Here is a 115,343-nt window from a genome sequence, read left to right on the forward strand (position 1 = left end):
AGCGGGTGCTGGCCTCCGACGTCCGCTACCGCTTCGTGCTGGACGCGTCGACGATCCCGGCCGGCTGAACCGGCCGGCCACGATCCTCCCGCCCGCACCCCGTCAACGCCCGGCCCGATCAGGCCGGCTGCGCATTTCACCGAACAGTCACAACGAAGCGAGGGTTTCCCCCTCGCCGGAAATGGAGTTCTGATGGCAATTCAGCGGAAGCACACCATGTACGACTCGACCGTCATCGATGCCGATCCGGATTCGGTCTGGGCCGTCGTCCGCGACGCCCTGAAGGTGGTGGAGATCGTGTCCGGGGACGGAGTGAAGGACGTCGGCTGGGCCGAGGGCGGAACGGCCGAACGGGTGCCGTCGCGTTATGACTTCACCCTGGTCTTCAACGACGGCCTCGTGCAGCAGGAAGTGGCCGGCCGCAACGAGGTGGAGCGGTCCCAGACGTACCGTGCCGTCGCACCGGCAACGGGCGTGGACGGCTATGTCGCCACCATCCGGATCCGGGAGATATCGAACGACCCGGGCCGCTGCTTCTTCGAGTGGTCGCGGGAACTGACGATTGCCGAGGACGCCGACACCGAAGTGGTCGAGACGATCATCTCCCTGATGGCGAAGCAGGCCGATTCCATGCGGGACCACTTCGCCCAGAAGTAGCCGTCGGCGCGGGCCGGGGGAACCCGGCCCGCGTGCCCTCTCTCCGAACGAAGGAAAAGACTTGACGGAGCCGTTGGCGCATCAGACGCATACCTCGCCCGAGGTGTCCGGACCCAAATTCAGGATTGCCCGGCGGAATCCGGGGATCACCCTCATCGCGGAACCCGGCGCCGCCGGAGCGGGCCGGCCGGCATGAGCGAGCTGCCCGAACGCACCGAGGTCCTCGTCATCGGCGGAGGGGTCGTCGGCACCTCGACAGCGTGCCATCTCGCCGAAGCCGGCGTCGCTACCGTGCTGCTGGAACGCGGCGCCCTCGGGTCCGGCTCGTCCGGAACCACCGCGGGCGTCCTGCGCACCTACTTCCCCGGCAACACCCTCGTCAGCGGCCTTGCCGCCCGCAGCATGGCCGCCTACCACGCCTTCGCCGGGCGGACCGGAACCGACCTCGGCCTGCAGCGCATGGGCTTCCTGGTGCTGTTCACCGAAGAGCACCAGCTGGCGGACTTCCGGCGCACCGAAGCCGCCCAGCGGGCCGCGGGCGTGGACGTCGCACTCGTGACCGCCGCCGAAGCGGCGCGCCTCAACCCCCTGGTGGACGAGCGGACCGTCCTGGCGGCGGCGTGGGCCCCCGAGGCCTACGCCTGCGACCCCGTTGCCATCGTGCGCGGTTACGCCGCTGCCGCCCGGCGGGCCGGCGCCGTCCTGCACACACAGACACCCGTCACCGGCATCGACCCCGACGGGCGGGTCCACACCCCCGCCGGCACCATCCGCGCCGACACCATCGTCTGCGCGGCCGGCCCCTGGGCGGGCGAGGTCGCCGCCATGGCCGGCGTGCGCCTTCCGGCTGCCACGTACCCCGTCGAGATGCTGCTCACCGACGCACCCGCCGCCGGGTGCGGCGCCGTGCCGATGACCCTGCACCCGTCCGGCCTGCGGATCCGGAGCTGGGGCGACCGCATCCTCGTCGGGATGGGCCGCCCGGGCCCGGACGAAGCCAGGGGGCCTGGCTGCGGCGGGTGTCGCAGCAGCTCGGGACCACCTTCCCGGAGCTCGCCGGCAACCGCCTCGACCACGGGTGGAGCGGAGACCTCGATGTCAGCCCGGACGGGATGGCCTTCATCGGCCGCGATCCCTCCCGCCCCTTCCTCTACGCGGCGGGATTCTCCGGCCAGGGGCTGTGCCAGGCGCCGGCCGCCGGTGAACTCGTCCGCGACCTCGTACTCGGCAAGCAGCCCTGGACCGGCACGGCGGCGCTCACGACCGCCCGCTGCCCCGGCGGCTCAGCCGGATCCGCGTAGCCAAGATAAGGAACTCTCATGATCGTCCTGGGGTGCAACGGTTTCACCCGCGTCTCGAAGTTCTTCGCCGAGAACCTCGGCGCCGTCGGCATCAACAAGCACTACCTCATGGGTCACGATGCGGGTGCATCGCTGCTGGTGGACGGCGAGTTGACCGCCGCCGTGGAGGAGGAGCGGCTCAACCGGGAGAAGAAGACCACCGACTTCCCGTTCCATTCGGTGAAGTGGTGCCTGGACCAGGCCGGTCTCGAGTTCTCCGACATCGACCTGCTGGCCATCCCCTGGGACTGGTCCGCCGAACTGCAGGAACAGCTGCTGTCCGACATCACGTCGGCACCGATGGAGCCCGCGGCGCGGGAGTACCTCCTGACCAGCATGCGCGGACTGTTCGCCGAAGTCGTCGGTCCCGAGGCCGTCCTCGCCGACTTCGCGGCGCGCACGGGTTGCACCCCGGACCCGGACAAGGTGGTGTTCGTGCCGCACCACCTCGCTCACGCCATGACGGGTTACTACCTGGCGGGGATGAAGGACTCCGCTTTCCTCGTCAGCGACGGCCGCGCCGAACGGTTCTCGACCCTGACGGGCGAGATCCGCGACGGCCGGATCCGCGTCTTCGAGGAGACGGCGATCGGGTCGGAGTACTCGATCGGCATCCTGTTCAGCGCGATCACGCGGTTCCTGGGCTTCGTGCCCAACAACGACGAGTACAAGGTGATGGGCCTGGCCGGATACGCCGAGCCCCCCGTGCCGAACCCGTTCCTCGACCGGTTGGTCCGGCTCCAGGAGGACGGGCGGTACACCTTCACCCGCCCCCTGGCGACGGACGACCCGCTGAGCCTGGATCCGCTCTTCGAGGAGTACTTCGGCCCGCGCGAGGAGACCCTGGCCTACCGGTCCCGGGTCGCCGCCGCGGCACAGGAGATGCTGAACGCCGTCACCCGCCACCAGGTCCGCGCGCTGGAGGACCGGACGGATCTGGACCACCTGCTGTTCGAGGGCGGCGTGGCGCTCAACTGCCTCAACAACACGCCCCTGTTCGAGGGGTCGCGGTTCGAGGACATGGACGTCAGCTTCGGCGCCGGCGACACGGGTGTCACCATCGGCGCCGCGGTGCAGGCCTGGCTCAACCACCCGGACAGCGCCGGCAGGACCGGGCCGGTGCCGCGCGTCGCCCCGTACCTGGGACCCGAGTACGACGACGCCGCGATCGAGCAGGCGCTGCGGGACGTCGGCAGCCGGGTGGAGTGGCGCAGGCTGAGCGGCGACGAGGAGGTCGTCGACCTGGTGGCGAAGCTGCTCACGGAGAAGGTCGTCATCGGCTGGTACGAGGGACGGATGGAACACGGTCCCAGGGCGCTGGGCCATCGCAGCATTCTGGCGAACCCGAGCTTCCCCGACATCAAGGACATCATCAACACCAAGGTCAAGCACCGCGAGCCGTTCCGCCCGTTCGCACCGCTCGTGCTGGAGTCGGAGGCCCCGCGGATCTTCGAGATGGGCCGCAAGACCCGTTCGCCGTACATGACGTTCGTGTTCCCGGTGAAGCCGGAGTTCCGCGACGTGATCCCGGGTGCGACGCATGTGGACGGCACCTCCAGGGTGCAGACGCTCACCGATGAGCAGACCCCGCGGCTGGCGGCTCTGCTGCGCCGGTTCACCGCGCTGACCGACGTCCCCTGCCTGATCAACACCTCGTTCAACGTGGCCGGCGAACCGATCGTGTGCACACCGGCCGACGCGCTGAACTGCTTCCTGGGCACGGAGATCGACTACGTCGTGCTCGGCGACTACCTCGTCACGAAGTCCGGCAGCGCCGCGTGACCTCCGCGACCGGCACCCGGGCCGGCGCCGGGGGCCCCGAGGAGCACCACGAGCCCGCGCCGGCCCCGGCCGGGCTCGCCGACCCGGGGACGCCGACGACTCTCGTACTGCTGCGGCACGGCGAGACGGCTCTGACGCCGCAGAAGCGCTTCTCCGGCAGCGGGGCAGATCCGTCGCTGTCGGCGGCCGGGCGGCAGCAGGCGGAGGCGGCAGCGGCGATGCTCGCGGCGCGCGGAGCGGTTCAGGCGGTCGTGACCTCGCCGCTGCGGCGCTGCCGGGAGACCGCCGAGGCGGCGGCCGCACGGCTGGGGACCGAGGTACGGGTCGACGAGGAGCTGCGGGAGGCCGACTTCGGCGCCTGGGAGGGGCTGACCTACGCCGAGGTGCGGCAACGCCGTCCGGACGAGCTGGCGGCGTGGCTGAGTTCGCCGACGGCCGCGCCGTCGGGCGGTGAGTCCCTCGACGAGGTGGCGCGGCGGGTGGCGCTGTCGCGGGACAGGCTGCTGGCGCGGTACGCGGGCAGGGCCGTGCTGGTCGTCTCGCATGTGGTGCCGGTGAGGCAGCTGGTCCGGCTGGCGCTCGGCGCGCCGCCGGCGTCGCTGTTCCGGATGGAGGTCGCGGCGGCCTCGGTTTCCGAGGTCGCGTACGACGTGACGGGGAACGCGTCGGTGCGATCGCTCAACGACACGTCGCACCTGCGCTGAGCCCGGCCGGCCGGCGGCGAGGACACCCCGCTGACCGCTTGTGTCCTGATCGACCGCCCGGCCGGTCCTCTCCGGATCAGCGACGCGATCCGGCGTCCTCGCAGGTCAGCCCTGCCGATGGCCACCGCGTGGACCCGGGGCCGGCCGGCGGCCGTGGCGGGCCCGGCGGGCCCCGCCGTCGTGGCCGGCACCGTCGTCCCCACCGCGCGGGTCCACGCGGGCCGTCACTTCCGCAGGGCCCGCCGGTTCCGGCCTCTCATACGAATCTACAAGAGGGGCCGGTAGACCAGCCAAGTCCTTCATGGTTTCGGTGACTGCCCTCGGCAGGGCCCGACCGATGTACTTGCGATATTCCGCATTAACAGCACGTGAACGCGTCACGGAAGGAACACTGGAGGTTCCTGATGGCCACCCAGACTTCCCCAGCCCAAGCTCCGCAGGACCTCGGTCAGCCCCTCACCGGCAGGCGCGGCGACAGCCCGCTGCGACCGGACGCATCACGCGGGGCGCGCGGCGGGGAGCGCGCCTGCTCCCTGGACCTGCGGGCCGGGAAGAAGTTCTGGGGCGAGGCATGGCGCGGCCCGCACCTCCGTGCGCGGATCATCCCGATCGACATCACCAAGGCCGGCGTGCACCCGGGGGTGCACGCCGTGCCGGCCCACACCACGGCACCACCGGACCACCACGTCGGCGAACGGCCGCACTGATCTCCCCCGCGGGTGCAGCCCGGCCGAACCGGTTCGAGGCGGCACCCGTGGATCCCCACTTGTTGCCCCGGGTGCTCTGCCCGTGCGGTGTTCCGCACGGGCAGAGCATTCGGGGAGTCCCCACCGTCTGCGACAAAGGAGTGACCATGACCGCGCACGCCCAAGAGAAGAGCATCCAGGAGATCGAGCGCACCTGGATGGACGAGGCCATCGGCCTTGCCACCGACAGCGTCAGGAACGGCGGCGGTCCGTTCGGCGCGCTGATCGCCAAGGGCGGCGAGATCGTCGCGATCGGGAACAACAACGTCACTTCGAATCTGGACCCGACGGCGCACGGCGAGGTGAGCGCGATCCGCGCCGCCTGCCAGCAGCTGGGCAGCTTCTCGCTCGAGGGCTGTGTGCTGGTCACCTCGTGCGAGCCGTGCCCGATGTGTCTCTCCTCCGCACTGTGGGCGCGGGTCGACCGGATCATCTTCGCCGCCGACCGCCATGACGCCGCGGTGGCCGGTTTCGACGACCGCAAGTTCTACGACCTGTTCGAGAAGAGGCCCGCGGAGCTGTGGCCGATGGCGATCGACCAGGTGGACATGCCCAACCGCACGGCGCCGTTCGACGCCTGGCTGGCCAAGTCCGACCGCATCGACTACTGAAGCCGCTCCGCGCCCGCTGCTCTCACGTGGCGCGTCTCAACACAGAAAGCTGCCTGAAAATGGCGAACATGATGATTGAATCCACCGCGCGCCGAAGGGAAGGCCTCTCATGGTAGCGGCGCGGATCACGGTCAACGGGAAAGAAGCGCCGATTTCACCGGCCGCACCCCACGCCACAGTGCTGGACTTTCTGCGCGAGCGTGGCCTCACGGGGACCAAGGAGGGCTGCGCCGAGGGTGAGTGCGGCGCCTGCTCCGTCCTGGTGGCACGTCCCGGGGTGAACAAGCCCACCGACTGGGTGGCGGTCAACGCCTGTCTGGTCCCGGTCGCGGGCCTCGACGGTCAGGAGATCATCACCTCCGAGGGCCTCGCCACCGTCGGCGCCCCCGGCACACCGGCCACCCTGCACCCGGTGCAGGAGGAGATGGCAGTCCGCGGCGGCTCCCAGTGCGGCTACTGCACACCGGGATTCATCTGCAGCATGGCCTCCGAGTACTACCGGTCCGACCGGTGCGCGCACGAGGACCAGGCCGGCAGCGCCGACGCCGACGCCGAGCACGGTCCGAACGGCTTCGATCTGCACGCGCTGAGCGGGAACCTGTGCCGCTGCACGGGTTACCGTCCGATTCGCGATGCCGCGTTCGCCGTCGGTACACCTGCCGAGGACGACCCGCTCGCGCAGCGTCGTGAGCAGTCCCCGCCCGCACCGGCCGTCACCGAATACGCCCAGGACGACCGCGCGTTCCTGCGGCGGAGCACGCTGGCCGAGACGCTGCAGTTGCTGCGCGAGCGGCCGGACGCGGTGGTGGTCGCGGGCTCCACCGACTGGGGCGTCGAGGTGAACATCCGCTCCCGCCGGGCGGATTGCGTGGTCGGCATCGACCGGCTGCCCGAACTGCGGGAGCTGCGAGTCGAATCCGACTACATCGAGATCGGGGCGGCGCTGACGCTCACCGAGATCGAACGCCGTCTGGACGGCGACGTACCGCTGCTGGCGGAGCTCTTCCCGCAGTTCGCGTCCCGGCTCATCCGCAACGGCGCGACCTTCGGCGGCAACCTCGGTACCGGCTCCCCCATCGGTGACAGCCCGCCGGTGCTGCTCGCGCTGGAGGCGTCGGTGGTGCTCGCCGACGCCGACGGCGAGCGCGTGGTCCCGCTGGCGGACTACTTCACCGGTTACCGGCAGAGCGTGCGGCGTCCGGGCGAGCTGATCCGCTCGGTGCGTGTCCCGCTGCCGCTGTCGCCGGTCGTGGCCTTCCACAAGATCGCCAAGCGGCGCTTCGACGACATCTCCAGCGTGGCGGTCGCGTTCGCGCTCGACATCGAGGACGGGGTCGTCCGCAAGGCACGCATCGGGCTGGGCGGCGTGGCCGCCACTCCGATCCGCTCCCTCGCCACCGAGGCGGCCCTGGAGGGCAGGCCGTGGTCGGCACAGACCGTCGAGGCCGCGGCCCGCGAGCTGCGGAGCGAGGGCACACCGATGAGCGATCATCGCGCCAGCGCCCTCTACCGCTCCGCGATGCTGGGCCAGAGCCTGCTGAAGCTGTACGCACAAACCACTGAGGCGGTGTCGTCATGAGTCATCTGTCCGAACGCCCCGAGAAGCCTGTCGTCGGCGTCACGATGCCGCACGAGAGCGCCACCCTGCACGTCACCGGTACCGCGCTGTACACCGATGACCTGGTCGCCCGTACCAAGGACGTGCTGCACGCCCATCCAGTCCAGGTCATGAAGGCGCACGGCAGGATCACCGCGCTGCGCACCGAGCCCGCGCTCGCCGTGCCCGGCGTGGTCCGTGTGCTGACCGGTGCCGACGTTCCCGGTGTCAACGATGCCGGGATGAAGCACGACGAGCCGCTCTTCCCCGACGAGGTCATGTTCTACGGCCACGCGGTCGCCTGGGTGCTGGGCGAGACCCTGGAGGCGGCCCGGCTCGGTGCGGCCGCCGTCGAGGTCGAACTGGACGAGCTGCCCTCCGTGGTGACGCTGCAGGACGCGATCGCGGCCGACAGCTTCCACGGCGCCAGGCCGGTGATGCTGACCGGCGACGTCGACGCGGGCTTCACCGACTCCGCGCACGTGTTCAGCGGAGAGTTCCAGTTCTCCGATCAGGAGCACTTCTACCTGGAGACGCACGCGGCGCTGGCCCACATCGACGAGGCCGAGCAGGTGTTCATCCAGAGCAGCACCCAGCACCCGTCGGAGACCCAGGAGATCGTCGCTCACGTCCTCGGCCTGCACAGCCACGAAGTGACCGTGCAGTGTCTGCGGATGGGTGGCGGTTTCGGCGGCAAGGAGATGCAGCCGCACGGGTTCGCGGCCATCGCCGCGCTCGGCGCCAAGCTGACCGGCCGGCCCGTCCGGCTGCGGCTCAACCGGACCCAGGACCTGACCATGTCCGGCAAGCGGCACGGTTTCCACGCCCAGTGGAAGATCGGCTTCGACGCCGACGGCCGTATCCGGGCACTGGACGCCACCCTGACCGCGGACGGCGGGTGGAGCCTGGACCTCTCCGAGCCGGTCGTGGCCCGTGCGCTGTGCCACATCGACAACACCTACTGGCTCCCCAACGCCCGCATCGCCGGTCGCATCGCCAAGACCAACAAGGTCTCCAACACCGCCTTCCGCGGCTTCGGCGGACCGCAGGGCATGCTGGTCATCGAGGACATCATGGGCCGGTGCGCGCCGCTGCTCGGCCTGGACCCGATGGAGCTGCGCGAGCGCAACTTCTACCAGCAGGGTCAGGCCACTCCTTACGGGCAGCCGGTGGACCAGCCGGAACGGATCTCCGCCGTCTGGCAGCAGACCCTGGACAACGGCGGCGTCGCCGATCGCAAGCGCGAGATCGCCGCGTTCAACGCCGCGCACCCGAACACCAAGCGGGCACTCGCGGTCACCGGCATCAAGTTCGGGATCTCGTTCAACCTCACCGCCTTCAACCAGGGCGGCGCACTGGTGCTGATCTACAAGGACGGGTCCGTCCTGATCAACCACGGCGGCACCGAGATGGGCCAGGGGCTGCACACCAAGATGCTGCAGGTGGCCGCGACCACCCTGGGCATCCCGCTGCACAAGGTGCGGCTGGCCCCGACGCGGACCGACAAGGTGCCCAACACCTCCGCGACCGCCGCCAGTTCCGGCGCCGACCTCAACGGTGCGGCGGTGAAGAACGCCTGTGAGCAGCTGCGCGAGCGGTTGTTGCAGGTGGCCGCCTCGCAGCTGGGCTCGAACGCCTCGGACGTACGTATCGTCGAGGGCGTCGCACGCACCCTGGGCAGCGACAAGGAGGTGGCCTGGGACGACCTGGTGCGCGCCGCCTACTTCCAGCGGGTCCAGCTCTCGGCTGCCGGTTTCTACCGGACCGAGGGTCTGCACTGGGACGCGAAGAAGTTCCAGGGCTCGCCGTTCAAGTACTTCTCCCACGGCGCCGCGGCGGCCGAGGTGGAGGTGGACGGCTTCACCGGGGCTTACCGCATCCGGCGGGTGGACATCGTGCACGATGTCGGCGACAGCCTCTCCCCGATGATCGACATCGGCCAGATCGAGGGTGGCTTCGTACAGGGAGCGGGCTGGCTGACCCTTGAGGACATGCGCTGGGACGCCACTGACGGCCCGAACCGGGGCCGGCTGCTGACGCAGGCCGCGAGCACCTACAAGCTGCCGAGCTTCTCGGAGATGCCCGAGGAGTTCAACGTCGCGCTGATGCAGAACGCCACCGAGGAGGGCTCGGTCTACGGGTCCAAGGCGGTGGGTGAGCCTCCGCTGATGCTGGCGTTCTCGGTGCGGGAGGCGCTGCGGCAGGCAGCCGCGGCGTTCGGGCCGAGCGGGGTCAGCGTCGAGCTGGCGTCGCCCGCGACGCCGGAGGCGGTGTACTGGGCGATCGAGGGTGCCCGTCAGGGCGCCGCCGAGCGGAACGCTCCCGCCCGCGACGGCTTTGCCGTGGGCGCCCACGCCGGAAACGGTCACGCCGCCAACGGACAGGCCTCCAACGGCAAGGTCCGCGCCGACGTAACAGCGTTGAGCGGTGCCTGACATGACATGGGTTGCCGCGGTTGCGCGGTTGCGGGCACGCCGGGAGGCCGGCGTGCTGGTGACCGTCGCAACCGTGCGCGGCCATGCCCCGCGCGACGCCGGTGCGAAACTGGTGGTGGGGCAGAACGAGACATGGGGCTCGATCGGTGGCGGCAACGTCGAGGCCGTCGCGGTCGACCGGGCCCGGGAGATGATCGTGGCGTCCAAGCCGGAGCCGGAGCTGATCGACTTCGCCCTGAACGACAAGGTGACCAACCAGCACGGCGTGCAGTGCTGCGGCGGCACGGTATCGGTGCTGCTCGAACCCCTGGCGGTGGTGCGGTCAGTGGCCGTCTTCGGCGTAGGGCACGTCGGCCTGGAACTGGCGCGCATCCTGGCACGGCAGGACCTCGACCTCCATCTGGTCGACACCCGCTCCGACATGCTGACCGAGGAGCGGCTCGACGTGCTGGCCGACGCGGTGGCGCAGGTCCACACGCATCACACGCCGCTGCTGCCCGAGGAGGTGCTGGAGGAGCTGCCGCACGGCACCCACATCCTGATCATGACCCATGATCATGCCGAGGACGCCGCTCTGTGCGACGCCGCCCTGCGTACGTCCCATCTCGGCAGCATCGGGCTGATCGGTTCGGCGGCGAAGTGGGTGCGGTTCCGTAAACGCCTCGCCACCGAAGGCGGGCACGACGAGGCCACCATCGACCGGATCAAGACCCCGATCGGGCTGGCCGACATCACCGGCAAGGACCCGGCGACGATCGCCGTGAGCGTCGCCGCCGATCTGCTCCGCACCTTCGAGACCGAGGTCGACTGAGTCCGCGACCGGACCGACAGGGGTGCCCCGCCCGTGCGCACGCACGGGCGGGGCACCCTTTTCGCGGCCGCGGCCGGCCAGGACGCGGAGCCGCTCCTCACTCGGTCGCGGGAAGCCGTTCGATGGCGACCAGGGCCGCGTCGTCGCCCAGGTGTCCGCCCGCATGGCGCAGAAGGTCGGCGCACAGATGCTTCAGCAGTTCCTCGGGGCTCTCCCTGCGCAGCGCGGCGACCCGTTCGGTCAGCGGATAGAAGTCCCGGGAGCCGTCACGGGCCTCGGTGACACCGTCCGTGTACAGCAGCAGCATGTCCCCCGCGTCGAAGCTGAACACGTCCTCCTCGATCCGGCCTGCCGTCAGCCGGCCGAGTCCGAGCGGCGGTACCGGTTCCGTGGCGTCCAGTGGGCACACCTGACCGGCGCGCAGCAGCAGGGGCGGCGGGTGCCCGCAGCTGACGAGGCGGAGTACCGGTGCGGCATCGGGAATGTCGAGCACGGCCGCCGTGACGAAGCCCTCCGCGATGTTCTCGTCTGCTGCCTCCTGCGCGGAGTCGATCTGGTGCGCGGCCACACTGGTCTCCAGCCGGGCCACCAGGCTCGCCAGCCCGCTCTCCTGGCGGGCCAGGGCGCGGAAGGCTCCCAGGACGCCGGCGGCGCTGCTGATGGCGTCGAGCCCCTTGCCCTTGACGTCACCGATGATCACCCGGGTTCCTTCGGGGGTGCGCGCGGCCGCGTAGAGGTCCCCGCCGAGCTGCGCTCCCGCTTCGGCGGCCATGTACACCGAGGCCAGGCGCAGCGGCCCGCTGCGCGGCGGCACCGGCCGCAGTACGCCCCGCTGGGCCGCCTCGGCCACGGAGCGCAGCTGCACCATTTCCGCTGCGTGCCTCTTGCGCAGCAGGGCGAAGACCGTGGCCAACGCGGAGATCAGGAACAGCGCGACGATCTGGTAGATGTGGTTGAGATCGGTGATGCTGGTGCGTGTCACCGCCACCGTCGCCTGGGCCAGTACGGCGACCGCGCCGACGAACGAGGTCAGGCCGGGGCCCGCGAAGGATGCGGTGATCGCCGGAGCGGCCACCAGGAAGGGCCCCAGGTGGACGTCCGGCGGAGCGATGATGTCGACCGTGGTCACGACGGCGATCAGCACGAACGGCAGCACGAGGAGTGCTCTGCTCTGCCGCGTACCGCCCTGGAGTGACGGTGACCATTGCCGGGAACCCATGGTTCCGGGATACCCCACCCTGCCGCTCACCGCTCCTCGGGGCGGTCAGTAGACGTCCCGGACGTAGCGCTTGTCGGCGGCGAGCTGCTTGACGTACAGGGCCGCGCCGTCGGCGTCGAGGCCGCCGTGCGTGACGGCGATGTCGCGCAGCGCCCGGTCGACGTCCTTGGCCATCCGTGCGGCGTCGCCGCAGACGTAGAAATGGGCGCCGTTCCGGAGCCAGGACCAGAGCTTGGCGCCGTGTTCGCGCATCCGGTCCTGCACGTAGACCTTGGCGCGCTGGTCGCGCGAGAAGGCGGTGTCCAGGCGGGCGAGGGTGCCGTCGGCGAGGAAGGCCGTCAGCTCGTCCTCGTAGTAGAAGTCGGTGGCCCGGTGCTGTTCGCCGAAGAAGAGCCAGTTGGGACCGCGATGGCCCAGCGCCCGGCGCTCCTCCAGGAAGCCGATGAACGGAGCGACTCCGGTCCCCGGGCCCACCATCACCATCGGGGTGCCGGGGCCCGCCGGGGGCCGGAAGTGCGGGGCGCGGCGCACCGTGACCGACACCTCGGCGTCGGGGGCGGCGTCGGCGAGGAAGGGCGAGCAGACCCCGCCTCGGGGGCGGCCGTGCAGGTTCTCGTAGCGGACGACGGAGACGGTCAGGGACACCTGATGGGGGTCGGTGCGCGGGCTGGACGATATCGAGTACAGCCTGGGCTGCAGCCGCTTGAGGATGCCGGCCCACTCCTGCGGCGTGGCACGGACGGGGTACTCGGCGAGGACGTCGACGGCCTGCCGGCCCCAGGACCAGCGGGCGAGCTCGCCCTTGTTGTCGGGCCTCAGCATCTTCTTCAGCGCCCGGTCACCCGTGCGTTCGGTGATGAATCCCAGCAGGGCGGGGGTGAGCCCGGTGATGTCCAGATGTCTGTGCAGCGCTTCGTCGAGCCGGAGCTCACCGATGCCGGTGACCTCGACGACGGCAGCGGCGTCCAGGCCGGTGACGGCCAGCCATTCGGTCACCAGGCCGGCGCTGTTGACGGGGTGCACGGCGAGGGCGTCACCGGCCTCGTAGACGAGCGGGACGGCCGCGTCCCGGGTGTCGAAGGTGAACCGGCGGACCTCCTTGCCCGCGCCGGGGAGGCTGAGGAGCCGGTTTCCGGTCAGCCGGGCGGCGGCGGGCACCGGCTTGGCGCTGCGTGCAGGCGTGGCTGCGGGGGCGGGGGCCGGTGGCGCGGCCGTCGCGGCCGGTGCGGTGAGCGAGGTGAGGACCTGGTCGAGCCAGGTCTTCGCGGAGGGCTCGTAGTCGGGTTCGCAGTCGGTGCGCGGGGCCAGCCGTACCGCTCCCAGCTCGTCCAGCCGCTGGTCCAGGCGCCGGCCGTGCCCGCAGAAGTCGTCGTACGAGGAGTCGCCGAAGGCCAGGACGGAGTACCGCCTGCCGTCCAGGGCCGGGAGGTCGGCGGCGGTCAGCGCCTCCCAGAACCCGGCCCCGTTGTCAGGGGCGTCGCCGTCGCCGAAGGTGCTGGTGATCAGCAGGAGGTCGGCCGTCGCCGGGAGGGCGCGCGGGTCCACGGCATCCATGCCGACCAGCCGGGCGCGGTGCCCGGTGGCGGTGAGCCGGTCGGCGGCGGCCGTGGCGAACTCCTCGGCGTTGCCGGTCTGCGAGGCCCACAGCACGACCACCTCGCGTCCCGGCGAAGGATCCTGCTCCCCCGGTTCCTCCGCGGCCTGTGCGGTGCGCGAGTACATGCCGGCGAGGACGCCGTTGACCCAGCGCGCGTGCTCGGCGCCGAACGGCGCACCGGCCGGCAGCACGGGAACTCCGGGCGTGCCCGAGCGCAGTCCGGCGAGGAATCCGACCAGGTACTGGCGTTCGTGCTCGGCGAGCACGGGCGGTGGCGTGTCCTGCAGCCCGAACGCTGCTGCGGCGCCGGCCGGAGCGACGGCCGGCACCTGCACGGCCGGCTGGGCGGCGGGAGCGGCGACGGGGGCCGGCGGGAGGGCGGCCGCGGTGGCGGCCTTCGTCAGCGTCACCGCGCACATCTTGAACTCGGGCTGGAAGGAGATCGGGTCCACGGCGTCGCTGGTCACCGCGTTGACGCTCAGGTACTCGCCGAACAGGTCGTTCCAGTGGAACGGCGCGAAACAGCAGCCCGGCCGCACCCGGTCCGTCACCACGGCCGGCAGCACGGCCCGCCCGCGCCGGGACGCGAGCTCGACCGAGTCGCCGTCGGTGATCCCGAGCCGCCCCGCGTCCTCGGGATGCAGTTCGACGAACGGGGCCGGATCGAGTTTGTTGAGCCTGGCGACCTTCCCGGTCTTGGTGAGGGTGTGCCATTGGTGCTGCAGCCGGCCGGTGTTGAGGACGAACGGGTAGTCGTCGTCCGGCATCTCGGCGGCCGGAATGTGCGGACGGCCGAAGAAGACGGCCCGCCCGCTCGCTGTCGGGAAGACCGGGCCGCCGTCCTCGCCGAGGTAGCGGATCGGGTTGCGGTCGGGGCCCTCGGGCGACGGAGCCGGCCACTGCACCGGCGTGGTGCGCAGCCGCTCGTACGTCACGCCCCGCAGGTCGTAGCCGGTCTTCGGGTTCGCCGCGCCCTTGATCTCCTCGAAGATCTCCTCGGCGCTTTCGTAGGTGAAGGCCTCGGCGTATCCCATCTCGCAGGCGATGCGCGCGATGATCCGCCAGTCCGCGAGCGCCTCGCCGGGCGGGTCCACGGCCGGCCGGGCCAGCGTGAGGTTGCGTTCGCTGTTGACCAGGACGCCCTCGCTCTCGCTCCACAGCGCTCCGGGCAGTACGACGTCGGCGTAGGCGTTGGTCTCGGTCTCGGCGAACACGTCCTGGGTGATGACGAGTTCGGCCGTCTCCAGGGCTTCGATGACGGTCCGGCGGTTGGCGACCGAGGCGACGGGGTTGGTGCAGATGATCCAGCAGGCCTTGATCTCGCCCTCCGCCATCCGCCGGAACATGTCGACGGTGCCCTTGCCGGAGCCGTCCTTGCGTACGGTTCCGGGCTCCAGGCCCCAGAGTTCCTCCACGAAGGCACGGTCCTCGTCGACCAGCACGGACCGCTGGCCGGGCAGGCCGGGCCCCATGTAGCCCATCTCGCGGCCACCCATGGCGTTGGGCTGGCCGGTGAGCGAGAACGGACCGCTGCCGGGCCGGCAGATCGCCCCGGTGGCCAGGTGCAGATTGATCAGTGCGTTGGTGTTCCACGTGCCGTGCGTGGACTGGTTCAGCCCCATGGTCCAGCAGCTCATCCACTCCCCCGCCCCGCCGATCCACTGCGCCGCCCGGCGGATGTCCGCCTCCGGGATGCCCGTGATCTGCGCGACGGTGGCGGGCCGGTAGTCCGCGAGGAACTCCGGCATCGCCTCCCAGCCCTCCGTGCGCTCCGCGATGAAGCGGGCGTCCGTGTGCCCGCCCTCGTGCAGAAGGTGCAGCAGGCCGTTGAGGAGGGCCAGGTCGGTTCCGGGCCTGATCTGGAGGAAGAGGCCCGCCTTGTCGGCGGTGGCGGTGCGGCGCGGATCGACGACGATCAGCCTGGCGCCTGCCTTCACCCGTTCCATCATCCGCAGGAACAGGATCGGGTGGCAGTCGGCCATGTTGGAGCCGATGACGAGGAAGACGTCCGCCTTCTCGAAGTCCTGGTACGACCCCGGCGGGCCGTCGGCGCCCAGCGAGAGTTTGTAGCCGCTGCCCGCACTGGCCATGCACAGACGGGAGTTGGACTCGATCTGGTTGGTCCGCACGAACCCCTTGGCCAGCTTGTTCGCCAGGTACTGCGCCTCCAGGCTCATCTGCCCGGACACGTAGAAGGCGACAGCGTCCGCCCCGTGCTCGTCGATGACCGCCCGCAGCCGCCGGGCCGTGCCGGTGATCGCCTCGTCCACGGGCGCCGGCACGGGCTCGGCGCCGCGCTCGGGACGCAGCAGTGCGGTGGTCAGCCGTCCGGGGGCGGCGAGCATGTCTGCCGTGGTCGCACCCTTGGTGCACAGCCGGCCGGAGTTGGCGGGGTGGGCCCGGTCGCCGGACGCCTTGAGGACCTTCCGGCGGCCGTCGGGGCCGACGGCGACGTCGAGGACCATGCCGCAGCCCACCCCGCAGTACGAGCAGACCGTCCGTACCTGGGCGACGGCGGTCGACGAGCTCTGTGGGGGCACCGGGGGACCTTACCGTGGATCGGATCGTGGCCCCGACGGTACGAACCGCCCATTACGCCGATGTGCCCCGGCGGATCATGGGCGGTAACGCTCGCCGCACACCCGCCGGGCCGGCACTGTGAGTGGTGCCGGAGACCGCCGGTGCGCGCGAAGGGTCCCCGGGACCGGCCGAGCCGGTGTCATGCGCCGCCCGGGGCCTTCAGGCCGTCGAGCACCACCGTGACCAGCGGGTCGTCGAACCGGGCGCCCGGGCGGCAGACCGCCACGTTCAGCACACCGATCGCCGCGTGCGGCGCCACGTCCGCCCGCATACTGCCCTCGCGCTGCGCCTCGCGCGCGACGTCCTCGAACAGCGTGTCCGTGGCGTCGATGAGCGCCTCCAGCCCGGCGTTGTGGCCGGTGGCCCCCGCGAGTGACTTGACCATGGCGAGCGGCAGTGTCATGCAGTGGGCGACCAGCCGCAGGAGCACCTCCCAGCGAGTGGAGTCCAGCGCGGCCGCGGCGGCGCGGCCGAACTCCAGCAGGTCCGTCAGCGCGTCCGTGGCGATGTGCTCCAGCAGCGCCTGCCGGTCGGGAAAGTGACGGTAGAGCGCGCCGACACTCAGCCCCGCGGCGCGGGCGACCCGGTCCATCGACGCCTCGGAGCCGCACTCCGTGAACACCTCCAGCGCCGCGACGACGATCAGCTCTCGATTGCGCTGCGCATCCGCTCGCACGTGCAGCTTCCTCCATCCGCCCGAAACATGAACTGTCGCTTCACCTTACGGTAGGGTCCCGGCAAGAAGGTGAATCCGATATTCAGCTTGATGGAGGGGTCATGCGGATCGGTCTGTACGTCGGCCAGGCGCCGAGCACGGAGGAAGCGCTCGACGAGGCTCGCGTCGCGGCGGAGGCGGGTCTGGACAGCGTCTTCTTCAGCCAGGTCTTCGAATGGGACGCGCTGACACTGACAGCCCTCGCGGGACAGCGGGCGCCCGGTATCGAGCTGGGCACCGCGGTGGTCCAGACGTATCCCCGGCACCCCATCGCCCTGGCCACCCAGGCGCTCACCGTCCAGGCGGTCACCGGCAACCGCCTCACACTCGGCATCGGCCCGAGCCACGCCCCGATCATCGAGAACGGGTTCGGACTCTCCTACGACCGCCCGGCGCGGCACATCCGCGAATACCTGTCGGCCCTGACCCCCCTGCTGCGCGGCGAAGCGGTGGACCACCGCGGCGAGACACTGCGCGCGACTGCCCGGCTCACCGTGCCGGGCGCCACCGCGCCGCCGGTGCTGATCTCCGCCCTGGGGCCGGTGATGCTGCGTATCGCGGGCGAGTCCGCGGACGGAACAGTGACTGTCTGGGCCACCCCGCGGACGATCGCCGAACACGTCAGGCCGCGCATCGAGGAGGCCGCGGCAGCAGCGGGCCGCGGCGCGCCGCGCGTCGTGGCGGGCGTCCACGCCTGCGTGACCACCGACCCCGAAGGGGTACGCCGGGCCATCGCGGCCGCGGTGGGGCCGGCCTCCGAACTGCCCAGCTACCGCGCACTCCTGGACCGGCAGGGCATGTCCGGTGTGCACGAGACGGTACTGGCGGGCGACGAGGAAACCGTGGCGGCGGGCATCAGGGCCTTCGCCGAGGCCGGTGCGACGGACCTCCTGGTCGGCAGGGTGGGCGACGCGACCGAGCAGTCCAGGACGCTGGACCTGCTGTCCGCCCTGCGCCGCCGGTAGCGGGCCCCAGACCTCCTCATCATTTTGCCAGCAGATGCAAATCTTTTGCATCTCTTCCCAGGCATGCGGCCCGGACACGCCATATCCGGCGCGCCTGGGGCCCCTCGGGTCAGCGGAGGCTCTCCCGAGGGGCGCAACTCTTCCTCCACCGGAGCCCAACGACCGCACACCACACACTCTTCACGGGTTTGAGTCACAAATTTGAGTAACCCGAGCAGAATCTTGCGCACCGGCATGGACTTCTTTGCGGTACTACTCCTAGCCTGTGGGGCGTCCGAAGAGCCCCCCGCGAGCCGCAAGGACGACTTCCACGTGACCCCACCCAGACGCCCGTTGCTCAGACGATCCGTATCCGCCTCTCTCTCGCTGGCACTCGCCGCGTTCGGCACCGCTGCCGCCGTGGTGCTGTCCAGCGCCCCCACCGCCCAGGCTGCGGGGGTCCCCGCCCCCTCACCCCTGGCCGTTCCCGGTCGCGGTGCGACCGTTCCGTTCAAGGAGCAGGAAGCCGAGTACGCGGCCACCAACGGCACGCTGATCGGACCGAACCGCCTGTACGGCACGCTGCCGTCCGAGGCATCCGGCAGACAGGCCGTGACCCTGGACGCCGTCGGCGAGTACGTGGAGTTCACGCTCACCGCGCCGGCCAACGCGATGTCCTTCCGGTACTCACTGCCGGACAACGCCGCGGGATCGGGCCGGGACGCCTCGATCGACGTGAGAGTGAACGGCGCCTCCCCCAAGGCGGTGCCCGTCACCTCGAAGTACGGCTGGTACTACGGCGGTTACCCGTTCAACAACAACCCGGGTGACACCAACCCGCACCACTTCTACGACGAGGCCCGGACCATGTTCGGCTCGACCCTCGCGGCCGGTACGAAGGTCCGGCTGCAGGTGTCCTCCACCTCCGCCTCGCCCTCGTTCACCATCGACCTGGCCGACTTCGAGCAGGTGGCCGCGCCGACCGCCAAGCCGTCGGGCGCACTCGACGTCGTCTCCGACTTCGGCGCCGACCCGACCGGGGGCGCCGACTCGACCGCCAAGATCCAGGCGGCCGTGGACGCGGGCAAGGCGCAGGGCAAGGAGGTCTACATCCCGCAGGGCACCTTCCAGGTGCGCGACCACATCGTCGTGGACAAGGTGACGCTGCGCGGCGCCGGCCCCTGGTACTCCGGGCTGACCGGGCGCGACCCCTCGAACCGGAGCAAGGCCGTCGGCGTCTACGGCAAGTACGCCGCGCAGGGCGGCAGCAGCAACGTCACGCTCAAGGACTTCGCCATCATCGGCGACATCCGGGAGCGCGAGGACAACGACCAGGTCAACGCCATCGGCGGCGCCCTGTCGAACTCCACCGTTGACAACGTCTGGATGCAGCACACCAAGTGCGGCGCCTGGATGGACGGCCCGATGGACAACTTCACCATCAAGAACAGCCGCATCCTGGACCAGACCGCCGACGGCGTGAACTTCCACTACGGCGTCACGAACTCCACGGTCACCAACACCTTCGTCCGCAACACCGGTGACGACGGACTGGCGATGTGGGCGGAGAACATCCCGAACGTGAAGAACAAGTTCACGTTCAACACGGTGATCCTGCCGATCCTCGCCAACAACATCGTGACGTACGGCGGCAAGGACATCACCATCTCCGACAACGTCATGTCGGACACCATCTCCAACGGCGGCGGGCTGCACATCGCCAACCGCTACCCGGGTGTCAACTCCGGTCAGGGCACGGCCGTCTCCGGCACCACGACGGCCGCCCGCAACACCCTGATCCGCACCGGCAACAACGACTACAACTGGCAGTTCGGCGTCGGCGCGATCTGGTTCAGCGGGCTCAACGAGCCGATCAACGCCACCGTCAACATCTCCGACACCGAGATACTCGACAGCTCGTACGCGGCGATCCACGTCATCGAGGGCGCCACCAACGGGCTGCACTTCAACAACATCAAGATCGACGGCGCCGGCACCTACGCGCTGCAGATCCAGGCCCCGGGCACAGCGACCTTCACCAACGTCGTGGCCACGCACATCGCGCAGGCCAATCCGATCCACAACTGCGTAGGCAGCGGCTTCCAGATCACCCGGGGCGCCGGCAACTCCGGCTGGTACGCCGATCCGCCCGCCTGCACCGGCACCTGGCCGACCCCGGTGTGGACCAACGGCGGTGTGCCGCAGGGCGGCACCGGCCCGACCGACCCGCCCACCGATCCCCCCACCGACCCGCCCACGGACCCGCCGGCCGACCCGGGCAACCTCGCCCAGGGCCGCCCGGTCACCGAGTCGGGCCACGCGGACGTGTACGGCGCGTCCAACGCGGTGGACGGCAACGCCAACACCTACTGGGAGAGCACCAACCACGCGTTCCCGCAGACCATCACCGTGGACCTGGGGGCGGCCAAGGCCCTCAAGCGGCTGGTCCTCAAGCTGCCACCGGCGGCCGCCTGGGCCACCCGTACGCAGACGTTGAGCGTGTCGGGCAGCACCGACAACAACACGTTCAACTCCCTCAAGGCATCGGCGGGTTACACCTTCGACCCGTCGAGCGGCAACAAGGCGACCATCACCCTGCCCGGCACGTCGGCCCGCTATCTGCGGCTGACGGTCACCGGCAACACCGGATGGCCGGCGGCGCAGCTCTCCGAACTGGAGGCGTACACCAGCTGAACCGGCACACGGCCGATCGCCGGACGGGCCGCAGCGCGCGCCCGTCCGGCGGTCGGTTCTGCCGCTCCCGCTACTTCAGCGTGTAGGACTTCGCCGCCGCTGCCGCCTGGGCCGGCCTGACGACCTTCAGGCCGCCGGGGGTCTTGGCGTTCGGCTTCATGATCACGCTCTGCCGGGTGGAGGGCGCCGCCGGGTCCGAGAAGTCGTGCGACATCCCGAAGTCGCTCCCGAAGTCCTTGATGGTCAGCAGGGCCTTGTCGACGCCCTCCCGGGTGAGGTCCTTCGCGGCGCAGGCCTTCGTCAGCGCCTCGCCGTACAGGGTCGCCGCGGTGTATCCCGCGATGACGCCGTTGTCGAGACCGTCCTTCGGGTACTGGGCCCCGTACTCCTTGGACAGCTTGGCGGGGCCTGCGCCGGGGTCACCGATGGGCAGGGTGGACGCGGCGACGTAGTAGTCCTTCAGCAGGGCCGGGCCTGCCTGGGTCTTCAGCAGCTGAGGGGCGAAGGCCGAGTTGTTGCCCACGACCGGGACCTTGAAGCCGGTGGCGGCGGCGACACCGACCAGCGAGGCCGCCTGGCGCGGGCCCGCGCTGACCACGATGGCCTTGACACCTGCCTGCTTGAGCGCCGCGACCTGGGCGGTCATGTCGTTGTCGGTGGGCTTGATCTTCTGCTCCACGACGGTGAGGCCCGCCTCCTTCGCCGCGTACTTCGAACCGGCCAGGGCGTTCTCGCCGTAGTCGCCCTCGAAGTAGACATGACCGATCTTGTCGCCCTTGGCGATCCGCTTCTCGGCGAGGAGGTAGTCGATGGCGTTGATGGTCTCGACGTCGTACGTGGATCCGATGACGCGGACGTACTTGCTGCCGAGCAGGTTCGCCGACCAGGCCTGCGGCAGGACGAGTCCCTTGTCCTGCCCGTCGATGCGCTGCTCGACCGCCGCCACGAACGGCGAGCCGATGAACTGGACGAAGCCGAGCACCTTCGGCTCCAGCTCCGTGTAGCCGGCAATGGCCTTCTGCGGGTCGTAGCCGTGGTCGCGGACGGTCAGCTCGATCTTCCGCTTGCAGATGCCGCCGGCCGCGTTGGTCTGCTTGACCCACAGCTGCTGGGCCTGGGTGACGCTCTTGCCCAGGGAGGCGTAGACCCCGGTCATGTCGGTGAGCGCACCGAGGGAGATCGTCGAGGCGGTGACGCCTTCGCCGGTCTTCACACCGCCCTTGTCCTGGGCTCCCTCGTCGGAGCTCTTGGCCTTCTCGCTGCAGCCCACGAGAGTGAGGGCGAGGGCCGCGCACACGGCCCCGAACACACGCAGTTTCATTTCTTCTCCCCTGAGTTCTTCAGACGTGTCAGGCCACCGGGCACGAGCCGTGTCAGCCCGCCGGGCAGGAACAGAACAGCCGCGACCACCGCGGCGCCGTACAGATAGCGCGAGGCCTCGCCCGGTGCCAGACCGCCCGTACCGGGGGCGGAGACCAGGGGCAGGGAGTCGCTGTAGTGGGTGAGCACCTGCGGCAGCAGCGAGACGAAGGCGGCTCCGACGACCGCTCCCGCCACGGTGCCGAGCCCGCCGATGACGATCATGGCGAGGTATTCGAGGGACAGGACCATGCCGAAGTACTCGGGCACGGTCCGCTGGAAGACCAGTGCGAGCAGCACGCCCGCGAGTCCGGCGTACATGGAGGACAGGACGAAGACGGCGGCGCGGTAGCGGGCCACCGGCACTCCCATCACGCCGGCCGCGATGCGGTGGTCGCGGATGGCGTTCAGCGCCCTGCCGGGCCTGCCGCGCAGCACACCGCGGGCGAAGAGCCCGCTGAGGAGCAGAGCGAGCAGCGCCGCGTACCAGAGCTTCTCGGACGACTGGAACGGCACCGCCGCCACGACGACCTCGGTGTCGTCGAAGTCGAAGCCGAACAGCGAGAGCGGCGGTACGGCGCGGCCGTTGAAACCGCCGGTGAGGGACCCGGCGTTGAACAGCACGTGCTGGCCGATGAAGATCAGCGCCAGGGTGGCGATGCCGAGGTATGCCCCGCGCAGCCGGCCGGCGATGGGGCTGAACAGGCCGCCGGCGACGCCGGCGAGGAGCACGGCGAGCACGGCGGCCAGCCAGCTGGGCAGGCCGAGTCCGGTGAGGTCGTGCCCGTTCTCCGTGCTGCTCTCCCCGGCCAGGACGCAGTAGCCGTACGCGCCGACCGCGAGGAAGAAGGCGTGCCCCATGGAGAGTTGGCCGGTGGCTCCGGTGAGCAGGTTGAGCCCGATGGCACCGATCGCGGCGGCCATCGCGAAGAGCCCTGCCTGCAGCCAGAAGCGGTCCAGGTAGAACGGGAACGCGAGCAGGAGGACCGATCCGAGAACCCAGAGGTACGTGCGTGGGTGGCGCAGCCGCGCGGCGATGCCCGCCAGTGGCGCGCCGACCGCTGCCTTCGCCGGGGTCTCGGCCGTGGTGCCGGCAGTGGTCGGGTTCGTGGTCTCAGACACGGGCGAGCTCCTTCGTACCGAAGAGTCCGGCGGGCCGCAGGAGCAGCACGAGCACCATCACCAGGTAGGGGGCGAGGTCGCCGATGCCGCGGCCCAGGAAGGAGAGGTCGCTCTGGTAGCCGGTGGCGAGCGATTCGGTGACTCCGACGATCAGCCCCCCGGCCAGTGCCCCGGTCGTCGAGTCCAGTCCGCCGAGGATCGCGGCGGGGAAGGCCTTGAGCGCGGCCAGTGAGGTGGCCCGTTCCAGGCCCGGCGTGGGGAAGACGGTGAGGAAGAGCGCGGCCACCGCGGCGAGTGCTCCGGCCACCGCCCACGCGGCGAGCGACACCCGGCCGAGCTTGATCCCCATCAGGGCGGCGGTCTGCGGGTTCTCGGCGGCGGCCCGCATCGACACCCCCCAGGAGGTGAAGCGGAAGGCGAGCAGGAACACGGTGATGAGGAGGGCGGCGGCGACGAACGCCGCGATCCTCGTCTGGGCGAGGGTGACATCGCCGATGGTGACGACCCGGTCGCCCCAGGGGTCGCCGAGCGAGAGCACTTCCGTGCCCATGCGCCGGGTGAGTTCCGTGGTGAGGAGGATGTCGACGCCGATGGTGACGATGGCCAGGACGCTGTGGTCGCTGCCCCGGTAGCGGCGCATCACCAGGAACTCGACGGCCGCCCCGACGACGGCCGCTCCCGCGATGCCGACCGCGAGCGCGGGCCAGAACCCGATGTCGTCATGGAGGACGGCGGTGACGTAGCCGCCGGCGAGCAGCAGGGAGGCGTGGGCGAAGTTGACGACCTCGGTGGCCTTGAAGATGACGACGAAGCCGAGCGCGATCAGGGCGTAGACCGAGCCGATGGACAGGCCGCCGAGGAGGAGTTCGATGAAGGTGGTCATTCCTGTGCCCCCAAGTAGGCCTGGACGACGGCCGGATCGTTCTGGACCTCGGCGGGGGTGCCGCCCGCGATCCTGCGTCCGAAGTCGAGTACGGTCACGGCGTCCGCGAGCCGCATCACCACTCCCATGTCGTGTTCGACGAGCACGATCGAGATGCCGAGGCTCTTGCGCACCCCGGCCACGACGGCTGCGGTGCGCCGCCGTTCGTCGGCGGTCATCCCGGCGACGGGTTCGTCCAGGAGGAGGACCTGCGGCTCCATGCACAGCGCCCGGCCGAGCTCGACGAGCTTCTGCTGCCCGTACGGGAGGGCCCCGGCGGGCCGGTCCAACTCCTTTTCCAGCCCGATGAATTCGGCGATCTCCCGGACCCGGTCAAGGTGCCGGGCGGCTTCGCGGGCAGCTGACGGCAGCCGCAGTCCGCTGGCGAGGAACCCGGCGCGGGTGAGCCGGTGCCGGCCGAGCAGCAGGCTGTCGGCGACGGTGGCGTGCGGGGGCAGCGCGATGTTCTGGAAGGTCCGGGCGACACCGAGTGCGGCGATGCGGTGCGGGGCCATTCCGGTCAGCTCCGTCGTCCCGAGGCGGACGCTGCCGGACGCGGCCCGGTACACCCCGGAGAGCACGTTGAAGCAGGTGGACTTCCCGGCGCCGTTGGGGCCGATGACGGCGTGCACGCTGCCCGGTTCCACGGTGAAGGAGATGCCGTCCAGGGCGGTGAGCCCGGCGAAGCGGACGGTGACGTCCCGGACGTCGAGGGCGGCCGGGGCGGTCCCGACCGGGGCGGCTTCCTGGGTGGCCCTCATGCGGACCACCTGCTCAGGGTGCGCGCGGAGCCGGCGGCCCGGTCCGCGTCCGCGGCGGCCGTCTCGTCGACCACGCCCAGGTAGCGCCGCCGCACTTCGTCGGACGCGGTGAGCTCGTCGGCCGGTCCCTCCAGGGTGACCTCGCCGACCTCCAGGACGTATGCCGTGGAGGCGAGCCGCAGGGCGATCGCCGCGTTCTGCTCCACGAGCAGGACGGACGTGCCCGCCGCGTTGATCTCCTGGACCGTCTCGGCGATCTTCGCGGCCATCAGGGGGGCGAGACCGAGCGAGGGCTCGTCGAGCAGCAGCAGCCGGGGCCGGGCCATCAGGGCCCGCCCCATGGCCAGCATCTGCTGCTCGCCGCCCGACAGCAGTCCGGCGCGCTGGTGCGCGCGCTGGGCCAGCACCGGGAACAGTTCGTGCACGCGGGCCAGGGCGCCCGCCGACGCCTTGCGGCCGCCGCGGGCCCCCAGGGCACCCGCCCGCAGATTGTCGGCCACCGTCATCCGGGCGAACACCTGTCGTCCCTCGGGCACCTGGACCACTCCGGCGGCCACCACCTGGGCGGGGCGCAGCCCGTCCAGGTGGCGCCCGTCGAAGCGGACGGTGCCCGTGCCCGTACCGCGGTGGAAGCCGAGGGTCCGCGAGATGGCCCGCAGCAGCGTCGTCTTCCCCGCCCCGTTGCCACCGAGTACGGCGGTGATCGCGCCGGCCGGCACATCGAGGGAGACGTCGCGCAGGGAGCGTACGGGGCCGTAGCCCACGGACAGTCCTCGGATCTCCAGCGTTGCCATGCGTCCTCCTCCTTCCGCCTTGTCGTCGAATCGACTCGTCGAGTCGTGTGGCGCGGTGGCTGCGACCGGCGTTCCCGACCGGGTACGCCACCGGCGCCGTGGGGCCACAGACCAGCAGCGGGCGGGCCGCCCGTCCACGGTGCCCGGCCGAAACGCTGCGGGTGACCAGTGCGGGAGGCCGCTGGTTGTGCACGCGCACAGAGGCGGGCCGTCCGCTGTCGCCCGGCGTCCGGGCCGGTGGCATCCTCACCACGGCGCTCCGGCGACTGGGCCGGTGTGCGGCGGCGGTCCGCAGCGTGTGCGGAGGGACGGGGCGGGCATGCGGCAGCGCGGGAACGAGCGGGAGTGGGCGCTGCTCGACGCGCTGCTTGAGGACGAGACCGGGCCGGGCCTCACCGCGCTCGCCGCCACGGTGCTCGGGCTGGCGGAGTCGGGCCGTTACGCCGTGGCCGTGGTGGCGGTGCAGGAGCCGGTACGGGAGCGTCCCGGTCCTGCGCACCGGCCGGCGGGCGCACCCGGGCTGCGGTTCCTCTGGCGGCCGCGGCCCGGCCGGGAGATCGCCGTGGTCGCGCTGGGCGAGGCGGAGCCTGCCGCCGTCGCCGCGCTCCTGGCGGACCGGGGGGCGGGCCCCGGGGGCGTCAGCCCGGCCGTGGACGGCCTCGCCGGCCTGGGTACCGCCCGTCGGCTGGCCGAGGCGGCGCTGCTGACGTGCGGCTCCGGCGGGGAGGACGTCGTCTGCCTGGCCGGCCGGGTCCCCGCGGCACTGGTGGCCGGCCAGCCGGCGGTCGCGGCCTACCTGGCCGGGGACGTCTTCGGCCCGCTCCTGGCCCGCGACCCGGCGGACCGGGCCCTGCTGGTCTCGACCCTGGACGCGTGGCTGGAGTGCGACGGGTCGGCGGGGCGGGCGGCGCTACGGCTGTGCTGTCACCGGAACACGGTGCTGAACCGGTTGCGGCGCCTGGAGGGGCTGACCTCGCGGTCGTTGTCACGGCCGCGGGAGCTGGTGGAACTGATGCTGGCACTGGACGCGGTACGGCTGCTGCCACCGGGGGCACCGCCCCGGACCCTCGCTCCGCAATCGCCGGAGGGGCTTGAAGTGCCGGGTGCTGCGTGGCTCTCATCCGCGTCGGCGTTCGGGGCGCGGGGCGCGTGGGCGGGGGCCCGGCGGTCAGCCGCGCCCCCGCCCACGTCACCTCACCGCAGGAAGTCCCGCGCGATCGCCTCCGCCACCCGCTCCAGCAGCGGCCCCGCCTCAGCCATGCTCACCGCAGGATCCGGCTCCAGCTCGGTGAGGGCGTACGCGCGACGGATCCCCGCCCGCCCCAGCGCTTCCGGCGCCAGCGCGAGGCGGCCGCAGACGGCGACGACCTCGATGCCGGCCGCGCGGGCCGCCGCGGCCACGCCGGCCGGGGCCTTGCCGTGCAGGGTCTGCTCGTCGAGCGAGCCCTCACCGGTGATCACCAGCGTGGCCCGGGCCAGCGCGGGAGCGAAGCCGAGGACGTCGAGCATCACCTCGATCCCGGGCCGGAAGCGCGCGCCGAGGGCGACCAGCGCCCCGTACCCGATGCCACCCGCCGCTCCCGCACCCGGCAGCGCCGCGTGATCCGGCCCCAGCACGGAGGCGTAGTGCGTGAGGGCCGCGTCGAGTACCGCGATGTCCGCCTCGGTCGCGCCCTTCTGGCGCCCGTACACCTCAGGCGCGCCCTTCGGCCCGGTCAGCGGATTGTCGACGTCGCTCGCCAGGATCAGGTCGACGCCGTCCAGCCGCGGGTCGAGCCCGGACAGATCGGCCGAGGCCAGCTCGGCGAGTGCGCCGCCGCCCGGGCCCACGGGCTTGCCGTCCGCGTCCAGGAACCGCGCGCCGAGCGCGGCCAGCATGCCCGCGCCACCGTCCGTGGTCGCACTGCCTCCGACCCCGAACACGATGGTCCGCGCACCCGCTTCGAGCGCGGCGAGCAGCAGCTCGCCGGAGCCGTACGTGGTCGCGGTCAGCGGGGCGAACACGCCGGCGGGCAGATGCTGGAGGCCCGAGGCCTCCGCCATCTCCACCACCGCGGTGCCCTCACGCAGGGCGTACGCGGCAGTCACCGGCTCCCCCAGGGGGCCGGTCACGCGCGCCTCGCGACGCTCGAATCCGGCGGCCACCGCCGCCGCCACCGTGCCGTCGCCGCCGTCCGCCACGGGCAGGGTCTCGACCTGCACCTCGGGGGCGACGCGCCGCAGCCCGGCCGTCACCCGCTCCGCGACCTGCACGGCCGTGAGCGAGCCCTTGAACTTGTCCGCCGCGACGAGCACGCGTGCGGTCTCCATCACTGCTCCGTCCGTCACCTTGAATCCCTTTGCTTTCGAACAGGCAGTCGCGCCGCCCCGACCCTATCCGGACGACCCGCTCCCTGCCCATGGGTGTCCGTGCCCTGGACCTGCGGCGTCCTCGGCCGGGCACCGTCCGGACATGCGTGCGCCGGCCCTTCCTGCATGGAGGGCCGGCTGCAAGCGGCTGGGAAACGCAGGCCGTCGGGCCTGGACGGCACGTCACGTACGGCTACGGGGAGCCACCACCTGGCGCACGTGGGCTCACGTCACTGGACGCGGGATTTGGCCGGTGCCCGCTCCGTGTCGTCGTCATCGTCGTCGTCGGATCCCGGTACGTAGACGTCCAGGACCTTGATGTTGATTTCGACGACTTCGAGCCCGGTCATCGTCTCCACCGCATCGGTGACGTGGGTGCGGATGTTCTTCGCGGCCTCCAGGATGGGGATGCCGTATTCCACGACGATGTCGACGTCGATGGCGGTCTGCTTCTCACCGACCTCCACCTTCACCCCGCGACCGGGGTCGTTGGAGCGGGAAACCCTGTCCTTGACCGCCCCCATAGCCCGCGAGGCGCCCCCGCCGAGGGAATGAATTCCGTCGGTCTCGCGCACGGCTATGCCGGCGATCGTCGAGACCACGTTGTCCGCGATGACGGTGGTCCCCCGCGTACCGCCCGTCGTGTCACTAGCCCCCAGTGCAGTGCCGCTCTGACTGTCGTTTGTCGCCATGAGTTCCTCGCACAGAGTTGTTCTGGGAGGGGGCGGACCGGCCTCGACGGATGCCTTCCGCCGACCTGTGCCCCCAGTTCCACTGTGCTCCGGATACGGGACCTGCGCCATTCGGGTGGGTGGGGACGGGCCTTGCGGAATTCGCATCGCCGTCAGCGGCCCGGCTTTCCCCGGACCCGCCCTCAGTTCCGGGGCAGCAGACTGCCGAGCGGCCCCAGGTCCAGGTTGAGGTCCTCCGGACGTACGCCGTGCTGCTCGCAGAGTTCCGTCATTCGCTGGTCGAGCATCATGAGCGTCGTGCCGATCTCATCGGTCTGGTCATCGGTGAGATCACCCTGGTCGATGCGGCGCAGGGCCTGACGCTCCATCAACTGCCGTAGCAGCTCGACCACGGTGAGGACCAGAGTGACGAGGTCGCGCCCCATCTTCTCGGAGTCCAGGTCGACTCGTGAGGTCGTCACAGCGGCCCACTGTCCGCCCACGGGGCAGGTACGCGTTCGTTCACCGAGGACAGCAGGGCGTGCAACGAGACCCGTACGAGCGGGACATCTGCGATAGCGATCACCAGGTCCCCGCTGATGACGACCCCGGTGCCAAGGATCCTGTCCAGGAGGTCCACCAACGGCACACCGATGGGCCCGCTCAGGGCGCCCGGACTGTCCCACGGAACCACTTCATGCGTCACGGCTCACACCTCGCCGACGAAGGAGTAGGGGACCCACGGACCCGAGACCTCGATCTCCGCACCGGTCCGTTCCCGCAGGCTCCTGGCCAGCAGGTCCAACTCGGCTGCCCGGTGCTCGGCGACCAGATAGGTGGCGTTGAGCACCTGGACCCTGTGGTCGCCGGCAGCGCCTTGACCGTGCGGCCTGAGCCGACGGGACGCTTTCGCGATGCGGCTCACGTCCGCGTCGATCTCCTCGGCGACGCGCAGGGAATCCTCCTGCCGCTGCTCGCGCTGCGCCTGCAGGTTCCGTTTGCGGTCCAGGTAGGCGCGCCCCGCTCCGGGGGCCGGGCGGGCCCGGTCGGCCTGCGCGCCCGGCTGCTCTGCCGCAGGACTGCTCCCACCGCCCGGCGACTGGGGGGCGTACACCTTCACACCCCATTCAACATGGTGCGCCACACGTTTGAGCGCCGTGTGGAAGCGCGCCGATTCGGCGTTCAGCGCGCTCCTGGCCCTGGCCTCGCCGTTGTACAGCGTGGCCAGCGGCAAGGGCACGGTGGGCGAGTGCGCGGCGACCACCGACACGACGGCGTGGTGGGCGCGCGCGTACCGTTCGAGTTCCGCCTCGTCCGTCAGGCGCTCCTGCCAGGCCGCGTCCGTGAACTCGGCCGACCGGACGCTCTGCACGATCGCGGTGAGCGACCCGAAGGAGAGGGAACGGACGGGTGACTCCTGGGCGACTCCGGTGATCCCGTCGAGGTCCACGGGTTCCTCGGCACGGCAGACCGCGTACACGTAGAGGGCGTTCGCATCCGAAGCCTCGGGACTGCGCTCCGTCATGTGTTTCTGTTCTCCCTGCATCATCGCTCGGGCGTGTCTGTCTCTTCGGAGTTGGATTCGAGTGCCTTCAGGCGTTGACGCAGCTCGCGGTTCTCTTCCTGGAGAGCGCTCCGTGACGCCTGGGAACTGAGCGCCGGGTCGTTCTCCCACCAGTCGATCCCGGCCTTCTTCGCGGTGTCCACGGATGCCACGAAGAGGCGGAGCCGGATGGTGAGGAGTTCGATGTCGAGGAGGTCAATCTTGATGTCCCCGGCGATCACGATGCCCTTGTCGAGGACGCGTTCGAGGATGTCGGCGAGGTTGGTGGTCTGCGGACCGGCGACAGGGTAGGAAGCACCCTGCCGGAAGTCGAGGTCAGTCACTGCGGGCCCTTCGCGATCGCTGCTTCGCGGGAGATCCCCGCCTTCTGGGCGGCGCCTCCTCCTCTTCCTCTTCCTCTTCTTCTTCCTCCTCCGGTTCCTCTTCTTCCTCCGGTTCCTCTTCTTCCTCTTCCTCGTCCTCGTCCGTCAGCTCGTCGTCGTCCTCGTCCTCATCGTCGCCGTCCTCGTCGTCCCACTCCTCCTCGCCGTCCTCCTCGTCCTCGTAGCCCTCCTCGTCCTGGCCCTCTTCGTCCTCTGCTTCTTCCTGTTCCATGGCCTCTTCGTGGGACACCACGACTTCTCCGTCGCGGATCTCCCCACGCCACCCGTCCGGTTCCTCCTCGGTGAGGGTGACGTACCGCTGGAAGTGCTTGAAGTCGAGTCGCACGCGGCGCCCCTGGGCACGCCAGAGGTTTCCCGTCTTCTCGAAGAACCCGGCGGGGTAGTACTCCATGACCAGGACGATGCGCGTGAGAGACGGTGTCAGTTCGTGGAAGCTGACGGCGCCGCGCGTGGTGCCCTTGGCTCCTTCGGAGGTCCAGACGATGCGCTCGTCGGGCACCTGCTCCTGAACGGTCGCCTTGAAGCTGCGCGAGGACGGCCCCACCTTGACCTTCCAGTCGCTGGCCCCCTCGTCGCCCATCGAGACGTCACGCACACCCTTGGCGAAGCTGCTGAACTGGTCGTACTGGGTCCAGTGGTCGTAAGCGGTCCGCAGCGGCACTCCCACGTCGAGCACCTCGACGATGTTCATGATCTTGCCGCCGCTGGCCTTGCGCTTGCCCTTGCCGCCGCCGCCGAAGGCCTCCTTGGCCTTGTCCACGACGTTGTCCTTGACGCCCTTGGCCTTCTCCCCGATGAAGGCCTTGACGGGTGAGTCGCCCTTGAGGATGCGGGAACCGATGGCCGGCAGGGAACCGCCGTTCTCCGCGACATCGGTCAGCTGACCCGTGACGTCCGTCAGCTTGTCCCCCGCCTTCTCGGCGAGTTTCCCCACCTGGCTGGTGAGGAAGCCGGACAACTCCTCGCGGAGCTTGTCCATTCCGGACTCCTGCGCCTCAGGCTCTGCGTTTTCCGTCCTGGCCATGGCTCGCTACCTCCGACCACTGGTGCGCTTGGATGCAGCCCGCTTCGTTGACGACGCCTTGCCCGATGCCGTCTTCTTGGCCGGAGCCGTCTTCTTGGCTGCGGCCTTCTTGGCCGGAGCGCTCCTCTTGGCCGCCGCCTTCTTGGCCGGCGCGGCCCGCTTGGAGGCCGCCTTCTTGGCCGGGGCGCTCTTCTTGGCCGCCGCCTTCTTGGCCGGGGCGCTCTTCTTGGCTGCGGCCTTCTTGGCCGGGGCGCTCTTCTTGGCCGCCGCCTTCTTGGCCGGCGCGGCCCGCTTGGAGGCCGCCTTCTTGGCCGGGGCGCTCTTCTTGGCCGCCGCCTTCGTGCCCCGGGAGGCCTTACTCTCCGCAGCGCTCTTCGTGGCGCCCGGCTCGGACCGCCGGGAGGCACGCTTTCTCGGCTGCCTCTTCTCCGGCTCCTCCTCGGGCTCGCTCTCCTCTTCCTCGTCTACCGGCTGATCGTCCTCCTCCTCGTCCTGCTCTTCCTCCTCGTCGTCGTCGGGCTCTTCCTCGTCCTCGTACTCCTCGTCCGCGGGTTCTTCTTCGTCCTCGTCGGGCTCTTCCTCCTCCTCTTCCTCCTCGTCCTCGTCCTCGTACTCCTCGTCCGCGGGTTCGTCCTCGTCCTCGTCCGCGGGTTCCTCTTCGTCCTCGTCCGCGGGCTCTTCTTCGTCTTCGTTCTCGTACTCCGCGTCTTCGTCGTCCGGCGTCTCGTCGTCGTACTCGTCGGCCTCGTCCTCGTCCTCGTCGTGCGGAGGTTCGAGGAGACGGGCCGTGCGGTCGCTGATCGTGTCGGCCAGAGAGCTCATGCTGCGGTTGGCTGCGGCGGTCATGGCCTTGCGGCCTGCGTCGAGGACCTCGCCACGTAGCTGGTCCTGGAGTTCGGCGAACTGCGGGACCTCCCCGAGACGCCGCAGGCCTTCCGCGGCGAGCTGGCGGGGTTCCAGCCCGAAGCGCCGGCCCGCCAGATAGGTGGCGACGGTGATGGCCAGCCGCCCTTTCTTGGTACGGCCCAGCACGTAGCCACCGACTACGGCGGCCGCCAGGGTCACCTTGGTCTGGTCTTCCATGAGCACGTCACCTTCGATCGATCTGTGCCGGGCCGACCCGTGCGGCATGCAGCCGGTCAAGCAGGCGTTCCTCTTCCCGTTCGAACTCCTCCAGAGTGATGTCTTCGGCCTCGAGTTCCTGATTGAGCACGGCCAGCTGCGTACGGAGTACGGCCGGGTCGTGCAGCTCGCGCTCGGCAGCGTCGTTGAGCTTCTCCGCCACCCAGACCACGCCACGGACCGGCGCGATCGGGAGTGTGAGGAGGCCGGTGATCAGTCCCATGTCACTCCCCGCCCACGGATACGGGCACAGGGAGCGCCGCGGAGGAGACGAAGCTGTAGCAGGGCAGCGGTCCGGCGAGCCGGAGCTCCACATGATCCCCATGGGCCTGCGCGAAGTTGCGAGCCGTGGTGAGGAAGGTGCCGGTGGCGCTGTGGTCGACGAGGAAGGAGATGTTCAGCGCGCACCCTGGGACCTCGGGTCCCGCAGCCACCGCATGGGCCCTGGGCTCCAGTTCCCGCAGGATCCGCCGCCCGGCCGCGGCCGCCCTCCGGGTGAGAGCGGCGGCGATGGCTTCGCCCAGCCGGACACTGGCCTCGTAGCCGGGGTGCCGCCGCGCGGCCTCGCGGAGCTGCCGGACGTTCTTCTCCTCGGCCACGAGGGCTGCCAGCGCGTTCTGCGCCGGGAGCGCCTTGACGTTGATCTCGATGCGGCCCGCCAGCTGGTCCAGGGTGGCGCCGTGCGCGGACTCGGCCGCGGCCAGCTGCTGAAGGATCGTCTCCTCGTCCGGCGCGACCATGCCGAACCGCATGGGCAGGACGGGGCCTTCGTCCGACAGGCGCATCAGCAGGTCCTGGTGCGCCAGCAGGTCCCTGCGTCGTGCGCGGAGCTGCGGCGGCGCGTCGCTGATGACCGCGTCGAGCCGGCCCTGCCTGATCGTCCGGAGGGTCGCGGGCGGTGACCCCACGCCGGCTGCGTCCTTCGGGAGCGCCGTTCCCGCCCGAAGGATCGCGTAGACGTACACACCGTCGGCTGTCACGCGCTTGCCTCCGCGCGTCGCCGTCGGCTCTCACCGCTACGGGCCGGAGCCCGCCGCTTCCTCGGCCGCTCCTGCGGCTCGTCCTCGTCCTCGTCATCGGACTTGTCGTCCGCGCCCACCGCTTTTCGCACCGTGTCGCCCACGCTCTCGGCGGCACTGCGCACCTTGCGCTTGCCGACGGACTTGGCCACACCGCCACCGAGCAGTTCGGGAATGGTGGTGCTGCCCGAATCCCGCTCCAGGTCGAGCCGGTTGCAGGCTTCCGCGAACCGCAGGTAGGTGTCCACACTCGCGACGACGATGCGTGCGTCGATCTTCAGGATCTCGATACCGACCAGCGAGACCCGGATGAACACGTCGATGACCATGCCACGGTCAAGAATCAGTTCCAGCACGTCGTACAAGGTGCCGGCGCGCGGGGGGCAGGCCACTACTTCGTCGGAGTAGGTGGTCGCGGTCATGGAATGTCCTTCCAGCAGGGGAGCGAAAACGGATCACTCGTCGGCTGCACCACGTCGGTAACGCCGGACCCTGCGGTATTCCAGGAGTTCACCGGCCCGATCGAGCTGCACCTCGTAGGAGGCGAGGAGGCTTGTGGTGTCGGGAATCCGGGGACCTCCAGAACGTCCACCACCACACACCAGCCGTCGTCGGAACGCCGGACAGCGGACACACCCTCCGTGGGGTGGCCGATCAGCCCCTCAAGGCTCTTGCAGGCAGCATTCGCCGCGTGCTCCGGCCCCCGCGCGGACTTGGCGCGGTGAGCGGTCGCCGTCTTGGAGCTCCCGGCGGATGTGCGACGTTGTTCTGCCATAAGGCCAGTCTGGTCACTCCCGCCGACTACGCATCTTGAGCGAATCCATCAGTGCGAGCGACGGCTGTCCAGGCGGAGCGGGGAGAGGGCCGGGCGCACTCAGCAGTCGCCCGGGTGCCGGTCCTCCTGGCCGGAGCTGCCAGAACACGCATATGCGCAGGTGGAAGGGTTTCGCTGCACGGTTTCGCGACCGTTCACAGGAGAGGGCGCAGACCGTGCCGGCTGACCAGGGACCACGGCGGCCGGGGTGCGCGTGCGCATCAGCTGGAGGACTTGCCCGCCGTCGGGAGTGGCGAGGCGGGGGCCGTGGTCCGGCGACCGGCTCGGTAGCGGCCCGGGGTTGTTCCGACGATGTCGGTGAACGCCGCGATGAAGCTGCTGGGGTTGGCCCATCCGCAGGCGTAGGCGGTTCGGGTGGTGTCATGACCGTCGGCGAGGAGCACCAGCGCGTGGTGGACGCGCAGCTGCGTGCGCCACTCGTAGAAGGTCATGCCGAGTTCGCCGCGGAACAGTCGGCTGAGGGTGCGGGTGCTGGCTCCGATCGTCTTCCCGAGTTCGGCCAGCGTGGCGTTGTCCGCCGGCGTCTCGTACAGCATCCGGGCGATGGCCCGCAGCCGGTCGTCCTGTGGCTCCGGCAGGTGCAGGGGCTGTTCGTGCGCGTCGCGGAGTTCGTCGACGAGGACGCGATGGAGGCGGGTGCGCGCGGAGCGGCTGTGGTCGGGCGCGGCTCCGTCCTGGTCGCGGGGGCCGGTCAGGGCGAGCAGGACCTCGCGGGCCAGCCCGGAGGCGAGGAACACGGCGGGATGGTCCGGTACGAGCCGGGCGAGGGAGGGCGCGAGGAACACGATCCGCATATCGGTGTCGCCGTGGGCGCGGTGGTGGTGCGTGAACCCGGCGGGGGTCCAGGCGACCCGGTTGGCGGGAACGATAGAGGTGCCGCGCTCGGTGTGAACGGTGAGGACGCCGGCGGCCGCGTACACCAGGTGCCCCCGTGCGTGCGACTGCATCGCGCTCGTCGCGCCGGACGGCCAGAGGTGGCGCCCGCCGGACGGCCACATGTGTGAGGTCGCCCCGGTGCTCCGGCGAGGTTGGCGGTGTACGGGCATCAGTTGGCATCGTATCGGTAGCAAGCCACGCCTCGCCCCCGTGACACTGAACTGCATGCGGAGGGGTCCACGATCGCGCAGAGCGCCGGGCCGATCCGCCTGGCATCGAGGCAGCGTGCCTCATGCCGCGGCACGAGCAAGAAGGAGAAGAGCATGGCGACGTATCTCCTTGTTCCCGGCGCCTGGAAGGGTTCCTGGTCTTTCGAGGCGGTGGTTCCGCTGCTGGAGCGTGCCGGTCATGCCGTTCACGCCCTGACCCTGACCGGGCTGCGGCCGGACGACGACGACGCGACGGTCGCGGCCGCCAACCTCGACACGCACGCCGACGACGTGCTGCAGGTCCTCGATCGCTCCCACCTGACCGACGTGACGCTGGTCGGCCACAGCTACGCCGGGATGGTGATCGCCGCAGCCGCCGACCGTGCCGACGGCCGGATCTCGCGACTGGTGCATCTCGACGCCTACGTACCGCGGGACGGCGATTCGTGCTGGTCGTCGACGAACGACCACTTCCGGGAAGTGTTCACCGCCGGCGCTGCGGCCACCGGCTACGCCGTCCGCCCGCCGGGCAACGGCGATCCCCGCCGCCGTCCGCATCCCCTCGCCTCGTTCCTGCAGACGATCCGGCTCACCGGCGCCCTCACCCAGGTGCCCCGCCGGGAGTTCGTCTACTGCTCGGGATGGGAGAACCGGACACCGTTCGCCGGACTCCGCACCCGGCTCCAGGCCGATCCCGGCTGGCAGGTCCACGACCTCCCCACCGCACACGACGCGATGCACGAGGCCCCGGAGGCGGTCGCCGCACTCCTGCTCGGCGAGTGAATCGCGGGTGCGTCGACGCACGGACGACGGGCTGCCGTTGAAGCCGCACCAGCTCAGTTCGGGGTGGTGCGGGCACCGGCTCCCTCAGCCATGCCCGGCCTCGATCCGGCGCGCTGCTCCCGCGCGCGACGCTGAGGCGTGGCGCACTGCTCTCCGCACCACGCCTCAGCGTCGTTCGACCGCATAAGTGAACGCCTCTCGGTGCTCATGACAGCTCTCACGTCCGTCACGTGCCCGCATGCCCAGGTCCGAGGCCAGCCTCCGTGCCAGCTCGCGGGCCTCGCCCCTCGGCGCGACGCCTTCGACGTATTCGAGGAAGCCCATCAGTGCCTGCAGTTCGCCGGTATGGAATGCCACGTCGACGAGTTCCTGCTTGTCCGCGGTGAGCGCGCTCACTGCCCGCTGCTGGTACGCGTCGGTCCGCAGGGAGGAGAACCTGCTGTCGTACCACGTCTCGTCGGCGCCGGCGGGGGCCTCGAAGGCCTGGAGCCTGCCGAGCAGCACGCGCGGCTCCTTGTGCGGGACCCGGTAGAAGGGCCGCTCCTCGCTGCCCGCGCTGTTCGCGTCCAACTGCACTTCGGAGAGGAAGGCGGCGACGCGTCTCGGCTCGGGAAGCAACCCGTCCCCCATCCAGCGGGCCGATTCCAGGAGGGTCCGGCCGGAGCCCTCAGGTATCCGGAAGAAGCACCACCCGGAGACTCCGCACCACAGGAGACCCGCATCCCCGCCGTCGCTGACCAGCCGTCGTCTGAAGGCCTGCGTGAACTCCACGCTGCCCTCCACATCTCCACCAAAAGCGTCCTGACTCCGGTCGTCATAGGCTCCGTAGGAGGAGATGGAGGCCACCGGAAGGCCTTCGTCCAGGAGTTGCCCCGCCACGGCCACCATGTAGTGGCCTATCGCGGATTCGAGGTCTTCCCGCAGCTGAGAACGGTCTTCTTTGTACGGCACGGTAGTTCTCCAGTGTCCAGGGCGGGGTGTCCGCGCTCACTGCCACTGCCCGGAAAACGCCTCTTCACGCGGGCTACACATCTTCGGTCCGGTATCTGAGCGCCCCCGGGGCGACTCGGGGAATCCTGCTGACCCGCCGTCACGGCATCCTGTACGGCGAAAGGGTGGCAGCGCGGAAGGCCGGCACTTCCGTTGGCCGGGCGGCGGCCCTCCCCCACCGATGCCGCGGCGGCCGGTGTCGGAGGGGGCCGGTACGGTCCGCTGCATGAGCGACCTGTCTTCCCTGCACACCACCAGGGCCTCGTACGACACCGTGGCCGTCGACTACGCCTCGCTGCTCGCCGACGAGCTCGCCGCCAAGCCGCTGGACCGTGCGATGCTCGGCGCCTTCGCCGAGCACGTGACGGCGGAGGGCGACGGGCCGGTCGCCGATCTCGGCTGCGGGCCGGGCCGGGTGACGGCGTATCTGCGGGACGCCGGGCTGTCCGCGTTCGGTGTCGATCTGTCGCCGGGAATGGTGGCGGAGGCCAGGCGGCGTCACCCGGGCCTCCGGTTCGAGGTGGGGACGATGAGCGCCCTGGACCTGGCGGACGGTTCACTGCGTGGCGCTCTCGCCTGGTACTCGCTCGTCCATACCCCGCCGCAGGAACTGGGGCCCTACGTGACCGAGTTCCATCGGGTGCTGGCACCGGGCGGCCATCTGCTGCTCGCCTTCAAGGTGGGCGACGAGCGCGTCCGGCTGGAGCACGCGTACGGCCATCCCGTGGACCTCGATGTGTACCGGTTCTCCCCCGACCGGGTGGCCGAGCTGCTCCGACGGACGGGTTTCGCGGTGCAGGCCCGGCTGGTACGGGTGGCGGACCCGGGCGAGAGCACTCCGCAGGCCTTCCTGCTCGCGCAGAAACTCCCGCAGGCGGCCGCATAGAAGCGCGCCGGAGGCCGCACGGAAGCCCCGTGCTGGAGGCCGCCCGGGACGCCGCGCAGACGCCGGCCAGGAGCACCGCGCCTTAGGTGTCGCACCATGCGGCGACTGCGGCTACGCGTCCTGCTGCGGCGCGGCCTGCCCTTCCTTGTGGCGCCGGTAGTAGCGGGCCACCCGGGCGCGGTTGCCGCAGCGCGCGGCCGAGCACCAGCGGCGGCGCGGGTTGGCGGGCACGAACAGCAGGGTGCAGTCGTCCGCCTCGCACTCACGGACCGTACCGATGACCGGATCCGCCAGCAGACCGACCACCGCCTCGGCGAGCGCCGCGGCCGTCCGCACCCCGAGGGGGCCGGAGCGGCGCACTGTCGCCACGACCTGTCCCCCGCCCCACTCCGCGTACCGGACGGCGGGGGCGGCGAGCTGCGCCTCGTTGAGGCCGTGCAGGGCGGAATCCGGAGGGCGTTCGCCGTTGCGGGCCCGCCCGATGGCATCGGCGGCGTGGGCGCGGACGGCCTGCACCGCCGCCAGATCGGCGGGCCCTGCCGCCTCCTCCCCCTCCGCCGCCCCTGGCAGCCGGCCGGCCTCCAGGGCCAGCCAGCTCAGCAGCCCGGCCGCGTCGGCCAGGTGATCGACCGGGGCGCCGCCCGGCGGCGGGTGCGGAAGCGTGTTGAGCAGATCCAGGGCGAGCGGTTCGCCGGTCAGCGGCTCGGGCTCAGTCATGACCCTAATGCTACCTGAACCACTTGACGCATTAGGTACCGCCCGCATAGAACTAATGCATCAGGACACCAAGGAGGCATGTGAACATGGCGATTCAAGCTGTTCCCCACATCCGTCACCGGCACATCGAGGTCGACGGCGTGCGCGTCTTCTACCGGGAGTCACTTCCTGCGGGACAGGCGGACGACGCCCCCGTGATGCTCCTGCTGCACGGCTTCCCCTCGGCCTCGCACCAGTTCCGGCGGCTCATGGACGCCCTCGGCGCCCACTACCGGCTGATCGCCCCGGACTACCCGGGCTTCGGCCACAGCGACGCCCCGGCCTCCTCGGCCGCCGGCGGCCCGTTCACGTACAGCTTCGACCGGCTCGCCGACATCACCGAGGGCTTCGTGCAGCGGCTCGGCCTGTCCCGCTTCGTGATGTACGTCTTCGACTTCGGCGCCCCGATCGGGTTCCGGCTGGCCGCCCGGCACCCGGAGTGGATAGCCGGACTGGTCGTCCAGAACGGCAACGCGTACACCGAGGGACTGTCGCAGCACGCCCGCGACTTCATCGCCCTGCGGCCGGAGGCAGCCGGAGCCGCCGACACGGTGCGGTCGCTGCTCACCCTGCCCGCCACCCGCGGCCAGTACGAGGGTGGCACCGCCGATCCGGAGCTGGTAGCACCGGACGGCTGGACCCTGGACCAGCACTTCCTCGATCTGCCGGGCCGCACCCAGCCGCAGCTCGACCTGGCCTTCGACTACCACTCCAACGTGGCGCTCTACCCGCAGTGGCAGGCCTGGTTGCGCGAGCACACCCCGCCGGCGCTCATCGTCTGGGGCACGGGCGACATGTTCTTCCCGGAACCCGGGGCACGCGCCTACCTGCGCGACCTGCCGGACGCCGAACTGCACCTCTTCGACACCGGGCACTTCGCCCTGGAGGACCGCCTCCCGCAGATCGCCCCGCTGGTCGCGGACTTCCTGGACCGCACCTGGGCGGCGGACAGGCCGTAGCGGGACGGTCGGCGGCACCGCTCAGTCCTCCGTCAGTTCCTCCCGGACCCGGCGCGAGGGGCGGAACTCGTACAGGTCCAGGATCCCCGGCGGGTCCACGAGCCCCGGGCCTCCCGCCTCGACCCATCCGGCGATGTCGGCTATCGCGTCGGCGTCGTTCACCAGGCCGAGCCAGACCGGTCGGCCACCGGCCCGGCGACCGTCGGCGGACGGCTGGACGACCACGACGTCGGCCTGGTCACAGGCGTCCAGACAGTCCACGACCCGGACCCTCGCGACCCCGTCGAGCGGACGGCGCAGAGCGGCAAGCAGCCCCGCGTGGTCCACCCCTCGATCTTCGGCGTCCCGCAGCAGCAGCCCCGGCAGACGCTGACAGTGGGCCGGAGCGCACCCGTACCGGGCGCACCGGCACCCCTGCGGTCACGGCGGCTCATGCGGGCAGACTCCGGTGCGCGGCGTGGATGATCATCGTGGGACTGTACCGGGACACCTCGACGGCTCGAACACCCGAGCCCCCAGGCTGCCGCATGCGGTAATGTTGACGGCTGCGAAGGGGAGTAGCCCTGCAAACCGGTCGTCGACACACTGGAACCTCCGGGTTCCCGGTGGCCGGGCTCGTGGATCATTGCGGGCGGGCGAGACCTTCGGTCAGGTATGACACGCCCGCGTCCCGTGGGCGTCGCCGTCATGCCGGGCCGAGTGGTCCTCCGAAAAAGCCCGAGCGGCACTTCGCGGAAGATCCGGGGCCCGGCACTTACAGAAAGCCACCCGGAATGCATCTCGACCCCTGGCGATCCTCACCGCTTTCGGGCTGATCTTCCTCGCGGAGCTCCCCGACAAGACGATGTTCGCGTCGCTGGCCATGGGCACGCGCATGCGCCCGCTCTACGTCTGGTTCGGCACCTCGTCGGCGTTCATCGTCCACGTCGCCATCGCGGTCGGCGCGGGAGGCCTGCTCGGGCTGCTGCCCGACTGGATCGTCAAGCTCGTCTCGGCGTCCCTCTTCGCGTTCGGAGCGTTCATGCTGCTGCGCGCCGGCGGGGACGACGACGAGGACGAGGACGGCCCGAAGACCGTGACCGGCTTCTGGCCGGTGTACTCGACCGCGTTCATGGCCGTGTTCATCAGCGAGTGGGGCGACCTCACCCAGATCACGACGGCCAACCTGGCCGCGAGCAACGGGGCCTGGTCCACCGCGATCGGCTCCGCGGCCGCCCTGATGTCCGTATCGGCACTGGCGCTGCTCGCGGGGCGCTTCATCGCGAAGCGCGTACCGCTCAAGACGGTCCAGCGCATCGGCGGCCTGTGCATGCTGGGGCTGGCGATCTGGACGGTCACCGAGATCTTCACCGGCTGACACGCGTGTCCCCGCACCGGGTGGTGCGGGGACACGGAACACCGGTGCGGGGCGTCCGGCGGTGGGCCGGCCCGCCCGCACCGGATATGGAGACACCGACACCACTGCGGGGTGCAAGACGCCAGAAGCTAGAAGAGTGCGGGGGTGGCGTCCTGCGTACCGTTCTCGAAGGCCAGCAGCCGCTGCTTACGGTCGAGGCCGCCGCCGTAGCCGGTGAGGCTCCCCGAGGCTCCGATCACCCGGTGACAGGGCACGACGATGCTGACCGGGTTCTTCCCGTTGGCCAGTCCCACCGCGCGCGAGGCGCCCGGCTTGCCCAGGATCCCGGCCAGTTCGCCGTACGAACGGGTCTCGCCGTACGGAATCCGCCGGAGCTCCGCCCAGACGGTGCGCTGGAACGGGGTGCCGTCCAGGTGCAGCGGGAGGTCGAACTCCCGGAGCTCACCCGCGAAGTAGGCGTCCAGCTGTCGGATCGCCTCGGTGAAGGGCCGAGGATCGGATTCGCCGAACGTCACTTCGGGCGGCCGGTGGCGGTGCTCGGTCATGTAGAGGCCGGCCAGGACCCGGTCGGTGGCGACGAGGGTGAGCGGGCCGTAAGGACTGTCGACCACGGTGTGCTGCCGGGTCACGGCGGTGGTGCGAGTTACGGACACGATGAACTTCCTTATGCGGGAAGGTGGTTGATGGGGTGGTCGTCGACGGTCCACAGATACTGGACCGCGTACGCCCGCCAGGGGCGCCAGGCCGCCGCGCGTGCGGTGAGTGCGGCCGGTGTCGAGGGCAGGCCGAGCGCCTGTGCCGACCGCCGGATGCCGAGGTCCGTCGGCAGGAAGGCGTCCGGGTCGCCGAGCGCCCGCATGGCGATGACCTCGATGGTCCAGGGACCGAAACCGGGCAGCGCGGCCAGTTCGGCCCGCGCCTTCTCCCAGTCGGTGTCGGTACCGAGCCGCAGCGAACCGTCGGCCAGCGCGTCGACGAGAGTGGTGAGCGTCCGGCGACGGCTGCGCGGCAGGGCCAGCTGCTCGGGGTCGAGGCCGGCCAGCGCCTCGGAGGACGGGAAGAGGTGGGTGAGGCCGCCCTCAGGGTCGTCGACGGGCGTGCCGTGCGCGGTGACCAGCCGGGCCGCGTGCGTGCGGGCCGCGGCGGTCGACACCTGCTGGCCGAGCACGGCCCGGACGGCGAACTCCGCGCCGTCGACGGTTCTCGGCACCCGCCGGCCCGGCGCCTTGTCGACCAGCGGGGTGAGCAGCGGGTCGGCGCGCAGCTGTTCGTCGACCGCGACCGGGTCCGCGTCCAGGTCGAGCAGCCAGCGGCAGCGGCTGATGGCGAGGGTGAGGTCGCGCGGGTCGGTGAGCGAGAGGCGGCAGGCGATGTGGTCGGGGCGCGGGGTGAGGGCGACGATGCCGTGCCCGTACGGCAGATCGAGCGTGCGGCGGTACGCGCCGTCGCGCCACTCCTCGACGCCCGGCACAGCCGTCGCGGCGAGGTGCCCGAAGAGGTTGCTGGGGTTGAGCGGGGCGCGGTACGGCAGCCGCAGCTCTATCACGCCGGGCGTGGCCGGAGGCTTCGCCGACCGGGCGGCCCGGCTGCGCAACTCCCCGGCGCGAGGGCGAAGACCTCGCGGACGGTGTCGTTGAAGGTACGGATCGAGGCGAACCCGGCGGCGAAGGCCACCTCGGCCATGGGCAGTCCGGTGGTCTCGATCAGCACCCGCGCGGTCTGCGCGCGCTGCGCCCTGGCCAGTGCCAGCGGCCCCGCCCCGAGCTCGGCGAGCAGTTGCCGCTCGATCTGCCGGGACGAGTAGCCGAGCCGGGTGGCGAGACCCGGCACGCCCTCCCGGTCGACGACCCCGTCCCGGATGAGCCGCATCGCACGGGCGACGGAGTCGGCCCTGGCGTTCCATTCCGGGGACCCCGGGCTCGTGTCCGGCCGGCAGCGCTTGCAGGCCCGGAACCCGGCCTGCTGGCAGGCGGCGGCGCTCGGGTAGAAGGTCATGTTCTCGACCTTGGGCGGTACGACGGGACAGCTCGGCCGGCAGTAGATCCTGGTGGTCACGACGGCCGTGAAGAACCAGCCGTCGAAGCGGGAGTCCTTGGACCGGACGGCCCGCACGCAGCGCTCGGTGTCGGTGTGCATGGTTCAAGCATGGGGCACCGAGGTGGCTGTGGCTGGCGAGAATCCGACATCGACCTCGCACTGCCAGGAACTCTTCGGCCTCCCGTCCGGCCCGGTCCCTGGCAGGTCATGAGTTGACAGGGAACGCCGCGGTGAGAGGCTTGAAGAGGCTCGGACGCCCCCGTGAACGGGCCGGAGGCCCGCCGTCCCGCGCGTTCATCGGGTCGTTCGTCTCCGTGGGTACGGAGATGTGGTGCCCGGGCACAGAGAGACAAGGGAGACCCCGACATGACGGACGCGTCGTCCACGCCGATCTGTTCGCATCTGGACGAGGTGCGGCGAGTCACCCCGGACAGCCCCGACTCCTGTCCGGAGTGCGTCGCGCAGGGTGACACCTGGGTGCACCTGCGCGAGTGCCAGAGCTGCGGGCACGTGGGATGCTGCGACTCCTCCCGCAACAAGCACGCCACGGCCCATCGCTCCGCCACGGGCCATCCCCTGATCCGCTCGTACGAGCCGGGCGAGACGTGGTGGTGGTGCTACGACGACCAGGTGACCTTCGACGTCGACGGCGTCGGGCCGGCCCGGGCAGCCTGAACGGACACCACCGCCCGCGCCCCGGGCCCGGTCAGACCTGGGCCGCCAGCGCCTCCTCGAACTCCACGTACGCGTGCGCGTCGAACAGCACGAACCGCACCTCCTCGACCGGCGCGGCGGCCTCCGCCAGCACCGTGCGGACAGCGATCCGGGCCCCGTCGTCCATGGGCCAGCCGTAGATGCCGGTGGAGATCGCGGGAAAGGCCACGGTCCGGGCCCCCAACTCCACTGCGACGCGCAGGGCTTCGCGGTAGCAGGACTCCAGCAGCGCCGAGCGGTCCTCGGTGCTGCTCCACACCGGGCCCACCGTGTGCACCACCCAGCGGGCGTCGAGCTTCCCGGCGGTGGTGGCGACGGCCTGCCCCGTCCGCAGCCCCTTGCCGTACCGCGAGGCGCGCAGTTCGCGGCAGGCGGCCAGGATTTCCGGGCCACCCCGACGATGGATCGCACCGTCCACCCCGCCACCGCCGAGCAGGGAGGAATTCGCGGCGTTGACGACGGCGTCGACGGACTGCTTGGTGATGTCGCCTCGCACGAGGGTGATGGTGACGGCGGGAGGTGTGCGCATACCGCCATCATGCCGGTAACGGGTGTCTGCGCGGGTAGTTGAGCGCTCGCGCGCCGGGACTGCTGTCTTTCGTTCGGATCAGGCCGGGTAGGGAGCGGGGTCTGGTGCCGCACCTCGCGGCGCTGTCCGAACGAAAGCCCCTAACGGCCGCCGTAGGGACCCGATGCGCGCAGCCGGCGCCACACCGCCTTCGCCGCGTGGTGTCCGGACATGCCGTGCACCCCTGGGCCGGGCGGGGTGGCCGAGGAGCAGATGAAGACCGCGGGGTGCGCCGTCGCGTACGGCACCCGTGCGAGCTTGGGGCGGATCACCGTCTGCAGCCCGGCGAAGGCGCCGCAGGCGATGTCCCCGTCCACGTAGTTCGCGTTGCGCACGGCGAGCCGGGGCGGTCCCGCCACCGCGCGGGCGAGCACCAGATCGCGGAACCCCGGGGCGAAACGCTCCAGTTGGCGTTCGATGACCTCGGTGGCGTCGCCCTCCCAGCCGGCCGGTACGTGTCCGTACACCCAGAACACCTGCTTGCCCTCGGGTGCGCGGGACGGGTCGACGAGGCTCGGCTGGGCGGTGATCAGGAACGGCACACTGGGGTCGCGGCCGCTCACGGCGGCGCGCAGGGCGGAGTCGATCTCGCCGGCCGTGGGACCGATGTGCACCGTGCCGGCCCGGCGGGCCTCCTGCGCGGTCCAGGGGACGGGACCCGACAGGGCGTAGTCGATCTTGAAGCAGGAGGCGCCGTAGCGGTAGCCGCGGTAGGCGTTGCCCAGTCCCGCGATCCGGGCCAGCGCGGTCGGCGAGGTGTCGAAGATGTAGGCGCGGGCCGGCGGCAGTTCGTCCAGCCGCTTGACCTCCGTGCCGGTGGTGATGACACCGCCCAGTTCCCGCAGGTACGAGGCGAGGGCGTCGGAGATGGCCTGGGAGCCGCCGCGCGGCACCGGCCACCCCCGCTCGTGCGCGGCCAGCGCGAAGAGCAGGGCGATTCCGCCGGTCGCGAGCCCGCTGGTGGGGGCGATGGCGTGGGCGGCGAGTCCGGCGAAGAGACCGCGCGCCTTCTCACCGCGGAAGCGGCGGGACAGGAGCGTGGCGGGCTGGACGGCGTCGAGGCCGAAGCGCGCCCAGCGGTACGGGTCGCGCGGCAGTCCGTCCCACGGGGTGCGCAGGAAGTCCTGGGCGAGGGTGTCCCAGTGGCCGAGGAACGGCGCGACGAGCCTGCGGTAGGCCCCCGCGTCCCGCGGTCCGAGCGACATGGCGCTCTCCCCCACGGAGCCGGCCAGCACGGCGGCGGACCCGTCCGGGAACGGGTGGGCGAGGGCCAGCCGGGGCTGCAGCCACTCCAGGCCGTGCCGGGCGAGCGGCATGGCGTCGAAGGCCGGCGAACCGATGCCCAGCGGGTGGACCGCAGAGCAGGGATCGTGGTGGAAGCCGGGGAGCGTGAGCTCCTCCGTGCGGGCCCCGCCGCCGACGGTCCGCCCGGCTTCGAAGACCTCCACGGCGAAGCCACGGCGGGCCAGTTCGGCTGCGGCGGTCAGTCCGTTGGGGCCTGCCCCCACGACGACTGCATCGAGCATCGACGGCACCTTCGGACTCCTTTGTCAGCCGGCGGTCGGAGTACCCAGGATATTCGCAGGCGCCCACGCGCCGGGCGCGGGTAGGGTCCCCGTTCGATGAGTACTCCGAACCCCGCGCAACAGCCGGGCCCGGCCCCGCTCCCCGCCGCGCACCTGACGGCGAAGGAGAAGGCGCTGCGCCACCGGATCGACGCCATGGCCGAGCAGCTCACCGCCGTGCCCGGCATCCGGGCCGTGGCCCTGGGCGGCAGCCGGGCCCGGGGTACTCACCGCCCCGACTCCGACTGGGATCTGGGCCTCTACTACCGCGGCACCCCGGACCTGGCCGCGCTCACCGCGCTGGCCTGCGAGGCACAGGGGTCACCGGTGGAGGTGGCCGGGCCGGGCGGCTGGGGCCCGTGGGTCGACGGCGGGGCCTGGCTGCGGGTGGACGGCACTCCGGTGGACTGGATCCTGCGCGATCTGGACCGGGTCGGCGCGGTCTGGTCGGACTGCCGCCAGGGCCGCTACGAAGTGGGGATCCAGCCCGGCCACCCGCTCGGATTCTGGTCGCCCGTCTATCCGGGTGAGGTCGCTCTCGGACACGTGATCGCCGACCCGTCCGGGGAGTTGACCGCGCTTCAGCGGGAGACGCTCGACTATCCGGAGCCGCTGCGTAAGGCCCTTGTCGATGCGGCCTGGGAGGCGGACTTCTCGGTGGTGTCGGCCGCCAAGTCGGCTCCGGCAGGCGACCGGCTCCACGTCTCGCTCTGCCTGTCCCGGGCGTTCGGCGTCCTCACCCAGTCGCTGCACGCCCACCACCGCACCTGGTGTCTCAACGAAAAGGGCGCACTGGCGGCAGCCGCCGCCCTGCCGGACACCCCGGCGGATTTCGCGGAGCGGGTCGGCGAGGCACTGCGCGGCCTGGACATCGCCGCGGTGGAGGCGGCCGCGGGTGTCGTCGCCGACGTACGGGCGGTCCTGGACCGGGCGCGCAACTGAGGCCTCTCGTACGGATCATGCCGGGCTCGCGTGCCCCGGTGCCTGATCCGGCCGATCCGGGCGCAAGGCCTCAAGCCCCCTCCGGCCGATCAGGGCCGGGGGCATCGGCTTGGACCAGGGCTCGCGCCAGGGCAGCGCTCTCCGGAAGGGTGTCGAGCGAGAGGGGCTGCGTGGCCAGAGCACCCTCGTGCAGCACGAGGAGTTGCGTGGCGAGGGCGGCCGGGGACGAGCAGCCCGCTGCGGTGGCGAGTTCCGTGAACAGGTTCAGCAGCCAGAGCTTCTGGTCCGCGGCGATGCGGTGCGCGGGGTGCGAGGGGTCCGGGAGTTCGGCGAGTGCGTTGATGAAGGCGCAGCCACGGCTGTTGTTCGCGCTCCAGGTCCGCAGTGCCTCGAAAGGGGCGGTGACGGCCTCGGCGGGAGTGCCTGCGGCTGCGACGGCGGCCCGGACGACTGACCGCCAGCGCTGGTCGCGTTCCGTGAGGTAGGCCGCCACGAGGTGGTCCTTCGACCCGAACCGGTTGTACAGGGTCCGCTTCGTCACGCCCGAGTGCTCGGCGATCAGATCCACACCGACCGCTGTGATTCCGCGGTGGTAGAACAGCTCCTCGGCGGCCGCCAGGATGCGCCGGCCGGCCGGCGTCACAGCACGCGCTGCCTGCACCACGGGCCCCCTTCACTGATCGGTGTACGGTGGGAGGAGTTCACAGATCAGTATACCTGCGAGGAGGTTCAGGCGATGGGCGCGTCCCAGTTCATGCGAGCGGTGCGCATCACGAGGCACGGAGGACCGGAGGTTCTGGAGCTGACGGAGGTCGCCGTACCTGCCCCGCGGGCGGGAGAGGTGCTGGTCCAGGTCGGCGCGGTGGCGCTGAACAACACCGACCTGTGGACCCGGGAGGGCGCCTACGGCCGGCCGGGAGACCCGGAGGCGAGGTCGGGCTGGCGCGGCCCGATCGACTTCCCGCGCATCCAGGGCGCCGACGTGGCCGGCCGCGTCGTGGCCGTCGGGACCGGGGTGGCGGAGAGCCTCGTCGGACGCCGGGTGGTGGTCGACCCCGCGATCTACGACACCGAAGGGCCGGACGCCAACCCGGTGGGCCTGATGGGGAGCGAGCGGGACGGCGGGTACGCCGAGTACGTGACGGCGGCGGCAGAGCGCGTGCACGACGTGACGGACTCCCCGCTCACCGACGACCAGCTCGCGACGTTGCCGACCGCCTACGGCACGGCGCTGGGCATGATCGAGCGAGGCCGGCTGCGCAAGGGGGAAACCGTCCTGGTCTCGGGAGCCTCCGGCGGCGTCGGCATCGCACTGGTGCAGATCGCCCGTGCGCGCGGCGGGAGGGTGATCGCCCTCAGCAGCGGAGCCAAGATCGATGCGGTGCGAGAAGCGGGCGCGCACGAAGTCGTCGACCGCGCGGGAGACATCGCCGAGCAGATCCGCGCCGCCGCCCCGGAGGGCATCGACGTCGCGCTCGACGTCGTGGCGGGCGAGCTGGTGGGTGAGGGGCTGCCGCTGCTGCGCGAAGGGGGCCGGTGGGTCATCGCCGGCGCACTCGGCGGCTACGGCGTGACCTTCGACGTGCGCCGCCTCTACCTGCACAACGCCCAGGTCATCGGCTCCGCGATGCACACCCCCGCACACTTCGCCCTCCTCATGGACCTGGCTCGTCGCGCCGGGATCCGACCCGTCATCGCCGCATCCTTCCCACTGGACCAGGCTGCTCGGGCGCAGGAGGAACTCTCCCGCAGGGGCACGTGGGAAAGATCGTCATGCACCCCTGAGTGCCATCCGAAGGGTCACGACCCAGGCCGTCGCACGGGGAGCACGCCGGCCTCGCCCGGCCCGGAACGGCAGCCCCTAGGATTCGGCCATGATCGCCGAACTGCAGTGCGTGGTGCTCGACTGTCCCGATCCGGTACGTCTCGCCGAGTTCTACCGCGTACTGCTGGGCGGGCGCGTCAACCAGGCGGACCGCCGGTGGGCGCTCGACGAGGACTGGGCCACACTGCACACCGCCGCCGGGCTCGTGCTCGGTTTCCAGCGGGCGACGGAGTACCGGCCGCCGCGGTGGCCCGATCCGGAGCACCCCCAGCAGTTCCATCTGGACTTCGGTGTTCGGGACCTGGACGCGGCCGGGGCCGAGGCGGTCGCGGCCGGCGCGACGGTCCTCGACAGCGGCGCCGGCCCCGACCGCCCGTGGCGCATCTTCGCCGACCCGGCCGGTCACCCGTTCTGCCTGGTCAAGCACGGCGCCGGCGGGATGTGAGGAACCCTCAGTCCCGCTGAATGGCCGTGACGCAGCGGGCGAGCAGGCCCCGCAGGGCCTCCCGCTCCTGCGGGGTGAACTCCGCCGCGATGCGGCGTTCGATCCGTACCGCCCGCTCGTCGGCCAGCCGCAGCGTCTCGGCGCCCTCGTCGGTCAGGCGGGTCTCCAGCATCTTCTGGTGCCAGGGGTGCACGGTCCTGACGATCAGGCCGCGCTCCTCCAGGTGCTTGAGCACGGCCGCCATGGCCTGCGGGGTGACCAGGCAGACCCTGGCCAGCGCGGCGCCCGACATGCCGGGATGGTCGGCGAGGGCGAACAGCGCCGCGTACTGCGCCACCGTGAGGTCCGCACCCTTCAGGGCGGCGCTCTTGGCTGCCATGAGCGCTTGCTCTGCACGCTTGATGTCCGCGCCGAGGCGGTCGTCGGCGGTCATTCCCATGCCCGCGAGCGTACAGCCACGGACATCTGCCGAATCACGGACTCATGACAGGCATGGAAGTTGAATCAAGGTCTTGATATAACTCAAGGCATGGATACTCAAGGTGCTCACCACCACTCGCCTTCCCGTTTCGCCGGGACCGTTCTCGTCACCGGCGCCACCCAGGGCCTCGGTCTCCACCTGGCCCGCGACCTGGCCGGCCGCGGCGCGACACTGCTGCTGCACGGCCGGGACCAGGCACGGCTCGACAGGGCCGCCGAGGAGGTACGTGCCCTCTCGGCCGGTCGGGGCGCGGTACGCAGCTACCTCGCCGATCTGTCCGATCTGGACCAGGTCCGGTCCTTGGCGGCGGCCGTACGGGAGGCCGAGCCCCGGCTCGACGTCCTGGTCAACAACGCGGTGGCCGGCGGCGGCGCCGATCCGCTGCACCGAGAGGTGAGCGCGCAGGGCCACGAACTCCGGTTCGCGGTCAACTATCTGGCGCCCTGTCTGCTGATCAGCGAGCTGCTGCCGCTGCTGACCGCGTCGGCCCCGGCGCGCGTCGTCCAGGTGGCCTCGGTCGGGCAGTCGCCCGTCGACTTCGACGACGTCATGATGGAGCGCGGCTACGAGGGCCTGGAGGCGTACTGCCGGAGCAAGCTCGCGATGATCATGTCGACGTTCGACCTGGCCGCGCGGACGCCCGGCACCGGGGTCACGTTCAACGCCCTGCACCCGGCCCACCTGATGGACACCGAGGGGGTGCGGGCGTACGGGCTGACCCCGGCGGTCCCCGTCGAGGAGGGCGTGCGCCCGACGGTGCGGCTGATCACCGACCCGGCGCTGGCGGACGTCACCGGCCGCTACTTCGACCGCTTCACGGACGCGGCGGCCCACGAGCAGGCCTACGATCCGCAGGCCCGCCGGCGCCTCGCCGCGCTGACCCGCGAGCTCCTGGCCCGGTGAACCGGAGGGCCGACCGTGCCGCCGGGCTCAGGCTCCGGCGCGCAGCGCGGCCAGGACGCGTTCGGCGGTCCCGCGGTCGCGGGCGGCGGTGAAGGGCAGGTCGTTGCCACCGGTGATGCGGAACTGCGCGCCGGACAGCGTGGCCTGGGTGCCGCCCGCCTCGGTGACCAGGAGCAGGCCGGCCGCGTGGTCCCAGGCGAACTCCCAGTTGAAGGCGAGCGCGTCCAGGTCGCCACGGGCGACGGCGAGGTATTCGAGGCCGGCCGATCCGCAGGGACGGGCGTCGATGCCTTCGGTCCGCAGGCCGCGCAGGGCCCGCTTCTGCGCGTCGGTGGTGTAGTCGGGGTGCGACATCGCCACGCGCAGTACGGCGTCGGGTGCGGGCGAGCCCGACCGTATCGGAGCGCCGTCGAGCGTGGCCCCGCGGCCGCGGACGGCCACGGCCATCTGGTCCAGGGCTGCGGCGTACGTCCAGGACGCCAGGATCTCGCCGTGGTGCGCGAGCGCGACCAGGGTGCAGAAACCCGGTTCGCCGCGGACGAACTGGCGGGTGCCGTCGACCGGGTCGACGATCCAGACGGGGGCCTCGCCGCCCAGCGCCTCGTAGACCTTCGGATCGGCGTGGACCGCCTCCTCGCCGACGACGGCCGAGCCCGGCAGGAGCCGGCTCAGCGAGGCGGTGAGGTGTTCCTCGGCGAGCCGGTCCGCGGCGGTCACCAGGTCGTGCGGACCGTTCTTCTCGACGATCTCGTGTGCGGCGAGCTGCCGGTAGCGCGGCATGATCTCGGCGGCGGCCGCTGCGCGGACCGCCGCCTCGACCTCGGTCAGGTCCCCGGCAAGGAAGTCATCGATCATGCCCCCAGCTAAGCACGGGCCGCCGGAGGGCCGACGACCTGGTCATGACGGGGAGGTGGCCGCCCGGCGTCCGCCCGGCCGACAGCCCCGTCCTGGCCAGGAGGGGTTGCCCGTCAGCGTCCGACCGCGTACCCCTGCATGCCCCGCGGGTTCGCGGCCGCGGAGAGCACGCCGGTCTCCGGGTCGCGGGCCACCGCGCACATCCGGCCCTCCGACCACGGGTCGCCGACCGTGACGTCGTGGCCGCGGCGGCGCAGCTCGGCGACGACCTCGGGGTCCATGCCCTCCTCGACGGTGACGCTGCCGGGGCGCATCCCGCGCGGGAAGAAGGAGCCGGGGAAGCTGTCGTTGTGCCAGTTCGGGGCATCGATGGCGCCTTGGAGGTCGAGGCCGCCGCGGACCTCGGCGCGCAGGGCGACGGCGAGGAAGAAGTGCAGCTGCCACTGGTCCTGCTGGTCGCCGCCGGGCGTGCCGAACGCCATGACCGGGACGCCGTCGCGCAGGGCGAGCGACGGGGTGAGGGTGGTGCGGGGGCGCCGGCCGGGCGTGAGGGAGTTGGGCAGGCCCGTCTCCAGCCAGGCCATCTGCAGGCGGGTGCCGAGCGGGAAGCCGAGCTCGGGCACGACCGGGTTGGACTGGAGCCAGCCGCCGCTGGGCGTGGCGGAGACCATGTTCCCCCAGCGGTCGACGACGTCCACGTGGCAGGTGTCGCCGCGGGTGGCGCCGTTCCCGGCGACGGTCGGCTCGCCCGCGCGGTCCGCGGTGGCCGTCGGCTCTCCCGCGCCTTCCTTCGAGACCGTGGGCTCTCCGGCGCCGGCCGCAGGTATGCCCATGGCGTCGAAGCCGGACTCCCCCGAGGCGACGGCGTGGGCGTGCTCGCTGAGGACGGGGGTGCGGCCGTCGGGGCTGCCCGGCCGCAGCTCGTGCGAGGCCTGGGCGGTGACGAGGGCGCGGCGGGCGGCGTTGTACGGCTCGGAGAGCAGCGTGCCGAGCGGGACCTCGGCGGCGTCGCCGTACCAGGCCTCGCGGTCGGCCATGGCGAGTTTGCAGCCCTCGATGAGCAGGTGGACGTACTCGGCGGAGCCGTAGCGCGGCAGCTCGGCGGGGAGCAGGGCGAGCTGCTGGAGGAAGGCGGGGCCCTGGCTCCAGCCGCCGGCCTTGGCGAGCGTCCAGCCGTTCCAGTCGTAGGTGGCGGGGGCCTCGTAGGACGCGGACCAGCCGGCCAGGTCGGCGGCGGTGAGGGTGCCCGGGTGGCGTGCGCCGCTGGTGTCCATGGTGGGGACGGCGGCCTGGCGGACCAGGGCCTCGGCGATGAAGCCCTCGCGCCAGACGGCGCGGGCGGCCTCGATCTGCGCGGTGCGGTCGTCGCCGCCGGCCTGCTCGGCCTCGGCGATCAGACGGCGCCAGGTCGCGGCGAGTGCCGGGTTGCGGAACAGCTCGCCGGGCTTCGGCGAGTTGCCGCCCGGCAGGTAGACGTCGGCGGAGGACGGCCACTCGTTCTCGAAGAGCTCGCGGACGGTCTCGACGGTCTGGCCGACGCGGTCGACGGGCGCGTGTCCGTCCTCGGCGTAGCCGATCGCGTACCGCAGCACTTCGGCGACGGTCTTGGTCCCGTGGTCGCGCAGCAGCAGCATCCAGGCGTCGAAGGCGCCCGGTACGGCGGCGGCGAGCGGTCCGGTGCCGGGGACCAGGTCGAGGCCGAGGGAGCGGTAGTGGGCGACGGTCGCACCGGCCGGGGCGGGGCCCTGACCGCACAGCACCTGAACCTCGCCGTCCTTGGGCGCGAGGATCATCGGCACCTCGCCGGCCGGGCCGTTGAGGTGCGGCTCGACGACGTGCAGGACGAATCCGGCGGCGACGGCGGCGTCGTAGGCGTTGCCGCCGTCCTCCAGGACCGCCATCGCGGACTGCGAGGCGAGCCAGTGGGTGGAGGACACCATGCCGAAGGTGCCCTGGAGGGTGGGCCTGGTGGTGAACACGGGTGCGGCTCCTTGCTGCGACGTGCTGAGTTCAGTGGTGCGTTTGCGGATCGTACGTACGGGAGGCGGGCCCGTGCGAGGGGCCCGGTCTCCCGCACGGGAGGTCAGGCGGCCGCGTCCGGGGCGGTGCCGTCGTCGCCGACGAGGTGGCAGGAGACCTGCCGGCCGCCGGGCAGCTCGCGCAGGGCCGGCACCTCGGTGCGGCACCGCTCGGTGACGAGCGGGCAGCGGGTGTGGAAGCGGCAGCCGGACGGCGGGTCCAGCGGGCTGGGCAGCTCGCCGTGCAGCACGATGCGCTCGCGGGAGCGCTGCAGAGCCGGGTCGGGTACCGGCGCGGCGGAGAGCAGCGCCTGGGTGTACGGGTTTTTGGGAGCGGCGAACAGCTCGGCGGTGGGAGCCTGTTCGACGATCTGTCCGAGGTACATCACGGCGATCCGGTCGGCGAGGAACTCGACGGCGGCCAGGTCGTGGGTGATGAACAGGCAGCCGAAGCCGCGGTCGCGCTGGAGGTCGGCGAGCAGGTTGAGCACGGAGGCCTGCACGGAGACGTCGAGGGCCGAGGTCGGTTCGTCGGCGACGACGAGATCGGGGTCGCAGGACAGCGCGCGGGCGATGGAGATCCGCTGGCGCTGGCCGCCGGAGAGTTCGTGCGGGTGCCGGTCGGCGTGCTCGGGGCGCAGCCCGACCTGGGCGAGGAGCTGCTCGACGCGCTCGCGTACGGCGGGGCCGCGGGCCCGGCGGTGCAGCTTGACGGGTTCGGCGATGATCTGGCCGATCGTCATGCGCGGGTCGAGCGAGGACGACGGGTCCTGGAACACCAGGTGGAAGTCCTTGCGCAGTGGGCGCAGAGCGCGGCGGGAGAGGTGGGTGATGTCGGTGCCGTTGATGTGGACGGTGCCGCCGGTGGGTTCGTCGAGGCGGACGGCGCAGCGGCCGACGGTCGACTTGCCGCTGCCGGACTCGCCGACCAGGCCGACGACCTCGCCGTGGCCGATGGTGATCGAGACGCCGTCGACGGCACGGACGGTGCCGCCGCCCGATGCGGCGAAGTGCCGTTCCAGCGAGTCGATCCGCAGCACGGGCTGCTGCTGGTCCGCGGTGCCCCCGGCGCTGTCGCGCGGGGCGGGGACGGTCTGCGCTGCGGTCACTTTCCGGCCTCCTGGTCGGTTCGGGCGGGCCCGGCGACGGGAGCCGGGTCCGGGGTGGGGGCGGCGGGTTTCGCGGTGAGGACGTCGGACGCCTCGTCCGCCGCGTACGGGTGCCAGCACGCCGCGCGGTGGACGGCGTCCGCTCCCGTCCGCGGGTCGACGGACCTGAAGCCGGGCCTGGCGCCCGTACAGGTGTCGTCGGCGCGGCTGCACCGCGGCGCGAAGGTGCAGGCGTCGGGCTGGCTGTCGAGGCTCGGCACCAGGCCGGGGATCTCCGGCAGCCGCCGCTTGCCCTCGCCGCCGGGCCGCAGGACGGCGCCGAGCAGACCGCGGGTGTACGGGTGCCGGGCGGTGGCGAACAGGTCGTGGACGGGGGCCTGTTCGACGGAGCGTCCGGCGTACATGACCAGTACCCGGTCGGCCGCGTCGGCGACGACGCCGAGGTCGTGGGTGACCAGGACGATGGCGGTGCCGAGCCGTTCGCGCAGCGCCTGGAGGACTTCGAGGATTCCGGCCTGCACGGTCACGTCGAGTGCGGTGGTCGGCTCGTCGGCGATGAGGACGGACGGGTCGCAGGCGACGGCGATGGCGATCATCACGCGCTGGCGCATGCCGCCGGAGAGCTGGTGCGGGTACTCGGCGATGCGGCTGCGCGGGGCGGGGATGCCGACCAGGTCGAGGAGGTCCACGGACCGTTCCCTGGCCTCCTTCCTGCTCAGGCCCTGGTGCCTGCGGAGCACCTCGCCGATCTGCCGGCCGATGGTGAGCACCGGGTTCAGTGAGGTCATCGGCTCCTGGAAGATCATCGCGATGTCCTTGCCGCGGACCTTCTGGAGTTCCTTCTCGTGCGCGCCGACCAGTTCCCGGCCGCCGAGCCTGATGGAGCCGCCGATCCGCGCGGTGGGCGGGAGCAGCCCCATCACGGCCATCGAGGTGACGGACTTGCCGCACCCCGACTCCCCCACCACGGCGAGCACCTCGCCGGGATGGAGGTCGTAGGAGACACCGTCGACGGCGTGCACGGTGCGGGTGTCGGAGCGGAAGGACACCGACAGGTCGCGGACGCTCAGGACGGGCTCGCGCACCGGCTCCCGTACGGATTCGAGAACGGTCTCGGTCATCGGGTCCCTCCACGGGGGTCGAGGACGTCCCGCAGTCCGTCGCCGAGCAGGTTGAAGGCCAGGGTCGCCGCGACGATCGCGAGGCCGGGGAAGACGGCGAGCCAGGGCGCGGGTGCCAGGAAGGACTGGGCGCCGGAGAGCATCACGCCGAGGGAGGGGTCGGGCGGCTGGACGCCGAGGCCGAGGAAGCTGAGCAGCGCCTCGCCGATGATCGCGGCGGGGATGCCGACGGTCGCCTGGACGATCAGCGCGGAGGTGGCGTTGGGCAGGATGTGCCGGAAGAGCACGGTCCCGTCGCCGCCGCCGTTGGCGATGGCCGCCCCGACGTAGTCGACGTGCTTGAGGCGCAGGGTCTCGGCCCGGGTGATGCGGATGACCGCGGGGATCTGCGAGATACCGATGGCGATGGTGGCGTTGGTCAGCGAGGGGCCGAGGATCGCCGCCAGCCCCACGGCGAGCACCAGGAACGGGAACGCCAGCATGGTGTCGGTGAGCCGGGAGATGGCGCCGTCGGCGAACTTCCCGTAGTAGCCGCCCGCCAGTCCCAGCGGGACCCCGATCACGAAGGCCAGCACGACGGCGACGAGACCGACCTGCATGGAGGCGCGCGCCCCGTACACGATCCGGGAGAGCTGGTCGCGTCCGAGGTCGTCGGTGCCGAGCCAGTGCGATCCGCCGGGCGCGGCGAGCACGTTCCCGAAGTTTGGCGTGGCGGGATCGTACGGGGCGATCAGCGGGGCGAGGAGTGCGACCAGGATGAAGACGGCGGCGATGATGCCGCCGATGAGGGCGAGCCGGTTCCTGCGCAGGGCGCGCAGCCTGCCGCCGCCGGGCCGCCGCTTCGCGGCCTGCGGGGCAGTGAGCGCTGGGGTCGCTGTGGTCACCGGGCACCTCCGAGCCGGATGCGCGGGTCGATGACCGAATAGACCACGTCGACCAGCAGATTGATGAGGATGTACGCGGCGGAGGTGCAGAGCACCACGGCCTGCAGGGTCGCGTAGTCGCGGGTGAAGACGGCGTCGATGGTGAGCTTGCCGAAGCCGGGCAGCACGAAGATCTGCTCGGTGACGACCGCGCCGGAGATCAGGTGGCCGAGCTGGAGCCCCAGCACGGTCACCACCGTGACGAGGGAGGTGCGCAGTGCGTGCCCGCCGACGACGGACCGCTTGGACAGGCCCTTGGCACGGGCGGTGCGCACGTAGTCGGCGGAGAGCGAGTCGAGCATCGCGGCCCGGGTCTGGCGCATCACGACGGCGGCCAGCCCGGAGCCGAGCACGATGGCGGGCAGCACCATGCGGCGCAGGTTGTCCACCGGGTCGGTGCCGAAGGGCACGTATCCGGAGGCGGCGAACACCGGGATGGCGATGGCGAATCCGAGGACCAGCACGATGCCGAGCCAGAAGGTCGGGATGGAGAGCCCGATGAGCGCGATGCCGTTGGCGAGCCACTCCTCGGGCTTCCCGCGCCGCACGGCGGCGACGACGCCGGCGCCGATGCCCAGGACCACGGCCAGCAGCAGGGACAGCGCGGCCAGTTCCAGGGTGACGGGGAGGGCCTGACCGATCGCGTCGGCGACCGGGAGCCCGGTCCTGGAGGAGGTGCCGAGGTCGCCCGTGAGGGCGTGCCCGATGAACCGCCCGTACTGGACGACGATGCTGTCGTTCAGGCCGTACGCCTCCCGGATCGCGGCGAGCGCCTCGGGGCTGCGCTCCTCACCGGCCAGGGCGAGCGCCGGGTCGCCGGGCAGCGCCCGGATACCGGCGAAGACCACGATCGAGACCAGGAAGAGCGTGATGAGGGACTGGCGCAGGCGCGTCAGCAGGTATTTCGTCATCGGGTGTACCCCGCAGTCGTGACCCGGACCAGTCCGTCGCCGTAGACGCGGATGCCCGCGACGTCCTTGGAGGCGACGACGTAGTTCTTCTGCCGGTAGAGGTAGATCATCGTGTGGGCGTCCTGCACGCGCCGGGTGAGCTCGTCGTAGATCTCGGTGCGCCGGGCCGGGTCGGAGACCGTGCTGCCCTCGGCGATGAGCTTGTCGATCTTCGGGTCGCCGAGTCCGTAGGCGTTCATGGCCCCGGCGGTCTTCAGGAAGTTGGCGACGTTGCCGTCCGGGTCCAGCCGGCCCGACCAGCCGCTGGTGAAGACGTCGTAGTTGCCGGCGTCGGTCTCGGAGAGCATGGTGGCGTACTCGGTCGGCCGCAGCGAGAGGTCGAATCCGGCCTCCTTCACCATGGCCTGGAGGACCTGCCCGACCCGGCCCTGTTCGGGGGTGGTCGAGGTCTTCAGCTCGATCTTCAGCGGGGTCTTCACCCCGGCCTCCTTCAGCAGTCTCCTCGCCTTGGCGACATCACGCTTCGGGCAGTCCTGGGGTTTGATGCCGGGGGCGATGGCGGACTGCGGGGAGATCGGGCCGCAGGCCGGTTCGTACATGCCCTGGAAGACGACCTTGTTGAGGGTGTCGCGGTCGATGGCGAGCTCGAACGCCTCGCGGACCCGGACGTCCCGGGCGATCGGAGTGTCGAGCTTTCCGGGCTTCTGCCCGAGGCCCTTCACGTTGCCGACGTTCAGGCCGATGCCCTGGTAGCCGAGCGAGGGCGAGTTGAAGAGCTGCAGCTTCGGCTCGGTGAGGGCGCTCTGTACGTCGATGGGGCCCATCTGGTCGCCGATCTGGAGGTCGCCGGAGCGCAGGTTGGCGAGCCGGACGTTTCCGTCGGGTATGGGTTTGTAGACGACCCCGTCGAGGTGGACCTTGTCCGCGTCGTAGTAGTTCGGGTCCTTCTTCAGCACGATCCGGTCGCCGCCGACGCGCTCGACGAAGCGGAACGGGCCGACGCAGGAGGGGTGGTTGGTGAAGTTCTTCCCGTACTTCTTGAGCGCGGTCGGTGACATCACCATCCCGGCCCGGTCGGCGAGGACGCCGGTGAGCGGTACGTAGGGCTGCTTGAGCCTCATCCGGACCGTGTACGGGCCGGTGGCCTCGACGGTGGTGACCGGGGCGAGTTCGGTGCCGCGGGCGGATCCGGGGAGATCGCGGTGGCGCAGCAGTGAGGTGACGACGGCTGCGGCGCCGAGCCGGGTGCCGTCGCTGAACTTCAGGCCGTGCCGCACCTTCAGGGTGACGGTGCGGCCGTCGGCCGAGGTTTCGGGCAGTGCGGCAGCGAGCTGCGGCACGACGACACCGTCCTCGTCGATGTCGTAGAGCTTCTCGCACATGCCCGCGAAGACCGTGCGGCCCACGAGGGTCTGGGCGAGCGTCGGGTCGAGTTTGTCCGGGTCGGAGTTGAGAGCGACGGTGAGTGTCCCGCCGTCGCGTACGGACCGGTCGTCGGTCTTGCGTACACCGCCGACCTCGGTCGCCGAGGACTGCAACGACGCGCAGCCCGAGGTGAGGGACACCAGTACAACCGCCACCAGGGCAACCGCTTTTCGGCGCACGAGGGCCTACCTCCCGCCAGGGGGTGATCAAGGAATATCGCAGACCGTATTTCGCATACAGTCCGCAAGGCAAGAGGGGTGCCCACATAGCGGACGATTTTTACTGACGATCGGATAACGGCGGGTGCAGAAGGTGTGAAGACACCTGTCCGCACCCGCCGATATCAGCGCTGTGTGACGGGACGGGGACTCAGTGCGGCCGGTCCGTCGCCGGGTTCGCCCCGACGCCGCCCAGCCACTTCAGCCCGTCCACCACGAAGCGGTTCTGCGTGTCGCTGTCGAACGTCGAGGACAGGGTGGTCCCCGAGTCGTAGTCCATCGCGTTGTGACCGAAGTTCGCGTACAGCATCCGGTAGCTAGTGTTGGTCCACAGGACCGGGTAGTCGCCGCTGTACCAGGACTGGTCCGGATCCGTGCCCAGCGGGAAGCTCACCGGGTCCACGGAGGCCAGGACCTTGATGTCCGGGTTGTCGCGGAGGTCGTTCTCCCACGCGTACCACTCGCTGACCGACGAGGTGAAGGTGGCGGGCAGCCCGGTGGTCGAGGGGTGTGTCCGGTCCTCGGTGCGCAGCACCGCCGTGGTCGGCCCCCAGGTGTTCGACCTGAAGTTGCCGCTGCCGAGGAACTGGTCGTAGTACCAGGGCCAGTCCTGGGCCTCGGTGGTGAACGCGGAGACGTGGAAACCCATCCAGGCGCCGCCGGAGCGCATGTACCTCTCGAATCCGGTGCGCTGGGAGGCGGTCTGCGGGGCGTCGTCGAGGAACAGCACCACCTGGTACTGGTCCGGGGTGATGCTGCTCAGCCGCTCCCAGTCGTCGGTGGAGGTGTAGGAGAAGTTGTTGGCGGCCGCGGTGTCGGGGAACCAGCGGTTGGCTTCCTGGACGAAGCTGATGTGGGCCGCGTCCCAGGTGCCGTTGTAGAAGGCGATCACCTTGAAGTCGGGTGCCTGCGGGGCGTGCGGCGCGGCAAGCGCGGGGCCCGTGGTGAGCCCCAGCAGTAACGCCGGCAGCAGGAGCAGCCACCGGCACAGCCGGCCGAGTCCTCCTCGGGCTCCGGCTCCGGCGCTGATGGTGTTCATCCGAGAGCGTCCTTTCCGAACGGAGTGGGGGGCCGGGCCGGATCCGACGGGGGTCGGATCCGGCCCGGTGTGTCCTGGGGACGTCGCGCTGTTCAGGGCTGGCTGACGAGGTTCGCCACGTTCGACGCGGAGTTGGAGGGTCCTCCCCGTCCGTTGATGACGTGCCGGATCGTCCCGGTGCCGCCGAGTGAGACCGTCACCATGCTCTGGAACCGCACGTTCGGGTTGTCCGGTACCTCGAAGGCGTGCTCGGCGGTCACGGCCGGGTTCGAGCTGAAGAAGCAGTAGCTGCCCAGGCCGTACGCCTGATGGCTGGTGACCGAGTCCGCGACCTTGTAGGCGGCGTAGCCCTGGGTGGACCCGTTCATCCAGGACGCCTGGTCGGGCACGTCGTACGGCATCTCGTTCTGGTAGAAGTACGTGCGCCCGCCGTTGCCGTTCCAGATCGTCTGGTGCTTCTGGTAGTGCTCGACGAACAGCCCGTACATCGTCACGTCGTCGCCGTTGACGACGAGCCCGGTGTCGGCCCGGTTGCTGTTCCAGCCGATGCCGCTGCCGTGGTCGCCGCGCCAGATCCACATGTGGTCGCCGATGACGTGGTCGCTGTTGACCACCAGGCTCGTGGTGGCCCGTCCCACGGCGGCGCCGCCGACCCGGAAGAAGACGTCGTGCAGCGAGGTCGGGTCCGCCGCGTGCGAGGCCGAGGAGCCTGCCGGGCCGACCTCCATCAGGGTCGAGGAGTTCGTCGTACCTGCGTCGAAGAGGATGCCCGCGACCTTGACCCCGTCGACGTCCGCCACCGACATGGCGGTGACGCCGTTGTCGGGCACGAACGTGGCAAGGCCGAGGCCGAGGACGACGGTGTCGGGCCTGGTCACCTTCAGGGTCTGGTCGAGGTGGTAGACGCCCGGGGTCACCAGCAGGTTCTTCCCCTCGGCGAGCGCGGCGTTGATCTGAGCGGCCGTGGCTCCCGCCTTCACGACGAAGAACTTGTCCATGCCGATCGAGGTGCCGGGGGCGTTGCCGCCCGCCCAGGTGGTGCCCGAGGCGTTGCTGCGGACGGACGGCACGAACACCTGGTAGGCGCCGTTGCCGTCCACGTACAGGAACGGCTTCTCACGGACCACGGGGGCCTGGTTCACCGTGGTGTAGGGCGGGTTGGGGAAGCTGGTGGCCGGCACTCCCTGGCTGCCGACGAAGACCATGTTCCAGTTGGATCCGGTCCAGCTGCCGAGGGTCGAGTTCCGGGTGATCCACTGCTGCTGCGTACCGGACCTGACCTGTCCGTCGATCTTGGTGTCGGCCATGAAGCCGCCGCTCGCCCAGCCGCCGTCGTCCAGGGCCAGATTGCCCCGCACATGCATCCGCCGGTACGGGGCCGCCTGGGACACGGCCCAGCGGTCGGTGCCGCCGGCCGGGTTCACCGAGAGGTTCTCGGCGCCGCGCCAGAAGTTCTGGGTGGCGTTCTGCGGCGGGAACCAGTCCGCCTCGGCATGGACGGCGCCGTTGATCGTCACCGAGTCGGGTGACTGCCCGAGTCCGAGGACCTGGGTGTAGAACCCCACGTTGACGTCGTTGCTGTACGTGCCCGGCTTGAACATCACCGCGTACCGCTGGCTGCCGAACTGGTTGGTCTCCTGCTGCCGGAAGATCGAGTCGAGCCGGCTCTGGATGGTGGCCGAGGGCATCGAAGGGTCGAAGACCGCGACGTTGGGGCCGAGGTCGACGTCGCCCGGCGCGGTAGTCACCGGGGTGACCTGGAAGCGCTGGGCGGCGGAGTTGTTGCAGGTGTACTGGACGAGCTGGACGCTGTCGGCCGTGGAGGCGGCGGGCACGTCCAGGCACTTGCCGCTGTTGCGGTTGACGAAGTGGTAGGCGCCGCCGCCCTCGTCGACGGGCTGCCACTGCTGGTTGGTGCCGCCGCCGTACGCCCACAGGTGCACGGCGGCGCCGTCCGCGGTGGACACGTCGCTGACGTCCGCGACCTGGTTGGCGTCGTTGCGGTTGTTGATGCGTACGTAGCCGCCGCTGGTCGCGGTCAGGCTCCACTGCTGGGCGGTGGAGCTGTTGCACGTGTACTGCTGGACGGCGGTGCCGTTGACGGTCGCGGCGGAGCGCGCGTCCAGGCACTTGCCGCTGCCGCTGTTGACGACGGTGGCCCAGCCGGCCGGCAGCGCGGCGGCGGCCTCGGCGGGGCGCGCGGCGGCCGGGGCGGGGGTGGCGGCCAGGACCGACCCGGCCAGGGCGCCGGCCGCGAACACCGCGGTCAGCGCCCGCCGGCGGCGGGTCGGCGAGGAGCCGGACCGGCCCTCGATGGGTTGTCGTACGGGTCTGAGCACGGATTCTCCTGTGCGGGTGGACGGCTCGGTGGGGACGTGGGCGGACTCAGCCGGCGTACTGGGCGAACACCTTGGTGAAGTCCCAGGGCTGCTGGGAGACGCCCGAGCAGGTGTCGGCGCCGCCTCCTGAGCACGGCCGGTCGCGGTTGACCGACCAGAAGGTCAGCCGCGCCAGGTGGCGCTGCTGGGCGTACCCGAGGATGGTGCGGAAGTCGGCGACCGTGACGGTCTCGTTGTCGTCGGTGATGCCGTTCATCGAGGAGATGCCGGTGTGCCGGTACGCCTGGTCGTCCGTGTATCCGTAGGCACTCTTGACCGTGTTCTTCAGCCCTTCGGCCGCGCCGACGGTGAGGTTGCCCATGTTCTGGCCCGCCCCGCCGAAGTCGAACGGCATGATCGTCCAGCTGTCCACGGTCAGGCCCGAGGCGGACGCCTTGCGGATCATGCTGTCGTCGGGTCCGCTCTGTCCGGTGCCGAAGGTGACGTACACCTTGATGCCGGGGTTGGCCGCCTTCACCGTCTTGAGCGCGTCGACCGTGCGCTGCTGCACCGTGGCGCTGGCGTACGCGTCGGCCTCGATGTCGATGTCGATCGCCTTGAGGCCGTAGGCGTTGATCACCTTCTGGTACGCGGCGGCCAGCTCACCCGCACTGGAGCAGGAGCTCTCCAGCTTGTTGCCGCTCCAGCCGCCGAAGGACGGGATGACGTCGCCGCCGGCGCCCCGGACGGTGTTGATCGTCTGCTGGTCGACACCGCCGGTCAGCGGCCTGCCGCCGTCCCACTGCGGGTTGCAGTAGCCGTTGCTCAGGACGAAGGCGAGCGTGAACCACTTGACCCCGGTGGCGTTCATGACGGTGGTCGGGCTGGGCGGGCTGCCCCAGCCGTTGTAGAGGTACGGTGCGACCGCCATGGCCCCGGCGGGTGCCGGGTCTCCCCCGCCGCCGTCGACCGCGGGCGCGGTCCACTTCTGGTTGGCGGCCCCGGTGCAGGTCCATATCTGGAGCCGGGTGCCGTTGGCCGAGCTGTTCCCGGTGGCGTCCAGGCACTTGTCCGCCTGCGGGTTGACGATGTCGCGTGCGGCACTGACCGACCACCGCTGGGCCGCCGAGCCGTTGCAGTCCCACAGCTGGACGACGGACCCGTTGGCGGTGCCCGCCGAGGCGACGTCAAGACACTTGCCCAGCGCCTTGACCGTTCCGTCGCTGCCCAGGCTCCACTGCTGGGCGGTACTGCCGTTGCAGTCGTAGAGCTGGACGGGAGTGCCGTTGGCGGTGCCCCCCGCGGCGACGTCGACGCACTTGCCGCCGACCCCGGTGATCCGTCCGGTGGCCGCGGCCGCGCCCGCGGCGGGCGTACCGGTCAGCCCGGCGATGAGGGCCGCGGTGGCCACGACGCCCAGGGCGCCGCGCACTGCGTGGATGTGGCCGCCTGTCAGGTACCGGCGCATCAGCTGTTCACCGTCCACTTCTGGTTGGCGGCTCCGGAGCAGGTCCAGATCTGCAGCCGGGCTCCGTTGGCCGAGCTGTTCCCGGTGACGTCCAGGCACTTGTTCGCCTGCGGGTTGACGATGTCGCGGGCGCCGCTCACCGCCCAGCGCTGGGCCGCCGAACCGTTGCAGTCCCACAACTGGACGACCGTGCCGTCGGCCGTACCGCCTGACGCGACGTCAAGGCACTTGCCCAGCGCCCTGATCGTGCCGTCTGCGCCGACACTCCACTTCTGGGCGGTCGAACCGTTGCAGTCGTACAGCTGGACGGGCGTGCCGTTGGCGCTGTTCGCCGCGGCCACGTCGACGCACTTGCCGGCCAGGCCGGTGATGGTGCCGCCGGTGGGCGGTGGGCTGTCGCCGGTGGTGACGCGTACGTGGTCGACGACGAGTTGCTGGGGGAAGGTGGTGTTGCCGTCGGGGTCGCCGGGCCAGTAGCCGCCGACGGCGAGGTTGAGGATGAGGAAGAAGGGCTTGTTGAAGGCCCAGGTGTTGCCGCCGGTGTCGGCGGGGGTGCGGCGCTGGTAGACGTTGCCGTCGACGGACCAGGTGACGGAATTGGGCGCCCAGTCGATGGCGAAGGTGTGGAAGTCGTCGGCGAAGGCCTGGCCGCCGGGGAGGGTGTAGCCGGCGCCGATGCCCGCGGAGCCGGAGTAGCCGGGTCCGTGCAGGGTGCCGTGGACGGTGGAGGGTTCGAAGCCGACGTTCTCCATGATGTCGATCTCGCCGGAGTTGGGCCAGCCGACCTGTCCGATGTCGTCGCCGAGCATCCAGAAGGCGGGCCACATGCCCTGGCCGCGCGGGATCTTCATCCTGGCCTCGACGTGGCCGTAGGTCTGGGTGAACTTGCCGGAGGTGTTGAGGCGGGCCGAGGTGTACTGGCAGGTGCCGTACCAGCACTGGTAGTTGCCCGGGTTCTCCTTGCGCGCGGTGATGACCAGGTGTCCCTGGCCGTCCAGCGCGGCGTTCTTGTTCCCGGAGGTGTAGTACTGCCGCTCGTGGTTGTTGACGTTGTCGCCGGTCTCGGTCTGCCACTTGGCGCCGTTGACCGCCGATCCGGCAGCACCGTCGAACTCTTCGTCGAACGTCATGGTGGCCGAGGCCGCCGCGCTCGACAGGGCGGGTTGCGGTGCGGGGGCGCCGCCTCCCGCGAGAGCGGTCGTGACCAGTGCGAGGGTCACGACCGAGAGTACGGAACGCAGCAGGCGCCGCGGCAAACGTGGGGAGTCCATGACTCTCCCTTCCGGTTCATGAGGAGGAAGGAGAATCTGTCATGCATATGTCATGACAGACGCAGGGCGCGTTGGGGCATGCCGAAGCTGCGCCGACCGGGGCGGGGTGCCATGTGCGGAGCGGGACGAGGTGCAGGTGGGGGCGGGCACGTGCGGTGGGGGTGCGGCGTGCAAGGTACTTAATTCACTACGTGATTTAAGAAGTGAACCAATGCACTGTCAAGACCCTGGTCCATACCAGTGCAGGGACGCACTCCCACCCGCGCCCCGCGTGGGGCTACGCAACCCCGGCCGCCGGGGCCGCCGTTCGCGCGACAGGCGCCACGCGGACAAGAGTCAAAGACAGCACACCTGGTCCCGACGCACGCGAGGCACAGGAGTAAAAGTAAGGTTAGCCTTACCTAAATCGCATCCGCTTCGCAGGGAGTCCCCTTGAGCACCGACGCCGACACCACCCCGACCGGCCCGACCGCCGCGGAGCAGGTCCGCACCGTCCTGTCCCGCGCCACCTCGCTCTCCCTCACCACGGCCGGGCAGGACTACGACCTGATCGGTCTGCACTCCGTCAGCGAAAGGGGCAGGATCACCCTGCACCCCGGACCCGACAGCCCCTTGGCGCAACAGGCACTCGACGCCCGGCCGGGCGGTATCGCCGCCCTGCTGGAGTTCACCGACATCGCCCCCACACCGCTGCGCGACCGGGTCCGGGCCAGGGTGACGGTCTCCGGCGGGCTGGCGCCGACGGGCGACGGTGCGCTGCGGCTCGACACGGTACGGGTGGCCCTGCGGACACCGGCGGGTGCGACGCGCGTCGGGCTGGGCGAGATGGCCCTCGCCCAGCCCGACCCGATCGCCCTCGACGAGGCCGCCATGCTGACCCATCTCACCGATTCCCACCAGGAGTTGATGAACGAACTGCTCGGCCTCGCGGGCTCCCGGCTGCCGCGCGGCATGATCCGCTCGCTCCCCCTCGCCCTGGACCGCCACGGCATCACCCTGCGCTGCGAGTACGAAACCGGCCACTGCGACCTCCAGTTGCTCTTCCCGGCCCTCGCCCGCGATGCCACCGACGCCGGTGAGCAGATCCGGCGGCTCCTCCTCGCGCCCCGCGGCTGCGCGCACCACCCCTCCCCCTCCTGACACCAGAGGTATTAGGTTAGGCTTCGCTAAGTAGAGGTAATTCCTCGTGCCGCGGGCCGGATCACCGGATCATCAGGGACCCCACTTGAGGAGAGACGGAAGAACATGACCGTACGGGTCGCGACGGCCGCCGCCGGCGTCCATGAACAGCGCGCACGGCTCATGAGGGGGGCAAGGACGGGGAGTCACCCGATCGCGGCCCCGTCGAAGGAGCTGCGGGGCCGGGTCGTCGTCATCAAGTTCGGCGGCAACGCCATGGTGGACGACTCCCTTCAGGAGACCTTCGCACACGATGTCGTCGAGCTGTGGCACGCCGGCCTGTTCCCGGTGGTGGTGCACGGAGGCGGCCCGCAGATCAGCGCGATGCTCGACCGTCTGGGCCTGGAGGTCCGTTTCGAGGCCGGCCTGCGGGTGACCACGGCGGAGACACTGGACGTGGTCCGGATGGTGCTGACCGGGCGGGTGCAGCGCGAACTCGTCGGCGCCATCAACGCCCATGGCCCCTTCGCCGTGGGCCTGTCGGGCGAGGACGCCCACACCATGACCGCCGTGCGCCGCGCGGGCCGGGTGAACGGACTTCCGGTGGACATCGGACTGGTCGGCGACATCGTGAACGTGGCCCCGGACACCGTCCGCTCCCTGCTCGAACTGGGCCGGATCCCGGTCGTGTCCCCGCTCGCCCGCGGCACGGAGGGGCAGGTCTACAACGTCAACGCCGATCTCGCGGCCTCCGCCCTGGCGGTCGCCCTCGGGGCCGAGCGGCTGGTGATGCTCACCGATGTCGAGGGGCTGTACGCGGACTGGCCGCACAGTACCGAGGTCATCGAGCGCCTGACTGCGGCGGAGTTGGACGCCCTGCTTCCCGGGCTCGCGAGCGGGATGCTCCCGAAGATGGAGGGCTGCCTGCGGGCGGTGCGCGCCGGCGTGGGCCGGGCTCAGGTCCTGGACGGCCGGGTACCCCATGCCGTCCTGCACGGCGTCCTCGACGCAAAGAGCCCGGGAACCACCGTCGTCCCGGACGCCTGACGGAGCGTCGCGACATGCCCCGGCAGCCGGGGCGCGTCGCGGGCGTTCACAGTGCGCGGGCGAGAACGCGTGCGCCGCGCCGGGGGTCCAGCGTGCACACCCAGGCGCGGGGGGCCAGACCCGGGCGGGCCGGCACGAAGCCATGACGGAGGAAGAGGCGCCCACTGCCGGTGGTCGCGGTGAACAGGGCCCCCAGCGACTGCGCCCGCGCCGCGGCGAGCGCCGCACCCAGCAGCCGTGCGCCCAGGCCACTGCCCTGACGCTGCCTGGAGACGCAGAAGTTGTAGAGGACCCCCGCCGCCGCACCACCGTGTTCCGGCGCGGGGCGCTGCGGGTCAAGGTGTTCCGGGCCGGCGTGGACACGCAGCCCGAGGCAGCCCTGCAAGGTGCCGTCCGGCGTCTCGGCGACCAGGAAGTCGGCTGCCCGCGCGGCGTAGACGTGGACGGGCCGTTCGCGCAGGGCGCCCGACCGGACGAACGGCTCCGAGAGCCGGAGGAGCGCGGCGGCGTCCCCGGCTCGCGCCGGACGCACGCGGAATGCGGCGGGTCGGGCTGCGTCAGGGGTGTGCGTCGGCGCGACGGGGCGCGGCGTGGCCGTGATCAAGGCGTTCCTTCCTCGGGTTCCACCGTGCGCGAAGGGCGGCCGGATCGCCGCACACCCCGGTGAACCATGGAAGTTAGGTTAGCCTTACCTAGGCAGTTTGACCAAGTCAGCGCGCCTCGACCGGTGTCGGTTCGCCGAACACGTCCTGACCGGCCCCCGGCACGGGGGAACCGGCAGCAGGGGCGGCGCTGTCGCGGACCGCGAGGCCCTGGGGCACGTACCGCTGCGGCGCGACCGGCACCATCAGGGGCGTGCCGGTCTCCGGGTCGTCGATGATCCGGCAGGGCAGCCCGAAGACGTCCTCGACCAGTTCGGCGGTCATGACGGTGGTCGGGTCACCCTCGGCCGCGATCGTGCCGCCGGGGCGCATCACGATGAGGTGGGTGGCGTAGCGGCACGCCTGGTTGAGGTCGTGCAGCACCGCCACGACCGTGTGCCCCTTGCGGGCGTGCAGGTCGGCGCAGAGGTCGAGCACCTCGACCTGGTGGGCGATGTCGAGGAAGGTGGTGGGCTCGTCGAGGAGCAGGATGGAGGTCTGCTGCGCCAGCACCATGGAGAGCCAGACCCGCTGGCGCTGCCCGCCGGAGAGGTCGTCGACGGGGCGGTCGGCGAGTTCCAGCACGCCGGTCTGCCGCATCGCCTCCAGGACGGCCGCCTCGTCATCGGCGGACCACTGCTTCAGCATCCCCTGGTGCGGATAGCGGCCCCGGGCCACCAGGTCCCCGACGGTGATGCCGCCCGGCGCGTTCGAGGACTGCGGGAGCAGCCCCAGCCGGCGGGCGACCTCGCGCGAGCGGTACGTGGCGATGCCCGCACCGTCGAGGTAGACCTGTCCGGACCGGGGTTTGAGCATCCGCGCGAGCGCCTTGAGGAGGGTGGACTTCCCGCAGGCGTTCGGCCCGATGATCACGGTGAAGGAGTGGTCGGGGATCTCGACGCCGAGCGAGCTGACCACGGTGCGCTGCTCGTAGGACAGTGTCAGGTCCTCGGCACGCAGGCGCGGGCCCGTTGGCTGTGTCCCGTTCACGTGGGTCCCTTCGGTCGTCGTGGCGTTCGCGGTCGGGTCGGTCTTCGCCGGCTTACGGCTCGTGCGCGGCGTCCTTCGGCTCATGCGCGGCTCTTTCGCGACTCGGTGATCAGCAGCCAGATGAGGTACAGCCCGCCGATGGTGCCGGTCGCGGTGCCCACCGGGAGCAGCGCGGGCGAGAAGACACGCTGCGCCACCAGGTCGCTCGCCGCCAGCAGCAGGGCGCCCATGAGCGCGGCGGGGATCAGCGCGGGGCCCGACGCGCGGGTCAGCCGCCGGGCGAGCTGCGGCGCCGCCAGTGCGATGAACCAGATGGGTCCGGTGACCGCCGTGGCGAACGCGGCGAGCGCGACGCTGATGACGAGCAGCAGGGCCCGGGTGCGCGCCACGTCGACCCCGAGCGCCATGGCCGTGACGTCGCCCATCTCCATCATGGCGAGCCGGCGGGCGAGGAAGAAGGCGGGCGGGAGCAGGACGAGGACGGCGACGCCGATGGCGTTCGCCTGCTGCCAGCCGCGGTTGGTGAGGCTGCCGATCAGCCACGCCTGCGCCTCCAGCGCCTCCTGCCAGGTCGCCCGGGTGATCAGGTACGAGTTGACGGAGAGCAGCAGCGCACTGACCCCGATGCCGACGACCACGAACCGGAAGCCCTGCAGCCCTCTGCCCAGCATGAGGAGGTACATGGCGCCGGCGGTGGCGAGGCCGCCGGCCAGCGCGCCCAGCGCGATCTGGGTCATGCTGCCGTGCAGCACGATGATGACCAGGAGGGCCCCGACGGCCGATCCGTTGGTGAAGCCGATGATGTCCGGGCTGCCCAGGGAATTGCCGGTGAGGCTCTGCAGGATGGCCCCGCTGACCGCGAGGGCCGCCCCGACGCACATCGCGGTCAACAGGCGTGGCATGCGGAGGGTGTTGACGATGAAGTCGGCGCCGCCGGAGCCGCGGCCGGCCAGGGCCCGCAGTACCTCGCCGACGGAGAGTTCGAAGTCGCCGGTGGTGAGGGTGACGAGCGCGACCGCGACGAGGAGGACGGCCATCGCGGCCGTCACCGCGAGGACCCGCCCCTGGACCCGTACGGACAGTCCGCCCGTCCCGGTGCGCAGGACCAGCCCGCTGATGATCCGCGGCCCCCGGGCAGCCGCGCCGGCTCCGTCCGGGGACCTCCTGGCGGAGGAGGGGCCCTTCTCCCGTACGGCACTCACAGCATGACCAGCTTTCGACGGCGGCACAGGGCGATGAACAGCGGCGCCCCGAGGAACGCGGTGATGATCCCGACCTGGATCTCGCCGGGTGCGCCGAGCACCCGTCCGAGGACGTCCGAGCCGATCAGCAGGACCGGGGCGAGGAGCATCGAGTACGTCAGCACCCACCGCTGGTCGGGGCCGACGACGAAGCGGGCGACGTGGGGTACCGCGAGTCCGACGAAGCCGATCGGTCCGGCCGCCGCGGTGGCGGCGCCGCACAGCAGCATGACGGCGACGGCGCCCAGCGCCCGGGTGCGTCCGACGTTCAGACCGAGGGCGCGGCCGATCTGGTCGCCCATCGCCAGGGCGTTGAGCGAGGGGGCGAGACCGAGGGCGATCAGCAGGCCCACGGCGATGAACGGGAGGATGACGTAGATGACGTCGTAGTACCGGCCGGACAGCGATCCCACCGTCCAGAAGCGGTACTGGTCGAAGGCGCGCGGATTGAGCAGCAGCACCGCCGAGTTGAAGGCGTACAGCACCGCGGTCATCGCCGCGCCGGCCACCACCAGCCGGTCGGGCGTGGCCAGGGTGCGGCCCGATGAGCCCAGGAGGTAGACGGCGACCGAGGCGACGGCCGCGCCGAGGAAGGCGAACCACACATAGCCGAGGACGGAGCCCACACCGAGGAAGGCGATGGCCACGACGACGCCGGCGGAGGCGCCCAGGCTGATGCCGAGCAGCCCCGGGTCGGCGAGCGGGTTGCGGGTGAGGGCCTGCATGAGGGCGCCGGACAGGCCGAGCGCCATGCCCACGAGCAGCCCGAGGAGCGTCCTGGGGATGCGGTAGTCATGGATGATGATCGAGGTCTCGGACCCGTCGGGGTGCCAGAGGACGCTCCAGGTGGCGCTGAACGGGATGCCCCGGGTGCCCACCCACACGCTGAGCAGTCCGACCAGGACCAGGGCGCCCAGCGTCGCGAGCAGCCCGAGGCTCCGCAGGGTGTTGGCGGTCCGGCCCGTCCGCCCGACGACGGGTGCGATGACTTTTTCGTCGGGTGTTGTCCGGGTTTCGACCGACAACGACAATTCCCCCTGACGGCGGTTCAGGTGTACCGCGAGCGATGGGGCCCCACGACGTGGCGCGAAAGCCCGATTTTAACTTAGGTGAGGCTAACCGAACAGTACCGCTCGGTCAACGCGGGCCCCCCGTCCGCGAAATGACGCACACACCGCCGCGACCGGGGACGCCCCGACGGCGAAGACATGGAGGTCAGCCATTTAGAGTAGCCTTACCTAACTTTCCCAGACTCTTCGCGGAGGCCCGCATGCCAGGTGGAGGACCGACCGGGGGGCACGTCCTCCGCAGAGCGATCAGGGGGCAACGGCGACGCGTCGTCACCGCGTCCCTGCTCGGCACCGCGCACCAGGGGTGCGAGGCCATGGTGCCCGTCGTCATCGGCGCCGCCATCGACACGGCGGTGGCCACCGGCTCGTCCCACGCGCTGCTGCGCTGGCTCCTGGTCCTCGCCGGGCTGTTCCTGGTGCTGTCGAACTGCTACCGCACCAGCGCCAGGCTCGCCGAGGGCGCGGGTGAACAGGCCGCGCACCGGCTCCGGATGGAGCTCGGCGCCCGGGTGCTCGACCCGCGCGGCGGCGCCGACGCGAACCGGCTGCCGGGCGCGCTCACCAGCATCGCCACCAACGACGCCCGCCGGGTCGGCTCGGTGGCGACCGTCCTGGCGTACGGGGTCGCGGCGACCGCCGCCCTGGTGGTCAGCTCGGTGGCGCTGCTGAGGATCTCGGTGCCGCTCGGGCTGCTCGTCCTGCTGGGCATCCCCCCGCTCCTGTGGCTCGGACACCGCATCAGCCGGCCGCTCGAACGACGCAGCGAGACCGAACAGGAGCGGGCCGCGCACGCCTCGGGTGTCGCCGCCGACCTGGTCGCCGGACTGCGCGTCCTCAAGGGCATGGGCGCCGAGTCGGCCGCCGTGGCTCGCTACCGCACCACCAGCCAGGACTCGCTCGCCGCGGCGCTGCGGGCGGCCCGCAGCCGGGCCGGGCACGAGGGCGCCGTCCTCTCCTTGACGGGTGTCTTCATCGCGGTCATCGGCATCGTGGGCGCCTATCTCGCCATGCGCGGCAGCATCAGCATCGGCGACCTGGTGGCGGCGGTCGGGCTCGCGCAGTTCCTGCTCGGTCCCTTCCAGCTGCTCACCTATGTCAACGCCGAGTTCGCCCAGGGCCGCGCCTCCGCACGGCGGATCGCCGAGGTGCTCGCCGCGCCCGCGGCCGTCGAGGGCGGCGAGTCGGCGCCGGCCGACGCACCGGCCGGGGCCCTGCGGCTGCGCGGAGTGCGGCTCGGCTCGCTCCGGGGGGTTGATCTCGACATCCGGGCGGGCGAGCTGATCGGAGTGGTCACCGGGGACCCGGCCGCCGCCGGCGACCTGCTGCTCTGCCTGGCCAGGGAGACCGATCCGGCCGGGGGTCTGATCGAGCTCGACGGCGTACCGCTGACCGAGCTCGCCCCCGACGGGCTCCGCCGCGCCGTCCTGGTCGCCCACCACGACGCCGACCTGTTCGAGACCAGCCTGCTGGACAACGTGCGGGCAGGCGCCGCAGACGTGCCGGCCGCGGTCGACGAGGCACTCGCCGCGTCGGCGGCGGACGAGGTCGCCCGGCTGCTGCCCGACGGCGGGGACACCGTGCTCGCCGAACGCGGCCGGTCGCTGTCCGGCGGGCAGCGGCAGCGGGTCGCGCTGGCCCGGGCCCTCGCCGCCGACAGCGCCGTACTGGTGCTGCACGACCCGACCACCGCCGTGGACACCGTCACCGAGTCCCGGATCGCCGCCCGGCTGCGCGAGGTCCGCCGGGGCCGGACCACCGTGCTCATCACGACCAGCCCGGCCCTTCTCGCGGTGACCGACCGGGTCGTGGTCCTCGACGAGGGCACCGTGACCGCCTCCGGCCATCACGCCGAACTCGTCGCCGCCGACGAGCGGTACCGCGCGGCGGTGCTCGCATGACGACCACGTACGAAGAACACGCCGAGGAGACGGACACCCGTGCGCAAGAAGAGGGGGAAGCGGCCATGAGCACACCGGGCCCGGACCGTGCGCTGCTGCCGACGGCAAGCGGTGCGGAGAGCCTGGCGGCGCTGCGCACCATGCTGCGCGGCCACCGCCGGCTCACCGCGGCAGCCGCCACCGTCCTGGTCGCCGGGACCGGAATCGGCCTGCTGACCGCTCCACTGCTCGGTCACATCGTCGACCTGGTGGTGCAGGAGCGGGGGTCGCGGGCGCTGACGACACCGCTGGTGCTGCTCATCGTGGTGGCACTGGTGCGCGGCGCCGCCGCCGCGGTCGGCAGCACGCTCGTGGCCCGGCTCGGCGAGACCGTGCTCGCCGCCGTGCGGGAGCAGTTCATCGAGCGGGCGCTGCGGCTGCCGCTGGAGCGCGTCGAGGCGGCCGGCTCGGGCGACCTGGTCTCCCGGGTCACCAGCGACGTCTCCATGATCGCGAAGTCGGTGCGCCAGGCCCTGCCCGAGTTCACCCGTTCCGCACTCACCATCGTGCTGACCTTCGTCGGACTCGCCGTGCTGGACTGGCGGTTCCTGCTGGCGGCCCTGCTGGCGATGCCGGTGCAGGTGCTGTCCGTGCGCTGGTACCTGCGCCGCGCCGCCCCGGTGTACGCCGAGCATCGCGTCGCGACCGGCGCCCTCCAGCACCAGCTGCTCGACAGCGTCGGCGGGGTCCGTACCGTACGGGCCTTCCGGCTGAACCGGGCGCACACCGCCCTGCTGGAGCAGCGTTCGGCCTCGGCCCGCGACCTCGCGCTGGGCGGCATCCACATCGTCACCGGCTTCTTCTCGCGGCTGAACCTGGCCGAGTACATCGGCCTGGCCACCATGCTCGGCGCGGGTTTCCTGCTGGTCGACAACGGTTCGGTGAGCATCGGTACGGCCACCGCGGCCGCCCTGTACTTCCACAGCCTCTTCAACCCGGTCAACGCCACGCTGTTCCTCATCGACGACGCGCAGTCGGCGGGCGCCAGCTTCGCCCGGCTGGTCGGGGTGTCCAAGCTCCCGGCCGAGCCCACGGTGCGGGGCGGCGGCGCTCCGGCCGACGGTTCGGTGCGGGTGACCGCGCTCAGTTACGCCTACGCCGCCGGAGCTCCCGTGCTGCGGAAGGTCGATCTCTCGGTGCGCAGCGGGGAGCGGGTGGCGCTGGTCGGCGCGAGCGGCGCCGGCAAGACCACGCTGGCCAAGGTCATCGCGGGCGTCCACGAGCCGCACGGCGGGTCGATCTCGCTCGGCGGGGTCGACGTGGCCGAACTGGGCCCCGCCGGGGTACGGCGCGCGGTGACGCTGATCAGCCAGGAGGTGCACGTGTTCGCGGGCCCGCTGGCCGAGGACCTGCGCCTCGCCCGCCCGCAGGCCACCGACGAGGAGTTGCGCGCGGCCCTGTCCCGGGTCGGGGCCCTGGAGTGGGCCGAGGCGCTTCCCGACGGCCTGGGCACGGTGGTGGGCGAGGGCGGCCACCGTCTGACGGTGACGCAGGCGCAGCATCTCGCACTGGCCCGGCTGGTCCTCGCGGACCCGCCGATCGCCATCCTCGACGAGGCCACCGCCGACGCGGGCAGCGCCGGCGCTCGGGTCCTGGAGGAAGCGGCCCTGCGGGCGCTGGAGGGGCGTACGGGTCTGGTGGTCGCCCACCGGCTCCCCCAGGCGGCGACCGCCGACCGCGTCGTCGTCCTCGACGAGGGCCGGATCGTGGAGACCGGCAGCCACGACGAACTGGTCGCGGCGGGCGGCCGGTACGCGGAGCTCTGGGAGGCCTGGTCCGACAGCCGGCGGGAGCCGGTGGACGGTGTGCCGCAGCAGCAGGACACCGCCCCGGACCACGCGGGCGCCCCCACGCACTGATCGCGTCCGCGCCGGACAGTACGGACGCCGCGGCCCCCGGGTGAGAGGTTCTCACCCGGGGGCCGCGGCGTCTGTGGGTTCAGCCCTGCAGTGCGACGAGGCTCGCCGGGCGCAGGTCCGTCCAGTGGGCCTCCACATGGGCGAGGCACGCCTCACGGGTGTCGGCGCCGAAGACGGTCCGCCAGCCGGCCGGCACCTCGGCGAAGGAGGGCCACAGCGAGTGCTGGTTCTCGTCGTTTACCAGGACCAGGAAACTGCCCTGCGGGTCCTCGAACGGGTTGGTGCTCATGCGTGGTCACTCCTCTTTGACGGTGCGGTGAACAGCGCGGACAGCGGCTGTTCCGGATGAGCTGCCACGCTGTGCAGCAGCTCCAGGTATTCGTCGACCAGTTGCCCGGCCTTGGCGGTGCCCAGCAGGTCGGTGGCGTGGATCAGGCCGCAGTGCACCGGGCCGTCGCCACGCGGCTCGTAGAAGCTGAGGGTCAGCTCGGCCCGGGTGACGCCGGTCGGCACGGCGTCGAGCGAGCCGATGCCGCCCTCCAGCTGTTGCGCGTCGGCCTGTTCGTGGTGGATCACCATGACCTGCGGCCCCTGTGGCGGCAGGTTCGTGGCCCGCACGACGGCGTCGAACGGGACGTCCTGCCGGTCGAGCGCGCTCAGCGTGGTCTCCCGGACCCGGGTCAGCAGTTCCGCGAAGCTCGGGTCGCCCGCCGTGTCGGTGCGCAGCACCACCGTGTTGAAGAAGCAGCCGACCAGATCGGCGAGCTGGTCGTCGGTGCGTCCCGCCACCATGGTGCCGATCGGCAGGTCGGTACCCGCGCCATGGCCGGTGAGCAGCGCCGCGAGGGCTGAGTGGAGCACCATGAACATGCTGGTGCCGGTGGCTCGGGCCAGCCGGTCCACGGCGGCGTGCAGCTCCTCGTCGAGGACGAACCCGACATGGTCGCCGGGCCGTGTCGCCTGTTCCGGGTCGGCCGGGCGCGGGCCGTCGGCCGGGAGGGCCAGCTGCCCCGGCAGGTCGTCGAGCGTCCGGCGCCAGTAGGCGAGCTGCTGCCCGCCCCGGCTGTCCGGATCGTCGAGGTCGCCCAGGGCCTCGTGCGCCCAGTGCGCGTAGTCGCCGTAACCGACCGGCAGCGGCGCCCAGTCCGGGGCCAGGCCCTGTGCGCGGGCCGCGTGCGCCGTGGCGAGGTCGCGGAACAGCGGGACCACGGACCACTCGTCGACAGCCAGGTAGTGCATGGTCAGCAACAGTGCCTGGCTGCCGTCGGGGCCGGTGAGCAGATGCGCCCTCAGCGGCGCCTCAGCCACCGGATCCGCTGCCCGGCCCGCGAGTGCGGCAAGGCGGGCCTCCGGATCCGCACATGACTCCACGATCAGCGCCGGCGCCGCGGCAGGCCGCTGGTAAAGGGCGCCGTCCCGCTCGGTGAACGCCGTGCGCAGCGGCTCGTGACGGGCCACCACATCGGCGAGCGCGGCGGCGAGGACCCCCGCGTCGAGCCCGCCCGCGGAGCGCAGTGTCAGCGCGTGGTCGACGCCGGCGTTCCGGCGCCAGGACTGCCACTGCCACTGCTGGACGGGGGCGGCCGCCACGGGTTCGGCCGGCCGTTCGACGGGACGCAGTGCGGGGCGGGCGGCTGCCGCGCCCTCCAGGGCGCCGGCGATTCCGGCGACCGTGAGCGCGTCGAAGACGTCCCTGATGCTCAGCTCGACGCCGAACTCGGTGCGGATACGGCCCAGCAGCCGCATCGACGCCATGGAGTGGCCGCCGAGCGCGAAGAAGCTGTCGTGCACCCCGACCTCGTCCAGCTTCAGGATCTCGCAGAACAGTGCGGCGATCCGGGCCTGGGTCCGGGTCGCCGGCCGGGCGTCACCCGTCATGGCGGACCAGTCGGGCGCGGGGAGCGCGGCGCGGTCCAGCTTGCCGTTGGGCGTGAGCGGCAGCGGCCCGTCCAGCGGCACCACCAGGGCCGGAACCATGTACTCGGGGAGCAGCCCGGCCACATGGGCGCGCAGCTCCTGCGGGTCCGGTTCGCCGGACTCGGGCACGGCGTAGGCGACCAGCCGGACGATGTCGCCGTCCCGGTCGGGGACCACCGCGGCCTGGGCGACCGAGGGGTGTCCGGCGAGCGCCGCCTCGATCTCGCCCAGCTCGATGCGGAAGCCCCGCACCTTCACCTGGGTGTCGGCCCGGCCGAGGAAGTCGAGGTTGCCGTCCCGGCGCCAGCGGGCGCGGTCACCGGTGCGGTACATCCGGCTGCCCGGTGCGCCGAACGGGTCGGCGACGAACCGCTCCGAGGTGAGGGCCGCCTTGCCGAGGTAGCCGCGGGCCAGGCCGCGCCCGGCGACGTACAGCTCGCCCACCACGCCCGGCGGGACGGGCCGCAGGTGCTCGTCCAGGACGTAGGCAAGGGTGTTGGGGTCGGGCCGGCCGATGGGGACCCGGCCCGCCGGGCTGCCACCGTGGTCGCGGGCGGGCCACAGCGTCGAGTTGACCGTCGCCTCGGTGAGCCCGTAGGCGCAGATCAGGTGGGCCGTGGCGCCGAAGCGGTCGAACAGGTCCGGCGGCACGGTCTCGGTGCCCACCAGGACGGTCGAGCCCTCGGGCAGTTCGCAGCCCGGCGGCAGCGCCGACACCAGGGACGGCGGCAGGATCATGTGGGTGATCCGCTGGTCCGCGAGGAAGCCGGTCAGCGCCGGTCCCGCCACCCGTGCCTCGTCGGTGATGAGGACGAGGCGGCCGCCGTGGCACAGCGCCATGGCCAGCTCGAAGACGAAGACGTCGAAGCCGGTGGAGGCGAACTGGAGCACCCGGCTGTCGTGTTCAAGACCCATACGGTCGACCGCGGTCGCCACGAGGGAGGAGATGCCCTCGTGGGGTACGACCACCCCCTTGGGGCGGCCGGTCGAACCGGAGGTGTAGATCACGTACGCGGCCTGGTCCAGGCCCACGGGCCCGCCCGGCACCGGCGTGCGCGGCGCCGCGTCGATGGCCGCGGCGGTGTCCGGCGCGTCCAGCAGGACCACGGGGACGCCCGGCACGTCGGGGATCTTCCCGGCGACCGGCTCGGTGCCGACGACGAGGGCGGCTCCCGAGTCCTCGATCATGTAGCTGAGCCGGTCACCGGGGTGGACCATGTCGAGCGGCAGGAACGCGGCGCCCAGCTTCAGCACGGCGAGCACGGTGGCGATCATGTCCACGGACCGGGGCACGGCCACCCCGACCACGCTCTCGGCGCCCACTCCGCGCGAGGCGAGCAGCCCGGCGATCCGGTCGGCCCGGGCGTCGAGCTGGGCGTACGTCACCGAGCGGGAACGGTCCACCACGGCGACCGCGTCGGGCCGCTCGGCGAGCCGCCGGGCGAACAGCTCGGGCAGCGACTGCTCGTCGACCTGCCGGGCGGTGGAGTTGAACCCCTCCAGGACCGTACGCCGCTCCGCTCCGGACAGGATCTCGGCCCGGGACAGGGGCTGTCCGGGGGCGGCGACGAGGGCGGCGACCAGGGTGCGCAGCCGCTCGCCGAGCCGCTCGGCGGTCTCCTGGTCGAAGAGCTCGGTGGCGAACTCCAGCCGGCAGCCCAGCGAGCCGGGCCCGCCGTCCGGCGCGGTGTGCTCGGTGAAGCTGAACACCAGGTCGAACTTGGCGGAGCGGATCCGGAACGGCACGAATTCCAGTCGCAGACCGGGCAGTTGCAGTTCCTCGCCGGTGCGGGCGTGGTAGCCGACCATCACCTGGAAGAGCGGGTTGCGGGAGAGGGAGCGCGTCGGGTTGAGCGCCTCCACGACCGACTCGAAGGGCACGTCCGCGTGGGAGAACGCCGCCAGGTCGGTGTCGCGAACCCGGGCCAGCAGCTCGGTGAAGCTGGGGTCGCCGCTCACGTCGGCGCGCAGCACCAGGGTGTTGACGAAGAACCCGACCAGTTCGTCCAGCGCCTCGTCGCTCCGTCCCGCGATGGGGGAACCGAGCGGGATGTCCGTCCCCGCGCCCATCCGGTGGAGCAGGGCGGCCACGGCCGCGTGCACCACCATGAACATGCTGACGCCGGACTCCCGGGCGAGCTGCTTGAGCCCCTGGTGGACGGGTGCGTCGAAGGGGATGTCGAGTTCGGCGCCGGAGAAAGCGGGGCGGGCGGGCCTGGGCCGGTCGGTGGGCAGCTCCAGCTCCTCGGGCGCGCCGGCCAGGGCCGTACGCCAGTGGGCCAGCTGCCGTGCGGCCAGGCTGTTCTCGTCGGCGGGGTCGCCGAGCAGCCGGTTCTGCCACAGGGCGTAGTCGGCGTACTGGACGGGCAGCGGCTCCCAGTCGGGGGCCGTGCCGTCGAGTCGCGCCGCGTAGGCGGTGGCCAGGTCCCGCAGGAACGGCCGGTCCGACCACTCGTCGGTGGTGATGTGGTGCATCAGCAGCACGACGACGTGGTCCTCGGGCGCCAGTTCCACGACGGTGGCGCGCAGCAGCAGTTCGGCGGCGAGGCCGAAGGGGCGGCCCACGACCCTGTCGATGATGCCGGGCACCTCGTCCTCGGTGGCCCGCAGGCACTCCACCACGGGGTGCGCCTGCTCGGCGGGGAGCACCCGCTGGAGCACCTGGCCGTCCGGCGCGGTGAAGAAGACCGTACGCAGCGCCTCATGACGTCCTGTCACATCGGCGAGGGCGGCACGCCAGGCCGGCAGGTCCAGCGGGCCGCGCAACCGCATGGCCAGCGAGAAGTTGTACGCGGCCGAGGTGCACTCGATCTGCTGGATGACCCACAGCCGCTGCTGGGCGTGGGAGAGGGGCAGTTCCGCCGGCCGCTCCCCCGCGGTCAGGGCCGGGCGTGCGGCGCCGTCGGCACGGGCCGTGCGCGCCACGAGTTCGGCGACGGTCGGCGCCTCGAACAGGTCCCGGATGGCCAGCTCGGTGTCGAGGGCGGTGCGGGCCCTGCTGACCAGACGGGTGGCCAGCAGGGAGTGCCCGCCCAGGTCGAAGAAGTCGCTGTCGATCCCCACGCTGCCCGTGGGCAGTCCGAGCACCTCGGCGAACAGGGCGCAGAGCGTCTCCTCCCGCGGATTGCGGGGGGTGCGGCCGGTGCCCGTACCGGCGAAGTCGGGTGCGGGCAGGGCCCTGACGTCCAGTTTGCCGTTGACGGTCAGCGGCAGCGTGTCGAGGGTGACGAGCGCGGAGGGGACCATGTAGTCCGGCAGTGCGGCCTTCAGGTGGTCGCGCAGCCGCTGGGTCAGCGAGTCGTCGTGCCCGGCGCCCTCCTCCGGTACGACGTAGCCGACCAGGCGCTTGGTGCCCGCCCGCTCGGAGACGACGACCGCCGCGTGCGCGACCCCGGGGTGCGCGGACAGGGCCGTGGAGATCTCGCCGAGCTCGATGCGGTAACCGCGGATCTTCACCTGGTCGTCGGTGCGGCCGAGGAAGTCCAGCAGGCCGTCCGGGCGTTGGCGTACCAGGTCGCCGGTGCGGTACATGCGCTCGCCCGGTGCGCCGAACGGATCGGCGACGAACCGCTCGGAGGTCAGCGCGGACCGGTCGTGGTAGCCGCGGGCCAGGCCGGTCCCGGCGATGTACAGCTCGCCGGGGCAGCCCGGCGGGACGGGGCGCAGCATCGGGTCCAGCACGTGGGCGCGGGTGCCCCGGATCGGCACGCCGACCGTGGAGGTGGCGCTGTCGGCGGTGGAGCCGCCGAGCGTGTTGATCGTGTACTCGGTCGGCCCGTAGAGGTTGTAGCCGTAGGTGCCCTCGGTGCGGCGCAGCCGGGTCCACACCGTGTCGGGGACCGCCTCACCGCCGAGCAGGACCAGCGCGGGACGGTGCTTTCCGGCGGCTTCGTCCCGGTCGAGCAGGCCCTCCTCGATGAGCAGCTGGGCGTAGGTGGGTGTCACGTTGACCACGTCGATGCGATGGCTGTCGCAGTAGGCGACCAGCGCCTCGGCGTCGCGGCGCAGCTCCTCGTCGCAGACGTGGACCTCGTGCCCCTCGACGAGCCAGAGCAGTTCCTCCCAGGACATGTCGAAGGCGAACGACACGGTGTGCGCGATGCGCAGCCGCCGGCCGCCGGCCGAGGCGATGGCCGGGTCGAAGATCTCCTTCTGGTGGTTGAACTGCATGTTCGTCAGCCCGCGGTAGGGGGTGACGACGCCCTTGGGGCGGCCGGTCGAGCCAGAGGTGTAGATGACGTACGCGGGGTGCTCCAGCCGGCCCGGCAGCCCGTGCGCGAACGCGGGCCGCTCGGCGTCGCTGATCTCCTCGCCCGGGAGCGCGGCCAGCTCGGCGGCCACGGCCGCGTCGTCCAGCAGGAGTTCGGGGGCGACGGGACCCTCTTCGTCACGCAGGGACGGGGCGACGGCGGTGGTGGTCACCAGGCACAGCGGTCCGGTGTCCCGTGCCATCAGCCGCAGCCGGTCGGCGGGGTGGTCGAGGTCGAGCGGCAGATAGGCGGCGCCGGTCCGCAGTACGGCGAAGAGTGCGGCCACCATCTCGATGGAGCGCGGCAGCGCGAGCGCCACCACCTTCTCCGGACCGGCCCCGCGGGCGAGCAGCAGCCGGGCGAGCCGGTTGATCCGGGCGTCCAGCTCGGCGTAGGTGAGGGTCTGCCCGCCGAAGACGAGCGCCACGGCGTCCGGCGTACGGGCGACCTGGGCGGCGAGCAGGTCGGCGACCGTCTCGTCGGGCACCGGCTCGCGGCCGGTGCGCTGGGCCGCGGCCGTCGCGGTCCGCTCGGCCGGCAGCAGCAGGTCGACGCCGGCGGTCCTGGCCGGGGCGTCGCCGGCCAGGGCTTCGGTGAGCCGGCCGAGCACGGCGGTGAACCGGTCGAGGATCGTGGTCGCGGCCTCGGCGTCGAACAGGTCCGGCCTGGCCGCCAGGGTGACCCGCAGCCGGCTGCCGGGCGTGACGATGAGGGTGAGCGGGAAGTGCGTGCCGTCCACGTTGGACATGCCGGTGATGCCGTGCCGCTGCCGCAGCTCGGCGGCCCGGTCCTCGCCGTCGGCCGAGCGGAGCACGAACAGGGTGTCGAACAGCCGGCGGTGGCCCGTCTCCTGCTGGAGGGCGCCGAGTCCGACGTACTCGTACGGCATGACGGCGGCGCGCTCGGACTGCATCCGGCGCATCAGGTCGAGCAGCGGCTCGTCCGGGCTGAACGCGACGCGTGCCGGGATGGTGTTGAGGAACATCCCGATGATTCCGGCCGCGTTCGGGACGTCCGCGGGCCGTCCGGCGACCGCGGTGCCGAAGGCGACGTCGGCGCGGCCGGTCATCGCCGAGAGCACCAGCCCCCAGGCAGCGTTCAGCACGGTGTTCAGGGTGAGCCCGTGGCGGCGGGCGGTGGCGCGGAGCAGCTCGCCGGCCTCCGCCGTCAGCACGGTGTCGTGGTCCACCGGGATGACCGGCCCGGTGTCGCGTCCGGACGGGGCGAGCAGGGTCGGCTCGTCGAAGCCGGACAGCGAGCGGCGCCAGGCGGCGAGCGCGGCGCCGGTGTCCTGCTCGTCCAGCCAGGCCAGGTAGTCGCGGTACGAGCCGGGCACCGGCAGTCCGGTGCCGTCACCGGCACGCTCGTACAGCGTGAACAGTTCCTCCAGGAACAGCCATGCGGACCAGCCGTCCCACAGGATGAGGTGGTGGGTGACCACGAGCCGGTCCCGGCCGTCGCCGAGCCGGATGAGCAGCAGCCGGCACAGCGGGGGCGAGGACAGGTCGAAGCGCCGGCGCCGGTCGGCCGCCAGCAGTTCCCGGGTCCGGGTGACCTGCTGCGCGGCGGGCAGCCCGGAGAGGTCCTCCTCGACGAGCGGGATCTCGGCCCCGTCCACGATGAACTGGACCGGGCGGGGCAGTCCGTCGGCGGTGAACCCGGCGCGCAGGCCGGTGTTGCGGGCCAGCAGCGCCCGGCAGGCCGCACGCAGCCGGTCCGCGTCGACGCGGCGGTCGAAGTCCAGGGTCTCCTGGGAGAGGTAGACGTCGAGCGCTTCGCCCGCGTCGTAGGTGGCGTGGAAGTACATGCCCTCCTGGAGCGGCGAGAGCGGCCAGATGTCGGCGACCGGGTGTCCGGCGGTGGTGGCGACGCGGTCGGTCTCCTCCGGGGAGAGCACCAGCCCGCCCAGCGGGGCGGGCGCCACCGGCTCCGGCTCCGGCGGGGTGCCCGCGGCGGAGGTCAGCTGGTCCAGCAGGGCCCGCAGGGCGGGGTCGACGTCGGCGCCGGACCGCTCCTGCAGGGCGAGTACGGCCTGGAGGGCGGCAGCCGCCTGGCCGGCCTCGGCGGCGGGCACGGTCACGGCGTCGGCCGGGGCGACCGGTCCGGGGGCGGCGGGAACGGGGGCGGCCGGTGCCGGGGCCGTCTTCGCGGCGGCGGCGAGCGCGGCCGGGGTCCGGTGCTCGAACACCTCGCGGGGGCCGATGTCCAGCCCGTGCGCCCGGGCCCGGGTGGCGACCGTGATCGAGCTGAGGCTGTCGCCGCCGAGGACGAAGAAGTCGTCGTCGGCGCCGATCCCCGGTACGCCGAGCACCGCGGTGAAGATCTCGCACAGGGCGCTCTCGCGCTCGTCGCGGGGCGCTCGTCCACCGGTGCGGGGGGCGGGTCCGGCGGACGGCAGTGCGTTCTGGTCGAGCTTGCCGCTGGGGGTGAGCGGCAGTTCCGCCAGGGCCACCAGGGCGCCCGGCACCATGGGCGCGGGCAGCGTGCCGGTGAGCGCGGCGAGCAGGGCGTCGGTGTCCAGCAGGGTGCCGGGGGCGGGCACGGCGTAGCCGGCGAGTGCGCCGTCGCGCACGATCACGGCGGCACGGGCGACACCCGGCAGCGCGGCCAGGGCGGCCTCGATCTCGCCGAGTTCGATGCGGTTGCCCCGGATCTTGACCTGCCGGTCGGTGCGGCCGAGGTACTCGACGGCACCGTCGGCGCGACGCCGCACCAGGTCACCGGTGCGGTACATCCGCTCGCCCGGTCCGCCGAACGGATCGGCGACGAAGCGTTCGGCGGTGGTGCCGGACCGGTCGTGGTAGGCCCGGGCCAGCTGCACACCGGCGAGATAGAGCTCTCCCGGCACCCCGTCGGGTACCTGGCGCAGGAACGGGTCCAGGACGTGCAGCCGGGTGTTCCACACCGGGCGGCCGATGGGGACGGCGGGTCCGGCGTCACCGTCGTGGGCGAAGGAGGTCACGTCCACGGCGGCCTCGGTGGGCCCGTAGAGGTTGTGCAGCGGCACGGGGGCCCGGCCGGAACGGGACGTCAGCTCCGACCAGTTCCGGGCCTGGGCACCGGTGAGTGCCTCGCCGCTGCAGAACACCCGCCGCAGGCTCGCCGCCCAGTCGGGGTGTCCGGTGGCGCTCTCCAGGGTCTGGGTGAACGCGGCCAGCATGGACGGCACGAAGTGCAGTGTGGTGATCCGCCGGGTACGGATCAGCTCCGCCAGGTAGGCCGGGTCGCGGTGGCCCTCGGGGCGGGCGAGGACGACGGTCGCGCCCTCCACCAGGGCCCAGAAGAACTCCCACACCGAGACGTCGAAGGCGGCCGGGGTCTTCTGCAGGACCCGGTCGTCCGCGCCGAGTCCGTACTCCCCCTGCATCCAGGCGAGCCGGTTGACCACGGCCCGGTGGGTGACGGCGACGCCCTTGGGGCGGCCGGTGGAGCCGGAGGTGTAGATCAGGTAGGCCGGGTGGTCGGGGCCGGCGTGCCCTGCGGGCGCGTCGCGGACGTCCTCGCCCCGGACATCCTCGTCCCGGTCCAGGAGAAGCCGGTCGAGGCCCGGCACTGCGGGCAGCCGCCCGGCCGCGTCGGCGGTGGTCACGACCGTGCGCGCGCCGGAGTCACCGAGCACGAACGCGACCCGCTCGTCGGGGTAGTCGAGGTCGACGGGCAGGTAGGCGGCGCCCGTCCTGAGGACGCCGAGCAGCGCGACCATCAGTTCGGCCGACCGCGGCACCGCGACCGCGATGTACTGCTCGGGTCCCGCGCCGCGCGACCGCAGCCGCCCGGCCAGCGCCTCGGCCCGCCGGTCGAGCTCCGCGTAGCTCAGGGTGGTGTCCTCGAAGACGACGGCCGTCGCCCCGGGGGTGCGGGCCGCCTGCGCGGCGAAGAGGGAGTCGAGCGTGGCCTCGGGGACGGGGCGGGCGGTGGCGTTCAGCTCGTCGAGGTAGGCGTGCTCGCGTTCGGACAGCAGGCCTGTCCCGGCCACGGTGCGGTCCGGCTCGGCCACCAGGGTGCGCAGCAGTGCGGTGAACCGGTTGGCGAGGACGGCCACGGTCACCTGGTCGAAGCGGGCCGCGTCGTGCTTGAACCGCAGCAGCAGTCCGCCGTCGCCGGGCTCGACGACGAGCGCGAGGGGGTAGTGCACGGCGTCGATGACCTCGGTGCCGGTGATGCGCAGCGCATCCGGCTCCCCCGCGTCGGACAGGCCGGCGGCCGGGTGGTTCTCGAACACCACGAGTGTGTCGAAGAGTTCACCGCCGCCCGCGATCCGCTGGATGTCGGCCAGACCGAGGTGCTGGTGGTCCAGGAGCGCCGCGTGCTCGTCCTGGACGCGGCGCAGCAGTTCGGTCAGCGACTCCTCGGGACGCAGGCCGACCCTGGCGGGGACGGTGTTGATGAAGAGGCCCACCGCGGAGTCCAGGCCCGCGACCTCGGTGGTCCGGCCGGACACGGTGGTGCCGAAGACGATGTCGCTGCTGCCGGTGAGCGCGCCGAGCAGCAGGGCCCAGACACCGTGCACGACGGTGCTCAGGGTGAGGCCCTGGCTGCGGGCGTACGCGGTGAGCTCGGCGGTGAACTCCTCCGGCAGCCGGGTGTCGACCCGTTCCGGCCTGGCCGGGGCGTGCTCGTCGTCGGCCGCCGGGTGCAGGGCGGACAGCCGGGTCGGCCCCTCCAGCCCGGCCAGCGCCCGGCGCCATGCGTCGCGGGCGGTGTCCCGGTCCCGGGCGGCCAGCCACGCAAGGTACGGGTGGGGGGCGGCCGGTGCGGGAAGTTCCTCGCCCCGGTAGGCGGCGGTGAGCTCGCGCAGCAGCACGGAGACCGACCAGCCGTCGGCGACGATGTGGTGCAGGGTGAGCAGCAGCCGGTGCCGGTGGCCGTCCCGGACGAGGGTGGCGCGCAGCAGCGGCGGGCGGGTCAGGTCGAAGCGCTCGGCCCGGTCGGCGCGGAGCACGTCGTCGAGTGCGGTCTCGGCGGTGTCGGCCTCCCGCCAGGGCAGGGTGACCCCCTCGGCGAGGCGCTGGACGACCTCGCCGCCGGGGAGCTGGCGGAACGAGGCGCGCAGCAACGGGTGGCGGTCCAGCAGTAGTTGCAGGGTCCGTCGCAGCCGGTCCGGGTCGACGGACCCGTCCAGATCGAGGAGTTCCTGGACCACGTAGCCGTCAGCGGCGCGGGCGTCGAACTCGGCGTGGAAGAAGAAGCCCTCCTGGAGCGGGGACACGGGCAGCGCGTCCTCGTCCAGCTCGGCGGCCACCGCTGTGGCCGGGGCCGCCGTGGCGGTGGCGGTGCGGGCGAGCGCCGCCACGGTGCGGAGCCGGAAGACGTCGCGCGGGCTGATCGTGAGACCGGCCTCGCGGGCGCGGTTGACCAGCTGGATGGCGACGATGCTGTCGCCGCCCAGTTCGAAGAAGCTGCTCCGGACGCCCACGGCAGGCAGCCCGAGCAGCTCCGCGAACAGTGCGGCGAGAGCGGTCTCGGCCGGGCCCTCGGGCGCGTCGGTACCGCTGACCGCCGTCCAGCGGGGCTCGGGCAGGGCGCGGCTGTCCAGCTTGCCGTTGGGGGTCAGCGGAAGGGGGCCGTCCAGGACGACGACGGCGGTCGGCACCATGTGGTCCGGCAGCGCGGCCGCCACCTGGGCCCGTGCGGCGGCGACGGCCGCCTCGGTGGCGGCGGCGTCGCCCTCCCCGACCAGGTAGGCGACGAGGCGCTTGACGCCCCGGTGGTCGTCACGGACCAGGACGGCGGCCTGGGCGATCCCGGGGCCGGCCATGAAGGCGCTCTCGATCTCGCCGGGTTCGATCCGGTGGCCGCGGATCTTGATCTGGCCGTCGGCCCGGCCCAGGAACTCCAGATTGCCGTCGGCGCCCCAGCGGACCCGGTCGCCGGTGCGGTACATCCGGGTGCCCGGCTCGCCGTACGGGTCGGCGACGAACCGCTCCGACGTCAGTGCGGAGCGGCCCAGGTAGCCGCGCGCGAGGCCGCGCCCGGCAACGTACAGCTCGCCCTCGACGCCCACCGGGACCGGGCGCAGTGCCGCGTCCAGGACGTAGGTGCGGGTGTTGGGGTCGGGCCGGCCGATGGGCGTGGGGCCGGGACGGCCGGAACGGGCGAGCCACAGCGTGGAGTTGACGCTCGCCTCGGTCAGTCCGTACGCGACGACGACCTGGAGCCGTCCGGACCAGCGGGCGATCAGCTCGCTCGGTACCGCTTCGGTGCCGACGACGAGGACGGCGCCCTCGGGCAGCTCGCAGTCCTGCGGCAGCGCCGAGACGAGCGACGGCGGCAGGATCATGTGGGTGGCGCGGTGCTGTGCGATGTAGTCGGTGAGGGCGGGGCCGGCGACCCGCCGCTCGGCGGGGACGACGACGATCCGGCCGCCGACGCACAGCGACATGATCAGGTCCCAGACCGTCACGTCGAAGCCGACGGAGGCGAACTGCACCACCCGGCTGTCGGAGGTGACGCCGATCCGGTCGGTGGCCGTGGCCACGAGGCTGCCGACGCCGTCGTGCGTGACGATCACGCCCTTGGGGCGGCCGGTGGAGCCGGAGGTGTAGATGACGTACGCGGCCTGGTCGAGGACGACCGGCGTGCCCGGGTCGGTGTCGTCCAGGGCGGCGAGGGCGTCCGTGGTGGCCGGGTCGTCGAGCAGGAGGTGGCCGGCGTCCGTCGCCGGGAGGTGGCCGGCGAGTTCGCGCACGGTGAGGACGGTGGTGGCCCCGGCGTCGGACAGCATGTACGCGGTCCGGTCCTGGGGGTGGTCGGCGTCCAGCGGGAGGTAGGCGGCGCCGGCCTTCATCACCGCGAGCAGCGCCACCACGAGTTCCGGGGAGCGCGGCAGGGCCACGGCGACGACGTCCGCGGTCCGCACCCCGCGCAGGGTGAGGAGCCGGGCGAGCCGGTTGGCGGCGGCGTTGACTGCGGCGTAGCTGAGCTCGCGGTCCTCGCAGACGAGGGCGACGGCCTCGGGCGAGCGGCGCACCTGTGCTTCGAAGGCGGCGGGCCAGGAGAGTTCGGCGACTTCGCGCGGTGCCACGGCGAACTCGCCGAGCAGCCTGTCCCGTTCGGCGCCGGAGGTGAGCTCGATGTGGCCCACGGGCCGGTCGAGGTCCTCGGTGAGGGCGCTCAGCAGGGCGAGGAAGCGGTGTGCGTGGCCGCGCAGGGTCTCCTCGTCGCAGAGGTCCGCGTCCGCGTCGAGGTGGACGGTGATGCCGTGCCCGCCGTGGTTCTCGGCGAAGGCGAAGGCCAGGTCACTGACCGGGCCGAGCCACTCCGGGCGGAGTTCGGTCTCCAGCCCGGCGAAGTCCAGCCCTTCGCCCCTGGGCAGGATGTTGACGGTGGGGCCGACCAGCTCCGGTACGCCGTCGACCAGGCCGAGGTCCCTGGCCAGGTCCTCGGCGCGGTGGCGCCCGTGCGCGACCGCTTCGGAGACCGCCTGGCGCACCTCGGCGACGAGGGCCGCGCCCGTGGTGCCGGGGCGGACGGCCAGACGCAGCGGGACGATGTTGGAGACCATGCCGGGGACGGTGGCGGACACGGCGTCCTGGCGGGCCGGAACCGGCAGGCCGAGGACCAGGTCCTGCGCGCCCGTGACCCGGTGCAGGTAGGCGGCGACGGCGGCGACCAGCAGCCGGGAGGGCCGGACGCCGGCGCCCGCGGCGGCGGCGCGCAGCCGTTCGGCGTCCTGCGCGGGGAGTTCGACGGTGCGCCGCAGCCGCCGTGCCATCAGGGACGGGGCACGCTCGACGAGGCGTACCGGCTCGGGCCGCCCGGCCATGCGCTGCTGCCACCAGGCGCGGTCCGCCTCGTGCTGCGCGGAGGCGCGGTAGTCCCGGTCGGCGTCCACCAGCGCGGTGAGGGACCAGTCGGGGCGGGCGGGTGCCTGCTCGCCGAGGGTGTAGAGCTCGCCGGCCCGGCGGGTGAGGAGGGTGACGCCCATGCCGTCGAGGACGATGTGGTGGTAGCGCTGGTACCAGCGGACCCGGTCGTCCGCGAGCCGGAGCAGCGCCTGGCCGAAGAGCGGTCCCGCGTCGAGGGCGACGGGCCGTTCACGTTCGGCGGCCATCCACTCGGCGACGGCCTTCTCGGTGTCCGGGGCGTCGCGCAGATCGACGACGGGCACCTCTACGGAGACGGCCGTGGGGCTCTGGCGCGGGCCGCCCTCGCCCGGGGCGATGCTCACATGCAGGCAGTCGGCTTCCTCGACGGCCTGCCGGACGGCGGCGGTGAGGCGGTCGAGGTCGATGTCGCCGCGCAGGTCCAGGGCGAAGACGATGTGGTAGGCGGAGCTGTCGGGCTCGATCTGCTGGGCTAGCCAGATGCCGGACTGCCCGCCGGTCACGGGTGTCCCGACAGTGGGTGTCCGGTCCGGCGCGGCGTCAGACATCGTTCTTCATGGCCTTTCCCTGGTGGCGTACGGCAAGGAGGGGACGTCCCGTACGGACGGTGTGCCGGTCCGGCGCACCGTCGTACGGGCCGTCCCCGGTGGGTCCTGCTGCGGTGGGGGGCGGTGCGCTACTTGATGGCGGTCAGCAGCGGCACGACCTGGTCGATCGCGTAGGGGATCGACAGGACGGTGTTGAAGGAGAACGCGGCGCCGATGTCCGGGTCCTGGTAGGGCACGAACAGATCGCGCTTGTCCTTGTTGACCTTGAGGTTCTTGTAGAGCGGCTCGGCCTTGATCCGGTCGTTGGCATCCGTGCTCGAGGTCACCCAGACCAGCCGGTCGACGTCGAGCACGTTCAGCTTCTCGGCGCTGAGTTCGGCGGCGTTCCAGCCGGGCTTGGCCAGCCTGTCGATCTCGGGCTTCAGCTTGAAGCCGAGCTCGGAGAAGAAGATCGACTTGGGGTCGGTCTTCGTGAAGGCCGAGTACTTCCCCGCCTCGAAGCTGTCGGCCACGGCGAGGGTCTTCGTAGCGAACTCGGGGTGCTCGTCACGGACCTTCTTGAAGTCGGCGTCGATGCCGGTGATCAGCTTCTCGGTCTGCGCGTCCTTGCCGAGCGACTTGCCGATCTGCCGGGTCATCACCTGCCACGAGGCGCCGTAGTCGGGCAGTCCCTTGGGCTGGGCGACGACCCTGGTGAACTTGGAGAGCGTGTCGTACTGCTCCTTCTTCATCCCCGAGTACTGGGCGATGACCAGGTCCGGCTTGAGCGCGGCGATCTTCTCCATGTTGTACTCGTCGCGCTCACCGACGATGTCGGGCTTGTCGGATCCCCACTTGCCCTTGGTCCACGGCCACTTGCCGTACGGCTTCTCCTTGAACCAGTCCACCGAGCCGACGGGCTTGACGCCGAGGGCGAGGACCGCGTCCTGGTCCGAGAGGCCCAGGGTGACGACGCGCTTGGGCTCCGCGTCGATCGTGGTGCTGCCGTACTTGTGCTGGACCGTCACCGGGAAGGCGCCGGACTTCGCGCCCGTGTCGGCCGAGGCGCTGGAATCGGCCTTGTCGTTGCCGCCCCCACAGGCGGCCAGAGCGACGGCGGCGACGGCCGCGACAGCCACTCGGGGAGCAAATCTGGCGAACCGCGTCAGCGCGGGACGTGTACCAGTGGACACGGATGTTCCTTTCAAGGGGGTAACACTGTGCGTGCCGGGCCCGCCGCGTACAGCGGTACGGACGGCGGGCCGGGCGGTATGTGTTGTGGGGGGGGCGGCGTTCCCGGAAGGGGCTGGGGACGAGGGGCCGGGGTTCTTCGTTCGGATCAGGCCGGGGCACGCGAGCCCGGCATGATGCGCCCGCAAGCGCTAGGAGGCGGCGATGCCGTCGGCGACCGGCCGGCGCACGTCCGCGGCGTTCTTCAGGCCGCGCTCGACGATCGAGTCCAGGATCTCGCCGACCCTGATCGCGGTGTTGGAGAGCAGCGAGGAGGTGATTCCGTGGGTGTGCTCGGTGCCGCCCTGGAGGTAGATGCCGCAGCGCAGTTCGTCGTCGGTCTCGATGCGGTAGTCGCGCTCGACCCGGACGCGTCCCTGCTCGTCGCGGTGGCAGTGCCGCGCGACATCGCCGAGGAGGCCGAGGGGCTCCACGGGGCTGTACCCGGTGGCCAGGACCACGACATCGGCCTCCAGCGTGCTCTCCTCGCCGGTGACCAGGGAGGTGACGGTGGCGCGGACCTTGTCGTCGGCCTCCTCGACGCCGGTGAGCCGGGAGATGTTGATGAAGTGGAGCCGCTCGGTGCCGAGCACCTTCTCCTGGTACGCCTGGCGGTACAGGTCGTCGATCAGGTCGATGTCCACCACGGAGTAGTTCGTGTTGCCGTGGTAGCCCATCAGCTTGCGCTTGATGTCGTCCGGGGCGGTGAAGTACTCGTCGACCGCCTGCGGGTCGAAGATCCGGTTGGCGAAGCTGCTGTCGTCGGCGGGGCTGTAGCCGTAGCGGGAGAAGACCGCGCAGACCTCGGCCTGCGGGAAGCGGCGGTGGAGGTAGGCGACGTTCTCGGCGGCGCTCTGGCCGGCGCCGACCACGACGAAGCGGGTCGGGTCGGTGCCCTCCAGCGCGTCGACCTTGGCCAGCAGGTCGGAGTTGTGCCAGACGCGGTCCGTGCGCTCGACGCCCTCGGGCATCAGCGGGCGCAGCCCGGTGCCCACGACCAGGTTGCGGGCGCGGTGGACCACCGTCTCCGTGCCCGTGCGGGCCGTCACATCGACGTACTCCACCACTCCGTCGCGCACGACGGGCTCGACGGCGATGACCTCGTGGCCGTACGAGACCATGTCGTCGACCTTCGCCGCGGCCCACTCGAAGTAGTCGTGGAACTCCACGCGGAGCGGGAAGAGGTTCTTGTGGTTGACGAAGTCGATCAGCCGGCCCCGGCTCTGCAGATAGCGCAGGAAGGTGTATTCGCTGGACGGGTCCCGCAGCGTCACCAGATCCTTGAGGAACGACACCTGCATCGTCGCGTCGTCGATCAGCATGCCGCGGTGCCAGCCGAAGGCGGGCTGGCGCTCGAAGAAGTGCGCAGTCACCGCCTCCTCCCTGCCGACTCGCGCGTTGTGCTCACTGAGCGCGATCGCCATGGCCACATTGGACGGCCCGAAGCCGATGCCTATGAGGTCGTGGATCAGAGGTGCGTCGCCAGGATCAACCTGTGACATGTCACTCCCATCGTGCGGGGGCAGCCGCCTGTCGGCGTGGACGAAAAGATCAGGACGCGGGCGCACCGGAGCGGCAGGCCAGCTGAACTTAGGTAAAGCTAACCTGACTTCCGAGCCTCTGTCGACCAGACAAACCGGACGTTTTGTCATACGCCCCACCTAACGCACCTGAAATCGGGGCCCGTTGCATCATTAGGTAAGGCTTGCTTTACTTGGCGTCGTTCAGTCGCTCACCTTAGGAGGAACCCATGCGGGTCGCCATGTTCGGTTACCAGACCTGGGGGCACCGCACCCTGCAAGCCCTCCTGGACTCCGAACACGACGTGGTGACAGTCGTGACGCATCCGAAGAGCGAGCACGCGTACGAGAAGATCTGGAGCGACTCGGTCGCCGACCTGGCCGAGGAGCACGGCGTCCCCGTCATCATCCGCAACCGGCCCGACGACGAGGAGCTCTTCCGGCTCCTCGAGGAGGCCGCACCGGACATCATCGTCGCCAACAACTGGCGCACCTGGATCCCGCCGCGGATCTACAACCTGCCCCGGCACGGCACGCTGAACATCCACGACTCACTGCTGCCGAAGTACGCCGGCTTCTCGCCGCTGATCTGGGCGCTCATCAACGGTGAGACCGAAGTCGGCGTCACCGCCCACATGATGGACGAGGTGCTCGACGCCGGCGACATCGTGGACCAGCGCGCGGTGAAGGTCGAGCCGGGCGACACCTCGGTGGACCTGTTCCACAAGACCGTCGATCTGATCGCCCCGGTCACCGTCGGCGCGCTGGACCTGATCGCCTCCGGGCAGACCGAGTTCACCCGCCAGGACCGCTCGCAGGCGACGTTCTTCCACAAGCGCGCCGAAGAGGACATCCGCATCAACTGGGACTGGCCCGCCGACGCGCTGGAGCGCCTGGTGCGCGCCCAGACCTCGCCGTACCCGAACGCCTTCACCTTCCACCGGGGCAAGCGCCTGGAGGTCGTGTCCGCCGTCGTGTCCGAGGGCCGCTACGGCGGAACGCCCGGCCGCGTCTTCTACCGCGAGGGCGAGGGAGTGGTGATCGTCGCCGGCGCCGACGCGCGCACCGGCCTCAACCACGGCCTCGCCCTCACCCGGGTACGGACCGAGGACGGCCGGGAGCTGCCGGCGACCGAGTACTTCACCTCCATGGGCGGCTACCTCACCTCCCGCCCCTGAGCAACGGCACATCCCCGGCCGGCACAGCGGCCGGGGGTTCCGGCGTGCCACTGCGGGCCCCGGGGACACTGCGCACGGGATGATTCGGGCGGAGAAGCGCGTTATGCGTTCGTGCGTCCGGCTCATCGGCGAGCCGTACCCGATGTGGAGGCATGACTGTGCACGGTGAGTACAAGGTCCCCGGCGGCAAGCTCGTCGTCGTGGACCTGGACGTCGAGGGCGGCGTGCTGCGCAACGTACGGGTCGCCGGGGACTTCTTCCTGGAGCCGGACGAGGCGATCCTCGCGATCGACGCAGCACTGGAGGGTGCCCCGGCCGGCACCCCCGCCGCGGGCCTCACCGCCCGGATCGACGCGGCCCTCCCCGCGGCGACCGTGATGTTCGGCCTCACCTCCGAGGGCGTCGCCGTCGCGGTGCGCCGGGCGTTGGCGCACGCCACCGAGTGGGGCGACTACGACTGGCAGCTCATCCACGAGCAACCGCAGTCCCCCGCCCTGCACATGGCCCTCGACGAGGTCATCACCGCCGAGGTCGCGGCCGGGCGGCGGTCCCCGACGCTCCGCGTCTGGGAGTGGGCCTCGCCCGCCGTCATCATCGGCAGCTTCCAGTCGCTGCGCAACGAGGTCGACCCCGCGGGCGCCGCCCGGCACGGGGTGACGGTCGTCCGGCGGATCTCGGGCGGCGGGGCCATGTTCGTGGAGCCGGGCAACACCATCACGTACTCCCTCTCCGTCCCGGACTCCCTCGTCTCCGGCCTCTCCTTCGCCGACAGCTACGCCTACCTCGACGACTGGGTGCTCGGGGCCCTGGGCGACATGGGCATCAAGGCCTGGTACCAGCCGCTGAACGACATCGCGACCGACGTCGGGAAGATCGCCGGAGCGGCCCAGAAGCGCGTGGTGGGCCAGGGCGGCGGGCCCGGCGCCGTGCTGCACCACGTGACGATGTCCTACGACATCGACGCCGACAAGATGGTCGAAGTCCTGCGGATCGGCCGGGAGAAGCTGTCCGACAAGGGGACCGGGAGCGCCAGGAAGCGCGTCGACCCGCTCCGCCGGCAGACCGGGCTCCCCCGCCAGGCCGTCATCGCCCGCATGATCGAGTCGTTCCGCGACCGGCACGGGCTCACCGTCGGCAAGGTGACCCAGGACGAGCAGGACCGGGCCGAAGAACTCGTCCGCACGAAGTTCGGCACCGCCGAGTGGACCGCCCGGGTGCCGTAGGGCTCAGCCCGCCCGGTGCGCCGCCGCGCCGGCATCGTCCAGGCCGTGGGCGGCCTCCGTCAGGGCGTCGAGCAACGCGCGCACGGCGGGCGGGACTTCCATGGACTCGCGCACCGCGGCGCAGATCGACCTGACGGGTTCGGGAGCCCGGACCTCGCGGACGACGACGCCCGCGGGAACGGCGCGCAGCCCGAGCCGCGGAACCAGGGCCACGCCCAGGCCCGCGGCCACGAAGCCCAGCGCCGTGGCGTAGTCACCGCTCTCCACCACGAACCCGGGGTCGAACCCCGCCGCCGCGCACGCGTCGAGCACCAGCGCCTGGCAGGGGTCGGACGAGCGTTCGCTGCCCACCCAGGGCTCGTCGGCGAGATCGCCCAGGGCGAGCACCGGCCGGCCGGCGAGCGGATGGCCCGCGGGCAGCACCGCCCGGTAGGGGTCCTCCAGCAGGGGCAGCAGTCGCAGACCGGCCGGCGCCCCGTCCGGGGGCCGCACCACCACGGCGAGATCGGCCCGCCCCTGCCTGACCTCGAGCAGCGGGTCATCGGGATCGATCAGCCTGAGGTCGAACCGTACGCCGGGGTGACTTCCCCGCAGCCGGGCCAGCGCGGGGGCCATCAACGGGGCTCCCGCCGTGCCGAAGTAACGGACGGCCACCTGCCCGGTGCGGCCCTCCCGGAGGTCGGCCAGCGCCGTCTCCGCCTCTGCGACGGTCCCGGCGAGCGTGGCGGCGTAACCACTGAGCAGGCGTCCCGCCTCGGTGGGGCGGACGCCGCGGCCTGCCCGCTCCAGCAACGGCGTGGCGGCCTCCTTCTCCAGGGCCGACACCTGCTGGCTGATGGCGGACGGGGTGTAGCCGAGGTTCGCCGCCGCCGCGGTGACCGATCCACTGGTGACCACTGCGCGCAGCACCTGCATGCGCCTCATATCGAGCATGCAGCTGAAGTTAACAGTAGATACAGATCATTTCACTTGTGCTGTCGGTTCGGTGGGCGCACGGTGGTGGAGTCACGGCCGACCGGCCCAGGACGGTGCCGGGTGCCACCCGGGCCGACCGGCACCCCACCCTCCAGCACAGGAGACCCGATCATGCCGTCATCCCACCGGGACCGACCGGCCCCGCCCACCGTCACGCACGGCATGGCCGATGTGGAGCCGGGGCTGAGACTGCACTACGTGAGCGCCGGTCAGGGGGACCGCGTCATCGTGCTGCTGCACGGCTTCCCGCAGACCTGGTGGGAGTGGCACCGGGTGATCACGCCGCTGACCGAGGCCGGGTTCCGGGTGATCGCCCCCGACTACCGCGGTGCCGGTCACTCCTTCCGGCCGGCCGGCGGTTACGACAAGTGGACGGTGGCGCGGGACATCCACCGCCTGTTGCACGAGCATCTCGGTCTGCACCGGCCGGTGGTGATGGCCGGTCACGACATCGGCCTGATGGTCGCCTACGCGTACGCCCAGCAGTTCCGCGACGACGTCTCACATCTCGTGGCGGTGGACGCCCCGTTGCCGGGCACCGAGGTCTTCGACCGGCTGCGCAGCGATCCGCGCGTGTGGCACTTCGCCTTCCACGGGGCGCGGGACGTGGCGGAGATGCTGGTCGCGGGGCGCGAACGGCAGTACCTCCAGGCCTTCTTCGCCGTGCGCAACTCCGATCCGTCGGCGATCACGGACAGCGACTTCGAGACGTATGTGGCGGCCTACTCCGCGCCGGGCGCGATGCGGGCGGGCTTCGAGCTCTACCGGGCCTTCGATCAGGACGCGGCCGACAATCGTGCGGCGCTGGCGCGCAACGGCAGGCTGACCGTGCCGGTGCTGGCGGTCGGCGGAGCCATGAGCACCTCGGGAGCGCTCATCGGGGAGATGATGCGTGAGGTGGCCGACCGGGTGACCGGATGCGTCGTGCCGGGCACGGCGCACTGGGTCGCGGAGGAGAACCCGCAGGCATTCACCGCCGCTCTGCTGGAGTTCCTGGGGCACGGGGCGCCGGCGCCGGTCGGTGCTCCGGCGAGCGAGGGGTGACGAGCCCCGGCTCGTGGACGCTGCCGGACCGGGACCCTCACCGAGCTCCGTGCTCGGGCCGCAGGCCGGTGCGCGGGCGGCCGCTACGGTGCGAACGGGGGCGGTCGGTGCTCGTACCAGCGGCGGTCGGCCTCCAGCTGGGCGGCCAGCGAGATCAGCCGTTCCTCGCTGCGGGAGGGGCCCAGCAGCTGGGCCCCGACGGGGAGGCCGTCGCAGGTGAAGCCCGCCGGGACGTTGATCCCGGGCCAGCCCAGGACGTTCCAGGGCCAGGCGTACGGGCAGGCCTCGGCGATCGCCACGTCCGTGCGCCAGGCGCTCAGGCCGTCGAACCTGCCGATGCGGGGCGGCGGCAGGGCGGTGGTCGGGGTGAGCAGCACGTCGAATCCCGGGCCGCCCCGGCCGCGTGGCGGGTGGAACAGGGCGCCGATCCGGCGGTGCTGGCGCACCTCCCGCTCCCTGGCCGCCCGCACCACCCGGCCGCCCAGCCGGGTGCCGGTGCGCAGAACGCTGCGGGTGCGTGCGTCCAGCAGCGCGGGCTCGGGGTGCAGTGCGGCGAGCTCGGCGATTCCCGCGGTGGCGCGCGGGACGAAGCCGAGGCCGATCAGTCCGTAGCGGGGCCTGGCCTCCTCGACGTGGTGGCCGAGCCGGGCCAGGGCCTCGGCGAGTTCCGTGACGGCGCGTCGCACGTCGGGGTGGGGCGCGCTCCCCGTGAGGGTGAGCGGGGGCCGCCAGGCGAGCGCGATGCGCAGTCTGCCCGGGTCGCGGCGGGCGGCGGCGGAGGCCTGGACGGGCGGTGGGCGGTGCGGGTCGTCGGGGTGCGCGCCGGCGACGGCGTCCAGCAGCAGGGCGGCGTCCGCGACGGTCCTGGCCAGCGGGCCGTTGACGGTGAGGCCCTGGAAGGCGTCGCTGTGGGGGTGCACGGAGATCCGGCCGCGCTGCGGTTTGATGCCGACGAGGTGGGTCCAGGCCGCGGGGATGCGGACGGACCCGGCGCCGTCGGAGCCGAGGGCGGCGGGCACCAGGCCGGCGGCGACGGCGGCCGCCGACCCGCCGGACGAACCGCCCGGGGTGTGGTCCGTGTTCCACGGATTGCGGGTGGCGCCGAAGGCAGGCCCCTCGGTGAACGGCCACTGGCCCAGTTCGCAGGAGTTGGTCTTGCCGACGATCACGGCTCCGGCGGCGCGCAGCCGGCGCACCGCCTCGCTGTCCGCGGTCGCGAGGGGGCGCTCACCGGCGCAGCCGAAGTACGTCGGCATCCCGGCCACATCGGTGTCGTCCTTGACCGCGACGGGCACCCCGAGCAGCGGCAGCCGCTCCCCGGCGGCGAGCCGGCGGTCGGCCTCGGCGGCCTCGGCCAGCGCGGCCTCGGTGCGCAGGTGCCGGAAGGCGTTGAGGGTGCCCTGGCTCGCCTCGATCCGGGCGAGGGCGGCGGAGACCAGCTGGGTGGAACTTGCGTCCCCGGCGGCCAGCGCCCGGGCGCCGGCCGCCAGTCCGGCCGGGGCCTCGACGTCCGCTCCGGTGGAATCCACTGAGGACATGTGCTGACCGCCTCCCTCGTACCGTCAGGTGCCCGCACCTGTCCGCCCGAACGAACTTACTGGAGGGTAACGAGTCGGAGCGGTCCGCTCAACCGCGCGTCGGCGGTTCTACGGCTGGACGGTGATCTCGCCGATCCCGGTACCGAGGCCGGCGCAGTGCGCGGTCGACTGGCCGGACTGACCCGGGTTGAGCGTGACCTGTTCGCCGTCGACGTCCGGGGACCAGCCGCAGACCAGGTGTACCCAGAAGGTCTGCGTCGCGCCACCGTTGTTCCGGCACAGCGCGTAGCCGGTGTAGTCGTCGACGGCGTGCTTGCCCGTCTCGCAGGACAGCCCCGGCGGCGTCGCCGTCGGCGCGGCTGCCGAGGCCGCCGTGGCCAGAGGGGCGCAGACCCCGAGTGCCGCGGTCAGCCCCGCGGCCGCGGCGCCCCGCAGCACGGCGGCGGACAGACTTCCCATGGACTTCTTCATGTTTTCCTCTCGGTCGTGACGAACCCGGTGCCCTGGCACCGTGCCTCGCGTATCCCTAACCGAAAACATCGCAGGACGTCACGCTGAGTACCCACCCGAACGCCGTCACTCCGTCGGGCGGCCACCCCTGCCCCGGCGTACGCTCGAAAGATCGGACCGCAGACCTGAACAGCCCCGCCAGGACCTTTCGAGGAGGCGACGTGACCGGTCCACACCTCGGCACACGCCCGGCCGCATGGACTGCGGCGATCGTGCTCTCCGTCACCGGCAGCGGCGTCATCGGCAGCGGCGTGGCGCGGGCGGACGACATCGACCGCCTGACCGCCCAGCAGATCGCCGACCGCTCACGTGACGCACTGCTCGGCGCGCACTCCATGCACCTGCGCACGAACGGGGACCTGGGCAGGGGCAGTACGCCGATGTCCCTCGACCTCACCCTGGACCGGGACGGCAACTGCAACGGCTCGGTGGACCTCGGCAGGAGCCAGGGGTCCGTACAGATCATCAAGCGCGGCGACGACGTGTGGCTCAAACCGGACGCGGACTTCTGGAAGAACCAGGTCCCGGACGGCGGGTCGGCCTTCGCCGCGATCCTGGGCGACCGCTTCATGCGGGGCTCGGCCGACGACGCCCGGCTGCGCGCCCTGACGAAGGGCTGCGATCTCAACACCTTCCAGAAGCTGGTCAGCGACAACGCGGACAACGACACCGGCACGCTCAACAAGGCGGCGAAGACCTCGCTCGGCAAGGCGTCCGTCGTCCCGCTGACGAGGGTGCGGGACCGCACGACCGTTACCCTGTACGTGGCGGCCACCGGCAAGCCCTATCCGCTGCGGCTGACCGTCCGCGGTAACGGGGCGGACGCGGCCGCGGACTTCTCCGCCTTCGACAAGCCGGTGCCCACGACCACCCCCGCTCCGGACGACACGTTCGACATCAACGCGCTGCTGGGCCGTTCGACGAAGACGGCGTGAGGCCGGGCCGGCCGGTGAGCACCACGTACAGCACCAGCGACGAGGCCAGCCCGACCGCCCAGCCGTAGTCGGCGAGGGGTTTCAGGAACGGGATCAGCCCGTCGGCCGGGAACGGTCCCTTGCCGGGCTCCGAGTGCGATCCGCCGATCGCGAGGAGGCCGCCGACGGCGAAGGCGGTGACGGCCCGCCAGTTCCAGCCGTTCGTGTACCAGTAGCGGCCGCCGGGCCGGTAGAGATCGGCGAGGTCCAGCACGGTGCGCCGGACGATCCAGTAGTCGGCGATCAGGATGCCGGCGACCGTACCGAGCAGTCCGCCGACGAGACCGAGCCAGGTGAAGATGTACAGCTCGGGCGTCCCGGTCAGTTTCCACGGCATGATCAGCACGCCGACGACCCCCGTGACCAGTGCCCCGGTACGGAAGTTGACGAGCTTCGGCGCGAGGTTCGCCAGGTCGTACGCGGGTGACACCACGTTCGCCGCGATGTTCACCGAGACCGTGGCGACCAGCACCGTCACCAGGGCGTAGAGCAGCCCGAAGACGTTGTCGGTCCTGGCGACCAGCTGGACCGGGTCCCAGATCGCCTCGCCGTACACCGCCTGCGAGCCGGAGGTCACCAGCACCGAGAGCAGTGCGAACAGCGTCATGGTGGTGGGCAGCCCGAACGACTGGCCGCGGATCTGCGCGCGTTGGCCGGCCCCGAAGCGGGTGAAGTCGGGGATGTTCAGCGAGAGCGTCGCCCAGAACGCGATCATCCCCATCAGGGACGGGAAGAACACCGGCCAGAACTCCTTGCCCCAGCCGAGCTTCGACGGCTGGTCCAGCAGCGGACCGAATCCGCCCGCCTTGACGGCGACCCAGACCAGCAGCACCACCGCGCCGACGATGACGAAGGGCGCCGCCCAGTTCTCGAACCGGCGCAAGGTGTCCATGCCCCGGTAGATGATGGCGAGTTCGAGGGCCCAGAACGCGGCGAAACAGACCCAGAGCGTCCACGGCTGGCCGCCGATCTCGGATGCCTGCGCCCAGCCGCCGAAGATCTTCCCGAGCAGGGTGAAGATGCCGACGCCGCCGATCCAGGTCTGGATGCCGAACCAGGCACACGCCACCGCTGCCCGGATCAGCGCGGGCAGATTGGCGCCGCGCAGCCCGAACGAGGCGCGGGCCAGCACGGGGAACGGGATGCCGTACTTCGGTCCGGCGTGGCCGGTGAGCAGCATCGGCCCGAGCACGATCAGGTTGGCGAGCGCGATGGTGAGGACGGCCTGCTTCCAGTCCATGCCGAGGGCGACGAGGCCGGAGGCGAGCAGCCAGGACGGAATGTTGTGGGCCATGCCGACCCAGAGCGCGGCGAAGTTGTACGTCGTCCAGTTGCGCCGCTCCAGCGGGACGGGCAGCAGGTCCTCGTTGACGAACCGGCTGTCGGTGGGGACGGCGCCGGGGGCGAGCTCGACGCGGCCCGGGGCGTCGGCTATCCGATCCCGGGGTGGTGGCGGCGGGACGGTCGATGTCATGGCGGCTGGACCCTTCGCTCGGAGATGTGCCGTGCGGGCGGGGCGCGGGGTGCGTGCAACCGGGGGACGCGGTCAGTCGGAGAGGGCGGGGATGATCTCGGCGCCGTAGGCGTCGATGGTGGCCTCCCGGGCGTCGTGCATGTTGTAGACGGCGAACTGGTCGACGCCCAGGTCGCGCAGGGCCCGGAGCTTCTCGATGTGCGCCTCGACCGGCCCCAGCAGGCAGAACCGGTCGACGATCTCGTCCGGTACGAAGGTCGTGTCGGGGTTTCCGGCGCGGCCGTGGTGGCTGTAGTCGTAGCCCGCCCGGCCCGCGATGTACTCCGTCAGGGCCTCGGGCACGAGCCCGGAGTGCTCGCCGTACCGGGTGACCAGGTCGGCCACGTGGTTGCCGACCATGCCGCCGAACCAGCGGCACTGCTCGCGGGCGTGGTCGAGGTCGTCGCTCACGTAGGCGGGCGCGGCCACGCAGATCGTCACGGCGTCCGGGTCCCGGCCGGCCTCTGCCGCTGCGTCCCGTACCGCTTTGATCATCCATTCGGTGAGGAAGGGGTCGGCGAGCTGCAGGATGAAGCCGTCGGCCTTCTGCCCGGCCAGTGCGAGCGCCTTGGGGCCGTACGCGCCCATCCAGACGGGCAGCCGGCCGTCCTTGATCCAGGGGATCTGGATCCGCTGCCCGTCGACGCTGGTCTCGCGCCCCTCCGCGAGGTCGCGGATGGCGTCGATGGCCTCGCCGAGCCTGGCCAGGGTGTTGGGTTTGCGTCCGGCCACCCGCATCGCCGAGTCGCCGCGCCCGATGCCGCAGACCGTCCGGTTGCCGTACATCTCGTTGAGGGTGGCGAACGTCGAGGCGGTGACCTCCCAGGTGCGGGTGGACGGGTTGGTCACCATGGGGCCGACCACGAGGCGTTCGGTGTGTTCGAGGATGCGGCTGTAGATGACGAAGGGCTCCTGCCAGAGCACCGCCGAGTCGAATGTCCAGCCGTAGCGGAAGCCGTTGCGTTCGGCGCGGCGCATCAGGCCGACGACGGCCGAGGCGGGCGGGTCGGTCTGCAGGACGAGTCCGAAGTCCATGCCGGGTACTCCTAGTCCAGGTACTGACACGTGGCACGCGGGGTGTGCATGCCGTGGCCGGTCCGGGGCCTCCGGTGCCGCGCACCGGTGTGCCGTCGACGTCGCCCAGTGCGCATGGCACCCTCTCCCAGGCCCCGGTCCTCAGGTGCTCGAAGGCGCGCCGGCAAGGACTCTGCGGGCGCGCCCCCGAGTGACGTACTCGGCAGATCCTTCCACACAAGGCCGTGCCCGGCCTTGCGCGACGACGCCTCGCACGCGAGTCGCGGGGGGACACATCCTGGACTGCTTACGGGGTCTTGGGAAGGGGACCTCCGCAGATCCCCGGTGCGCGCCCCGCCGCGCTCAGAGCACCTGCGCCGCGAACAGCTCCATCGAGGCGGTGACGATGTCGGCCGGCAGCGCCCCGTACTCGAAGGCCGCGTTCACCTGGGTCACACCCGCCTCGGCGAGTGCCGTGAGCTGTTCCCGGATCTCGCCGGGCGACCCGGCGAGCAGCCGTTCGGCCGCCAGCGCCTCGTCGGCCGGATCGATGTGGCCGGGCAGCGGGGGCAGGCCGCCGTCCGGGACGGAGCCCTGCGCCAGTGCGCGGGAGGTCTGGATCTGCCGGGCGACCTCGCGCGCCGCCAGTCGACGGGCCTGCGGGTCGGTGCCGCAGTACACGAAGCGGTTGACCCCGTATTCGATGCCCTCCGTGCTCACGCCGTGCTCCGCGGCGAGGTCCTGGGCGGTCTGCCAGTTCTTGGCGAGTTCGGCCGGCGTGGCGAGGGCGAGACCCAGCAGGTTGAAGCCCCGTTGCACCGCGAACCGGGTGGACTCGGGGCTGACGGCCGCCAGCCAGACCGGTGGGCGGGGTGACTGCACCGGCCGGGGCAGCACCGTCACCGGTGCCTGGATCGCGTGGTACTTCCCCTCGAACCCGTCCACCGGGCCGTCGAGCAGCCGCACGAGCAGGTCGGTCGCCTCCTCGAACCGGGCGCGGCTCTCGTCGAGATCACGCCCGAAGCCGCGGAACTCGTGCGGCTGGTAGCCGCGGCCGATGCCCACGTCGAGCCGGCCGTCGGAGAGCGTGTCGAGCGTGCCGATGTCCGCGGCCAGCCGGACCGGGTCCCACAGGGGCAGGACCAGGATCCCGGTGCCGATCCGCAGGTCCGGAGCGAGCGCGGCGGCCCGGGTGAGCAGCAGGAGGGGCGACGCACTGAGGCTGTAGCCGGAGAAGTGGTGCTCGGTGATCCATATTCCGGAGAAGCCTTTGCCATTGGCCCATTCGACCTGCCGGAAGAACTCGCCGTACTTCTCCCGGGCCGCTCGCCCGTCGACCTCGGGTGAAATGCCGAGATACGTTATTCCGATCCGCACGGGAATCCCCTCTTGCCGTTGCACGGCAGTTGAGTGCGCACGACGGCGCCGGTCGACGGCCAGTGTCGACGGGTCTGCCAAGGCTCCGCCAAGGCCGTTCTTGCCGTTCGCTAAACCCGCTGCAACGCGCGTCTTCAGCCGCGGTAAATGCATCACGACTGCTCGTTGCACGGCCATTTGGCGATTGGCTACCTTCTTCGAAAACTCATTCTTCGCAGGATTCGTCCGTACGGGAACGACTCTCCCGTACGAAGATCACGGAGGCCCGCATTGTCAGCCGACCAGGTCGAGGCGCCGCCGTTCCCGCAGCGCCGCACGTGCCCTTACCAGCCGCCGGACTCGTACCGTGAGATCGCGGAACGCGGCCCGCTGAACGAGGTCACGCTGTGGAACGGCCGCAGGGTGTGGCTTTTCACCGGTTACGCGGAGAGCAGGGAGATCCTCTCGGATCCCCGGCTCTCGTCCGACCGCAGCTTTGACGCATACCCGACCATGGCTCCGCACCTGGGGGCCGAGGAGGCCCGGAAACTGGTGCTCGTCGGCGAGGATCCGCCCTCGCACGATCTGCACCGCCGGCTGCTCAATCCGGAGTTCGGCCTGAAGCACGCGCGCGCACTGCGTCCGCGCATCGAGTCCGACATCAACGGGCTGATCGACGCGATCGAGAAGAAGGGGCCGCCGTCCGACCTGGTGCCGGACTTCGCGGTGCCGATCCCCGGGCTCGCGATGTCGGCGCTTCTCGGAATTCCGTACGAGGACCACGACTTCTTCCAGGAAGCCACGGCCGGCGTCATGCAGGCGCGGGACGAGGACCAGACGAACGCGGCCGGCAAGGCGCTGTTCGGCTATCTCGACAAGCTGGTCACCGCACAGGAGAAGAATCCGGGCGACGAGCTGCTGGGCCGGCTGGCCCGCCGGGTGCTGGACGGCGAGGTCGGCCACGAGGAGCTGGTGCAGCTGTCCATGGTGCTGCTCATCGCGGGCCTGGAGACCACTTCGTCGATGATTCCGCTGAGCCTGGTGGCGCTGTTCGACCATCCGGACCAGCTGGAGGCGCTCCGCGAGGGCCGGGTGACGATCCAGTCCGCCGTGGAGGAACTGCTGCGGATCACCGCGGTCACCGACTTCGGCGGGGTGCGCTGGGTCACCGAGGACATCGACATAGCCGGGCGCCGGCTCAAGGCCGGCGACGGGATCGTCATCTCGTCCACGATGGCGAACCGGGACCCCGCCGTCCACGACGACCCGTACACCTTCGATCTCGCGCGCGGCAGCCGCCAGCACCTCACGTTCGGGTTCGGCATCCACCAGTGCCTGGGCCAGAGCCTGGCCCGCACCCAGCTGGAGGTGGCGTTCGAGACACTCCTGCGCCGGCTCCCGCAGCTGCGGCCGGCCGTGCCGACGACTGAACTGAAGATGCGTCAGAGCGGCACCATGCAGGGCCTCGTGACCCTTCCCGTCACCTGGTGACACCCGGCAGAGAGAGAAGGAACATCATGCGGATCGCCGCTGATCGGGACCTGTGCATCGGCGCGGGGCTCTGCGTGCTCAGCGCCGGCGAGGTCTTCGACCACGACGACGACGGGCTGACCGTCGTGCTGGCGGAGGTACCGGACGAGGCACAGTACGAGGCCGTGCGAGAGGCTGCCGCGCTGTGCCCGTCCGGGGCCCTCACACTGTCCGGCGAGGGCGCCGAAGAGCCGCAGGACCAGGCGTGAGAGGCGTGACGTCCAAGGCCTCGGCGAGCCTGCGGTAGGAGGCCCGGCGCTCCACGGGGTCGAAGGTGTTGGTCAGCGCCATGACCTCGTCGGCGCCGGAGGCCTCGATCAGCGAGGTGAGCCGGTCGCGGACCGCTTCCGGGCCGCCGATCACGTCGGAGCGCTGGTCGAGCGAGGCCTCGGCCGCGCGCTCCGCCTCGCTGAGGCGGTGGGCGAGCGCCGTCTCGACGGGCACCAGGCGCGGGTCGCGGCCGGTGCGGATCTGCAGCACCGCGAGCTTGCCGGGTGCGGCCAGGCGCGCGGCGTGCTCGTCGTCCTCACCGGCCCAGACCCGCAGGGCCAGCACGGTGTACGGCAGGTCCCCGTCCCGTGCCGGGGTGAACACCTCGCGGTAGCGCCGCAGCGCCGCGACGGCGGTCTCGGGGTTCACGTACGCGGCGAAGAAGGCGTACGGAAGCCCGGCGCGGGCGGTGCGTTCCGCGGAGGCGACGCTGGAACCGAGTACGTAGACCGGGGGCAGCGGGATCTCCGCGGGCACGGCGCGCAGCGCCGCGTAGGGGTGCTCCGCGGGCAGCGGGCGGACGCCGCCGTGGCCGAGGAGTTCGGCGAGCTGCTCGTCGAAGGTGTCCCGGCGTTCAGGGGTCCAGCCGAGGGCCCGCGCGGTCGTCTCGTCGCCCGTGCCCGAGGACCGGCCGACGCCGAGGTCGATCCGGCCCGGGTACAGCGCGTTGAGGGTGCGGAACTGCTCGGCCAGGTGGAGCGGGCGGTGGTTGGGCAGCATCATTCCGCCGGTGCCGAGCCGGAGCGTGCTGGTGAGGGCCGCGAGGTGGCCGATCAGGATCTCGGGGGCCGAGGTGCCCATCATGGCGGTGGAGTGGTGTTCGGCCACCCAGTGCCGCCGGTAGCCCAGTTGCTCTGCGTAGCGGGCGAGCTCGACGGTGTCGTGCAGTGCGTGCCCCGGTTCGCCGCCCGCCCGTACGGGTCCCTGGTCGAGCACGGATATCGCGGTCATGGTGTTGGGCTCCTCATTCTTCGTTCTTCTCAGCTGGTGCGTCGGCCGCGGTGCGGGTCAGCGCTTGAGGTGGGTCCGCAGGTGGCGCAGCGTGTGCTCCATGACGTCGGCGTAGCTGCGCGGGATCGGGTGTCCGCGGAACGGCGACGGGTGGATCTCCTTCGTCGCACCGATCTCGTGGAAGGCGCCGTAGACGGTGGAGGGCGGGCAGATCTCGTCCATCAGGCCGACGGTGACGAGCGTGTCGGCGGTGATGCGACGGGCGAGCAGTGCGGCGTCCACGTACCGCAGGGTGTCCCGCACCCGTTCCTCGGTGCGGGGGTGCGCGGCGATGTAGCGGGCGATCTCGGCGTACGGGGTGGCGGGCGACACGGTGATGGCGCGCTGGAAGTCGCAGAGGAAGGGCACGTCGGCCTGGCACACCTTGACCAGGTCGCCGCTCAGCGCGGCGGCGGCGAGGGCGAGCCCGCCGCCCTGGCTGGCCCCGCTGACGGCGATCAGCTCCGGGTCGACGCCCGGCAGCTCGGCCGCGGTGTCGACGGCCCGGACGGCGTCGACGTACACCCGGCTGTAGTAGTACGTGTCGGGGTCGAGGATGCCGCGCGTGATCAGCGACGGGTACTGCGGACCCGCGCCGGGGTCGGCGGTGTCCCGGGTGAGGGCGCCGCCCTGGCCCCGGGTGTCGACGACGAGCTGGGCGTATCCGGCGACGGGCACGGCCGTGTGCTCGACGGGGAGCCCCCGGTCGGCGCCGTAGCCGAGGAAGGTCACGACGACGGGCAGCGGTTCCCCTCCCCCGGCGTCCTCGGTGCCGACCGGGCGGAGGTACCAGGCGTGCACCCGCTCCCCGTCGTCGCCGGAGAACTCGACGTCGTAGACGGGGAGTTCTCCGTACAGCTCGTCCTGGTGGCGGACGACCGACGCGGGCTGTGCCCGGCGGCGGGCCCGCTCGATGCGGTCGGTCCACCAGGCGTCGAGCTCCGGCGGTTCGGGGGTGGTGACGCGGTACTCCCGCAACTGCTCTTCGTTCAGATCGAACCAGGTCATGCCTCAACCCTCTTCTGTTCCTCGTCGGTGGCGTCCGGGGCGTCCCCGCCCCCTGCTGCGGGTGCGACGGGGCCGGGCCGGGAGCCGGCGGCCTCGCGGGGGCGGCTCCAGCGGCGCATCACCGGCTGCTCGACGAAGGTGTACGAGAGCCAGGCGACGGCCGAGGCGGCGGCGAGCAGCAGCAGGGCGAGGCCGAGCGCGGCCGGCACGTCCCAGCTGCGGGTGGCACCCAGCTGGCGGTGGGCGAAGTCGATGACCAGGTAGTGGAACATGTACAGGGCGAAGGAGATCTCGCCCAGCCGCACCATGGTCCGGCCGCGCAGCGGGGATCCGGCCCCGCTGACGTCCGCGTTCGCCCCGGCGGCGACGAGCAGCGCGAGCGGCAGCGCCGTGGTCATCGTCAGTCCGTACAGGGTGGGCACCAGCGCGATCTGCGCGGCGAATCCCACGAGCGTGAGCAGCACGGCGCCGGGGAGCCGGAGCGGCAGCCGGCGGCCGGTCAGCACGATGCGGGCCATCAGGATGCCGAGGACGAAGTCGAGCGCCCGCACCGGCGGGAACGCGATCAGGAACCAGTTCTGATGCAGGGACATGTCCATGCCGGGGAGCGCCGGGCTGCCCGAGATCAGCAGGTCGGCGGCGAGCGGCAGCAGCATGATCACGCCCGCGACGCCGAGCGCCCAGGCCCAGAGCCGCTCCGGGGCGATGCGCCGGACCAGACCGTGCAGCAAGGGGAAGGCGAGATAGAACAGCAGCTCGCAACTGAGCGACCAGCTGGGGACGTTGAGCGAGCGCATCACCTCGACATCGGGCACCCAGGCATGGACGAGGAGGAAACTGGGCACGGTCTGCCCCGTGGTCACCGTGACACCTGCGGCGAGGGCGAGCAGCAGCGCGGCCAGCCAGCTCACCAGATGGGTGGGGTAGACCTTGGCGAGCCGGCGCCGCCAGAAGCGGGGGACCGTGTCGCCGGACCGGGCCGACCACGTCAGCACGAAACCGCTCAGCACGAAGAAGAACTCCACCCCGAGCCATCCGGACGCGAAGGCGTAACGGAACAGCGTGGCCCCGGTGTCCGGGTGGAAGAAGCCGGTGACGGTGATGTGGGTGACGAAGACCAGGAGCGCGGCAACGAACCGCATCCCGGTGAGCGAGGGCAGGCGGGCCGCCACGCCCCCCAAGGGTGAACTCGACATCGGAAAGGTCCCTTTCCAGAGGGCGCGCGGGCGCCTGAGGTAGGGACCGAGTGTGGGGCCGGGTGCCAAGGCCGTTCTTGTGCGGATCTAAAGAATGCACGGCACAACTTCCGTGCGCCCGTGCCGCCTTGACGTTTAGGGGTGATTCAGCACCTTCTCCGAGACTCGGGGGCGTGTGCCCTGCGGCGTTCCGCCGCGGGGCATCCCCCGACCGAGGAGCAGATGGATGACGACCACCAGTCCTTTGGCGGCTCTGCCGCTCGACCCCGCCCCCGACGGCGGGCCGTCGCCGGAGCTCGTCCGGCGGCTGCGCGCGGCGCTGCTCGACGAGGTACGGATGCCCAGTGGGCAGAACGCCGTCCTCGGTGTGGCGCATGCCGACGCCCGGCAGGTGCTCACCGATCCGCGGTTCAGCAGGGAGCTCTCCTACGAGGGGGCGCCCGGGTTCTTCCCCGGCGAGGATGCGACGACCGCCGATCCTGACTTCCTGGCCAACATGCCCGACCGCCGCCATGCGCTGGTGCGCAGGATCGTGGCGGGCGCCTTCTCCGCCCGCCGGGTGGCTTCGTGGCGTCCGGTGACGGAGCGGATCGCGGCCGAGCTGGTGCAGGAACTCAAGGAGTCCGGGGCGCCGCTGGACTTCGTGTCGCAGTTCGGCTTCCGGCTGCCGATCCGGGTGATCTGCGAGATCATCGGCATCACGGGCGAGGACCAGGAGCGCTTCCGGTCCTTCACCACGGCGGCCTTCGCGGCCGACGGGGCCGGCTTCCTCACGTACATCGAGGACCTGCTGAAGCGGCGGCGGGCGGAACCCGGCACGGACCTGATCGATGACCTCATCCAGGCCCGGGACGGCAAGGACCGGCTGACCGAGCCGGAACTGGTGCGTCTGGTACTGGCGTTGATCGTCGCCGGTCACGAGACGACCGCCGCGGCCCTGTCGCGGGGCACGCTGTCGCTGCTCGCCGAGCCTGAGCGCTACCGCAGGCTGGTCGAGGAGCCGGGGCGCATCCCCGCGGCCGTCGAGGAGATCCTGCGGCTCAACCCGCCGGTCGACACCTCTCTGCTGCGGGTCGCCACCGAGGACGTGGAGCTGGCCTCGGGGACGGTGGGCCGGGGCAGCGCGGTGCTGGCCAGTCTGACCGGGGCGAACGTCGATCCCGCGGTGTTCGAGGAGCCGCACTCCTTCTCGCTCGACCGTGAACCCTCCCTCGCACGGGAGCATCTGACGTTCGGTCATGGTGCTCACTTCTGCCTCGGTGCGGGCGTCGCCCGGCTGGAGCTGACCGTGGCGCTGGAGGTGCTCACGGCGAACCTGCCCGGTCTGCGGCTGGCCGTGGACCCGGAGAAGGTGCACACGGTGAGTGACCTGATGGTGCGTACCCTTCCGGAGCTTCCGGTCCGCTGGTAACGGGCGATCGCCTTACGGGCCGGAGGACGGCCGGGTGAGCCGGGGGCACGGCTCCTCACCCGGCCGTCCGGCTCCTATTCGGCGACCGGTGCGGCCGTGGGTTCGGCCGCTTCCTGGCCGGTGGCGACCTCACTCTCCGCCTTGCGGGTCCCGGGGCCGAACCAGAACGCCAGGGTGACCAGCAGACCGGCGCCGGCGATGCCCGCCGCCCAGGTGTAGAGCGTGGAGATGTTCTCGGCGATGTTCCCGTCGCCCGCGGTGAAGGGCTGCAGGAGCACGGCGAGACCGACCGTGCCGCCGACAGTGAGGGCGGCCTGGAGGATTCCGGCGGTGATGCCGGTGTCCTCGGGACTCGTGGTGGACAGGATGGTCATGTTGACCGGCACGATCGCCAGTCCGACACCGAGGCCGAGCAGCACGATCTGCGGCAGTACGTCGGTGGCGTAGCTGCTCTGCCCGTCGAGCCGGGTGAGCCAGAGCACCGCGCCGACCACCAGCACCAGGCCGAGGATGCCGCGCAGTTTGAGGCTGATGCCCGCCAGGTACTTGGTGAGCAGCTGCACGGTGAGCAGGATGCCGAGGCCGAAGGGGAGAATCGCGAATCCGGTCTTCAGGGCGCCGAATCCCAGGACGGCGTCCAGGTACTGGATCGTGTAGAAGAGGAAGCCGGTCAGCACGGCGGCCAGCAGTACGAGGCTGATGAATCCGCCGACCCGTTCCCGGCTGGCGAAGACGCGCAGCGGGAGCAGGGGTTCGGCCGACTTCGAGTCGACTGCGAGCAGTCCCGCGGTCAGCACCACGGCGGCACCGAGGGAGACCAGGGTCCAGGTGTCGGACCAGCCGGCTTCGGCGGCGCGGACCAGTCCGTAGACGAGTCCGACCAGTGCTCCGGTGACCAGGACCGAGCTGGGCACGCCGAGCGAGCGCCGGGTGGTGGGTGCGTCGCCTCGGCTGAGGACCTTGTTCGCGACGAGCAGGACGGCCGCCGCGATGGGGACGTTCACCAGGAGGGTCCAGCGCCAGTCGCCGGCCCAGGTGAGAATGCCGCCGAGGATCATTCCGGATGCCGCGCCGAGGCCGGTGACCGTGGAATACAGGCCGAACGCCTTCAGCTGGCGCTCGCCCTCGAATTCGATGGTGAGCAGCGCGAGACCGGTCGGCCCCGCGATGGCGGCCCCCGCTCCCTGCAGCACCCGGCCGCTCAGCAGGACGGGGAAGTTGGGTGCCAGGCCGGCGAGCAGCGAGGCCACCCCCACCAGGGCGATGCCGAAGAGGAAGACCCGGCGGTGACCGAGTACGTCGCCGAGCCGGCCGGCGAGCAGCAGGAGCCCGCCGAAGGCGAGGAAGAAGCCGTTCAGCACCCAGGAGGCGCCGGTGACCCCGATCCCCAGGTCGGCCTGGGCGCCGGGCAGTGCGACGTTCACGATCGTGCCGTCGAGCTGGAGCATGAACTCGGCGCCGACGACGGCGAGGAGCACCAGCCTCCAGGCGGCGGGGGACGCCTGGGGCGGGGCCTGTGCCTTGGACCCGGCTCCTGGACTGGTCTCGGTGGACATGGAGGTGCCTCCTTGGGGGACGGTCAACCTGAGGTCGCCTCAGGTTATGGAACAAGTTAAGCTGAGGCTGCCTCATGTAGTCAACCGCGGGAGGAACGGGCCATGGAGAAGACGCCCTATATCGCCCAGCGCCCCAAGCGCGCGGACGGCCGGCGCAACTACGACGCCATCCTGGGAGCGGCCCGGAAGGCCTTCGCCGCATCCGGCTCGGACGCGTCGCTGGAGGACATCGCGGGCCAGGCGGGGGTGGCCATCGGGACGCTCTACCGGCACTTCCCCACCCGCGCCTCGCTCGTCGAGGCCGCCACCCGGGACGGCCTGGACACCCTCGTCGCGGCGGCCAGGGAACGCGCCACCGACGGTGACCCACTCGACGCACTCGTCCACTGGATGACCAGCGCCGTGGCGCACATCAGCACCTTCCGCGGTCTCGTCGGCATCCTGACCGAGTCGATGTACGACGAGGGCACGCCCTCGCACGTGGCCTGTACGGCGATGCACGGCTGCGGGGCCGACCTGCTCGCCGCCGCCCAGGAGGCGGGCCGGGTGCGCGCCGACCTCACCCCCGACGAACTCTTCGACCTGCTCACCGCGGCGGGCTGGGTACGGGAGAACTCCGCGCCCGGCCGGGACGCGAGCACCCGCGTGCTGGAGCTGATGCTGGAAGGCGTGGTGGTGCGGGACCCGGGCCGCTGAGCCGGGCCTCCGGGCTCCACGCCCTCCGGTTTCAGGGTCGCTTTAGGCCCCGGTGGGACGATGCGGCCCACCCGTCCGTCTTGAGCCTGGAGGACCCCGTCGTGCCTGCGCACACCGATTCGCACGCCACCCGCGAACTGCACCTCAACGTGCATCCCGTGGCCGCGGGCCATCATCCCGGCGCCTGGCGGTGGCCGGGCGCCGACCCGGTCGCCTTCGCCCGGATCGAGGGCTATCTCGACGTCGCGAGGGTCGCCGAGCGCGGCCTTCTCGACGCCGTCTTCCTCGCCGACGTCCCCGGGCTGCACGCCGATCTCACCGAGTACCCGATCGTCAACGGCCTGGAGCCGACGCTCATCCTCACCGCGATGGCCGTCGTCACCGAGCGGATAGGCCTGATCGGCACGGCGTCGACGACGTTCAACGAGCCGTACAACATCGCCCGCCGGTTCCGCGCCCTGGACCTCATCAGCCACGGCCGGGCCGGCTGGAACGCCGTCACCACGTCGGGTCCCCGCATCTCCGGGAACTTCACCGCGAGTGAGCCGGGCCCGGCGGAGCGGTACACCCGGGCCGAGGAGTTCGTCTCCGTCGTGCTGAAGCTGTGGAACAGTTGGCAGCCCGACGCGCTGGTCGCCGACGTCGGTGCCGGCCACTACGCCGACATGGCGGGCATCCGGCCGGTCGGGCACCGGGGCGAGCACTACAGCGTCGCCGGACCGATCAATCTCCCGCCCTCGGAACAGGGCTACCCGGTGATCTACCACGCGGGTGTCTCCGACAGCGTCCGTACGCTGACGGCCCGCACCGCCGAGGCGATGTTCAGCGCCGTCGTCGACCCGGAGGCGGCGCTGGCCGACATCAGCGACATCCGCTCCCGCGCGGCCGGGTTCGGCAGGCCCGCCGGATCGGTGCTGTTCCTGCCCGGCCTCGTCACGACCGTCGGTGGGACGGAGGAGGAGGCGCTGCGGCGCCGGCAGGAACTCGACGAGCTGTCGGACAACGAGGGCGCACTGCACGCCGTCGCCGCGAAGCTCGGTCTGCACCCGGCCGACCTGGAACTGGACCGTCCGGTGCCGGCCGCGCTGCGCGGCGGGCTGGCCGACATCGGCGGCCACTCCCGCCCGGCGGCCCGTCTCGCCCTGGAGGGACTCACGGTCCGCGACATCATCCGGCGCGGCGGCACCAGCGGCCATGTCGTCGCGGCGGGCGCACCCGAACAGGTCGCGGACCTGATCCAGCGGTGGTACGAGTCCGGAGCGGTCGACGGCTTCACCCTGATGCCCGACGTCACGTTCGACGGACTGCCCGCCTTCGTCGACGAGGTGGTGCCGATCCTGCAGCGCCGTGGGGTGTTCCGCACCGAGTACCGCGGGAAGACGCTCCGGGAGCACCACGGGCTGCCGCTGCCCGCGATCGCGGCGCCGCAGCAGGCCGCCGAACGGGACCGGAACGTCTCGGTTCCGGTCCCGCCCGGGTTCGCCGCGGCGGTCAGCCGCTCAGCCTGACGCCTTCCAGGCGCGGTGAGTTGATGTACGGGGACAGCTCGGACAGCTTCTTGGACCTGCCGTACAGCCACGGCGAGGTGAAGAGCATGATGTTCGAGCCGTTCCGTACCGTCTGCGCGGTGACCTTGCGCAGGGCCTGCGGGTAGCCGGCGCTGTCGATCGGGTGCTTCCCGGCCTCCTTGAGCGCCGCGGTCAGGGCCGGCTGGTCGTACGTGCCGTACGGGGTGTTCGCGAACGACAGCAGCTGCGCGGGCGACTCACGGCCGAAGACACCGCTGGGGAAGAAGCCGACCTGGTGCTTGACGTACACTTTGTCGCTCACCTGCGCCACCGGGATCTGTTCCAGCGTGGTGGCGATGCCGACCTTCTTCAGCTGGTCCTGGAGGAGTTCGGCCTCGACCCGCCGGTCGATGCCGCCGGGGCTGGTGAACCAGGTGATCGGGAACGGCTTGCCGTCGTAGTCCGCCTGCTTCAGCAGGGACTTGGCCTTGGCCGGATCGTACGGGTAGAGATCCGCGCTCGCCGGGTCGTAGGCCACATAGCCTTCCGGGAAGGACTGCACCGCGGGTTCGCCGTGTCCCCCGTTGAGGATCCTGACCAGGGCCTTGCGGTCGATGGCGTGGTTGATCGCCCGCACGAACAGCGGGTTGTCGAACGGCTTGAGCTTCGCGTTGACCTCGACGCTGGAGACCTGGAAGCTCGGGAACTCGTCGACGTCGACGCCCGACTTCTTCAGCGCCGACACCTGGGTACCGGAGATGAAGCTGGCCAGCTGGGTCTCACCGCTGCGCAGCGAGGAGACGATGGCCTGCGGGTCGCCGAGGAACTTCAGGGTGACGTTGTCGATGTGGATGTCCTTGGCGTCCCAGTAGTCGGGGTTCTTCTTGAGGACGGCCTGCCCGTCCGGGGTGTAGCTGGTGAGGGTGTAGGGGCCGGAGCCGACCGGCTTGGTGGCGACCTTCTTCGCGTCGGCGCCGGCCGCTTCCGGGCTGACGACCATGCCGGTCTTGCCGCCGAGCACGAGCGGGAGCGCGTAGTCCTCGCGGTTGAGGTGGAGCACCAGGGTGGTGGGCGCCGGGGCGTCGATCGAAGCGATCGTGGTCAGCTGGCCGACGATCCCCGAGTCGGCCTGCTTCTTGCCGCGCTCCAGGCTCTTCTTCACGGCCGTCGCGTCGAGCGCGCTGCCGTCGGAGAACTTCAGGTTCTTGCGCAGCGTGAAGGTGAGGGTCCGGCCGTCCTTGGAGTACGCCCAGGAGGTGGCGACGCCGGGCTGAGCCTCGCCCTTGCGGCCGAGCCGGGTGACGGAGTCGTACACCAGGCTGAGCGGGGTCACGTCGATCCCGGACTGCG

Annotated in this window: 87 protein-coding genes and 8 pseudogenes (2 of these 95 running past the window's edge); 35 read left to right on the top strand and 60 right to left on the bottom strand. The window is 71.6% G+C overall.

Annotated features, from left to right (window positions below; all coding sequences use genetic code 11):
• The 10 genes and pseudogenes from LNW71_RS02005 to xdhC form a co-directional block, all read left to right on the top strand.
• Positions 1–68, top strand: a pseudogene (locus LNW71_RS02005) (NAD(P)-dependent alcohol dehydrogenase) (it extends 996 nt beyond the left edge of the window).
• A 124-nt stretch (positions 69–192) separates the two neighbouring features.
• A complete protein-coding gene (locus tag LNW71_RS02010; RefSeq protein WP_250966635.1) occupies positions 193–657 on the top strand; it encodes an SRPBCC family protein in 465 nt (154 codons plus the stop codon).
• Positions 658–849: 192 nt separating this feature from the next.
• On the top strand, positions 850–1,980 hold the full coding sequence (locus LNW71_RS36760; RefSeq protein ID WP_374119321.1) for an NAD(P)/FAD-dependent oxidoreductase: 1,131 nt from the start codon (positions 850–852) through the stop codon (positions 1,978–1,980).
• The gene (locus tag LNW71_RS02025) at positions 1,977–3,779 is read left to right on the top strand and encodes a carbamoyltransferase C-terminal domain-containing protein (protein ID WP_250966636.1); all 1,803 of its coding nucleotides are present in this window, start codon (positions 1,977–1,979) and stop codon (positions 3,777–3,779) included. Before LNW71_RS36760 ends, LNW71_RS02025 begins: the two co-directional genes overlap by 4 nt.
• Positions 3,780–3,790: 11 nt before the next feature.
• A pseudogene (locus LNW71_RS02030) lies at positions 3,791–4,483 on the top strand (histidine phosphatase family protein); the annotation flags it as partial.
• A gap of 404 nt (positions 4,484–4,887) precedes the next feature.
• Positions 4,888–5,190 carry a hypothetical protein gene (locus tag LNW71_RS02035; protein WP_250966637.1) on the top strand — a complete coding sequence of 101 codons (303 nt, stop codon included), beginning with the start codon at positions 4,888–4,890 and terminating at the stop codon, positions 5,188–5,190.
• A gap of 146 nt (positions 5,191–5,336) precedes the next feature.
• Entirely contained in the window at positions 5,337–5,840 is a 504-nt protein-coding gene (locus LNW71_RS02040) for a nucleoside deaminase (protein WP_250966638.1), read from the top strand.
• Positions 5,841–5,949: 109 nt separating this feature from the next.
• The gene (locus LNW71_RS02045) at positions 5,950–7,419 is read left to right on the top strand and encodes a xanthine dehydrogenase small subunit (RefSeq protein ID WP_250966639.1); all 1,470 of its coding nucleotides are present in this window, start codon (positions 5,950–5,952) and stop codon (positions 7,417–7,419) included.
• The gene (gene xdhB / locus LNW71_RS02050) at positions 7,416–9,872 is read left to right on the top strand and encodes a xanthine dehydrogenase molybdopterin binding subunit (RefSeq protein ID WP_250966640.1); all 2,457 of its coding nucleotides are present in this window, start codon (positions 7,416–7,418) and stop codon (positions 9,870–9,872) included. The genes LNW71_RS02045 and xdhB overlap by 4 nt, the downstream gene beginning before the upstream one ends.
• Before the next feature lies 1 nt (position 9,873).
• Entirely contained in the window at positions 9,874–10,683 is an 810-nt protein-coding gene (xdhC, locus tag LNW71_RS02055) for a xanthine dehydrogenase accessory protein XdhC (RefSeq protein ID WP_250966641.1), read from the top strand.
• 97 nt (positions 10,684–10,780) lie between these two features.
• On the opposite strand, the gene LNW71_RS02060 is transcribed toward xdhC, so the two are convergent.
• From LNW71_RS02060 to LNW71_RS02070, 3 genes are all read right to left on the bottom strand, one after another.
• Positions 10,781–11,902: a PP2C family protein-serine/threonine phosphatase gene (locus LNW71_RS02060; RefSeq protein ID WP_250966642.1), complete on the bottom strand. Its 1,122-nt coding sequence runs from the start codon at positions 11,900–11,902 to the stop codon at positions 10,781–10,783.
• A 45-nt stretch (positions 11,903–11,947) separates the two neighbouring features.
• On the bottom strand, positions 11,948–16,039 hold the full coding sequence (locus LNW71_RS02065) for a bifunctional nitrate reductase/sulfite reductase flavoprotein subunit alpha (RefSeq protein WP_308294445.1): 4,092 nt from the start codon (positions 16,037–16,039) through the stop codon (positions 11,948–11,950).
• A gap of 179 nt (positions 16,040–16,218) precedes the next feature.
• A complete protein-coding gene (locus tag LNW71_RS02070) occupies positions 16,219–16,755 on the bottom strand; it encodes a TetR/AcrR family transcriptional regulator (RefSeq protein ID WP_250966643.1) in 537 nt (178 codons plus the stop codon).
• 101 nt (positions 16,756–16,856) lie between these two features.
• Between LNW71_RS02070 and LNW71_RS02075 the strand changes: the two genes are divergently transcribed.
• Positions 16,857–17,759 carry a TIGR03564 family F420-dependent LLM class oxidoreductase gene (locus tag LNW71_RS02075; protein WP_250966644.1) on the top strand — a complete coding sequence of 301 codons (903 nt, stop codon included), beginning with the start codon at positions 16,857–16,859 and terminating at the stop codon, positions 17,757–17,759.
• A 312-nt stretch (positions 17,760–18,071) separates the two neighbouring features.
• Entirely contained in the window at positions 18,072–20,432 is a 2,361-nt protein-coding gene (locus LNW71_RS02080) for a discoidin domain-containing protein (protein WP_250966645.1), read from the top strand.
• Between the two features lie 70 nt (positions 20,433–20,502).
• On the opposite strand, the gene LNW71_RS02085 is transcribed toward LNW71_RS02080, so the two are convergent.
• The 5 genes from LNW71_RS02085 to LNW71_RS02105 are packed head-to-tail and all read right to left on the bottom strand — an operon-like array spanning position 20,503 to position 25,390.
• Positions 20,503–21,753 carry an ABC transporter substrate-binding protein gene (locus tag LNW71_RS02085; protein ID WP_250966646.1) on the bottom strand — a complete coding sequence of 417 codons (1,251 nt, stop codon included), beginning with the start codon at positions 21,751–21,753 and terminating at the stop codon, positions 20,503–20,505.
• Positions 21,750–22,913 carry a branched-chain amino acid ABC transporter permease gene (locus LNW71_RS02090; protein ID WP_374119322.1) on the bottom strand — a complete coding sequence of 388 codons (1,164 nt, stop codon included), beginning with the start codon at positions 22,911–22,913 and terminating at the stop codon, positions 21,750–21,752. The genes LNW71_RS02085 and LNW71_RS02090 overlap by 4 nt, the downstream gene beginning before the upstream one ends.
• Positions 22,906–23,796 carry a branched-chain amino acid ABC transporter permease gene (locus LNW71_RS02095; RefSeq protein WP_250966647.1) on the bottom strand — a complete coding sequence of 297 codons (891 nt, stop codon included), beginning with the start codon at positions 23,794–23,796 and terminating at the stop codon, positions 22,906–22,908. The genes LNW71_RS02090 and LNW71_RS02095 overlap by 8 nt, the downstream gene beginning before the upstream one ends.
• Positions 23,793–24,596 carry an ABC transporter ATP-binding protein gene (locus LNW71_RS02100; protein ID WP_250966648.1) on the bottom strand — a complete coding sequence of 268 codons (804 nt, stop codon included), beginning with the start codon at positions 24,594–24,596 and terminating at the stop codon, positions 23,793–23,795. The genes LNW71_RS02095 and LNW71_RS02100 overlap by 4 nt, the downstream gene beginning before the upstream one ends.
• Positions 24,593–25,390, bottom strand: coding sequence for an ABC transporter ATP-binding protein (locus LNW71_RS02105; protein ID WP_250966649.1), 798 nt, complete (start codon positions 25,388–25,390; stop codon positions 24,593–24,595). Before LNW71_RS02105 ends, LNW71_RS02100 begins: the two co-directional genes overlap by 4 nt.
• 319 nt (positions 25,391–25,709) lie before the next feature.
• On the opposite strand from LNW71_RS02105, the pseudogene LNW71_RS02110 reads away from it, so the two are divergent.
• A pseudogene (locus tag LNW71_RS02110) lies at positions 25,710–26,405 on the top strand (PucR family transcriptional regulator); the annotation flags it as partial.
• A 179-nt stretch (positions 26,406–26,584) separates the two neighbouring features.
• Here LNW71_RS02110 and LNW71_RS02115 read toward each other — a convergent pair.
• The 13 genes and pseudogenes from LNW71_RS02115 to LNW71_RS02175 form a co-directional block, all read right to left on the bottom strand.
• Positions 26,585–27,700, bottom strand: a complete 1,116-nt coding sequence (locus tag LNW71_RS02115; RefSeq protein WP_250971865.1) for a glycerate kinase — start codon at positions 27,698–27,700, stop codon at positions 26,585–26,587.
• Between the two features lie 269 nt (positions 27,701–27,969).
• Positions 27,970–28,431: an Asp23/Gls24 family envelope stress response protein gene (locus tag LNW71_RS02120; protein ID WP_250966650.1), complete on the bottom strand. Its 462-nt coding sequence runs from the start codon at positions 28,429–28,431 to the stop codon at positions 27,970–27,972.
• A gap of 182 nt (positions 28,432–28,613) precedes the next feature.
• Complete coding sequence (locus LNW71_RS02125) at positions 28,614–28,892, bottom strand: gas vesicle protein K (RefSeq protein ID WP_250966651.1); 279 nt, start codon at positions 28,890–28,892, stop codon at positions 28,614–28,616.
• Entirely contained in the window at positions 28,889–29,116 is a 228-nt protein-coding gene (locus LNW71_RS02130; RefSeq protein WP_250966652.1) for a gas vesicle protein, read from the bottom strand. The genes LNW71_RS02125 and LNW71_RS02130 overlap by 4 nt, the downstream gene beginning before the upstream one ends.
• A gap of 3 nt (positions 29,117–29,119) precedes the next feature.
• Positions 29,120–29,935 (bottom strand): GvpL/GvpF family gas vesicle protein, encoded by an 816-nt coding sequence (locus LNW71_RS02135; RefSeq protein WP_250966653.1) that lies wholly within the window; start codon positions 29,933–29,935, stop codon positions 29,120–29,122.
• A gap of 20 nt (positions 29,936–29,955) precedes the next feature.
• Positions 29,956–30,297 (bottom strand): gas vesicle protein, encoded by a 342-nt coding sequence (locus LNW71_RS02140; RefSeq protein ID WP_250966654.1) that lies wholly within the window; start codon positions 30,295–30,297, stop codon positions 29,956–29,958.
• A complete protein-coding gene (locus LNW71_RS02145) occupies positions 30,290–31,381 on the bottom strand; it encodes an SRPBCC family protein (protein WP_250966655.1) in 1,092 nt (363 codons plus the stop codon). The genes LNW71_RS02140 and LNW71_RS02145 overlap by 8 nt, the downstream gene beginning before the upstream one ends.
• 6 nt (positions 31,382–31,387) lie before the next feature.
• Positions 31,388–32,464: a histone protein gene (locus tag LNW71_RS02150; protein WP_250966656.1), complete on the bottom strand. Its 1,077-nt coding sequence runs from the start codon at positions 32,462–32,464 to the stop codon at positions 31,388–31,390.
• 7 nt (positions 32,465–32,471) lie between these two features.
• Positions 32,472–32,726: a gas vesicle protein GvpG gene (locus LNW71_RS02155; protein WP_250966657.1), complete on the bottom strand. Its 255-nt coding sequence runs from the start codon at positions 32,724–32,726 to the stop codon at positions 32,472–32,474.
• A 1-nt stretch (position 32,727) separates the two neighbouring features.
• Complete coding sequence (locus LNW71_RS02160) at positions 32,728–33,483, bottom strand: GvpL/GvpF family gas vesicle protein (RefSeq protein WP_250966658.1); 756 nt, start codon at positions 33,481–33,483, stop codon at positions 32,728–32,730.
• A complete protein-coding gene (gene gvpJ, locus LNW71_RS02165) occupies positions 33,480–33,944 on the bottom strand; it encodes a gas vesicle protein GvpJ (RefSeq protein WP_250966659.1) in 465 nt (154 codons plus the stop codon). The genes LNW71_RS02160 and gvpJ overlap by 4 nt, the downstream gene beginning before the upstream one ends.
• A 33-nt stretch (positions 33,945–33,977) precedes the next feature.
• Positions 33,978–34,297 (bottom strand): annotated as a pseudogene (locus LNW71_RS02170) (gas vesicle protein).
• Between the two features lie 260 nt (positions 34,298–34,557).
• Entirely contained in the window at positions 34,558–35,304 is a 747-nt protein-coding gene (locus LNW71_RS02175) for a helix-turn-helix domain-containing protein (RefSeq protein ID WP_250966660.1), read from the bottom strand.
• Positions 35,305–35,556: 252 nt separating this feature from the next.
• Here LNW71_RS02175 and LNW71_RS02180 point away from each other — a divergent pair, with 252 nt between their 5' ends.
• Complete coding sequence (locus tag LNW71_RS02180) at positions 35,557–36,225, top strand: alpha/beta hydrolase family protein (RefSeq protein ID WP_250966661.1); 669 nt, start codon at positions 35,557–35,559, stop codon at positions 36,223–36,225.
• A gap of 165 nt (positions 36,226–36,390) precedes the next feature.
• On the opposite strand, the gene LNW71_RS02185 is transcribed toward LNW71_RS02180, so the two are convergent.
• Positions 36,391–37,176, bottom strand: a complete 786-nt coding sequence (locus LNW71_RS02185) for a DUF6292 family protein (RefSeq protein WP_250966662.1) — start codon at positions 37,174–37,176, stop codon at positions 36,391–36,393.
• Between the two features lie 265 nt (positions 37,177–37,441).
• Between LNW71_RS02185 and LNW71_RS02190 the strand changes: the two genes are divergently transcribed.
• Positions 37,442–38,101 (top strand): class I SAM-dependent methyltransferase, encoded by a 660-nt coding sequence (locus LNW71_RS02190; RefSeq protein WP_250966663.1) that lies wholly within the window; start codon positions 37,442–37,444, stop codon positions 38,099–38,101.
• A 111-nt stretch (positions 38,102–38,212) separates the two neighbouring features.
• Here LNW71_RS02190 and LNW71_RS02195 read toward each other — a convergent pair whose 3' ends face one another.
• Positions 38,213–38,818, bottom strand: coding sequence for an ABATE domain-containing protein (locus tag LNW71_RS02195; RefSeq protein ID WP_250966664.1), 606 nt, complete (start codon positions 38,816–38,818; stop codon positions 38,213–38,215).
• Positions 38,819–38,904: 86 nt separating this feature from the next.
• Here LNW71_RS02195 and LNW71_RS02200 point away from each other — a divergent pair, with 86 nt between their 5' ends.
• On the top strand, positions 38,905–39,816 hold the full coding sequence (locus tag LNW71_RS02200) for an alpha/beta hydrolase (protein ID WP_250966665.1): 912 nt from the start codon (positions 38,905–38,907) through the stop codon (positions 39,814–39,816).
• A gap of 21 nt (positions 39,817–39,837) precedes the next feature.
• On the opposite strand, the pseudogene LNW71_RS02205 reads toward LNW71_RS02200, so the two are convergent.
• Positions 39,838–40,250: pseudogene (locus LNW71_RS02205) on the bottom strand ((2Fe-2S) ferredoxin domain-containing protein).
• A gap of 353 nt (positions 40,251–40,603) precedes the next feature.
• Here LNW71_RS02205 and LNW71_RS02210 point away from each other — a divergent pair.
• Entirely contained in the window at positions 40,604–41,173 is a 570-nt protein-coding gene (locus tag LNW71_RS02210) for a TMEM165/GDT1 family protein (protein ID WP_250971866.1), read from the top strand.
• 128 nt (positions 41,174–41,301) lie between these two features.
• On the opposite strand, the gene LNW71_RS02215 is transcribed toward LNW71_RS02210, so the two are convergent.
• Both LNW71_RS02215 and LNW71_RS02220 read right to left on the bottom strand, forming a co-directional pair.
• A complete protein-coding gene (locus LNW71_RS02215) occupies positions 41,302–41,802 on the bottom strand; it encodes a methylated-DNA--[protein]-cysteine S-methyltransferase (protein ID WP_250971867.1) in 501 nt (166 codons plus the stop codon).
• A 35-nt stretch (positions 41,803–41,837) separates the two neighbouring features.
• Positions 41,838–43,309: pseudogene (locus tag LNW71_RS02220) on the bottom strand (AlkA N-terminal domain-containing protein).
• A 267-nt stretch (positions 43,310–43,576) separates the two neighbouring features.
• On the opposite strand from LNW71_RS02220, the gene LNW71_RS02225 reads away from it, so the two are divergent.
• Complete coding sequence (locus tag LNW71_RS02225) at positions 43,577–43,885, top strand: UBP-type zinc finger domain-containing protein (RefSeq protein WP_250966666.1); 309 nt, start codon at positions 43,577–43,579, stop codon at positions 43,883–43,885.
• A 31-nt stretch (positions 43,886–43,916) separates the two neighbouring features.
• On the opposite strand, the gene LNW71_RS02230 is transcribed toward LNW71_RS02225, so the two are convergent.
• Positions 43,917–44,453: an O-acetyl-ADP-ribose deacetylase gene (locus LNW71_RS02230; protein ID WP_250966667.1), complete on the bottom strand. Its 537-nt coding sequence runs from the start codon at positions 44,451–44,453 to the stop codon at positions 43,917–43,919.
• A gap of 140 nt (positions 44,454–44,593) precedes the next feature.
• Positions 44,594–46,027 carry an NAD(P)/FAD-dependent oxidoreductase gene (locus LNW71_RS02235; RefSeq protein WP_250966668.1) on the bottom strand — a complete coding sequence of 478 codons (1,434 nt, stop codon included), beginning with the start codon at positions 46,025–46,027 and terminating at the stop codon, positions 44,594–44,596.
• Positions 46,028–46,213: 186 nt separating this feature from the next.
• Here LNW71_RS02235 and LNW71_RS02240 point away from each other — a divergent pair, with 186 nt between their 5' ends.
• Positions 46,214–46,999 (top strand): nucleotidyltransferase domain-containing protein, encoded by a 786-nt coding sequence (locus LNW71_RS02240; RefSeq protein WP_250971868.1) that lies wholly within the window; start codon positions 46,214–46,216, stop codon positions 46,997–46,999.
• Positions 47,000–47,069: 70 nt separating this feature from the next.
• Here LNW71_RS02240 and LNW71_RS02245 read toward each other — a convergent pair whose 3' ends face one another.
• Positions 47,070–47,660, bottom strand: a complete 591-nt coding sequence (locus tag LNW71_RS02245) for a TetR/AcrR family transcriptional regulator (RefSeq protein ID WP_250966669.1) — start codon at positions 47,658–47,660, stop codon at positions 47,070–47,072.
• Between the two features lie 75 nt (positions 47,661–47,735).
• Between LNW71_RS02245 and LNW71_RS02250 the strand changes: the two are divergent.
• Together LNW71_RS02250 and LNW71_RS02255 are read left to right on the top strand one after the other, a co-directional pair.
• Positions 47,736–48,784: pseudogene (locus tag LNW71_RS02250) on the top strand (zinc-binding dehydrogenase).
• Positions 48,785–48,873: 89 nt separating this feature from the next.
• Entirely contained in the window at positions 48,874–49,269 is a 396-nt protein-coding gene (locus tag LNW71_RS02255; protein WP_250966670.1) for a VOC family protein, read from the top strand.
• Positions 49,270–49,276: 7 nt separating this feature from the next.
• Here LNW71_RS02255 and LNW71_RS02260 read toward each other — a convergent pair whose 3' ends face one another.
• Positions 49,277–49,708, bottom strand: a complete 432-nt coding sequence (locus LNW71_RS02260) for a MarR family transcriptional regulator (protein WP_250966671.1) — start codon at positions 49,706–49,708, stop codon at positions 49,277–49,279.
• A 90-nt stretch (positions 49,709–49,798) separates the two neighbouring features.
• Here LNW71_RS02260 and LNW71_RS02265 point away from each other — a divergent pair, with 90 nt between their 5' ends.
• The gene (locus tag LNW71_RS02265; RefSeq protein ID WP_250966672.1) at positions 49,799–50,653 is read left to right on the top strand and encodes an SDR family NAD(P)-dependent oxidoreductase; all 855 of its coding nucleotides are present in this window, start codon (positions 49,799–49,801) and stop codon (positions 50,651–50,653) included.
• 27 nt (positions 50,654–50,680) lie between these two features.
• Here LNW71_RS02265 and LNW71_RS02270 read toward each other — a convergent pair whose 3' ends face one another.
• From LNW71_RS02270 to LNW71_RS02320, 11 genes and pseudogenes are all read right to left on the bottom strand, one after another.
• Entirely contained in the window at positions 50,681–51,508 is an 828-nt protein-coding gene (locus tag LNW71_RS02270; RefSeq protein ID WP_250966673.1) for an inositol monophosphatase family protein, read from the bottom strand.
• Between the two features lie 113 nt (positions 51,509–51,621).
• A complete protein-coding gene (locus LNW71_RS02275; protein WP_250966674.1) occupies positions 51,622–53,487 on the bottom strand; it encodes a gamma-glutamyltransferase in 1,866 nt (621 codons plus the stop codon).
• Positions 53,488–53,591: 104 nt separating this feature from the next.
• Complete coding sequence (locus tag LNW71_RS02280) at positions 53,592–54,566, bottom strand: oligopeptide/dipeptide ABC transporter ATP-binding protein (protein ID WP_308294555.1); 975 nt, start codon at positions 54,564–54,566, stop codon at positions 53,592–53,594.
• A 65-nt stretch (positions 54,567–54,631) separates the two neighbouring features.
• Positions 54,632–55,756: an ABC transporter ATP-binding protein gene (locus LNW71_RS02285; RefSeq protein ID WP_250966676.1), complete on the bottom strand. Its 1,125-nt coding sequence runs from the start codon at positions 55,754–55,756 to the stop codon at positions 54,632–54,634.
• A complete protein-coding gene (locus tag LNW71_RS02290; RefSeq protein WP_250966677.1) occupies positions 55,753–56,640 on the bottom strand; it encodes an ABC transporter permease in 888 nt (295 codons plus the stop codon). Before LNW71_RS02290 ends, LNW71_RS02285 begins: the two co-directional genes overlap by 4 nt.
• Complete coding sequence (locus LNW71_RS02295; RefSeq protein ID WP_250966678.1) at positions 56,637–57,590, bottom strand: ABC transporter permease; 954 nt, start codon at positions 57,588–57,590, stop codon at positions 56,637–56,639. Before LNW71_RS02295 ends, LNW71_RS02290 begins: the two co-directional genes overlap by 4 nt.
• The gene (locus tag LNW71_RS02300; RefSeq protein WP_250966679.1) at positions 57,587–59,170 is read right to left on the bottom strand and encodes an ABC transporter substrate-binding protein; all 1,584 of its coding nucleotides are present in this window, start codon (positions 59,168–59,170) and stop codon (positions 57,587–57,589) included. The genes LNW71_RS02295 and LNW71_RS02300 overlap by 4 nt, the downstream gene beginning before the upstream one ends.
• Positions 59,171–59,405: 235 nt before the next feature.
• A pseudogene (locus tag LNW71_RS02305) lies at positions 59,406–60,272 on the bottom strand (ThuA domain-containing protein); the annotation flags it as partial.
• Between the two features lie 92 nt (positions 60,273–60,364).
• Entirely contained in the window at positions 60,365–62,515 is a 2,151-nt protein-coding gene (locus LNW71_RS02310; protein ID WP_250971869.1) for an RICIN domain-containing protein, read from the bottom strand.
• Between the two features lie 142 nt (positions 62,516–62,657).
• Positions 62,658–64,058: a chitinase gene (locus tag LNW71_RS02315; protein WP_250966680.1), complete on the bottom strand. Its 1,401-nt coding sequence runs from the start codon at positions 64,056–64,058 to the stop codon at positions 62,658–62,660.
• Positions 64,058–65,329 (bottom strand): glycoside hydrolase family 16 protein, encoded by a 1,272-nt coding sequence (locus LNW71_RS02320; RefSeq protein ID WP_250966681.1) that lies wholly within the window; start codon positions 65,327–65,329, stop codon positions 64,058–64,060. Before LNW71_RS02320 ends, LNW71_RS02315 begins: the two co-directional genes overlap by 1 nt.
• 432 nt (positions 65,330–65,761) lie before the next feature.
• Between LNW71_RS02320 and LNW71_RS02325 the strand changes: the two genes are divergently transcribed.
• A complete protein-coding gene (locus tag LNW71_RS02325) occupies positions 65,762–66,469 on the top strand; it encodes a DUF2470 domain-containing protein (protein WP_250966682.1) in 708 nt (235 codons plus the stop codon).
• 162 nt (positions 66,470–66,631) lie between these two features.
• Positions 66,632–67,495 carry an acetylglutamate kinase gene (argB, locus tag LNW71_RS02330; protein WP_285802316.1) on the top strand — a complete coding sequence of 288 codons (864 nt, stop codon included), beginning with the start codon at positions 66,632–66,634 and terminating at the stop codon, positions 67,493–67,495.
• 46 nt (positions 67,496–67,541) lie between these two features.
• On the opposite strand, the gene LNW71_RS02335 is transcribed toward argB, so the two are convergent.
• From LNW71_RS02335 to LNW71_RS02350, 4 genes are all read right to left on the bottom strand, one after another.
• The gene (locus LNW71_RS02335; protein ID WP_285802022.1) at positions 67,542–68,099 is read right to left on the bottom strand and encodes a GNAT family N-acetyltransferase; all 558 of its coding nucleotides are present in this window, start codon (positions 68,097–68,099) and stop codon (positions 67,542–67,544) included.
• A 106-nt stretch (positions 68,100–68,205) separates the two neighbouring features.
• Positions 68,206–69,210, bottom strand: a complete 1,005-nt coding sequence (locus tag LNW71_RS02340) for an ABC transporter ATP-binding protein (protein WP_250966684.1) — start codon at positions 69,208–69,210, stop codon at positions 68,206–68,208.
• On the bottom strand, positions 69,207–70,328 hold the full coding sequence (locus tag LNW71_RS02345; protein WP_250966685.1) for an iron chelate uptake ABC transporter family permease subunit: 1,122 nt from the start codon (positions 70,326–70,328) through the stop codon (positions 69,207–69,209). Before LNW71_RS02345 ends, LNW71_RS02340 begins: the two co-directional genes overlap by 4 nt.
• Positions 70,325–71,392, bottom strand: coding sequence for a FecCD family ABC transporter permease (locus LNW71_RS02350; protein ID WP_374119323.1), 1,068 nt, complete (start codon positions 71,390–71,392; stop codon positions 70,325–70,327). Before LNW71_RS02350 ends, LNW71_RS02345 begins: the two co-directional genes overlap by 4 nt.
• A 245-nt stretch (positions 71,393–71,637) precedes the next feature.
• Here LNW71_RS02350 and LNW71_RS02355 point away from each other — a divergent pair, with 245 nt between their 5' ends.
• Positions 71,638–73,335: an ABC transporter ATP-binding protein gene (locus LNW71_RS02355; RefSeq protein WP_250966686.1), complete on the top strand. Its 1,698-nt coding sequence runs from the start codon at positions 71,638–71,640 to the stop codon at positions 73,333–73,335.
• Positions 73,332–75,233: an ABC transporter ATP-binding protein gene (locus tag LNW71_RS02360; RefSeq protein WP_374119324.1), complete on the top strand. Its 1,902-nt coding sequence runs from the start codon at positions 73,332–73,334 to the stop codon at positions 75,231–75,233. The genes LNW71_RS02355 and LNW71_RS02360 overlap by 4 nt, the downstream gene beginning before the upstream one ends.
• A 79-nt stretch (positions 75,234–75,312) precedes the next feature.
• Here the strand turns inward: LNW71_RS02360 and LNW71_RS02365 are convergent, their stop codons facing one another.
• From LNW71_RS02365 to LNW71_RS02380, 4 genes are all read right to left on the bottom strand, one after another.
• Positions 75,313–75,522 (bottom strand): MbtH family protein, encoded by a 210-nt coding sequence (locus LNW71_RS02365; protein ID WP_250966687.1) that lies wholly within the window; start codon positions 75,520–75,522, stop codon positions 75,313–75,315.
• Entirely contained in the window at positions 75,519–89,774 is a 14,256-nt protein-coding gene (locus LNW71_RS02370; RefSeq protein ID WP_250966688.1) for a non-ribosomal peptide synthetase, read from the bottom strand. Before LNW71_RS02370 ends, LNW71_RS02365 begins: the two co-directional genes overlap by 4 nt.
• Positions 89,775–89,902: 128 nt before the next feature.
• Positions 89,903–90,892: an iron-siderophore ABC transporter substrate-binding protein gene (locus LNW71_RS02375; RefSeq protein WP_250966689.1), complete on the bottom strand. Its 990-nt coding sequence runs from the start codon at positions 90,890–90,892 to the stop codon at positions 89,903–89,905.
• Positions 90,893–91,135: 243 nt separating this feature from the next.
• Positions 91,136–92,485 carry a lysine N(6)-hydroxylase/L-ornithine N(5)-oxygenase family protein gene (locus tag LNW71_RS02380; protein WP_250966690.1) on the bottom strand — a complete coding sequence of 450 codons (1,350 nt, stop codon included), beginning with the start codon at positions 92,483–92,485 and terminating at the stop codon, positions 91,136–91,138.
• A gap of 248 nt (positions 92,486–92,733) precedes the next feature.
• Between LNW71_RS02380 and LNW71_RS02385 the strand changes: the two genes are divergently transcribed.
• On the top strand, positions 92,734–93,681 hold the full coding sequence (locus tag LNW71_RS02385) for a methionyl-tRNA formyltransferase (protein ID WP_250966691.1): 948 nt from the start codon (positions 92,734–92,736) through the stop codon (positions 93,679–93,681).
• Positions 93,682–93,839: 158 nt separating this feature from the next.
• Complete coding sequence (locus LNW71_RS02390; RefSeq protein WP_250971873.1) at positions 93,840–94,904, top strand: biotin/lipoate A/B protein ligase family protein; 1,065 nt, start codon at positions 93,840–93,842, stop codon at positions 94,902–94,904.
• 3 nt (positions 94,905–94,907) lie between these two features.
• Here LNW71_RS02390 and LNW71_RS02395 read toward each other — a convergent pair whose 3' ends face one another.
• The gene (locus LNW71_RS02395; RefSeq protein ID WP_250966692.1) at positions 94,908–95,837 is read right to left on the bottom strand and encodes a LysR family transcriptional regulator; all 930 of its coding nucleotides are present in this window, start codon (positions 95,835–95,837) and stop codon (positions 94,908–94,910) included.
• A 153-nt stretch (positions 95,838–95,990) separates the two neighbouring features.
• Between LNW71_RS02395 and LNW71_RS02400 the strand changes: the two genes are divergently transcribed.
• Positions 95,991–96,923 (top strand): alpha/beta hydrolase, encoded by a 933-nt coding sequence (locus tag LNW71_RS02400; RefSeq protein WP_250966693.1) that lies wholly within the window; start codon positions 95,991–95,993, stop codon positions 96,921–96,923.
• 83 nt (positions 96,924–97,006) lie between these two features.
• Here the strand turns inward: LNW71_RS02400 and LNW71_RS02405 are convergent, their stop codons facing one another.
• Positions 97,007–98,461 carry an amidase gene (locus tag LNW71_RS02405; RefSeq protein ID WP_250966694.1) on the bottom strand — a complete coding sequence of 485 codons (1,455 nt, stop codon included), beginning with the start codon at positions 98,459–98,461 and terminating at the stop codon, positions 97,007–97,009.
• Between the two features lie 108 nt (positions 98,462–98,569).
• On the bottom strand, positions 98,570–98,932 hold the full coding sequence (locus LNW71_RS02410; RefSeq protein ID WP_250966695.1) for a hypothetical protein: 363 nt from the start codon (positions 98,930–98,932) through the stop codon (positions 98,570–98,572).
• Between the two features lie 200 nt (positions 98,933–99,132).
• Between LNW71_RS02410 and LNW71_RS02415 the strand changes: the two genes are divergently transcribed.
• Positions 99,133–99,906, top strand: coding sequence for a hypothetical protein (locus LNW71_RS02415; protein ID WP_250966696.1), 774 nt, complete (start codon positions 99,133–99,135; stop codon positions 99,904–99,906).
• Here LNW71_RS02415 and LNW71_RS02420 read toward each other — a convergent pair.
• From LNW71_RS02420 to LNW71_RS02430, 3 genes are all read right to left on the bottom strand, one after another.
• Positions 99,869–101,419, bottom strand: a complete 1,551-nt coding sequence (locus tag LNW71_RS02420) for an NCS1 family nucleobase:cation symporter-1 (protein WP_250966697.1) — start codon at positions 101,417–101,419, stop codon at positions 99,869–99,871. The two genes, LNW71_RS02415 and LNW71_RS02420, sit on opposite strands and share 38 nt — an antisense overlap.
• A 72-nt stretch (positions 101,420–101,491) precedes the next feature.
• A complete protein-coding gene (locus LNW71_RS02425) occupies positions 101,492–102,493 on the bottom strand; it encodes a TIGR03842 family LLM class F420-dependent oxidoreductase (protein ID WP_250966698.1) in 1,002 nt (333 codons plus the stop codon).
• A 342-nt stretch (positions 102,494–102,835) separates the two neighbouring features.
• Positions 102,836–103,849 (bottom strand): LLM class flavin-dependent oxidoreductase, encoded by a 1,014-nt coding sequence (locus LNW71_RS02430; protein ID WP_250966699.1) that lies wholly within the window; start codon positions 103,847–103,849, stop codon positions 102,836–102,838.
• Between the two features lie 270 nt (positions 103,850–104,119).
• Between LNW71_RS02430 and LNW71_RS02435 the strand changes: the two genes are divergently transcribed.
• Both LNW71_RS02435 and LNW71_RS02440 read left to right on the top strand, forming a co-directional pair.
• Complete coding sequence (locus LNW71_RS02435; RefSeq protein WP_250966700.1) at positions 104,120–105,319, top strand: cytochrome P450; 1,200 nt, start codon at positions 104,120–104,122, stop codon at positions 105,317–105,319.
• 26 nt (positions 105,320–105,345) lie between these two features.
• Positions 105,346–105,567: a ferredoxin gene (locus tag LNW71_RS02440; protein ID WP_250966701.1), complete on the top strand. Its 222-nt coding sequence runs from the start codon at positions 105,346–105,348 to the stop codon at positions 105,565–105,567.
• Here the strand turns inward: LNW71_RS02440 and LNW71_RS02445 are convergent.
• The 3 genes from LNW71_RS02445 to LNW71_RS02455 are packed head-to-tail and all read right to left on the bottom strand — an operon-like array spanning position 105,521 to position 108,798.
• Complete coding sequence (locus LNW71_RS02445; protein ID WP_250966702.1) at positions 105,521–106,579, bottom strand: LLM class flavin-dependent oxidoreductase; 1,059 nt, start codon at positions 106,577–106,579, stop codon at positions 105,521–105,523. The two genes, LNW71_RS02440 and LNW71_RS02445, sit on opposite strands and share 47 nt — an antisense overlap.
• 57 nt (positions 106,580–106,636) lie before the next feature.
• Complete coding sequence (locus LNW71_RS02450) at positions 106,637–107,626, bottom strand: acetylxylan esterase (protein ID WP_250966703.1); 990 nt, start codon at positions 107,624–107,626, stop codon at positions 106,637–106,639.
• A complete protein-coding gene (locus LNW71_RS02455) occupies positions 107,623–108,798 on the bottom strand; it encodes an acyltransferase (RefSeq protein ID WP_250966704.1) in 1,176 nt (391 codons plus the stop codon). Before LNW71_RS02455 ends, LNW71_RS02450 begins: the two co-directional genes overlap by 4 nt.
• Before the next feature lie 250 nt (positions 108,799–109,048).
• Here LNW71_RS02455 and LNW71_RS02460 point away from each other — a divergent pair, with 250 nt between their 5' ends.
• Positions 109,049–110,233: a cytochrome P450 gene (locus LNW71_RS02460; protein WP_250966705.1), complete on the top strand. Its 1,185-nt coding sequence runs from the start codon at positions 109,049–109,051 to the stop codon at positions 110,231–110,233.
• A gap of 74 nt (positions 110,234–110,307) precedes the next feature.
• Here LNW71_RS02460 and LNW71_RS02465 read toward each other — a convergent pair whose 3' ends face one another.
• Entirely contained in the window at positions 110,308–111,789 is a 1,482-nt protein-coding gene (locus LNW71_RS02465; RefSeq protein WP_250966706.1) for an MFS transporter, read from the bottom strand.
• 102 nt (positions 111,790–111,891) lie between these two features.
• Between LNW71_RS02465 and LNW71_RS02470 the strand changes: the two genes are divergently transcribed.
• A complete protein-coding gene (locus LNW71_RS02470; protein ID WP_250966707.1) occupies positions 111,892–112,485 on the top strand; it encodes a TetR/AcrR family transcriptional regulator in 594 nt (197 codons plus the stop codon).
• A 101-nt stretch (positions 112,486–112,586) separates the two neighbouring features.
• The gene (locus LNW71_RS02475; RefSeq protein ID WP_250966708.1) at positions 112,587–113,993 is read left to right on the top strand and encodes an NtaA/DmoA family FMN-dependent monooxygenase; all 1,407 of its coding nucleotides are present in this window, start codon (positions 112,587–112,589) and stop codon (positions 113,991–113,993) included.
• On the opposite strand, the gene LNW71_RS02480 is transcribed toward LNW71_RS02475, so the two are convergent.
• A protein-coding gene (locus LNW71_RS02480) for an ABC transporter substrate-binding protein (protein WP_250966709.1) crosses the window boundary here: on the bottom strand, positions 113,977–115,343 show its 3' portion. It continues 187 nt past the right edge of the window; the window shows 1,367 of its 1,554 coding nt (coding positions 188–1,554); its start codon lies off the right edge, out of view; it ends in the stop codon at positions 113,977–113,979. The two genes, LNW71_RS02475 and LNW71_RS02480, sit on opposite strands and share 17 nt — an antisense overlap.

The organism is Streptomyces sp. RKAG290 (genome assembly GCF_023701695.1).
Taxonomy (GTDB): Bacteria; Actinomycetota; Actinomycetes; order Streptomycetales; family Streptomycetaceae; genus Streptomyces.

Coding starts and splice junctions, on each gene's coding strand:
- LNW71_RS02010 (WP_250966635.1), top strand. CDS start 193: ATGGCAATTCAGCGGAAGCACACCATGTACGACTCGACCGTCATCGAT.
- LNW71_RS36760 (WP_374119321.1), top strand. CDS start 850: ATGAGCGAGCTGCCCGAACGCACCGAGGTCCTCGTCATCGGCGGAGGG.
- LNW71_RS02025 (WP_250966636.1), top strand. CDS start 1,977: ATGATCGTCCTGGGGTGCAACGGTTTCACCCGCGTCTCGAAGTTCTTC.
- LNW71_RS02035 (WP_250966637.1), top strand. CDS start 4,888: ATGGCCACCCAGACTTCCCCAGCCCAAGCTCCGCAGGACCTCGGTCAG.
- LNW71_RS02040 (WP_250966638.1), top strand. CDS start 5,337: ATGACCGCGCACGCCCAAGAGAAGAGCATCCAGGAGATCGAGCGCACC.
- LNW71_RS02045 (WP_250966639.1), top strand. CDS start 5,950: ATGGTAGCGGCGCGGATCACGGTCAACGGGAAAGAAGCGCCGATTTCA.
- xdhB (WP_250966640.1), top strand. CDS start 7,416: ATGAGTCATCTGTCCGAACGCCCCGAGAAGCCTGTCGTCGGCGTCACG.
- xdhC (WP_250966641.1), top strand. CDS start 9,874: ATGACATGGGTTGCCGCGGTTGCGCGGTTGCGGGCACGCCGGGAGGCC.
- LNW71_RS02060 (WP_250966642.1), bottom strand. CDS start 11,902: ATGGGTTCCCGGCAATGGTCACCGTCACTCCAGGGCGGTACGCGGCAG.
- LNW71_RS02075 (WP_250966644.1), top strand. CDS start 16,857: ATGCGGATCGGTCTGTACGTCGGCCAGGCGCCGAGCACGGAGGAAGCG.
- LNW71_RS02085 (WP_250966646.1), bottom strand. CDS start 21,753: ATGAAACTGCGTGTGTTCGGGGCCGTGTGCGCGGCCCTCGCCCTCACT.
- LNW71_RS02095 (WP_250966647.1), bottom strand. CDS start 23,796: ATGACCACCTTCATCGAACTCCTCCTCGGCGGCCTGTCCATCGGCTCG.
- LNW71_RS02100 (WP_250966648.1), bottom strand. CDS start 24,596: ATGAGGGCCACCCAGGAAGCCGCCCCGGTCGGGACCGCCCCGGCCGCC.
- LNW71_RS02105 (WP_250966649.1), bottom strand. CDS start 25,390: ATGGCAACGCTGGAGATCCGAGGACTGTCCGTGGGCTACGGCCCCGTA.
- LNW71_RS02115 (WP_250971865.1), bottom strand. CDS start 27,700: ATGGAGACCGCACGCGTGCTCGTCGCGGCGGACAAGTTCAAGGGCTCG.
- LNW71_RS02120 (WP_250966650.1), bottom strand. CDS start 28,431: ATGGCGACAAACGACAGTCAGAGCGGCACTGCACTGGGGGCTAGTGAC.
- LNW71_RS02135 (WP_250966653.1), bottom strand. CDS start 29,935: ATGACGGAGCGCAGTCCCGAGGCTTCGGATGCGAACGCCCTCTACGTG.
- LNW71_RS02145 (WP_250966655.1), bottom strand. CDS start 31,381: ATGGCCAGGACGGAAAACGCAGAGCCTGAGGCGCAGGAGTCCGGAATG.
- LNW71_RS02150 (WP_250966656.1), bottom strand. CDS start 32,464: ATGGAAGACCAGACCAAGGTGACCCTGGCGGCCGCCGTAGTCGGTGGC.
- LNW71_RS02155 (WP_250966657.1), bottom strand. CDS start 32,726: ATGGGACTGATCACCGGCCTCCTCACACTCCCGATCGCGCCGGTCCGT.
- gvpJ (WP_250966659.1), bottom strand. CDS start 33,944: ATGACCGCGACCACCTACTCCGACGAAGTAGTGGCCTGCCCCCCGCGC.
- LNW71_RS02175 (WP_250966660.1), bottom strand. CDS start 35,304: ATGCAGTCGCACGCACGGGGGCACCTGGTGTACGCGGCCGCCGGCGTC.
- LNW71_RS02180 (WP_250966661.1), top strand. CDS start 35,557: ATGGCGACGTATCTCCTTGTTCCCGGCGCCTGGAAGGGTTCCTGGTCT.
- LNW71_RS02190 (WP_250966663.1), top strand. CDS start 37,442: ATGAGCGACCTGTCTTCCCTGCACACCACCAGGGCCTCGTACGACACC.
- LNW71_RS02195 (WP_250966664.1), bottom strand. CDS start 38,818: ATGACTGAGCCCGAGCCGCTGACCGGCGAACCGCTCGCCCTGGATCTG.
- LNW71_RS02200 (WP_250966665.1), top strand. CDS start 38,905: ATGGCGATTCAAGCTGTTCCCCACATCCGTCACCGGCACATCGAGGTC.
- LNW71_RS02225 (WP_250966666.1), top strand. CDS start 43,577: ATGACGGACGCGTCGTCCACGCCGATCTGTTCGCATCTGGACGAGGTG.
- LNW71_RS02230 (WP_250966667.1), bottom strand. CDS start 44,453: ATGCGCACACCTCCCGCCGTCACCATCACCCTCGTGCGAGGCGACATC.
- LNW71_RS02240 (WP_250971868.1), top strand. CDS start 46,214: ATGGCCGAGCAGCTCACCGCCGTGCCCGGCATCCGGGCCGTGGCCCTG.
- LNW71_RS02255 (WP_250966670.1), top strand. CDS start 48,874: ATGATCGCCGAACTGCAGTGCGTGGTGCTCGACTGTCCCGATCCGGTA.
- LNW71_RS02260 (WP_250966671.1), bottom strand. CDS start 49,708: ATGGGAATGACCGCCGACGACCGCCTCGGCGCGGACATCAAGCGTGCA.
- LNW71_RS02265 (WP_250966672.1), top strand. CDS start 49,799: ATGGATACTCAAGGTGCTCACCACCACTCGCCTTCCCGTTTCGCCGGG.
- LNW71_RS02270 (WP_250966673.1), bottom strand. CDS start 51,508: ATGATCGATGACTTCCTTGCCGGGGACCTGACCGAGGTCGAGGCGGCG.
- LNW71_RS02285 (WP_250966676.1), bottom strand. CDS start 55,756: ATGACCGAGACCGTTCTCGAATCCGTACGGGAGCCGGTGCGCGAGCCC.
- LNW71_RS02295 (WP_250966678.1), bottom strand. CDS start 57,590: ATGACGAAATACCTGCTGACGCGCCTGCGCCAGTCCCTCATCACGCTC.
- LNW71_RS02315 (WP_250966680.1), bottom strand. CDS start 64,058: ATGCGCCGGTACCTGACAGGCGGCCACATCCACGCAGTGCGCGGCGCC.
- LNW71_RS02320 (WP_250966681.1), bottom strand. CDS start 65,329: ATGGACTCCCCACGTTTGCCGCGGCGCCTGCTGCGTTCCGTACTCTCG.
- argB (WP_285802316.1), top strand. CDS start 66,632: ATGAGGGGGGCAAGGACGGGGAGTCACCCGATCGCGGCCCCGTCGAAG.
- LNW71_RS02340 (WP_250966684.1), bottom strand. CDS start 69,210: ATGAGCCGAAGGACGCCGCGCACGAGCCGTAAGCCGGCGAAGACCGAC.
- LNW71_RS02355 (WP_250966686.1), top strand. CDS start 71,638: ATGCCAGGTGGAGGACCGACCGGGGGGCACGTCCTCCGCAGAGCGATC.
- LNW71_RS02360 (WP_374119324.1), top strand. CDS start 73,332: ATGACGACCACGTACGAAGAACACGCCGAGGAGACGGACACCCGTGCG.
- LNW71_RS02365 (WP_250966687.1), bottom strand. CDS start 75,522: ATGAGCACCAACCCGTTCGAGGACCCGCAGGGCAGTTTCCTGGTCCTG.
- LNW71_RS02370 (WP_250966688.1), bottom strand. CDS start 89,774: ATGTCTGACGCCGCGCCGGACCGGACACCCACTGTCGGGACACCCGTG.
- LNW71_RS02380 (WP_250966690.1), bottom strand. CDS start 92,485: ATGTCACAGGTTGATCCTGGCGACGCACCTCTGATCCACGACCTCATA.
- LNW71_RS02385 (WP_250966691.1), top strand. CDS start 92,734: ATGCGGGTCGCCATGTTCGGTTACCAGACCTGGGGGCACCGCACCCTG.
- LNW71_RS02395 (WP_250966692.1), bottom strand. CDS start 95,837: ATGCTCGATATGAGGCGCATGCAGGTGCTGCGCGCAGTGGTCACCAGT.
- LNW71_RS02400 (WP_250966693.1), top strand. CDS start 95,991: ATGCCGTCATCCCACCGGGACCGACCGGCCCCGCCCACCGTCACGCAC.
- LNW71_RS02405 (WP_250966694.1), bottom strand. CDS start 98,461: ATGTCCTCAGTGGATTCCACCGGAGCGGACGTCGAGGCCCCGGCCGGA.
- LNW71_RS02410 (WP_250966695.1), bottom strand. CDS start 98,932: ATGAAGAAGTCCATGGGAAGTCTGTCCGCCGCCGTGCTGCGGGGCGCC.
- LNW71_RS02420 (WP_250966697.1), bottom strand. CDS start 101,419: ATGACATCGACCGTCCCGCCGCCACCACCCCGGGATCGGATAGCCGAC.
- LNW71_RS02425 (WP_250966698.1), bottom strand. CDS start 102,493: ATGGACTTCGGACTCGTCCTGCAGACCGACCCGCCCGCCTCGGCCGTC.
- LNW71_RS02440 (WP_250966701.1), top strand. CDS start 105,346: ATGCGGATCGCCGCTGATCGGGACCTGTGCATCGGCGCGGGGCTCTGC.
- LNW71_RS02445 (WP_250966702.1), bottom strand. CDS start 106,579: ATGACCGCGATATCCGTGCTCGACCAGGGACCCGTACGGGCGGGCGGC.
- LNW71_RS02450 (WP_250966703.1), bottom strand. CDS start 107,626: ATGACCTGGTTCGATCTGAACGAAGAGCAGTTGCGGGAGTACCGCGTC.
- LNW71_RS02460 (WP_250966705.1), top strand. CDS start 109,049: ATGACGACCACCAGTCCTTTGGCGGCTCTGCCGCTCGACCCCGCCCCC.
- LNW71_RS02465 (WP_250966706.1), bottom strand. CDS start 111,789: ATGTCCACCGAGACCAGTCCAGGAGCCGGGTCCAAGGCACAGGCCCCG.
- LNW71_RS02470 (WP_250966707.1), top strand. CDS start 111,892: ATGGAGAAGACGCCCTATATCGCCCAGCGCCCCAAGCGCGCGGACGGC.